At 60.4% G+C, this 112746-nt stretch carries 119 protein-coding genes and 7 pseudogenes (2 of these 126 running past the window's edge); 52 read left to right on the plus strand and 74 right to left on the minus strand.

What is annotated here, in order from left to right:
* From FFI94_RS15550 to FFI94_RS15575, 6 genes are all read right to left on the minus strand, one after another.
* On the minus strand, nucleotides 1-355 hold the 5' portion of the coding sequence (locus FFI94_RS15550; RefSeq protein ID WP_138868655.1) for a ScbR family autoregulator-binding transcription factor. The gene continues 287 nt to the left of window position 1, outside the view; the window shows 355 of its 642 coding nt (coding positions 1-355); the start codon lies at nucleotides 353-355; its stop codon lies off the left edge, out of view.
* A gap of 156 nt (nucleotides 356-511) precedes the next feature.
* Entirely contained in the window at nucleotides 512-1480 is a 969-nt protein-coding gene (locus FFI94_RS15555) for a HAMP domain-containing protein (protein WP_138868656.1), read from the minus strand.
* A 97-nt stretch (nucleotides 1481-1577) separates the two neighbouring features.
* Complete coding sequence (locus tag FFI94_RS15560; RefSeq protein WP_260684143.1) at nucleotides 1578-2306, minus strand: cobalt-precorrin-6A reductase; 729 nt, start codon at nucleotides 2304-2306, stop codon at nucleotides 1578-1580.
* 29 nt (nucleotides 2307-2335) lie between these two features.
* Entirely contained in the window at nucleotides 2336-3085 is a 750-nt protein-coding gene (gene cobM, locus FFI94_RS15565; protein WP_138868658.1) for a precorrin-4 C(11)-methyltransferase, read from the minus strand.
* A complete protein-coding gene (gene cbiE, locus FFI94_RS15570; protein WP_138868659.1) occupies nucleotides 3082-4359 on the minus strand; it encodes a precorrin-6y C5,15-methyltransferase (decarboxylating) subunit CbiE in 1278 nt (425 codons plus the stop codon). The genes cobM and cbiE overlap by 4 nt, the downstream gene beginning before the upstream one ends.
* A complete protein-coding gene (locus FFI94_RS15575) occupies nucleotides 4356-5117 on the minus strand; it encodes an SDR family NAD(P)-dependent oxidoreductase (RefSeq protein ID WP_260684144.1) in 762 nt (253 codons plus the stop codon). Before FFI94_RS15575 ends, cbiE begins: the two co-directional genes overlap by 4 nt.
* A gap of 30 nt (nucleotides 5118-5147) precedes the next feature.
* On the opposite strand from FFI94_RS15575, the gene FFI94_RS15580 reads away from it, so the two are divergent.
* On the plus strand, nucleotides 5148-5579 hold the full coding sequence (locus FFI94_RS15580; RefSeq protein ID WP_138868661.1) for a PPOX class F420-dependent oxidoreductase: 432 nt from the start codon (nucleotides 5148-5150) through the stop codon (nucleotides 5577-5579).
* On the opposite strand, the gene FFI94_RS15585 is transcribed toward FFI94_RS15580, so the two are convergent.
* Complete coding sequence (locus FFI94_RS15585) at nucleotides 5576-6709, minus strand: Xaa-Pro peptidase family protein (RefSeq protein WP_138868662.1); 1134 nt, start codon at nucleotides 6707-6709, stop codon at nucleotides 5576-5578. The two genes, FFI94_RS15580 and FFI94_RS15585, sit on opposite strands and share 4 nt — an antisense overlap.
* Nucleotides 6710-6746: 37 nt before the next feature.
* Between FFI94_RS15585 and FFI94_RS15590 the strand changes: the two genes are divergently transcribed.
* A complete protein-coding gene (locus tag FFI94_RS15590; RefSeq protein WP_138868663.1) occupies nucleotides 6747-7712 on the plus strand; it encodes a 5'-3' exonuclease in 966 nt (321 codons plus the stop codon).
* Nucleotides 7713-7716: 4 nt separating this feature from the next.
* Here FFI94_RS15590 and FFI94_RS15595 read toward each other — a convergent pair whose 3' ends face one another.
* The 7 genes from FFI94_RS15595 to pafA all read right to left on the minus strand — a co-directional run bounded on the left by FFI94_RS15595 (nucleotide 7717) and on the right by pafA (nucleotide 16301).
* Nucleotides 7717-8484 (minus strand): DUF4333 domain-containing protein, encoded by a 768-nt coding sequence (locus tag FFI94_RS15595; protein WP_138868664.1) that lies wholly within the window; start codon nucleotides 8482-8484, stop codon nucleotides 7717-7719.
* A gap of 80 nt (nucleotides 8485-8564) precedes the next feature.
* Entirely contained in the window at nucleotides 8565-11291 is a 2727-nt protein-coding gene (locus tag FFI94_RS15600; protein WP_138868665.1) for an RNA helicase, read from the minus strand.
* Between the two features lie 108 nt (nucleotides 11292-11399).
* Entirely contained in the window at nucleotides 11400-12431 is a 1032-nt protein-coding gene (gene tatC / locus FFI94_RS15605; protein WP_138868666.1) for a twin-arginine translocase subunit TatC, read from the minus strand.
* 90 nt (nucleotides 12432-12521) lie between these two features.
* Entirely contained in the window at nucleotides 12522-12788 is a 267-nt protein-coding gene (gene tatA / locus FFI94_RS15610) for a Sec-independent protein translocase subunit TatA (RefSeq protein WP_138868667.1), read from the minus strand.
* Nucleotides 12789-12911: 123 nt separating this feature from the next.
* Nucleotides 12912-13889: a YafY family protein gene (locus tag FFI94_RS15615; protein ID WP_138868668.1), complete on the minus strand. Its 978-nt coding sequence runs from the start codon at nucleotides 13887-13889 to the stop codon at nucleotides 12912-12914.
* On the minus strand, nucleotides 13889-14899 hold the full coding sequence (locus FFI94_RS15620; protein WP_138868669.1) for a YafY family protein: 1011 nt from the start codon (nucleotides 14897-14899) through the stop codon (nucleotides 13889-13891). The genes FFI94_RS15615 and FFI94_RS15620 overlap by 1 nt, the downstream gene beginning before the upstream one ends.
* Before the next feature lie 43 nt (nucleotides 14900-14942).
* Nucleotides 14943-16301, minus strand: a complete 1359-nt coding sequence (pafA, locus tag FFI94_RS15625) for a Pup--protein ligase (RefSeq protein ID WP_185993216.1) — start codon at nucleotides 16299-16301, stop codon at nucleotides 14943-14945.
* A 159-nt stretch (nucleotides 16302-16460) separates the two neighbouring features.
* On the opposite strand from pafA, the gene FFI94_RS15630 reads away from it, so the two are divergent.
* Nucleotides 16461-17882 (plus strand): bifunctional phosphatase PAP2/diacylglycerol kinase family protein, encoded by a 1422-nt coding sequence (locus FFI94_RS15630; protein WP_185993416.1) that lies wholly within the window; start codon nucleotides 16461-16463, stop codon nucleotides 17880-17882.
* A gap of 13 nt (nucleotides 17883-17895) precedes the next feature.
* Here FFI94_RS15630 and prcA read toward each other — a convergent pair whose 3' ends face one another.
* The 4 genes from prcA to dop all read right to left on the minus strand — a co-directional run bounded on the left by prcA (nucleotide 17896) and on the right by dop (nucleotide 21394).
* Nucleotides 17896-18684 (minus strand): proteasome subunit alpha, encoded by a 789-nt coding sequence (prcA, locus tag FFI94_RS15635; RefSeq protein ID WP_138868672.1) that lies wholly within the window; start codon nucleotides 18682-18684, stop codon nucleotides 17896-17898.
* Nucleotides 18681-19559, minus strand: a complete 879-nt coding sequence (gene prcB, locus FFI94_RS15640) for a proteasome subunit beta (RefSeq protein WP_138868673.1) — start codon at nucleotides 19557-19559, stop codon at nucleotides 18681-18683. Before prcB ends, prcA begins: the two co-directional genes overlap by 4 nt.
* Nucleotides 19556-19750 (minus strand): ubiquitin-like protein Pup, encoded by a 195-nt coding sequence (locus FFI94_RS15645; protein ID WP_033231954.1) that lies wholly within the window; start codon nucleotides 19748-19750, stop codon nucleotides 19556-19558. Before FFI94_RS15645 ends, prcB begins: the two co-directional genes overlap by 4 nt.
* A gap of 144 nt (nucleotides 19751-19894) precedes the next feature.
* On the minus strand, nucleotides 19895-21394 hold the full coding sequence (gene dop / locus FFI94_RS15650; RefSeq protein WP_138868674.1) for a depupylase/deamidase Dop: 1500 nt from the start codon (nucleotides 21392-21394) through the stop codon (nucleotides 19895-19897).
* A gap of 57 nt (nucleotides 21395-21451) precedes the next feature.
* Between dop and FFI94_RS15655 the strand changes: the two genes are divergently transcribed.
* Nucleotides 21452-22024: an NUDIX domain-containing protein gene (locus FFI94_RS15655; protein ID WP_138868675.1), complete on the plus strand. Its 573-nt coding sequence runs from the start codon at nucleotides 21452-21454 to the stop codon at nucleotides 22022-22024.
* A gap of 295 nt (nucleotides 22025-22319) precedes the next feature.
* Here the strand turns inward: FFI94_RS15655 and FFI94_RS15660 are convergent, their stop codons facing one another.
* Nucleotides 22320-23252 (minus strand): DoxX family protein, encoded by a 933-nt coding sequence (locus FFI94_RS15660; RefSeq protein ID WP_138868676.1) that lies wholly within the window; start codon nucleotides 23250-23252, stop codon nucleotides 22320-22322.
* Between the two features lie 694 nt (nucleotides 23253-23946).
* Between FFI94_RS15660 and FFI94_RS15665 the strand changes: the two genes are divergently transcribed.
* The 3 genes from FFI94_RS15665 to FFI94_RS15675 all read left to right on the plus strand — a co-directional run bounded on the left by FFI94_RS15665 (nucleotide 23947) and on the right by FFI94_RS15675 (nucleotide 26630).
* Nucleotides 23947-24414, plus strand: coding sequence for a polyketide cyclase (locus FFI94_RS15665; protein WP_138868677.1), 468 nt, complete (start codon nucleotides 23947-23949; stop codon nucleotides 24412-24414).
* Nucleotides 24415-24777: 363 nt separating this feature from the next.
* Nucleotides 24778-25137: an STAS domain-containing protein gene (locus FFI94_RS15670; RefSeq protein ID WP_185993217.1), complete on the plus strand. Its 360-nt coding sequence runs from the start codon at nucleotides 24778-24780 to the stop codon at nucleotides 25135-25137.
* Entirely contained in the window at nucleotides 25134-26630 is a 1497-nt protein-coding gene (locus tag FFI94_RS15675) for a trehalose-6-phosphate synthase (protein WP_138868679.1), read from the plus strand. The genes FFI94_RS15670 and FFI94_RS15675 overlap by 4 nt, the downstream gene beginning before the upstream one ends.
* 166 nt (nucleotides 26631-26796) lie before the next feature.
* On the opposite strand, the gene FFI94_RS15680 is transcribed toward FFI94_RS15675, so the two are convergent.
* Nucleotides 26797-27135, minus strand: coding sequence for a MerR family transcriptional regulator (locus tag FFI94_RS15680; RefSeq protein WP_397495446.1), 339 nt, complete (start codon nucleotides 27133-27135; stop codon nucleotides 26797-26799).
* A 698-nt stretch (nucleotides 27136-27833) separates the two neighbouring features.
* Between FFI94_RS15680 and FFI94_RS34210 the strand changes: the two are divergent.
* Nucleotides 27834-27950 (plus strand): annotated as a pseudogene (locus FFI94_RS34210) (DNA starvation/stationary phase protection protein); the annotation flags it as partial.
* Between the two features lie 335 nt (nucleotides 27951-28285).
* Here FFI94_RS34210 and FFI94_RS15695 read toward each other — a convergent pair.
* Nucleotides 28286-28504, minus strand: coding sequence for a hypothetical protein (locus FFI94_RS15695; RefSeq protein WP_260684530.1), 219 nt, complete (start codon nucleotides 28502-28504; stop codon nucleotides 28286-28288).
* 483 nt (nucleotides 28505-28987) lie between these two features.
* On the opposite strand from FFI94_RS15695, the gene FFI94_RS15705 reads away from it, so the two are divergent.
* Nucleotides 28988-29179: a hypothetical protein gene (locus FFI94_RS15705; RefSeq protein WP_138868680.1), complete on the plus strand. Its 192-nt coding sequence runs from the start codon at nucleotides 28988-28990 to the stop codon at nucleotides 29177-29179.
* Between the two features lie 214 nt (nucleotides 29180-29393).
* On the opposite strand, the gene FFI94_RS33680 is transcribed toward FFI94_RS15705, so the two are convergent.
* Nucleotides 29394-29549: a DUF6131 family protein gene (locus FFI94_RS33680; protein ID WP_185993218.1), complete on the minus strand. Its 156-nt coding sequence runs from the start codon at nucleotides 29547-29549 to the stop codon at nucleotides 29394-29396.
* A 282-nt stretch (nucleotides 29550-29831) separates the two neighbouring features.
* Between FFI94_RS33680 and FFI94_RS15710 the strand changes: the two are divergent.
* Nucleotides 29832-30101: pseudogene (locus tag FFI94_RS15710) on the plus strand (alcohol dehydrogenase catalytic domain-containing protein); the annotation flags it as partial.
* A 72-nt stretch (nucleotides 30102-30173) separates the two neighbouring features.
* Here the strand turns inward: FFI94_RS15710 and FFI94_RS15715 are convergent.
* Nucleotides 30174-30809 carry a hypothetical protein gene (locus tag FFI94_RS15715; protein ID WP_185993219.1) on the minus strand — a complete coding sequence of 212 codons (636 nt, stop codon included), beginning with the start codon at nucleotides 30807-30809 and terminating at the stop codon, nucleotides 30174-30176.
* Between the two features lie 949 nt (nucleotides 30810-31758).
* On the opposite strand from FFI94_RS15715, the gene FFI94_RS15720 reads away from it, so the two are divergent.
* Nucleotides 31759-32256, plus strand: coding sequence for a hypothetical protein (locus FFI94_RS15720; protein ID WP_138868681.1), 498 nt, complete (start codon nucleotides 31759-31761; stop codon nucleotides 32254-32256).
* A gap of 64 nt (nucleotides 32257-32320) precedes the next feature.
* Nucleotides 32321-33217, plus strand: coding sequence for an SDR family oxidoreductase (locus tag FFI94_RS15725; RefSeq protein ID WP_138868682.1), 897 nt, complete (start codon nucleotides 32321-32323; stop codon nucleotides 33215-33217).
* A gap of 5 nt (nucleotides 33218-33222) precedes the next feature.
* Here the strand turns inward: FFI94_RS15725 and FFI94_RS15730 are convergent, their stop codons facing one another.
* Both FFI94_RS15730 and FFI94_RS15740 read right to left on the minus strand, forming a co-directional pair.
* Nucleotides 33223-33465: a CDGSH iron-sulfur domain-containing protein gene (locus tag FFI94_RS15730; protein ID WP_397495564.1), complete on the minus strand. Its 243-nt coding sequence runs from the start codon at nucleotides 33463-33465 to the stop codon at nucleotides 33223-33225.
* Between the two features lie 552 nt (nucleotides 33466-34017).
* Complete coding sequence (locus FFI94_RS15740) at nucleotides 34018-34665, minus strand: HemK2/MTQ2 family protein methyltransferase (protein ID WP_138868683.1); 648 nt, start codon at nucleotides 34663-34665, stop codon at nucleotides 34018-34020.
* Between the two features lie 255 nt (nucleotides 34666-34920).
* Between FFI94_RS15740 and FFI94_RS15745 the strand changes: the two genes are divergently transcribed.
* The 3 genes from FFI94_RS15745 (at nucleotide 34921) to FFI94_RS15760 (ending at nucleotide 36506) form a co-directional block, all read left to right on the plus strand.
* Complete coding sequence (locus FFI94_RS15745; RefSeq protein ID WP_138868684.1) at nucleotides 34921-35103, plus strand: hypothetical protein; 183 nt, start codon at nucleotides 34921-34923, stop codon at nucleotides 35101-35103.
* A 415-nt stretch (nucleotides 35104-35518) separates the two neighbouring features.
* The gene (locus FFI94_RS15755; RefSeq protein WP_260684145.1) at nucleotides 35519-35812 is read left to right on the plus strand and encodes a hypothetical protein; all 294 of its coding nucleotides are present in this window, start codon (nucleotides 35519-35521) and stop codon (nucleotides 35810-35812) included.
* Between the two features lie 217 nt (nucleotides 35813-36029).
* Nucleotides 36030-36506: an SRPBCC family protein gene (locus FFI94_RS15760; RefSeq protein ID WP_138868686.1), complete on the plus strand. Its 477-nt coding sequence runs from the start codon at nucleotides 36030-36032 to the stop codon at nucleotides 36504-36506.
* A 339-nt stretch (nucleotides 36507-36845) separates the two neighbouring features.
* Here the strand turns inward: FFI94_RS15760 and FFI94_RS33685 are convergent, their stop codons facing one another.
* From FFI94_RS33685 to FFI94_RS15780, 5 genes are all read right to left on the minus strand, one after another.
* A complete protein-coding gene (locus FFI94_RS33685) occupies nucleotides 36846-36995 on the minus strand; it encodes a hypothetical protein (RefSeq protein ID WP_185993220.1) in 150 nt (49 codons plus the stop codon).
* Nucleotides 36996-37102: 107 nt separating this feature from the next.
* Entirely contained in the window at nucleotides 37103-38443 is a 1341-nt protein-coding gene (locus FFI94_RS15765) for an APC family permease (RefSeq protein WP_260684146.1), read from the minus strand.
* A gap of 378 nt (nucleotides 38444-38821) precedes the next feature.
* Nucleotides 38822-40969 carry a catalase gene (locus FFI94_RS15770; protein WP_260684147.1) on the minus strand — a complete coding sequence of 716 codons (2148 nt, stop codon included), beginning with the start codon at nucleotides 40967-40969 and terminating at the stop codon, nucleotides 38822-38824.
* 125 nt (nucleotides 40970-41094) lie between these two features.
* Nucleotides 41095-41448 (minus strand): hypothetical protein, encoded by a 354-nt coding sequence (locus FFI94_RS15775; RefSeq protein ID WP_138868688.1) that lies wholly within the window; start codon nucleotides 41446-41448, stop codon nucleotides 41095-41097.
* Between the two features lie 163 nt (nucleotides 41449-41611).
* Nucleotides 41612-41821 carry a hypothetical protein gene (locus FFI94_RS15780; protein ID WP_138868689.1) on the minus strand — a complete coding sequence of 70 codons (210 nt, stop codon included), beginning with the start codon at nucleotides 41819-41821 and terminating at the stop codon, nucleotides 41612-41614.
* Nucleotides 41822-41989: 168 nt separating this feature from the next.
* On the opposite strand from FFI94_RS15780, the gene FFI94_RS15785 reads away from it, so the two are divergent.
* The 5 genes and pseudogenes from FFI94_RS15785 (at nucleotide 41990) to FFI94_RS15805 (ending at nucleotide 45022) form a co-directional block, all read left to right on the plus strand.
* Entirely contained in the window at nucleotides 41990-42508 is a 519-nt protein-coding gene (locus FFI94_RS15785) for a flavin reductase family protein (RefSeq protein ID WP_138868690.1), read from the plus strand.
* Nucleotides 42505-43257, plus strand: coding sequence for a pyrimidine reductase family protein (locus FFI94_RS15790; RefSeq protein ID WP_138868691.1), 753 nt, complete (start codon nucleotides 42505-42507; stop codon nucleotides 43255-43257). The genes FFI94_RS15785 and FFI94_RS15790 overlap by 4 nt, the downstream gene beginning before the upstream one ends.
* 251 nt (nucleotides 43258-43508) lie before the next feature.
* Nucleotides 43509-43703: pseudogene (locus FFI94_RS15795) on the plus strand (recombinase family protein); the annotation flags it as partial.
* Nucleotides 43704-43711: 8 nt separating this feature from the next.
* On the plus strand, nucleotides 43712-43939 hold the full coding sequence (locus FFI94_RS15800; RefSeq protein ID WP_138868692.1) for a hypothetical protein: 228 nt from the start codon (nucleotides 43712-43714) through the stop codon (nucleotides 43937-43939).
* Between the two features lie 588 nt (nucleotides 43940-44527).
* Nucleotides 44528-45022 carry a hypothetical protein gene (locus FFI94_RS15805; RefSeq protein WP_260684148.1) on the plus strand — a complete coding sequence of 165 codons (495 nt, stop codon included), beginning with the start codon at nucleotides 44528-44530 and terminating at the stop codon, nucleotides 45020-45022.
* Here the strand turns inward: FFI94_RS15805 and FFI94_RS15810 are convergent.
* Nucleotides 44910-45176, minus strand: coding sequence for a MerR family transcriptional regulator (locus FFI94_RS15810; protein ID WP_138873213.1), 267 nt, complete (start codon nucleotides 45174-45176; stop codon nucleotides 44910-44912). The two genes, FFI94_RS15805 and FFI94_RS15810, sit on opposite strands and share 113 nt — an antisense overlap.
* A gap of 99 nt (nucleotides 45177-45275) precedes the next feature.
* Nucleotides 45276-45437 carry a hypothetical protein gene (locus FFI94_RS33690; protein ID WP_185993221.1) on the minus strand — a complete coding sequence of 54 codons (162 nt, stop codon included), beginning with the start codon at nucleotides 45435-45437 and terminating at the stop codon, nucleotides 45276-45278.
* Between the two features lie 178 nt (nucleotides 45438-45615).
* On the opposite strand from FFI94_RS33690, the gene FFI94_RS15820 reads away from it, so the two are divergent.
* The gene (locus tag FFI94_RS15820) at nucleotides 45616-46392 is read left to right on the plus strand and encodes a SigB/SigF/SigG family RNA polymerase sigma factor (RefSeq protein ID WP_138868693.1); all 777 of its coding nucleotides are present in this window, start codon (nucleotides 45616-45618) and stop codon (nucleotides 46390-46392) included.
* Between the two features lie 91 nt (nucleotides 46393-46483).
* Here FFI94_RS15820 and FFI94_RS15825 read toward each other — a convergent pair whose 3' ends face one another.
* From FFI94_RS15825 to FFI94_RS34240, 6 genes are all read right to left on the minus strand, one after another.
* A complete protein-coding gene (locus tag FFI94_RS15825; protein WP_260684149.1) occupies nucleotides 46484-47227 on the minus strand; it encodes a GAF and ANTAR domain-containing protein in 744 nt (247 codons plus the stop codon).
* 327 nt (nucleotides 47228-47554) lie between these two features.
* Complete coding sequence (locus tag FFI94_RS34225; protein WP_260684150.1) at nucleotides 47555-47680, minus strand: hypothetical protein; 126 nt, start codon at nucleotides 47678-47680, stop codon at nucleotides 47555-47557.
* Nucleotides 47681-47845: 165 nt separating this feature from the next.
* The gene (locus tag FFI94_RS33695; protein ID WP_185993222.1) at nucleotides 47846-47986 is read right to left on the minus strand and encodes a hypothetical protein; all 141 of its coding nucleotides are present in this window, start codon (nucleotides 47984-47986) and stop codon (nucleotides 47846-47848) included.
* Nucleotides 47987-48530: 544 nt separating this feature from the next.
* Nucleotides 48531-48749, minus strand: a complete 219-nt coding sequence (locus FFI94_RS34230) for a hypothetical protein (RefSeq protein ID WP_260684151.1) — start codon at nucleotides 48747-48749, stop codon at nucleotides 48531-48533.
* A 102-nt stretch (nucleotides 48750-48851) separates the two neighbouring features.
* Nucleotides 48852-49211, minus strand: coding sequence for a hypothetical protein (locus FFI94_RS34235; RefSeq protein ID WP_260684152.1), 360 nt, complete (start codon nucleotides 49209-49211; stop codon nucleotides 48852-48854).
* Between the two features lie 63 nt (nucleotides 49212-49274).
* Complete coding sequence (locus FFI94_RS34240; protein WP_260684153.1) at nucleotides 49275-49604, minus strand: ATP-binding protein; 330 nt, start codon at nucleotides 49602-49604, stop codon at nucleotides 49275-49277.
* A gap of 471 nt (nucleotides 49605-50075) precedes the next feature.
* Here FFI94_RS34240 and FFI94_RS33700 point away from each other — a divergent pair, with 471 nt between their 5' ends.
* The 3 genes from FFI94_RS33700 (at nucleotide 50076) to FFI94_RS15845 (ending at nucleotide 52064) form a co-directional block, all read left to right on the plus strand.
* Nucleotides 50076-50237, plus strand: a complete 162-nt coding sequence (locus FFI94_RS33700) for a hypothetical protein (protein WP_185993223.1) — start codon at nucleotides 50076-50078, stop codon at nucleotides 50235-50237.
* A gap of 651 nt (nucleotides 50238-50888) precedes the next feature.
* Nucleotides 50889-51290, plus strand: coding sequence for a hypothetical protein (locus FFI94_RS15840; protein ID WP_138868695.1), 402 nt, complete (start codon nucleotides 50889-50891; stop codon nucleotides 51288-51290).
* 324 nt (nucleotides 51291-51614) lie between these two features.
* Complete coding sequence (locus FFI94_RS15845; RefSeq protein ID WP_260684154.1) at nucleotides 51615-52064, plus strand: hypothetical protein; 450 nt, start codon at nucleotides 51615-51617, stop codon at nucleotides 52062-52064.
* An 815-nt stretch (nucleotides 52065-52879) separates the two neighbouring features.
* Here FFI94_RS15845 and FFI94_RS15850 read toward each other — a convergent pair.
* Both FFI94_RS15850 and FFI94_RS15855 read right to left on the minus strand, forming a co-directional pair.
* A complete protein-coding gene (locus tag FFI94_RS15850; protein ID WP_138868696.1) occupies nucleotides 52880-53191 on the minus strand; it encodes a hypothetical protein in 312 nt (103 codons plus the stop codon).
* A gap of 199 nt (nucleotides 53192-53390) precedes the next feature.
* The gene (locus FFI94_RS15855) at nucleotides 53391-54683 is read right to left on the minus strand and encodes an MFS transporter (RefSeq protein WP_397495447.1); all 1293 of its coding nucleotides are present in this window, start codon (nucleotides 54681-54683) and stop codon (nucleotides 53391-53393) included.
* A gap of 74 nt (nucleotides 54684-54757) precedes the next feature.
* Between FFI94_RS15855 and FFI94_RS15860 the strand changes: the two genes are divergently transcribed.
* From FFI94_RS15860 to FFI94_RS34725, 3 genes are all read left to right on the plus strand, one after another.
* Complete coding sequence (locus tag FFI94_RS15860) at nucleotides 54758-55672, plus strand: LysR family transcriptional regulator (RefSeq protein WP_138868697.1); 915 nt, start codon at nucleotides 54758-54760, stop codon at nucleotides 55670-55672.
* Nucleotides 55673-56205: 533 nt separating this feature from the next.
* Nucleotides 56206-56469, plus strand: a complete 264-nt coding sequence (locus FFI94_RS34615) for a cyclic-phosphate processing receiver domain-containing protein (protein WP_138873216.1) — start codon at nucleotides 56206-56208, stop codon at nucleotides 56467-56469.
* A 100-nt stretch (nucleotides 56470-56569) separates the two neighbouring features.
* Nucleotides 56570-56890, plus strand: a complete 321-nt coding sequence (locus FFI94_RS34725) for a hypothetical protein (RefSeq protein WP_397495448.1) — start codon at nucleotides 56570-56572, stop codon at nucleotides 56888-56890.
* Nucleotides 56891-57001: 111 nt separating this feature from the next.
* Here FFI94_RS34725 and FFI94_RS34730 read toward each other — a convergent pair whose 3' ends face one another.
* On the minus strand, nucleotides 57002-57505 hold the full coding sequence (locus FFI94_RS34730) for a transposase (protein WP_138868698.1): 504 nt from the start codon (nucleotides 57503-57505) through the stop codon (nucleotides 57002-57004).
* 821 nt (nucleotides 57506-58326) lie between these two features.
* On the minus strand, nucleotides 58327-59064 hold the full coding sequence (locus FFI94_RS15880) for a TetR/AcrR family transcriptional regulator (RefSeq protein WP_138868699.1): 738 nt from the start codon (nucleotides 59062-59064) through the stop codon (nucleotides 58327-58329).
* 226 nt (nucleotides 59065-59290) lie between these two features.
* Here FFI94_RS15880 and FFI94_RS15885 point away from each other — a divergent pair, with 226 nt between their 5' ends.
* The 5 genes from FFI94_RS15885 to FFI94_RS15905 all read left to right on the plus strand — a co-directional run bounded on the left by FFI94_RS15885 (nucleotide 59291) and on the right by FFI94_RS15905 (nucleotide 62987).
* Nucleotides 59291-60559 carry an ice-binding family protein gene (locus tag FFI94_RS15885; protein ID WP_138868700.1) on the plus strand — a complete coding sequence of 423 codons (1269 nt, stop codon included), beginning with the start codon at nucleotides 59291-59293 and terminating at the stop codon, nucleotides 60557-60559.
* Nucleotides 60560-60580: 21 nt separating this feature from the next.
* The gene (locus FFI94_RS15890) at nucleotides 60581-61219 is read left to right on the plus strand and encodes a class F sortase (protein ID WP_260684490.1); all 639 of its coding nucleotides are present in this window, start codon (nucleotides 60581-60583) and stop codon (nucleotides 61217-61219) included.
* Nucleotides 61220-61453: 234 nt separating this feature from the next.
* Nucleotides 61454-61888, plus strand: coding sequence for an ATP-binding protein (locus tag FFI94_RS15895; protein WP_138868702.1), 435 nt, complete (start codon nucleotides 61454-61456; stop codon nucleotides 61886-61888).
* 181 nt (nucleotides 61889-62069) lie between these two features.
* Nucleotides 62070-62306, plus strand: coding sequence for a hypothetical protein (locus tag FFI94_RS15900; protein WP_138868703.1), 237 nt, complete (start codon nucleotides 62070-62072; stop codon nucleotides 62304-62306).
* 468 nt (nucleotides 62307-62774) lie between these two features.
* A complete protein-coding gene (locus tag FFI94_RS15905; protein WP_138868704.1) occupies nucleotides 62775-62987 on the plus strand; it encodes a hypothetical protein in 213 nt (70 codons plus the stop codon).
* A 388-nt stretch (nucleotides 62988-63375) separates the two neighbouring features.
* Here the strand turns inward: FFI94_RS15905 and FFI94_RS15910 are convergent, their stop codons facing one another.
* Nucleotides 63376-64554, minus strand: a complete 1179-nt coding sequence (locus FFI94_RS15910) for an alkane 1-monooxygenase (protein WP_138868705.1) — start codon at nucleotides 64552-64554, stop codon at nucleotides 63376-63378.
* Nucleotides 64555-66061: 1507 nt separating this feature from the next.
* On the opposite strand from FFI94_RS15910, the gene FFI94_RS15915 reads away from it, so the two are divergent.
* Together FFI94_RS15915 and FFI94_RS15920 are read left to right on the plus strand one after the other, a co-directional pair.
* Nucleotides 66062-66349, plus strand: coding sequence for a MerR family transcriptional regulator (locus tag FFI94_RS15915; protein WP_138873217.1), 288 nt, complete (start codon nucleotides 66062-66064; stop codon nucleotides 66347-66349).
* 168 nt (nucleotides 66350-66517) lie between these two features.
* Nucleotides 66518-66979 (plus strand): Hsp20/alpha crystallin family protein, encoded by a 462-nt coding sequence (locus FFI94_RS15920; RefSeq protein WP_138868707.1) that lies wholly within the window; start codon nucleotides 66518-66520, stop codon nucleotides 66977-66979.
* Between the two features lie 1414 nt (nucleotides 66980-68393).
* Here FFI94_RS15920 and FFI94_RS15925 read toward each other — a convergent pair.
* The 8 genes and pseudogenes from FFI94_RS15925 to FFI94_RS15960 all read right to left on the minus strand — a co-directional run.
* Nucleotides 68394-68597 (minus strand): annotated as a pseudogene (locus FFI94_RS15925) (IS3 family transposase); the annotation flags it as partial.
* Between the two features lie 16 nt (nucleotides 68598-68613).
* Nucleotides 68614-69690 (minus strand): IS110 family transposase, encoded by a 1077-nt coding sequence (locus tag FFI94_RS15930; RefSeq protein WP_138868710.1) that lies wholly within the window; start codon nucleotides 69688-69690, stop codon nucleotides 68614-68616.
* A 237-nt stretch (nucleotides 69691-69927) separates the two neighbouring features.
* On the minus strand, nucleotides 69928-70308 hold the full coding sequence (locus FFI94_RS34735) for a DDE-type integrase/transposase/recombinase (RefSeq protein ID WP_138873218.1): 381 nt from the start codon (nucleotides 70306-70308) through the stop codon (nucleotides 69928-69930).
* A pseudogene (locus FFI94_RS15940) lies at nucleotides 70251-71256 on the minus strand (IS30 family transposase); the annotation flags it as partial. The gene FFI94_RS34735 and the pseudogene FFI94_RS15940, both read right to left, overlap by 58 nt.
* The gene (locus FFI94_RS15945; RefSeq protein ID WP_138868711.1) at nucleotides 71210-71812 is read right to left on the minus strand and encodes a transposase; all 603 of its coding nucleotides are present in this window, start codon (nucleotides 71810-71812) and stop codon (nucleotides 71210-71212) included. The pseudogene FFI94_RS15940 and the gene FFI94_RS15945, both read right to left, overlap by 47 nt.
* A gap of 436 nt (nucleotides 71813-72248) precedes the next feature.
* On the minus strand, nucleotides 72249-72551 hold the full coding sequence (locus FFI94_RS15950) for a transposase (protein WP_138868712.1): 303 nt from the start codon (nucleotides 72549-72551) through the stop codon (nucleotides 72249-72251).
* 153 nt (nucleotides 72552-72704) lie between these two features.
* Complete coding sequence (locus tag FFI94_RS15955; protein ID WP_260684156.1) at nucleotides 72705-73373, minus strand: response regulator transcription factor; 669 nt, start codon at nucleotides 73371-73373, stop codon at nucleotides 72705-72707.
* Between the two features lie 800 nt (nucleotides 73374-74173).
* The gene (locus tag FFI94_RS15960; RefSeq protein WP_138868714.1) at nucleotides 74174-74470 is read right to left on the minus strand and encodes a putative quinol monooxygenase; all 297 of its coding nucleotides are present in this window, start codon (nucleotides 74468-74470) and stop codon (nucleotides 74174-74176) included.
* 350 nt (nucleotides 74471-74820) lie between these two features.
* On the opposite strand from FFI94_RS15960, the gene FFI94_RS15965 reads away from it, so the two are divergent.
* From FFI94_RS15965 to FFI94_RS16020, 12 genes and pseudogenes are all read left to right on the plus strand, one after another.
* A complete protein-coding gene (locus FFI94_RS15965; protein ID WP_138868715.1) occupies nucleotides 74821-75960 on the plus strand; it encodes a glutathione-independent formaldehyde dehydrogenase in 1140 nt (379 codons plus the stop codon).
* 28 nt (nucleotides 75961-75988) lie between these two features.
* Nucleotides 75989-76177, plus strand: a complete 189-nt coding sequence (locus FFI94_RS15970) for a hypothetical protein (RefSeq protein ID WP_397495449.1) — start codon at nucleotides 75989-75991, stop codon at nucleotides 76175-76177.
* A complete protein-coding gene (locus FFI94_RS15975; RefSeq protein ID WP_138868716.1) occupies nucleotides 76174-76587 on the plus strand; it encodes a heme-binding protein in 414 nt (137 codons plus the stop codon). The genes FFI94_RS15970 and FFI94_RS15975 overlap by 4 nt, the downstream gene beginning before the upstream one ends.
* Before the next feature lie 1159 nt (nucleotides 76588-77746).
* Nucleotides 77747-79619, plus strand: a pseudogene (gene dnaK, locus FFI94_RS15980) (molecular chaperone DnaK).
* A gap of 8 nt (nucleotides 79620-79627) precedes the next feature.
* Nucleotides 79628-80152 carry a nucleotide exchange factor GrpE gene (locus tag FFI94_RS15985; RefSeq protein ID WP_138868717.1) on the plus strand — a complete coding sequence of 175 codons (525 nt, stop codon included), beginning with the start codon at nucleotides 79628-79630 and terminating at the stop codon, nucleotides 80150-80152.
* Nucleotides 80153-80158: 6 nt separating this feature from the next.
* Nucleotides 80159-81064, plus strand: coding sequence for a DnaJ C-terminal domain-containing protein (locus tag FFI94_RS15990; RefSeq protein WP_138868718.1), 906 nt, complete (start codon nucleotides 80159-80161; stop codon nucleotides 81062-81064).
* Nucleotides 81061-81390 carry a chaperone modulator CbpM gene (locus FFI94_RS15995; RefSeq protein WP_045065861.1) on the plus strand — a complete coding sequence of 110 codons (330 nt, stop codon included), beginning with the start codon at nucleotides 81061-81063 and terminating at the stop codon, nucleotides 81388-81390. The genes FFI94_RS15990 and FFI94_RS15995 overlap by 4 nt, the downstream gene beginning before the upstream one ends.
* Complete coding sequence (clpB, locus tag FFI94_RS16000; RefSeq protein ID WP_138868719.1) at nucleotides 81372-84005, plus strand: ATP-dependent chaperone ClpB; 2634 nt, start codon at nucleotides 81372-81374, stop codon at nucleotides 84003-84005. Before FFI94_RS15995 ends, clpB begins: the two co-directional genes overlap by 19 nt.
* 16 nt (nucleotides 84006-84021) lie before the next feature.
* Nucleotides 84022-84474 (plus strand): thioredoxin, encoded by a 453-nt coding sequence (gene trxA / locus FFI94_RS16005; RefSeq protein WP_045065867.1) that lies wholly within the window; start codon nucleotides 84022-84024, stop codon nucleotides 84472-84474.
* Entirely contained in the window at nucleotides 84471-84737 is a 267-nt protein-coding gene (locus FFI94_RS16010) for a UBP-type zinc finger domain-containing protein (protein WP_007735548.1), read from the plus strand. The genes trxA and FFI94_RS16010 overlap by 4 nt, the downstream gene beginning before the upstream one ends.
* Nucleotides 84715-86442, plus strand: coding sequence for an FAD-dependent oxidoreductase (locus FFI94_RS16015; RefSeq protein WP_138868720.1), 1728 nt, complete (start codon nucleotides 84715-84717; stop codon nucleotides 86440-86442). The genes FFI94_RS16010 and FFI94_RS16015 overlap by 23 nt, the downstream gene beginning before the upstream one ends.
* Nucleotides 86443-86455: 13 nt before the next feature.
* The gene (locus tag FFI94_RS16020; protein WP_185993418.1) at nucleotides 86456-86896 is read left to right on the plus strand and encodes a DUF1931 family protein; all 441 of its coding nucleotides are present in this window, start codon (nucleotides 86456-86458) and stop codon (nucleotides 86894-86896) included.
* A gap of 498 nt (nucleotides 86897-87394) precedes the next feature.
* Here FFI94_RS16020 and FFI94_RS16025 read toward each other — a convergent pair.
* Nucleotides 87395-88489: pseudogene (locus FFI94_RS16025) on the minus strand (hypothetical protein).
* A gap of 17 nt (nucleotides 88490-88506) precedes the next feature.
* The gene (locus FFI94_RS34620) at nucleotides 88507-89013 is read right to left on the minus strand and encodes a hypothetical protein (RefSeq protein WP_185993224.1); all 507 of its coding nucleotides are present in this window, start codon (nucleotides 89011-89013) and stop codon (nucleotides 88507-88509) included.
* A gap of 1563 nt (nucleotides 89014-90576) precedes the next feature.
* On the opposite strand from FFI94_RS34620, the gene FFI94_RS16040 reads away from it, so the two are divergent.
* From FFI94_RS16040 to FFI94_RS16055, 4 genes are all read left to right on the plus strand, one after another.
* Nucleotides 90577-91278, plus strand: coding sequence for a helix-turn-helix domain-containing protein (locus FFI94_RS16040; protein WP_138868723.1), 702 nt, complete (start codon nucleotides 90577-90579; stop codon nucleotides 91276-91278).
* A gap of 196 nt (nucleotides 91279-91474) precedes the next feature.
* A complete protein-coding gene (locus FFI94_RS16045) occupies nucleotides 91475-91969 on the plus strand; it encodes a hypothetical protein (RefSeq protein ID WP_144298291.1) in 495 nt (164 codons plus the stop codon).
* Between the two features lie 145 nt (nucleotides 91970-92114).
* The gene (locus FFI94_RS16050) at nucleotides 92115-92327 is read left to right on the plus strand and encodes a ribbon-helix-helix domain-containing protein (protein WP_138868725.1); all 213 of its coding nucleotides are present in this window, start codon (nucleotides 92115-92117) and stop codon (nucleotides 92325-92327) included.
* Nucleotides 92324-92680: a type II toxin-antitoxin system PemK/MazF family toxin gene (locus tag FFI94_RS16055; RefSeq protein WP_138873219.1), complete on the plus strand. Its 357-nt coding sequence runs from the start codon at nucleotides 92324-92326 to the stop codon at nucleotides 92678-92680. Before FFI94_RS16050 ends, FFI94_RS16055 begins: the two co-directional genes overlap by 4 nt.
* Nucleotides 92681-93048: 368 nt before the next feature.
* Here FFI94_RS16055 and FFI94_RS16065 read toward each other — a convergent pair whose 3' ends face one another.
* The 12 genes from FFI94_RS16065 to FFI94_RS16130 form a co-directional block, all read right to left on the minus strand.
* Nucleotides 93049-93327: a hypothetical protein gene (locus tag FFI94_RS16065; RefSeq protein WP_138868726.1), complete on the minus strand. Its 279-nt coding sequence runs from the start codon at nucleotides 93325-93327 to the stop codon at nucleotides 93049-93051.
* A gap of 1 nt (nucleotide 93328) precedes the next feature.
* Entirely contained in the window at nucleotides 93329-93715 is a 387-nt protein-coding gene (locus FFI94_RS16070) for a hypothetical protein (RefSeq protein WP_138868727.1), read from the minus strand.
* Nucleotides 93716-94414: 699 nt separating this feature from the next.
* A complete protein-coding gene (locus tag FFI94_RS16085) occupies nucleotides 94415-95869 on the minus strand; it encodes an aldehyde dehydrogenase (protein WP_138868729.1) in 1455 nt (484 codons plus the stop codon).
* Between the two features lie 96 nt (nucleotides 95870-95965).
* Nucleotides 95966-96484: a hypothetical protein gene (locus FFI94_RS16090; protein WP_138868730.1), complete on the minus strand. Its 519-nt coding sequence runs from the start codon at nucleotides 96482-96484 to the stop codon at nucleotides 95966-95968.
* Between the two features lie 69 nt (nucleotides 96485-96553).
* Entirely contained in the window at nucleotides 96554-96907 is a 354-nt protein-coding gene (locus FFI94_RS16095; RefSeq protein ID WP_138868731.1) for a hypothetical protein, read from the minus strand.
* Nucleotides 96904-97611 carry an ABC transporter ATP-binding protein gene (locus FFI94_RS16100; protein WP_138868732.1) on the minus strand — a complete coding sequence of 236 codons (708 nt, stop codon included), beginning with the start codon at nucleotides 97609-97611 and terminating at the stop codon, nucleotides 96904-96906. Before FFI94_RS16100 ends, FFI94_RS16095 begins: the two co-directional genes overlap by 4 nt.
* Nucleotides 97608-98321 (minus strand): ABC transporter ATP-binding protein, encoded by a 714-nt coding sequence (locus tag FFI94_RS16105; protein WP_221937754.1) that lies wholly within the window; start codon nucleotides 98319-98321, stop codon nucleotides 97608-97610. The genes FFI94_RS16100 and FFI94_RS16105 overlap by 4 nt, the downstream gene beginning before the upstream one ends.
* A complete protein-coding gene (locus FFI94_RS16110) occupies nucleotides 98299-100422 on the minus strand; it encodes an ABC transporter permease subunit (RefSeq protein ID WP_138868733.1) in 2124 nt (707 codons plus the stop codon). Before FFI94_RS16110 ends, FFI94_RS16105 begins: the two co-directional genes overlap by 23 nt.
* Nucleotides 100422-101813, minus strand: a complete 1392-nt coding sequence (locus FFI94_RS16115; RefSeq protein WP_260684157.1) for an ABC transporter substrate-binding protein — start codon at nucleotides 101811-101813, stop codon at nucleotides 100422-100424. Before FFI94_RS16115 ends, FFI94_RS16110 begins: the two co-directional genes overlap by 1 nt.
* A gap of 378 nt (nucleotides 101814-102191) precedes the next feature.
* Nucleotides 102192-103031, minus strand: coding sequence for a mycofactocin-coupled SDR family oxidoreductase (locus FFI94_RS16120; protein WP_138868735.1), 840 nt, complete (start codon nucleotides 103029-103031; stop codon nucleotides 102192-102194).
* 58 nt (nucleotides 103032-103089) lie between these two features.
* Nucleotides 103090-104376, minus strand: coding sequence for a cytochrome P450 (locus FFI94_RS16125; protein WP_138868736.1), 1287 nt, complete (start codon nucleotides 104374-104376; stop codon nucleotides 103090-103092).
* Entirely contained in the window at nucleotides 104373-104615 is a 243-nt protein-coding gene (locus FFI94_RS16130) for a ferredoxin (protein ID WP_138868737.1), read from the minus strand. The genes FFI94_RS16125 and FFI94_RS16130 overlap by 4 nt, the downstream gene beginning before the upstream one ends.
* A gap of 164 nt (nucleotides 104616-104779) precedes the next feature.
* On the opposite strand from FFI94_RS16130, the gene FFI94_RS16135 reads away from it, so the two are divergent.
* On the plus strand, nucleotides 104780-105412 hold the full coding sequence (locus FFI94_RS16135; RefSeq protein ID WP_138868738.1) for a TetR family transcriptional regulator: 633 nt from the start codon (nucleotides 104780-104782) through the stop codon (nucleotides 105410-105412).
* A gap of 20 nt (nucleotides 105413-105432) precedes the next feature.
* On the opposite strand, the gene FFI94_RS16140 is transcribed toward FFI94_RS16135, so the two are convergent.
* From FFI94_RS16140 to FFI94_RS16155, 4 genes are all read right to left on the minus strand, one after another.
* Nucleotides 105433-106089: a TetR/AcrR family transcriptional regulator gene (locus tag FFI94_RS16140; protein WP_138868739.1), complete on the minus strand. Its 657-nt coding sequence runs from the start codon at nucleotides 106087-106089 to the stop codon at nucleotides 105433-105435.
* Nucleotides 106090-106247: 158 nt separating this feature from the next.
* Nucleotides 106248-107726: an aldehyde dehydrogenase gene (locus FFI94_RS16145; RefSeq protein WP_138868740.1), complete on the minus strand. Its 1479-nt coding sequence runs from the start codon at nucleotides 107724-107726 to the stop codon at nucleotides 106248-106250.
* A 25-nt stretch (nucleotides 107727-107751) separates the two neighbouring features.
* On the minus strand, nucleotides 107752-108582 hold the full coding sequence (locus FFI94_RS16150) for a mycofactocin-coupled SDR family oxidoreductase (protein ID WP_138868741.1): 831 nt from the start codon (nucleotides 108580-108582) through the stop codon (nucleotides 107752-107754).
* A gap of 54 nt (nucleotides 108583-108636) precedes the next feature.
* Nucleotides 108637-109437, minus strand: coding sequence for a carboxymuconolactone decarboxylase family protein (locus tag FFI94_RS16155; protein WP_138868742.1), 801 nt, complete (start codon nucleotides 109435-109437; stop codon nucleotides 108637-108639).
* Nucleotides 109438-110621: 1184 nt separating this feature from the next.
* Here FFI94_RS16155 and FFI94_RS34740 point away from each other — a divergent pair.
* The gene (locus FFI94_RS34740) at nucleotides 110622-110969 is read left to right on the plus strand and encodes a transposase (protein ID WP_397495565.1); all 348 of its coding nucleotides are present in this window, start codon (nucleotides 110622-110624) and stop codon (nucleotides 110967-110969) included.
* Here the strand turns inward: FFI94_RS34740 and FFI94_RS34745 are convergent.
* The 5 genes from FFI94_RS34745 to FFI94_RS16185 all read right to left on the minus strand — a co-directional run.
* On the minus strand, nucleotides 110938-111171 hold the full coding sequence (locus FFI94_RS34745; protein WP_138873221.1) for an SDR family oxidoreductase: 234 nt from the start codon (nucleotides 111169-111171) through the stop codon (nucleotides 110938-110940). The two genes, FFI94_RS34740 and FFI94_RS34745, sit on opposite strands and share 32 nt — an antisense overlap.
* Before the next feature lie 40 nt (nucleotides 111172-111211).
* The gene (locus FFI94_RS16175) at nucleotides 111212-111553 is read right to left on the minus strand and encodes an integrase core domain-containing protein (RefSeq protein WP_138868743.1); all 342 of its coding nucleotides are present in this window, start codon (nucleotides 111551-111553) and stop codon (nucleotides 111212-111214) included.
* Between the two features lie 209 nt (nucleotides 111554-111762).
* A complete protein-coding gene (locus tag FFI94_RS34265) occupies nucleotides 111763-111996 on the minus strand; it encodes a hypothetical protein (protein WP_260684158.1) in 234 nt (77 codons plus the stop codon).
* Entirely contained in the window at nucleotides 111953-112522 is a 570-nt protein-coding gene (locus FFI94_RS16180) for an RES domain-containing protein (RefSeq protein ID WP_260684159.1), read from the minus strand. The genes FFI94_RS34265 and FFI94_RS16180 overlap by 44 nt, the downstream gene beginning before the upstream one ends.
* Nucleotides 112519-112746: the 3' portion of a hypothetical protein gene (locus FFI94_RS16185; RefSeq protein WP_138868744.1), read on the minus strand. It continues 3 nt past the right edge of the window; 228 of the gene's 231 nt are visible here — the last part of the coding sequence; its start codon lies off the right edge, out of view; its stop codon occupies nucleotides 112519-112521. Before FFI94_RS16185 ends, FFI94_RS16180 begins: the two co-directional genes overlap by 4 nt.

Consider the following 112746-nt stretch of genomic DNA (forward strand, 5'->3'; position numbering starts at 1 on the left):
GACCCTCGAAGGTGCTCAGTTCCAAGGTCAATCGAATTCCAGCTCGGACGATGGGCTCTTCGACGATCTGCCGTGCCATCTCATGAGTAAGCATGATCGTCTTTTCGAGCGGCGACGCCGAGGTTGCGGATATCGACTGGACCGACTCGATGGACATTCGGTGCTGTTCCGCGATGACAAACTGTGCCAGTTCGTCTTTCGATGCAAAGTGGAAGTACAGAGCACCCTTCGTGGTACCTGCACCCTCCACGATGTCGCTCATACTTGTGCTGCCGTACCCGGTCTTTTCGAATTGTGCTGCCGCGCCGGAGACGATCTGTTGCCGCGTCAGCTCGGCGCGTGCTTGCTTGACCACGAGAACTCCTCTCTCATTCGAGGGTCCCCCGGCAAACCCTCTTTCGGTTTGCACCCCAATCGGGCTATACCCAAAATGTTCTCAACTCCCCCAACTAACCAGCGCTGAATTGTCAGAAGATACTTCGCAAATACAAAACTCCTGGTGAGGGTTGGATCACAGGTGAGATTCGATTCGTCCGGAGGCGCCTTCATCGACTCGAGCACGATCCACAAGTTCTCCGACCAACGCAGTCAATTCCATCATCTGATGTGTAATCTCGTCTCGCAGTAATGCGGTCTCCGCTTCGGACACCGTTCCCGAGGCCGTGTCGATCGACATCAGTAGTTCGATGTTCGTTCGCAATGCCGTCAGGGGTGCCAGCAAATCCTGTCCGGCATCAGTGATCAATCTACGCTGACGCGCCCGCGATTCCGACAGTGTCCCCAGCATTCGGTTGAAACTGACAGTCAGTGAGGCCAACTCGTCGTCTCCGGTGACCGGTATCGGCGTGAGATCGTCCGTCGCGGCAACGCGTTGCGTCGCCGCAGTCAATCGAGAAATCGGCCGTAAACCTGTGCGCGCCACCGCATCTCCCGCCGCATACGCCAACGCGATACCTGCAGCACCGAGCGCAGCCAGCACTACTGCAAGTCGTTTCAACACCGAGTTTGTCGGCCCGAGCGACTGCGCGACGATCAATGTCTGGCCCGCAACCGACGGAGTTACCAGCACACGATACGAATCCATGGTTGCGATGGCAGACCCGGATGCATTGCGGGCCAGAGACTTGATCGCCTCACCGCTGGTACTGAACGGCGGCAATCCGGGAGTTGCCGTCACCAGCGCTCCATCGGTTGTCACCAATCCGACAGCCTGGATCACCGCAGTATCGGCTCCGGCCGTAAGGCCCAAAACCGGTGTGACACCACCAAAGTTGACGGTATCGGCAATTGCGTCAGCAGTTCGCTCCAATTGCCGGTCGACATTGCCTTGAAGGTAGGCATTGAAGACGATGTATACCGCCGCGGCAGACGCGATCACAGCAATCGCCACCAAACCTGCGGTGAGCACTTTCACTCGGGCGTGGAGAGTGCGGACCCGGATAGCCGAACGCTTCCGACGCCCGAGGGCGGGAACGGACACCCTCATAGGCGCCCTCGGCGTGTTGGACCCATTCCTGACATAGGTCCAGTATGTTCCGCCAACCTTAGACGAACCTGAAACACCGGCACCCGAGCAGTCACCTGCCGGCCGATTCGAGCCAGGAAGCGGCGGCGGCAGGCGAATCGAAACTGTCCACACCATCCGGGACCGGAGGCCGCTCAACGACAACAACCGGTAAGCCCAGTTGCCGAGCAGCAACAACCTTGGCGTACGTCTGGTCGCCACCACTGCTCTTGGTCACTACGACGTCGATACCGTGCCGGCGCATCAGTTCGAGCTCCGATTCGACGTCGAACGGCCCACGCGCCAGGATCAGTTCGTGGGGCACCGGCATAGTGCCCGTAGGCGGGTCGATGGACCGCACGAGGAAACTCACGCCGTTGACCTCTGCAAACGCTGACACCCCTTGCCTACCGATGGTCAGGAAAGCGTGGGTGCCCAGCGTCGGTACCAATTGCGCGGCATGGCTGAGATCGCGAGCCGGAAACCACCGGTCTAGTGGGTGCTGCGCCCATGACGGCCGCCGGCAGAGAGCAAACGGAATCCCGCACGTACGAGCCGCCCGATGCGCATTCGCCGTGATGCGGGACGCAAAGGGATGTGTTGCGTCGAGCAGTGCACGAATGTCGTTTTCCACTAGCCATTCCGCGAGGCCTTCTGCGCCGCCGAATCCGCCGACGCGAACCTCGCCCTCCGGCCAGCGCGGGTCGCGCACCCGGCCCGCGAGCGACGTGACCACCTCGAGGTCCCCTGAACCCGCGAGGCGAGCGGCGATCTCACGCCCCTCTCCGGTTCCTCCGAGCACCAGAACACGGGTGCGGGCGTTGTGCTCGCTCAGTGGGTGATCCGCTCACGTGCGGCCGAGTACAGGTAACTATCCGGGAATCCCTCGGCTGTGAGCACACGCCCGACGATGACCACTGCCGTCTTGGTGATACCCGCCTCGTGCACCTGACGCACTATCGAACTCAAGGTTCCGCGCACCACGATCTCGTCGGGGCGCGACGCAAACGCCACCACCGCAACGGGGCAGTCGATGCCGTAGTTCTCGGCAAGCTCGTCGGCGATCTGCTCGATGCGGTGCGCTCCGAGATGAATCACCATGGTCGAACCGCTGCGTCCGAGAGACCGCAGATCCTCACCGTCGGGCATCGCTGTCGACAACGTCGACACTCGGGTCAGCACGATGGTCTGCGATACACCGGGAACCGTCAATTCGCGGCCCAGCGCAGCCGCCGCCGCGGTGAATGCCGGAACGCCTGGCACCATGTCGTACCGGACTCCGGCAGCGTCCAGGCGTCGCGCCTGTTCGGCGACGGCACTGAAGATCGACGGGTCACCGGAATGCAACCGAGCCACGTCGTGTCCGGCCGAATCCGCAGCGACAAGCAGCGCCGTGATCTCGTCGAGGCTCAAGCGGGCGGTATCGACCACCTGCGCACCGGCCGGGCAGTATTCGAGCAGTTCCGCGGGGACGAGGCTGCCCGCGTACAAGCACACCGGACTGGCCGCGATGATGCGCTGAGCGCGTACCGTGATCAAGTCGGCAGCGCCGGGACCAGCGCCGATGAAATGGATGGTCATTGAGCGTTTTCCTCTGCGTGATCGGCATCCGTACCGCCAGATGCCTCTGTTTTTGTGACCGACCACTGCACGACGGGCAGTTGGGGTCGCCACACGTTGAATGTTCCCAAGGGCTCGGCCCGCTGGATCTGCAACCTACGCAGCGTGCCGCCGAAACGGGTGAACCACTCCAGCAACAACGCTTCCGACTCCGCGGTGACAGCGTTGGCTACAAGCCTGCCGCCGACCTCGAGGCGGTCCCAGCAGGCGTCGAGCATTCCCGGTTGCGTCACGCCGCCGCCGATGAAGATGGCATCGGGTGTGCGGGCCGCTTCGGCAAACGATTCCGGGGCGCGCCCGAGGACATCGAGGCTCGGCACACCCAAAGCTCGCGCGTTACCTTCGATTTGAGAAATCCGCGACGCAGCCTGCTCGAATGACGTTGCAGTGCAACGTGGGTGGGTGCGCATCCATTCAATCGCGATAGTGCCCGACCCGCCGCCGACATCCCACAAGTGTTCACCAGGTGCCGGAGCCAGCGCGCAGAGCGTCAGCGCACGAATCTCCTGCTTCGTCATCTGGCCGTCGCCGCTGTATGCCGCGTCGGGCAATCCGGGAACACGGGTCAGACGGTGAGGTGCGCCCGACACAACGCATTCCACGGCAAGAACATTCAACGGGTCGACATCTGCGGCGTCGATATCCCACTCGTCAGCCCGGGCAACGGTGCGTGATTCCTGTGCGCCGCCCAACTGCCCGAGGACGGTAATCACCGAACGACCGAAGCCGGCAGTGGTCAGTATCACGGCCACCTCGCCCGGCGTCGCCCTGCCGTTGCTCAGCACCAACAGGCGAGCACCGGCGGCGACGGACGGCAAAATGGTGGCGGCGTCGCGGTTGACCAGGCTCACCAACTCCGTATCGGCGGTCGCCCACCCCATGCGTGCGCTCGCCAGAGCAATCGACGACGGGTGCGAGATCACCCGAAGGTTGTCAGCACCCAACACGCGCACGAGCGTGGCACCGATCCCGTGGAACATCGGATCGCCGCTGGCCAGAACACATATCCGGCGGCCCGACTCGGCGTCGAACAGTGCGGGGAGCGCCGGGAGCATCGGCGTCGGCCAGGCGATCCGGTCGGCCGAAGAGCCTTCTGCTCGCGGGATCAGGTCGAGTTGACGCGAGGAACCCATCAACACCGCAGCGCTCCGCACCGCGCGCTGCGCCGATTCCGACAACCCCTCCCAGCCGTCAGCGCCGAGGCCGACAACGACAACGGGTTCGCGGGCGGTCATCGCGGCATCCGCCGCCAGATCGATTGTGGGAGAAGTCGCATCACGAAGAAGAACGGTTGCAGCATTCGCGGAACCCACACGCGTGTTGCGCCGGACTGCAATCCCCGAACAACCGCGTCGGCAACCTGTGACGGTGTGCTCGACATCGGCGCCGGCTTCATGCCCTCGGTCATCGCGCCGATCACAAAACCGGGGCGCACAAGAAGTAGTTGAACTCCACTGCCGTGCAACGCATCTCCGAGACCGCTGGCAAAACCGTCCAGGCCGGCCTTCGCAGAGCCGTACACGTAGTTCGCGCGGCGCACCCGCACACCGGCGACGGACGAGAAGACGACGATCTTGCCGCGACCTTGTCGTTTCATCAAGTCCGCGAGAAGAGTCAGAATACTGACCTGAGCTACGTAATCGGTATGAACAATTGCAACGGCATGAGCCGCATCGCTTTCGGCGCGCGCCTGATCACCGAGGATTCCGAACGCCAGCACCGCGACGTCGATCCGGCCGTGAGCTTCGACGACCTTCGCGAGAAAGTCTGCGTGATTGCTGGTTGCGTCGGCATCGAATTCGACGGCTGATACGGCCAGGGCACCGGCATCCGTCAGCGTCGCGAGTTGCTGTTCGAGGTCGCCGCTGCGACGCGCCGCCAGCACGATCTTTCGGCCAGGGGCCAACCGGACGGCAATTTCCAGACCGATTTCGCTTCGTCCCCCCAGTAGGAGAACCGTCTCGGCATCTTCAGTGTTCGCACCCGCAGTCACTGCACTAGTGTCCTCGATTACCGTCGTGGCATGACCATCACCCCCTCCGCACCCGCCGCGCTCTCCGACGACGGTCTGGCGTTCGTGCGTGAATACCATCTCGCTACCCTGACGACTCTGCGTCCGAACGGCACACCGCACGTCGTGGCCGTGGGATTCACGTGGGATCAGGAAGCAGGCAAAGCGCGCGTTATTACCAGCGGCGGATCACAGAAAGCCGTCAACGCGGCCCGGGGTGGCTACGCCGCCATCAGTTCGGTCGACGGTGGGCGGTGGCTCACTCTCGAAGGCCCGGCGCGCGTCCTCGACGACCCCGAATCCGTGGCCGACGCCGTTCAGCGCTACGCCGAGCGGTACCGCCAGCCACGGATCAATCCGGCGCGGGTGGTCATCGAAGTCGACGTCACTCGCATCCTCGGATCGGCGGCATTCAAACTCGCCGCCGACGAAGTGACCAGCTAGAGAATCGTCAACCCGTGCGGACGGTTGTTGAACGACTCGCAACCGTCTGCGGTGACAACAACGATGTCCTCGATCCTCGCACCCCAGTTGCCCCGGAAGTAGATTCCGGGTTCGATGCTGAAGGCCATCCCCTCGGCAAGTTCGATTCTGTTGCCCGCCACGATGTACGGCTCCTCGTGGACCGACAATCCAATACCGTGGCCCGTGCGGTGAACGAAAACCTCAGCCAAACCCTGTGCGGCCAGGACGTCGCGGGCAGCAGCATCCACAGATTCCGCGGATACACCGGGACGAACAGAGTCCACAGCCGCCTGCTGCGCCGCTTCGAGCACGGCAAACTGAGCAGCAACCTCGATTGACGGCTTCCCCATGCTGTACGTGCGAGTGGAATCGGAGTTGTAACCAGGCTCCACCGGGCCGCCGATGTCGATCACGACAACATCCCCGCTCTCGATCACCCGATCGGACACCTCGTGATGCGGATCGGCGCCGTGCGGACCCGACCCCACGATGACAAATGCTGCCTCGGTGTGACCTTCTTCGAGAATCGCTGCTGAAATTGCTTCACCGACTTCGGCTTCCGTCCGCCCTACAACAAGGAATTCCGCCATCCGTGCATGCACCCGGTCGATGGCCTGCCCGGCGCGGCGGAGTGCGTCGACCTCCGCGGCGTCCTTGACCATGCGTAGCTCGCGCAGCACTCCGGTCGCCAGAATCGGCAACGAACCAACAGCGTCTGCCAACGGGATCAAGTGCAGAGCCGGCATCGCATCCGTGACAGCGACCTTTGCTCCAGCCGGCAGTTGCCCGGCGACGATGGCGTATGGATCAACACCGTCGACCCAGACCAGCACGTCGATACCAAGATCCCCGACGGCGGATTCCTTCAGCGACGCCAGTTCCAGCCGAGGAAGCACGACCGACGCCGTGGCTCCGTCAGCAGCAATCACCAGGGCCGTCAACCGTTCGAAGGAATCGGCGCGAGAGCCCGTCAGATAGCGCAAATCCGGCCCCGGAGTGACCACCAGACCGTCCAGACCGGCCGCGCGGGCCAACTCCGCAGCGCGGGCGATACGGGATCCGTAGACGGCAGAAGAGAAACGCGAACCAGATTCGGCGGGAGAGGTCATGGCTTCCAGATTAGTGCCGACTGGCAGGATGGGGACCATGAGTGGGCCTTTGCTTCTCCTTGACGGTGCCAGCCTGTGGTTTCGTGCGTTCCACGCACTGCCCGAATCCTTTGTCGACGACGACGGTAGACCCGTCAACGCAGTCCGCGGATTCACCGACATGGTCGCGTCCCTGATCACCAAGCACCAACCGAGTCGCCTCGCGGTCTGCCTGGATCTGGATTGGCGACCCCAGTTCCGCGTCGACGCCATCCCCACCTACAAAGCGCATCGCGTTGCCGAGGGATCCGACGGCTCGTCCGAGGAAGTGCCGGACACCCTCACCCCGCAGGTCGACATGATCATGGATGTTCTTGCGGCAGCAGGAATCGCCACCGCGGGCGCGGACGGTCTCGAAGCCGACGACGTCCTCGGCACGCTGGCCGCCACCGAACGCGAAGACCTCACCGTCGTCGTCAGCGGCGACCGCGACCTGCTGCAGGTTGTCACCGACGATTACGTTCCCGTTCGTGTTCTGTACGTCGGCCGCGGCTTGGCAAAAGCCGAACTGTTCGGGCCCGCCGAGGTGGCCGAGAAGTACGGGGTGCCCGCAGATCGCGCCGGCGACGCCTATGCGGAACTGGCTGCGCTGCGCGGAGATTCGTCCGACGGGTTACCCGGCATCAAAGGTGTCGGCGAGAAGACTGCGTCGACGCTCATGCTTCGCTACGGATCTCTCGCCGGAATCCGCACGGCTGCAGACGATCCCGAATCCGATATGGCCAAAGGTCTGCGAGCGAAACTGACCTCACCCGAAGCGAAGGCGTACCTCGACGCCGCATTGCCCGTTGTGCGTGTCGTTCGTGACGCGGATGTGCAGTTCTCGAAGTCCGACGTTCTTCCCGACGCGCCGATCGATCAAGCCCGCTTCGACGAACTGGCTACCACTCTGAGAATCGAACGATCAGCGGGCCGGCTTGCCGCGGCGCTGAAAGCTGCGGCAAGCCGACCGGCTGATATCTGACGACTCAGCTGGGGCGCGAGACTTCGTAGGTTCCGGTGTCGTCGACAAACGTCAGCGTCACCGACTTCTTCTCTCCCGACACGGAGAGAGTGCACGTGAACTTTGCACCGGACTTGATTTCCTGACCGGACGGGCAGGACACGTCGCTGACGTTCTTGGCGCCGTACGACTCGGTGACGATTTTCTCGACGCCCTTGGCCGCAGCATTTGCGTCCAGTGTGTCCTTCGACGTGAAGACGACAAGGCCGATGACCACTGCTGCCAGAACGACCAGTACACCGATGGCACCGAAGATCAGCGGCTTCTTGGACTTAGCACCCTGCGGCGGTCCCTGATTCCACTGAACCGGTGCGCCGGGCTGGACACCGGGCTGAGCGCCCCACGCCTGCTGCGGCTGCTGGGCCGTCGGCTGACCCCAGGCCTGGGTCTGGTCGCCGCCGGGTTGCTGACCCCACTGCTGCTGACCCGGCTGCGGTTGACCAGGCTGGCCGGGCTGCTGAGGCTGACCCCAAGGCTGTTGACCGTAACCCGGCTGCCCCTGGGGCTGACCAGGCTGGCCGTAACCGGGTTGCCCGTACGCGGGCTGGCCCTGCGGCTGACCGGGATAACCCGGCTGGCCGTACCCAGGCTGACCCTGTGGCTGACCGTAGCCCGGCTGCCCCTGGGGTTGACCCGGCTGCCCGTAACCGGGCTGCCCCCACGGCTGCTGCGGTGGTTGATCACCCTGGCCCCACTGCCCATTCGGATCATTCGGTCCGTAAGGCCCGCTCATCTTCGCCTCCACTCGAAATACCAGTCTTCAGTTACCGCATGCACACGCAACTCCTGGAAATCCAACCACACAGTCCACGCTCAAGCTGCGTCGAGAGCAACCACTCCGCGGCGAATTGCCCCCACGGCCTTCGCGGCGACCTTCGCGACGTCGGGATCCGTTGCCGTCAACCGCACCTGATCGAGAAGATCGATCACTTGACGGCACCAGCGGACAAAATCGCCCGCCGACAACGCGCGTCCCTGCACACCGGCCGCCAGCAACGCCTCGACCAGCGAATTGTCGCTTGCCCAGTGATAGACCGCTGTGACAAAACCCAGATCGGGCTCACGCGTCGGCGGCAGTTTGTGGCGAATTTCGTCCGCCCGCAGTTCACTCCACAGCCGTTGGGTGTCCGTGAGCGCATGGCGGATTGCCTGCGTCGGCACTCGGCTCGTCGTGTCGCCGTCTCTCCGGGATTCGTACACGACCGAGGACACGACCGCGGCAAGCTCGGGTGGCGTAAGCCCCTGCCAAGCCCCGGTACGGAGGCACTCCGCCACCAGCAAGTCACTCTCGCTGTAAATCCGGCTCAGACGTTGCCCGGCTTCGGTCACCTTGGGCACCGCTTCGGCGCTCATGTATCCGCGTTCCTTGAGCAACGACACTATGCGGTCGAAGGTGCGCGCCAAGGAGTTGGTGGTCGCTGCTGCTTTCTGCCGCAAAGCCTGTGTTTCCCGAGCGAGTCGGTTGTACTTCTCCCCGATGCGACCGAGATGGTCACGGTCCGGCCAACTGTGGCACGGGTGCGCCCGAATCGCGCGCCGCAACGACGCCACTTCGGCGTCCTCGGACGCGCCGCCCTTGTGCCGCTTCCGTCGCCGCGGCGCGGTGAATCCGGTGCTACGCAACGCCGACGCGAGGTCGCGCCGTGATCGTCCGGTGTGGTGATCGACGAACTTCGGCAACCGCATAACACCGAGCGTTTCGGCAGCCTCGGGGAAATCTGCGGCAGACAGCTTTCCGGCCCACTGATCTTCGGCGAGAACCAACGGCCGCGGATCCTTCGGATCATTGTCCGGCACAAGCACAACCGCAGTTCCCGAATGACGACCGATCGGAATCGCGATGACGTCACCGCGGCGCAGAGCCTGCAACGACGCGACGGCCTGATCGCGACGATCCTCACGGCCCTCGCGTTCGAGCTTTCGTTCCCGATCACTCAATCGATCGCGCAGTGACGCATACTCGTAGTACTCGCCGTCCGGGCCACCGAGCTTGTCCTGCAACGCTTTCAGTGCGGTCTCATTGCGTTCGATGCTCCGCACCACACCGACCACGGAGCGGTCCGCCTGGAATTGGGCAAACGAACGCTCGAGCAGTGTGCGGGATTCTTCGACACCCATGCGATCCACGAGATTGATCGACATGTTGTACGACGGCCGAAAAGAGCTGCGCAGCGGGAACGTTCGAGTAGATGCCAAACCGGCGACGTCGGTCGGTTCGACGCCTGGCTGCCACAGAACGACGGCATGCCCCTCGATGTCGATGCCGCGCCGGCCCGCTCTGCCGGTGAGCTGCGTGTACTCGCCTGGCGTCAGTTCGGCGTGGGTTTCACCGTTGTACTTGACCAGACGTTCGAGAACCACCGTACGAGCCGGCATGTTGATGCCGAGTGCCAAAGTTTCGGTGGCAAATACCGCGCGGACAAGCCCCTTGACGAACAGCTCTTCGACCGTCTGCCGGAAAGCGGGCAGCATCCCGGCGTGATGGGCTGCCAAACCACGCTGCAACGCCTTGCGCCACTCCCAGTAACCCAGCACCTCCAGGTCCTCCTTGGGGAGGCCTCCGATGTGCTTGTCGATGATCGTGTCGATCTCACGCACCTGTTCGGGAGTCGTCAGATCCAGGCGAGAGCGTACGCACTGCGTCAGCGCGGCATCGCACCCGGCACGCGAGAAAATGAAGGTGATCGCCGGCAGCAACCCTTCCTTGTCGAGTTGTGCGATCACATCCGGCCTGGGAAGTGGCCGGAAATCGTTGGTGCTCTGATAGCGACCACGGCCGCGGCCACGAGGCTGCCAGCTCTCCACCCGGTCCAAGGCCTGACGTTGTTTGACATGCCGAACCAGATCCTGGTTGACGACAAACTTCGCCGGACCGGCCGAAGGATTGCTGCGGCTGTCGAAAAGATCGAAAATCCGACGCCCCACCATGATGTGCTGCCACAACGGAATCGGCCGCGTCTCGTCGACCACAACGGTGGTATCACCGCGGACAGTCTCCATCCACGCGCCGAATTCCTCGGCGTTACTCACAGTGGCGGACAAGCTGACCAACCGCACGTCTTCGGACAGGTGCAGGATCACTTCTTCCCACACGGCGCCGCGGAACCGGTCGGCCAGGTAGTGGACCTCGTCCATGACGACGTGCGAGAGACCGCGCAGAGCCTCCGAATTGGCATACAGCATGTTGCGCAGCACTTCAGTGGTCATGACAACAACAGGAGCGTCGGAGTTGATGCTGGTGTCTCCGGTGAGCAAACCGACTTCAGCCGGCCCGTACCGCTCGCTCAGCTCGGCGTACTTCTGGTTGCTCAGCGCTTTGATGGGCGTCGTGTAGAAGCACTTCCGCCCAGCCGCCAATGCCAGGTGGACAGCAAATTCGCCGACCACTGTCTTTCCGGCGCCCGTCGGCGCGCACACCAGCACGCCGTGACCATCCTCGAGGGCGCGGCAGGCGTTTATCTGGAACGGATCGAGGTCGAACTTCAGCCCCGAAACGAATTTGGTGAGCTCAACATCAGAACTCGACTCACTGTTACTCATAACCACCTCGTCAGCGTGTCACACGCCGGCGACACGACAGCCTCGGCACCTCGGAGACAAGCCTCACAGAGTTGCCTGGGACATGCTCACAGAGTGTCGCGGACATGCTCACAGAGTGTCGGTGAAGTCCTGTCCCGACGTGTTGTCGCCGGTACCGGATTCCGGCGCAACTGTTGCCTTCGCCTTCGCCTTGGACTTCCGGCCGAACATTCCACGTGACTCAGCCTTCGGCTGTTCGGGGTTGTCCAGAGCTTCGTTCAGATCAGTGGGTGCCGAGATCGTCGACGCTTCCTCGTCCGACAGTGCTCCCCAGTCTTCGCCGGCCTTCCTGGCCTTGCGCTTGTCGTTGAGTCTCGCGATCTGCACGGCAAATTCGAACAGCAGGGTAAGCGAGAGCGCGAGAGCGAGCATCGAGAAAGGGTCAGAACCCGGAGTTGCGATGGCTGCGAACACGAAGAGCCCGAAAATCAAACCGCGACGCCACGCCTTGAGGCGCTCGTACGTCAGGATTCCCGCAAAGTTCAGGACGACAACCAGCAGCGGAATCTCGAAACTGACACCGAAAATCAGCAACAGATTGATAATGAATCCGAAGTATTCGGAACCACTCAGTGCGGTGATCTGAACGTTGTCGCCGATGGTCAGAAGGAAGTGCAAGGCCTTCGACACGACCATGTAGGCAAGCACGGCACCGAGAATGAAGAGTCCGGCGCCTGCACTGACAAACGCCACCGCGTAGCGGCGTTCCTTCGAGTACAGCCCCGGAGTGATGAAGGCCCACAACTGGTAGAGCCAGATGGGGCTGGCGAGCACGATGCCGGCCGTGAGTGCCACTTTGAATCGCAGCATGAACTGTTCGAACGGGCCGGTTGCCAGCAAACGGCACGCATCGTCGGCGCTGAGATTGGCGCGACTTTCGGCCGGAAGTTCACAGTAGGGACCAGTAAGCACGCTGCCGAGGCTTTCGAATCCGAGAATCGAATGCGAATACCAGAAGAATCCGAATGCGGTGGTGATGATGACACCGAGGAACGCGAACAGCAGTCGGGTTCGCAATTCGTACAGGTGGTCGATCAACGACATAGTGCCGTCGGGGTTGACCTTCCGCTTGCGGTTACGCGGGTCTAACGGAATTCGCACTGGTACATCCTGCTCTTGGCAAACTGGTTTTGGTCAGCACACAACCGGGGTGAACATAGATTCTCACCCCGGTTGGACAGCGGCACTTAGCTAGAGCGGCTTTACTTCGGTCGGCTGCGCAATCGGTGCAGCAGCGCCGGTAGCGGTCACCTGTGCGGCCGGAAGCTGGACCGGAGCCTGAGCAACGACGGGCGCAGCCGGAGCTGCGTCGTCATTCTGCATTTCCTTGACTTCACTCTTGAAGATGCGCAGTGAACGGCCGAGTCCTCGAGCTGCGTCGGGCAGTTTCTTCGACCCGAACAGAATGACAACGACAACAGCAACAATCAGCCAATGCATCGGCTGCATTGCACCCATAATGACCTCCCATGATCAGATTCCTCGATGCTACCGGACACAACCGGCGTTAGGAGGCTTCCAAGTCCTTACTTCAGCTACCGTTTACCTGTTTGTTTCATGCGCGGTTGCTGTGAAGTCCGCTCACGATCCGATCGTGTCGTACGCATCCAACGCCGTCACCGCCCGATTGTGCACTTCGGCAACCAGTTCCGGCGGGCCGAGTACCCGAACGCCCTCACCGAACCCCAGAACCAACCGAGCCATCCACTCGAGTGTGCCGAAACTCATTGTTGCCTCGACGGAACCGTCATCGTTCACCTTCTGGACGTCCATCGGGTAGTAATCGAGCATCCAGACGCAGTTCTGAGCAACGAACAATCGTGCTTCCGGCAGGGATCCGTCGCCGCTGAACAGTTCAAGACTGGAATCCTCGTCGAGCGCGTGCGGCGGTGGATTGGAAGGCTCGTCGAGTTCGATTGCCGCATCGATCCGATCGAATCGAAATAACCGCACACCCTCGGCCTGGCGGCACCAACCCTGGAGATAGCTGAAATTGTCGACCAACACGATTCGCACGGGATCCACCACCCGTTCGGACACCGCATCCCGCGAAGCCGAGTAGTAAGTGAGCTTCAGGGCACGCCGATTCGCCAGCGCCGCCCGGACCGTCGCCGTCACCGGGTCTTCAGCGATGTCGACTTCCGGTTCAGCCTCCTGTCCGTTACCCGTTGCCCGCGCCGCTGCAGAGCCCGCCGCCGCTTCGATCTTGGCGATAGCTCGTTGCGCTGCGGACGGATCGACCATGCCCGGCATCTCCACCAGTGAGCGCAACGCTATGAGCAATGCGGTGGCCTCCGTCGATGTCAACCGAAGTGGTCGGTCGATACCGGCCGAGAACGTGACATCGATACTCTCCTCGGAAAATGACAGGTCGATCAGATCACCCGGACCGTAACCGGGCAGGCCGCACACCCACAACTGATTGAGATCGTTCATCAACTGCGTAGTGCTGACACCGAGTTCGGCGGCCGCCTCGGCAGCACTCATCCCAGGATTGGCGATGAAAAACGGAACAAGATTCAGCAACCGAGCAAGCCGCGACGACAGACGATTGTTCATCAGTGAGATTCCTTCTGCTCGGCAATGTCCGAGCGCGCCGCGGCACCCTGCAGTTTTGTGATCACGTCGGCCCGGAGGTCCGGAGGATCAAGCACCAAGGCGTCCGCTCCGTGTCCGGCGATCAACCTGGCAGTCCATTCCCACGAGCGAACCGGGATCGACAGGACGCTTCCCTCGCGTTCGGTCAGCGTCCGCTCCGTCATCGACGACGCCAGCCTGCGCAACTCATGAGCACGGTTCGCCGCCACCCAGACCGTCGCAGTGCCGGTGACGACGCCCGATCCCGTTACTCGGTCCACAACTTCGCGAAGATCAAGCCCCTCCGGTTTGTGCACTGCGCCGGCTGGGCCGAACTCGCGAACATCGTCACCGATACGGGACAGACGGAACGTCCGGACCGCGTCCCGATCGACATCGTGACCGACGAGGTACCACTTGCCGTTGTGCGTGACGACGCCCCACGGCTCGACCGTTCGCTCGATGAACGGTTCGTTGAGTGCGCCCCGGTGCTGAAAATGGACAGCCCGCCCCGCGTCGACCGCCGCGAGCAGTTTCCCGAGTGCCGGTTCGGAACCACGTGAGCGAGCCGGAATCGCGGTGATCGGCGCGGCAGTCACATCGGCGTCGACCTGCACCCCGGCAGCACGCAATTTGAGCAACGCACTCTGCGCGGCCGAGATCAGCTCCGGCGATTCCCACAGTTGCACGGCGACGGCAACGGCCGCCGACTCTTCACTGGTCAAGTCAACGTCAGGCAGCTCATACGCGTTTCGGTTGATCCGATATCCCTCAACCGTCGAAAACCGCCCCGCCGGTCCTGTCTCCAACGGAACTCCGAGGTCACGAAGCTCGTTCTTGTCCCGCTCGAACATCCGGGAGAACGCCTCGTAATTGGCGGAATCGCTGTAACCGGCTACTGAATCACGGATTTTCTCCGCAGTGAGGAACTGCCTGGTGGACAGCAAAGCAATCACCAAGTTCATCAACCGCTCGATTTTCGATGTCGCCACGCCGAAATCCTAGTGGCTCTGCGGTAGCCGACACGTCAGCGCGCTACATCGACGCGATGAGTCGCTCAACTCTTTCGTCGACCGAACGGAACGGGTCCTTGCACAGGACTGTTCGCTGAGCTTGATCGTTGAGCTTGAGATGCACCCAGTCGACGGTGAAGTCACGCCCAGCGGCCTGCGCTGCAGTGATGAAATCGCCGCGCAGTTTCGCGCGTGTCGTCTGCGGCGGATTGTCGACGGCGTCATCGATGGTTTCGTCCTCCGTGACGCGCTTGACCAAGCCCTTACGCTGCAACACGTCGAACACACCGCGCCCACGCTTGATGTCGTGATAGGCAAGATCGAGCTGCGCGATCTTCGGGTCCGACAGGTCAAATCCGTGACGATCTTGATAGCGCTGGAACAACTTACGCTTGATCACCCAGTCGATTTCCGTGTCGACCTTCGCAAAATCCTGGGCTTCGACGGCGTCGAGCATGCGGCCCCACAAATCGACGACTTGCTCGACCTGCGGATCCGGTTCGCGATTGCGCAGGTGCTCCACGGCCTTGGAGTGGTATTCACGCTGAATGTCGAGTGCACTGGCCTGACGTCCGCCCGCCAATCGGACGGGCCGCTTTCCGGTGACGTCATGGCTGACTTCACGGATGGCCCGAATCGGATTGTCGAGCGCGAAGTCGCGGAACGAGACTCCCGCCTCGATCATCTCGAGCACCAGAGCGGCGGAGCCGACCTTCAACATCGTGCTGGTCTCGGCCATATTCGAATCACCGACGATGACGTGCAGCCGACGGTACTTCTCGGCGTCGGCATGAGGTTCGTCGCGGGTGTTGATGATCGGACGCGACCGTGTGGTGGCCGACGAGACGCCCTCCCAGATGTGCTCGGCACGCTGGGAGAGGCAGAACGTTGCTGCCTTCGGTGTCTGCAAAACCTTCCCGGCGCCGCAGATCAGCTGGCGCGTCACAAGGAACGGCAACAGCACGTCGGAAATGCGGGAGAACTCTCCGGCACGCGCGACCAGGAAGTTCTCGTGGCAACCGTACGAGTTTCCAGCCGAGTCGGTGTTGTTCTTGAAGAGGTAGATGTCGCCACCGATTCCCTCTTCGGCCAATCGTTCTTCCGCATCGATAAGCAATTCCTCGAGGACACGCTCGCCGGCCCGGTCATGGTTGACCAGTTGGATGAGGCTGTCGCATTCGGCAGTTGCGTACTCCGGATGAGAACCCACATCCAGGTACAGGCGCGCTCCGTTACGAAGAAAGACGTTGGAACTGCGACCCCATGACACGACACGACGGAAGAGGTAACGAGCAACCTCGTCGGGGCTCAGTCGCCTGTGCCCGTGAAAGGTGCAGGTAACGCCGAATTCCGTCTCGATTCCCATGATTCGTCTCTGCACACTTCGACAGTACAACCAGAATGCCCGCTTCACCCGTGTAGCCGAAGTGCTGTGTCATCACGACTCGACAACATCCCTTTTCGGCAATGTGTCGTTTCGGCATAGTCTGACGGGGTGAGCTACCTCCGTCGAAAACTTGTCCGGACCGATGTCAAATGGATGGAAAGCACTGGCGCACTGAAGCCTTCCACGCTCGATTCAGTAATGCGGCGACTCTCGCGGGCAGCTGACCACGGGGTCTTGTGGATGGTCATCGCCGGTGTCCTCGCCTTGATCGGAGGGAAACCGCGCCGCGCGGCGGCCCGCGGAATGCTCGCTTTGGCGGGATCGAGCGCGTTGGCCAACGGTGTGTTGAAACCCCTCTTTCCCCGTCGACGCCCACCCGTGCGCGCGTGGCTCAACCCGAAACGCGGAGTCGAATTCCCCACGTCCTCGTCGTTCCCGTCCGGTCACAGCGCCTCCGCAGCAGCATTCACTACTGCAGTGGCAATGGAATCTCCGGTAGCCGGCGCAGTACTCGCTCCGCTGGCAGCGGCCGTTGCCTATTCACGCGTACACAACGGAGTGCACTGGCCCTCTGACGTGTTTGCCGGAATAGCCGTCGGAGGTGCTGTAGCGGCGGGCACCCGCAAGTGGTGGGCAGTACGTGACGAGGAACCCGCCGATCTTGGTCCTGAGTGCGTAGTACCTGCCCTGCCTGGCGGCGAGGGACTGGTTGTCTTCACCAATCCTGGGTCCGGCAGTGAGGACGACGGAATTGTCGATGCGATCCGCAAATCCCTGCCGGCTGCGGTCATCGTCGAATTCGATCCGGACATTGATTTCGACAAGCAGATCGAAGCAAAGATTGGTGAGTCGAAGCCACAAGCGGTGGGCGTTTGCGGCGGCGACGGTACCGTCGTCACCGTCGCGGACGCGGCAACACGACACGATCTCCCGCTCGCAGTGTTCCCAGGTGGAACCCTCAATCACTTTGCGCGCGACGTCGGTGTCGCGAACGTCGAGGAAACTGTGACGGCGGTCGAGTCCGGACAGGCAGCGTTTGTCGATCATGCCGTGGTGACAACCGATACCGGAGTCACCGCTCGGTTTCTCAACACGGCCAGTCTGGGCGGCTATCCGGATGCAGTGCGGCTACGCGAAAAGTGGGAGCCGCGGTTCGGAAAATGGCCTGCTGCCGGCGCGGCGATGATCCGAGTGCTTGCCGCCGCGGAACCGATGAGAGTCACCATCGATGGAACCGACAACAACATCTGGATGCTCTTCGTCGGGAACGGGCGCTACTCCCCCGGCGATCAGGTTCCGATGTCGCGGCCCGAACTCAACCGCGGACTTCTCGACGTCCGGTATCTGCGAGCAGACCGGAAATTTTCCCGCATCCGGCTCCTATTTGCCGCTGCGACAGGAACATTGGGGAGCTCACCGGTGTACGTGCGGGAGCTTGTCCCGGCGCTGACCGTTCAGGTGAACGAAGAGTCGGTCGCGATTGCCACCGACGGAGAAGTTGTAGCCGACGCGCGCCGGTTCGATTTCGAAACCGAACCGGCCGCGGTTGCCGTCTACCGAATTACGAAAAACTGACAAAGAGCTGCTGCTACTGGGATGCGTCGCCGCTTGTCGGCGGCGCATCCTCGGGCTTGTCAGCCTTGCCCTGTGGCTCCGCCGCCGGCGGCAGCATGGCTTCGAGGGCTGTTCCCGAGATCCGCTTGAACGCACGACGCGGACGGTTGTTGTCGAGAACGGCAACTTCGAGTGCCTCGACAGTCAATACACGAGGCTCGGCCTCAGTGGTCCCGGCAGGTGCCGGCCCACCCTTCTGCAGCGCGCCGACTGCGATACGTACAGCGGACTCCAGATCTAGGTCGCGCTGATACGACTCGCGCATAGCGGTCACGATGGGCTCGGTGGTGCCACCCATGACCACAAACTCCTGCTCGTCGGCAATCGAACCGTCGTACGTGATCCGATACAGCTGAGCCGGCGTGCTACTACCGAAGCGGCCGATTTCTGCGACACAGATCTCGACCTCGTACGGTTTGGGTTGCTCGGTGAAAATTGTGCCCAAAGTCTGGGCGTACGCGTTGGCGAGCGAACGACCGGTGACGTCGCGACGGTCGTACGAGTACCCGCGCATGTCCGCGTGGACAATGCCCGCACGACGCAGATTCTCGAATTCGTTGTACTTGCCGACGGCCGCGAACCCGAGACGGTCGTACAACTCACTGACCTTGTGCAATGCCCTCGACGGATTCTCCGCGACAAACACCACGCCGTCGCGATACGTCAGTACGACGACGCTTCGTCCACGGGCAATTCCTTTGCGCGCCAGTTCCGAACGATCGCGCATGATCTGTTCGGCTGATGCGTAATACGGCATCGTCATAGCGCAGAACCCCCTTCCGGATTACCGAGCGCCGTACGCGCCGCAACAATGTCCCTGGCGATCTCGGCTGCCTGCTCCGTGGACAGTTCCACGGCTCCTGCCGCTGTGATCGTGACTGCGGTCGGATAAATACCGCGAGTGATATCTGGCCCACCCGTCGCGGAATCGTCGTCGGCGGCGTCGTATAGAGCCTCTACCGCCAACCGCAGCGCAGTGGCCTCGTCGATGCCCGGTGAATACAACTTCTTGAGAGCCGACTTCGCGAACAGTGAACCCGACCCGACAGCGTGGTAGCCGGCACGTTCCTCGTACCGCCCACCTACGACGTCGTAGGACACGATTCGGCCTGCCGTCGTGGGGTCTGCCGCGTCCAGGTCGTAACCGACCAGAAGCGGGACCACGGCGAGTCCCTGCATTGCAGCACCGAGGTTGCCGCGAACCATCGACGACAGGCGATTTGCCTTGCCGTCGAACGTCAGTGACACACCTTCGATTTTCTCGTAATGCTCGAGTTCGACCGCGAACAGCCGCACCAGTTCGATCGCAATGCCGGCCGTCCCGGCAATACCCGCAGCCGAGTAGTCATCGGTGACGTACACCTTCTGCACGTCTCGGCTGGCGATGAGGTTGCCCATGGTCGCTCGGCGATCACCGGCAAGCAATACGCCACCGGCGTAACTGATCGCGACGATAGTGGTCCCGTGCGGAGCAACATCACCCCCGCCCATGGTTACACCTCCCGTGTCGGCGAATCGGTTCTGCGGAAGATGCTCCGGTGCATGCACTCGAAGATATTCCGAGAATGACGACAGATTGGAGCCGAAGCTCAACCGTGTGTCCCCGTCGGTTATCCGGGGCGCGCGATCCACCGTCACTGGCCGCCCTTCTGCACGTATGCGCGGACGAAGTCCTCGGCGTTCTCTTCCAACACGTCGTCAATTTCGTCTAGTAGGTCGTCGGTTTCCGCTGCGAGCTTCTCGCGACGTTCCTGGCCGGCACTACCGTCGCCGCCAGTGGTGTCGTCGTCTTCGCCGCCACCGGCACGCTGCGTCTGTTCTTGAGCCATCGCCGTCGACCTCCTTGTGTGAAGGGAGCTCTCACGAGCATCCTGTTCTGCCCAGCAGTCTCGGTTACTGATCCGCTCGGACCTTTACCCTACCGAGCGACACCGTCACGCGCCGGAAGACTCGGCGGCGATTAGGCACCGAAATCAATGTGTGAGCTGATCTACCAACTCTGCAGCGCTGTCCACCGAGTCGAGTAGAGCACCAACATGAGCCTTACTGCCGCGCAGCGGTTCCAGTGTCGGTATCCGGATCAACGATTCACCACCGAGATCGAAGATCACCGAGTCCCAGCTGGCAGCGGCGATATCACCACCGAATCGGCGTAAGCATTCACCGCGGAAATACGCACGCGTATCGGTCGGCGGATTGGACACTGCGTCGAGCACCTGCTGCTCGGTGACCAGTCGTTCCATCGATCCGCGGGCAACCAGCCGGTTGTACAGACCCTTGTCCAAACGGACGTCGGAATACTGCAGATCCACCAAATGCAGACGCGGGGCCGACCACGCAAGTCCTTCACGGTTGCGGAAACCTTCGAGCAGGCGCAGCTTTGCCGGCCAGTCGAGGATATGTGCACAGTCCATCGGATCGCGTTCGAGAAGATCGAGAACCATGGCCCACTTGGACACGATGTCGTCGGCACGCGGATCCCGATCGGTTTCCCGGTCGAGGAACTTCGCGACGCGCTCGAGGTAAATACGTTGCAGCGCAAGCCCGGTCAATTCGCGACCGTCGGACAATGCGACGGTCTTGCGCAGGGTCGGATCGTGGCTGATGTGGTGAACCGCTGTGACGGGGCGAGCCAACTGCAGATCCGTCAGGTCGACGCCCGCTTCGATCAGATCGAGAACCAGCGCCGTGGTCCCCACCTTGAGGTACGTGGACATCTCGGCAAGGTTCGCGTCACCGATGATGACGTGCAGGCGGCGATACTTGTCGGCGTCGGCGTGCGGTTCGTCGCGAGTGTTGATGATTCCGCGTTTGAGAGTCGTCTCCAGACCGACCTCGACCTCGATGTAATCGGCTCGCTGCGACAGCTGGAAACCGGCTTCGTCCCCGGACTGGCCGATGCCGACGCGACCGGAACCGCAAATGACCTGGCGCGATGCAAAGAAGGGCGTCAAGCCCGCAACGATGTCGGTGAACGGGGTTGCACGGGAGCACAGGTAATTCTCGTGAGTGCCGTAGGACGCACCCTTGCCGTCGACGTTGTTCTTGTACAGCTGCAGGCGCGGCGCGCCGGGAACACTCGAGGCGTGGCGAGCGGCTGCTTCCATGACCCGTTCGCCGGCCTTGTCCCAGATCACGGCGTCGAGCGGATCGGCTACTTCAGGTGCCGAATACTCGGGATGTGCGTGATCGACGTACAAACGGGCGCCATTGGTGAGAATCATGTTTGCCGCGCCGATCTCGTCGGCGTCGATCACCGGAGCCGGCCCGCTCAGACGCCCGAGGTCGAAACCTCGCGCATCACGCAGGGGCGATTCCACCTCATAGTCCCAGCGTGTGCGCCTTGCCCGGGGCACACCCGCAGCGGCGGCGTACGCCAGCACCGCCTGGGTAGATGTGAGTATCGGATTTGCCGAAGGCTCACTGGGTGAAGATATTCCGTACTCGACCTCGACACCGATAATCCGCTGCATAGGTTCGAGACTATGCGATCGAGCGTCGGTACCTGCAGTGGTGGCACAGTAGGAGGAATGCAGCATCCACCTGACACCGACACAAAACGATCAGATGAGGTTGTTGCCGTATACGACCAGTTCGGTAATCCGATCGGCCAGGCGCCTCGTAGCCTCGTCTATCGGGACGGTCTCTGGCACGCCAGTTCAGGCGTTCTCGTGCGCTCAACGGACGGGCAGCGCGTCTATGTTCATCGCCGAACTACGAGCAAAGCCGTCTTCGGCGGCCACCACGATTGCATCGCCGGTGGTGTCGTCAACCCCGGTGAATCGCCCCTCGACACGGCAATTCGTGAAGTCGGTGAAGAACTCGGAATCTTCGGTACCGAGGATGCTCCGTTAGTGCTGACGGAAATCGCCAGAACCTCGTGGGACGGAGAATGGGGCGGACACGCGTTGCGATGCCACTTGTTTGCCTTCGAACTCCGCTACGACGGTCCCGTCATGCATCAGCCGAGCGAGATCTCCGACGGATGGTGGTGGACCCAGGCTGAGCTGGACGCGCACCTGAAGGACCCCACGTGGCCGTTCGTCCCCGATACCCGAGTGTTGCTGGCCGACTACCGTTGGAGCCAACTCAGCGGCGAATGATCGGGATCAGTTTCGGGCCTCTCATTACCGTGGACATCAACAAACCAAACAGTCCCGCCCGTCAATGGGAGAAGCAGAACCAGGAATGGGAGCAACCGCTGTTCCACACCTCGTCCCCGTGGCGAGCACCGTGACCTTCGTGTGGGCACACTGTGCTCAGTAAGGCCAACACTGAACGATTCAGTCCACGACAGCTACACAGTGATCTCACCGACAACCGGCGAAAGCGAGCGAAGGCGCACCCTGAGTATGGATCAGGCCACCCGAAGGTGGCCTGACCATCTTTTCGACGTGTTCAGTCTGCCAATTCGTCCTTCTTTACTCGAACCTTTTGGAGTGCAGCCTCGGCGCGTTTACGGGCGCGTTTTCCCTGAACCTCAGTTTGCTCAGATACCGTCTCAGCCCAGTCGTTGCTCTTCTCACGGGCGAGTTCTGCGATTTCAGCACTGTGTTTGCGCGTCAAATTTGCGAGTTCGGCCCGATGCTCGCGCGCCGTTTCCACCAGCTCGGAACCACGTTTCTGTGCGACCTCAACGAAGTCAGGCACTCGCTCCCTTGTCGCTTCGCCAAGTTCCACTGCTCGCTTGCCTGCGATCTCGGCAATTCCCGAACCCCGCTCCTTGGCCAGTTCGATCAAATCCACCCCGTGCGATTTGGCAGTGTCACCGAGTTCAGAACCGCGCTCCGATGCGCCTGCAAGTGCATGTTCGATACGAGAACCAGTGTGATGGGTTTGCGCGGCGGCTAAGGGAAGTGCAGCGGAAACCGATGCCCGCACCTTTTTCGCGGCGCGACGTCCCCGCCACCCGAGAGAGGGCTTTCCTTCGGTGTCGACCGATGCGATTATCAGCCCGCCGAGCAAGCTGACATTCTTGAGGAACTGAGTACGCTGCATTGCCCGCATGGAGGGATCGGTCTCGTTCCAGAAATCGTGACCGATGAGCGTGGTGGGCACCAGGCTGCCGGCAAGGGCTAACGATGCGAGCCGAGGTGTTTTGCCGCTGGCCAGCAACACACCGCCCCCAACCTGGATAACGGCGTTGAACTTGACGAGAGCTTGCGGATCAGTCGGAACCTTCTGCTTGATCCCTTCGGGCAATGTCCCGACGAATTTGTCGATCAATGGCGCCGCTCGAACTGCTCGCTGGGCGGGATCACGCAGCGCGTCGATTCCTCCTGCGATGAAAAACGTGGAAAGTAGAGGACGAGCGATTCTGCGTACCAACATGTTTGAAGCCTCCCAGTGTAGGTTCGTAATTCACCATAGCGATCACCGTAAGAACCGATTCGACTACATGCTCGCCAGGCTCTGGTCGTCGATCACGAATTCAACATCTCGGCGTTTCGGATTCAGACCGATCCGTCGCGGGTTCACTTAACTGAACAGCCACGTGGCGAGAACCAAGCGTTCGGACTCCAGAGCACGAATTACGCGCCACCGGCAGTCCTGTCATCTATCACCCGCTGATCATGAGCCGATCCCGCTCCCGTCTCGACTCGGATAGTCGCAACAGTAAATCTAACAGACTCGATACAGATTTTATGCACCCGAGTGAGGGTATCGAATCGTCGACGAGCGTTCCAGTCGGCATTATTCGCCGAGTTCGGCGCACGGAGGCCGGGTAGGCCATATTCATGCGTTCACGACATTGCCAATTATCTATGCGCACTGGTATAGATTTTAGTGGCTGAAGTGCACATGGACAGAACGGCGCGTGCGAGCACCGGGGAGAAGGAGGCACAACAGCAAAGAACCGGCAGACGCTTCACTCACGGCGTACACCTCGCAACCTTCCACCAGAAGGCCGAGCATTGTGCGCTTGTCCGCCCAAGCGCACATAGAAGATCCTGGATTGCGACTCACGCATCACGGTTCCGACGGATCACGAAAACCCTTATATCGCAGCGAAAGTGAGTCCAATATGTACGACGAACTCGTCGTCCGGCGCGTCATCGGCGCCCCCACGGTGTCGATATTCACCGCACTCGCGAACCCCGAGGTGCACGCAACGATTGATGGGTCCGACATGCTCAGAGGAGCCATCGATCCGAAGCCGTTGAATGGTGTCGGCGAGACGTTCACGATGCAGATGTATCAGCCGGCACTCGGTGAGTACGTCATGGAGAACACGGTATTCGTGTACCGGCTCAACGAAGAGATCGGTTGGATTCCGAATCGTCAGGGCATGGAGCCTCGAGGTACGCGCTGGTCGTGGCGGCTCGACGCCGTATCGGACGGCAGCACCGGGCTCACACAGGTATACGACTGGTCCGGTGTCAACGACCCGGAGTTTCGTCAGGCGGCTGGATTCCCGCGGGTCACGGAGCAACAGATTGCCGCGACGATGAGCCGTCTAGCCGACCATCTCGGCGTTCCTGTCGAAGACTGATAAGAGAAGACTCAAAAGAACCGTTCTCCACGAGAGCGATGCCTGCTGCGAGCCGCTGATCGACTCGGCATGTGGTGAGTCTCGGCAAATTCACGCTCACCGAGAACTAGTCGAGACTCTCCACATCGCGCAGGCATCGATGCTTGGCCGACATACATACACGTGCATGCGTCGACACACCTTCACCTCAGGAGCCCCATGACTACGACAGGCATCCCGTCCGCGGACAACTGCGACCACAACACCGAAATCCTAGCCTCGAACGATCGAGTTCACGCTATGAATCGCCCTGAACTGACGAGCCTTACCGGTGCATCTGAAGGTTGGCACGACACGACATTCCCTTCGCCGTCTCCTTCAGACGTGTTGTTCACTTCTGTGTCCGAGATCAATGGGGTCACAGCCCTCTCGGTCTACGGCGAAATCGATGCAACATCCCTGGGTTCTCTAGCCGCTCACCTGCAAGACATCATCGACGAGGGACGTCCGTTTCTCATCGATTGCACAAACTCCCACTTTTGCAGCACTGCTGAACTGTCCATCCTGAGCACACTGGCCTCGCGCGCAAACAGACTCAGCATCACCTGGGCGCTAGCAGCCTCGGGTGGGACCCTGCGGTTACTCGAGCCGCTCGAATTCGATACCAAGGTCGCTGTCTTCGGCTCACCATCGGAGGCGGCTGCCTACGTATCCGCATTCTCAACGGAAAAACCGTCCGCATGAAAAACACTCGTGAAGATGCCGAAGGCCGCGCGGACTTCGTCGTGGTCGCCAATCGTCTCCCGGTAGATTTGGAACGCCATCCCGACGGCACCACGTCATGGAAACGAAGTCCTGGTGGATTGGTGACCGCTTTGGAACCGATATTGCGAGCTAAAAGCGGCGCGTGGGTCGGTTGGCCGGGAATGCCGGACGAACATGTCGATCAGTTCACCGAAGACGACTTGGTGCTACACCCAGTCACGTTGTCGTCGCAGGACGTCGAGGAATACTACGAAGGTTTCTCCAATGACACCCTCTGGCCTCTCTATCACGACGTGCTGGTACCGCCTACCTACAATCGAACCTGGTGGGGTACCTACTCTGCAGTCAATCGCAGGTTTGCCGAGGAAGCTGCAGGATGCGCCGCCCCCGGAGCGACCGTGTGGATACAGGATTACCAACTGCAACTCGTACCGAAAATGTTGCGCGAATTGCGCCCTGATCTCAAGATCGGATTCTTCCTGCATATCCCTTTTCCTCCGATCGAACTGTTCATGCAGCTGCCGTGGCGACGAGAAATCATCGAAGGCATGCTTGGTGCCGACCTCATCGGATTCCATCTGCCCGGCGGCGCCAACAACTTCCTCTACCTCGCACACCGACTTCTCGAGTTCGATACCACCACAACAGGATCCGGAGTGGGAAGCGCTCTGGGACAAGTGAATGTCGACGATCGAATCGTCAAGATCGGGGCTTTCCCCATCTCCGTCGATTCACATGAACTCGAAGCCGCAGCCAAGAAAGATACGATAGTTGCTCGCGCCCACGAGCTTCGACGAGAACTGGGAAACCCCGACAAAATCCTTCTTGGTGTCGACAGACTGGACTACACCAAAGGCATCGACCTTCGACTCGAAGCCATTAAAGAACTCCTCGACGAGGGACGTCTCGACGCCGAGCGCACGGTCATGGTGCAACTGGCCACCCCCAGTCGAGAACGCGTGCAGCACTACATCGATCTTCGCAGCGTCATCGAGGAACACGTAGGGCACATCAACGGCGACCACGCACAGATCGGCCATCCGATCGTGCACAACCTCTATCAACCCGTCTCCCGAGATGAGCTGATCGCGCTGTTCGTGGCAGCCGATGTCATGCTTGTCACGCCGAAACGAGACGGAATGAACTTAGTGGCAAAAGAGTACGTAGCCTGCCGCGGCGATCTCGGAGGTGCACTAGTTCTTAGTGAATTTACCGGCGCGGCAATGGAATTGCGACAGTCATACTTGGTGAATCCTCATGATCTCGACGGCGTGAAGAATATGATCATGACAGTGCTTCACCAAGATCCTGAATCAGGACGGAATCGCATGTCCGCCTTGCACCGCCAAGTCATGTCTCACGACGTCCACAAGTGGGCACACTCGTTTCTCGACACACTTTCGGGCTCCGCGGGCAGTAGCACAGACTGCGATCCTGCCGATGACGAACCCGACCTCATGCTCACCACTTAGGGCCGAATACACCCCGAACAAGTCGGCGTTCGACCTGCACGCCGTGGCCCGCACTCATGGCTCGTCAACGCGATCCCGCCCTCACGGGCACCCACGCAACAGGAAAATCCATCGCGAGATGGGACGTACCGCCCAATTAGCTTATGGCATTGTGCAACTGACTGACTTATGCCCGGCCGTCAGCGGTGTCGGTCAAGTGAGCGATCCGCGCCGCCAGAATCGAATTCTCCGCTTCCAACGATAGAATCGATCGAATTCCGACGAGGTTGACACCGTCGTCGATCAACGCGGTGATACGACCCAGGGTTGCCAGGTCCGATTCGCTGTACCGGCGGGTCCCACCCTCGGTGCGCGAAGGCGTAAGCAGTCCACGCCGCTCGTAGAGCCGCAACGTTTGCAGGCCAACCCCGGACAATTCCGACATCACCGAAATCCCGTACACGCCACGCTGCGCGCGCTGTTGAGACTCCGACACAATACCCCCAGGGACCGACAATCTGACCATGCTAACACGCACGGCAAGGAATTTGCAGGCCGCTCAAGAAAGGCAATCTGAAGTGAAATCTACAGATTTCAAAGGTCGCAAGTAAATTCACGTGCGGCATCTCCCCAGCATGTGGGCCCATCTTCGGAGATTGCGGCATAGCCTCCAGACGTTAGACCACCTAAGGCATGTGTTTGCCGACAAAATTATGCCGATTATCTGCATCCACTGGTATAGATTTACAGTGTTGTCGAAGCTGTGCATGAGCTGATTCCGCTAGCCGGCGCCAATAGAGGCCAGGCCCTATCTGTGTCGTTCACTGCGGCCCCGATTCTCGCCGCCCCAGACGGAAGCCATCTCGATGCCCTCGCTTCTGACGGCGAACTTCACGGCTAACCCGAAACTTCTGGCTTATGCGCGAGAGGAGCCAATCTGCAATGAGCGAAAACACTGTTCCCGCCGATGCAGACCCGGACGATCCCCGCAAACCGCAATCACCGACCGAGCTGACGAAATCATCAGGGAATACGTCAACAGTCCACGCCGCTCGTAGAAACTGATATGACGTACTCGGAGATCCGACCTGACCGTCGATCTCTCGGGTCAATCGGGCTAACCGCACCGCAAGAATTATGTTCTCGGCCTTGACCGAAATTATCCGTCGAATGCCCACCAAGTCGATACCGTTATCGATCAACGCGGCAATACGACCTAGTGTCCAGCTCGAGAAGTTTCAACGGCTCGTACGAGCTCATCTCGAAAGCACAGGCGGAAGCCTTGTGCACGAGAGAAGTTCGACGGAACTCGGCGCAACTGACAAGGCTCGCCAAGACTGAGCCGACCGTTTATACAAGGCTGGGCCTGATAGCTACCGGCGATGGGTAGGGAGAAACTCCGAAACCATCACGCAACGTGAATATCGGGTCATTCCACTGCGGCAACGATTTTTGCTGCGTTCGAACATGGTCGGAACGTTGCTCGGCGCCACGGCGATCATTTCCCTCTGACCGAACGACATCAACGAAGGAAAATCAATGAGCGCAGTGCCCAAAGCAATGTACAAGCCGCTTTCCCCTGCAACGTGTGTTATTGGTGGAATCGCTGCTGGGGCGTTTTTCAACAACTCTGGAAGCGCATCGGGGATGACGAAAAGTACCCGATCCGTAGGACCTCAATAGGTCAAGCAAAGAAGTCCCGTTGCAGTAGTGAGATATTCACCCCGCTGCCCGCGGCCGTTGCCCTCCACCTTCTCCTCGGCGCCCACTACAGTGCGCGTCTCGGGCTGTCTCTGGTCGTCTTTCGGAGGCAGCGGTTGGCGCGGCGTGACAGGCTCGTGCAGGTCAGGCGCCTGCGAGGACGGCGAACCGGGGACGGTTTGCGGTGACGGCATGGAACAACTCCTCTTGATTACAAGCGAGATCGAGCCACCGAGCGCCCTCGGCTATTGCTCGGACGGTTGTCGCGCTTCGTCCGTGGACGCTTTCGCGCGAGCTTTCTCGGCCGCTGCTTTTTCTCTGCGACTTCCCGTTGGCTCTCGGCCTTGTCCTGCTTCCCGAGACAAGCTGTCGTGCCGGTAACAGCACCAACCGCTTCCTTAGATTTACCCTTGACGCCTTCGCTGGGACCGCTCTTGTCCTCTGGCCTGTGATTTCTCCAGTGTCAGTACGGACACGTATGTTGCAATTCGTACACCCAAGGCACTGCCCGAAGCGCGACCTGACAGACATCCGTGTACGAATGGCACACCAGCGAGATACCGACTGCGCCGATTTCACAATGATCAGCAGGTCCGGCGTCACTCACAGCATTGCCCGCAGGGAGAAACGACCTGTACGGGGTTGTTTCCTTTCCCCAGCACGTGAAAGGTAGTGAGATGGATCGTTACAGAATAACCATGCCGGATGGCTCCACGACCGATGAATTATTCGAATCGGACAACGAAGCCATCAGCGCCGCAATCCAAGCGAACCTCGGTGCCAGCCAAGGGATCACAGTCGAACGCTATACGAACGACGGCGAACTCCTCGCGACTCACCTCCCGGAGGGCGGATATCGAAGACAGTGAGGCAGCGTCGCCTCGACCACAGCAGGATCGCAAACGGCGTAACTGCTCTACGGTGCGACGCACTCATACCCAATCCAGCACCGTGATCGCCCGGTACACAGACGCCTTCTCGATAGTGTTCCGTCCGAAATGCAGCGACTCCACCCCCCTGAGTCGCCCGAGTCATCGCATTACGAGTGCCTCGCGCCGCCGGGTCTTCCGAACCGTCGCGGCGTCAATAGTAGTGTCGCCGACCACCCACCGCGCGTCCCGTCGACCCGAGCAACAACAAAATCAGTCCGATCACCAGTACCACGATCCCGATTGTCCACAGGATCGGAATTCCGAACACGAACCCAACGATCAGCAAGATGATTCCGAGAATGATCATGACTAGCTCCTATTGCAAGGGCGTCACAATACCCAGCGTGTTCGGCATACCCTCAGATAGGCGCCGCAAACGCTGATCACACAGCCAGATCAATTAGGTAGCAGCAGAGGAACCCTTCCCCTGTCGTCGTCCTTCGCAAGGGGATAGTCCGCACCCAATTGGATAGCCATAGAGGCGCGAGAATATGTGACCCGACACCGCAGTCTGCCGATTGTGTTTGCATTTCAGTAGTTTCGGGCAGGCGAACTGGAACAGTATTTCTGCGAGAAGAGGTCGATCAACGTGCGCGCAGTGACATGGCAAGGCAAGCCGAAGGTCAGCGTCGAAACAGTTCCCGACCCCACCATCGTCGAACCCACCGACGCAATCATCAAAGTCACCACCACCAACATCTGTGGATCCGACCTACATCTGTACGAGACCTTGGGAGCGTTCATGAACTCGGGGGACATCCTCGGTCACGAACCCATTGGGATCGTCGAAGAAATCGGTTCCGACATCACTGATCTCGAAGTCGGTGACCGTGTCGTCATCCCCTTCCAGATTTCGTGCGAGCTGTATCTGCGTATTTTTCTCAGTTCTTCACAACGTGCCGACATGCGCCTCGGTATGGCTACGGGATCGTCACGATGATGTTGTCGACCCCGGCACCGGCGGCGTATCGGCCGCGGCAGGTCGCTGTGCTCTCCGTACATCTCGGTGGCTTCGCAACGAGCGCCGTCCGAGCGCTGCTGCGGCGAAGAACAAGATCAGTGCACCGAGTCCTTCGAAGAAAGCCAGTTGCTGTAAGGCGGCGATCACTGGTCGGCTCGCGGTGGGGTTGCCGGGGTCTTCGATGTTCAGCACAGGCGCTAATACCGGTCCCACGATGAACCACGCTCCACCGAAAACGCCGAGCCACGCTCCAAGACTGGCTACAGCGCGATTGGCACTCAGCAAAAGCAGAACCCCGCCGGCGAAGGTCACGGCACCAGGTAGCACTTCCAGCCAGCCCCTGGCGGAGGTCCATACCCAGGCTTCATCCGGCTCGAAGGAGAACGAAAAGTATGGACCAACAAATGGAATCAACGCACCCCAGAGTCCTAGCAGAATAAGTGCAATCCCGGCGACTGCTCCGCGGCTACGCGGAACCCACATACGGCCAGGCACCGCTGCATAGGCTGGTGCGATGCGTTCCGACGGCACATCGCTCGTTGCCGTGGCTGCATCCTCCGATGTCGAATCTCGCTCATCGCGACTAGGCGCATTCCGACGAAACATTATGGCACTCCTTGCAACTCACGTACTGGTGTTCGCGAAGCGAATACCCCCGCGCCGGAATCTGGTTGGAGACACGACTGCGGATATGCAGCATCGACGGTCAGCACACCAAACCGAGCCGAACGCGATCAACTGCAATTGCCATACCCCGAACCGGTGCACGCAAACCGGGGTGTCCACGCTCCACTGCCGTGAGGAGTGATATCTACGCTTGTGTAACCATGCCGAGAGAAGCCTGCATCGACCTAGGGGCAAGTTCCGACCCTCAACGAATTTCGCGGGCACCGCATGCCGCCGAAAATGGGACAAACGCGCATCGTAATTAGGCTCTGGTTCAGTTCTTCATCGAGCAGCGAAGGAAGACTGTCGTTCAACGTACGGCCAGCGCTGAGCGACAACCTCGACATCGCGTTGATCGGCTTGGCCGCAGTCACATATCGCCCCATGAATTGGTCAATGTTGCCGATGCCTATGACTTCCGCGCGAATGTCGAAGACAACTTCTACGTAGTTGCCAGCACTCCTCACGACTTGCAGACGAACACGATTCCAGCAGGACGTGGGTGGTCCGCTTCTTCCACTCTGCCGTCGACGGGGCAGCGGACGACTTCTTACCGCCGCGAGACGTCCATGGCTCAGCGGCACATTCGACGTTGCGCTGGATATCCCGGAATCTCTCGCCCTGCAGATACCGATTTCTTGCAGCAGTATGGATAGACTCGCCACCACGCTCCGCTTGAACCGCACTCGGCACGAAAGTTCAGCTCGGAACAGGGCGGCCAAATGTCAAGAATGGGGTAAACCACCTCATGCCGTTGCTGATGGACGCACCTGCCGTTACCGCCAGGTCCGGGGAGATGTTGCACTGCAATCGCGTGTATGGCAACGCGGCCCAATCACCAGGATAACGTCCACTTCATGATCCATCGCGCCGCATTTAGGAGGGTGACATGATCGGCCATCGATCTCGAACGTCCGAGGAACACACCGCAACGCTGTACCTGGTAGTACACCTCGGTGGCGCGATGTTGGGCCTGCAACTCGCCAGATCTCTCGCAGATTCATACGGATCATGGGCCCAGGGCCGTTTGGACTCGCTACCAAGCGAATTGGAATACGAAATCGGGCAGTTGCTGGACTTGATCGAAGACACCCAGGAAATCTCACTACCGCGCTATCAGCAGATCGACGCGGGACTGAACCGACTGAGAAAACTCGTCCGCATCGACGCGCTGTGGCAACGCCGTCTCGTGCGACTGGCAGCCCTCGAAATCATGCGGATCGCATTGTGCGGCAAGAGCGCAATGTGGGAAGTGCTTCGCGATATACCCGCTGGCGAGACCGAAAAACAATATCTTGAACTTAATGCTCTGGTCTCGAAGCAGATCGAGACGGTGACGGCTCTGCACCACCGCGCCGCGGCAGAAGCTTTCAACCCATCTGAATGAGGGACGACGAAACACTGACATTGCCGGCACTGAACGAGTTGAGATCACAAAGTGGAGGACGAAGATGCCCGACCAATACGCGATGCAGGACCCCACCACGCGGTATCCCGCGCCCTCGCGGGAACATCAGCAGGAGATCCCACACCCTGGCCTCACGAACGAAATGAGCTCCATCCCAGACCACGGGGAACATACCTACCGGGGTAGCGGACGACTCCAAGGAAGGCGTGCGATCATCACCGGAGCGGATTCGGGCATCGGACGCGCAGTAGCGATCGCCTTCGCTCGCGAAGGCGCGGACATAGTTTTGAGCTACCTCGAGGCGGAAGAATCCGACGCACGGGAAACGGTCCGCTGGATCGAGGAGGCCGGCCGTAAGGCGATCACAATGCCCGGCGATCTACGTTCCGAGGAGCATTGTTCCGCTCTGATACGGACAGCGGTGCAGGAACTCGGCGGTCTGGACATTCTCGTGAACAATGCAGCGTTCCAGATGGTCCAGATGGGCGGTATCGCCGATATCACCACCGAGCAGTTCGATCGCGTGATGAAGACCAACCTCTACGCGCTTTTCTGGCTCTGCAAGAGCGCCGTCGCAGTGATGGAGCCCGGATCGACGATCGTGAACACGTCATCTATCCAGGGCGCCGACCCCTCGCCTGAACTGCTCGACTACGCAACCACCAAAGCTGGAATCATCGACTTCACGAAAGGGCTGGCTTCGGAAGTGGCACAGAAGGGAATCAGAGTGAATTCCGTTGCCCCCGGCCCGATCTGGACCCCATTGATTCCGGCAACAATGCCGAAGGAAAAGTTCGCGACCTTCGGAGAGAATGTGCCGCTCGGTAGAGCAGGGCAACCGGCCGAACTTGCGCCCACATACGTGTTCCTCGCATCGGGCGAATCAAGCTACACCACCGGAGAAATAGTGGGCGTGACCGGCGGAAGACCAATCACCTGAAGTGTTCATTTCGCTTTGAGTCGTCGAGCTTTCCGCTTCTTATGGGTACCGTCGCAGAAGGGTGGAATTCCCGTGCCACCGCATCGGCACAGCGCTACCGTTGCACGTTCACGTCGGAGCGCACGTCCGTCAGCGTCGAGCAGAGCTGCCGGACCCCGAACGAGAAGCGGCCCGTCGGGGCATACCGTAATCGTGACAGCACGGTCACCCTCAATATCGGAATCAGAGTTCACATGTCCTCCATACAGATTGATCGATTGCCGACAAAACAACTGCAACATGCACCCGCACTCCGATTCCGACGCCGCGCGGACCAGTGAGCGCGCTGTTGACATCGGTCTTGTCCGGCTCTGACGGTAACCCGAAGACCTTCACCACTGCAGCCCGGGGTTTAGCAAGCGAACATGATGATAGGTCGATTGTGTTCGACGACAACGCCCAACAGTCGCTGTCGATGCGATACGAACTGTATCGACAAGGACCTCAACGGAGTGTCGTACGCCTGGGAATGGCATGTTGATCTGCTCGCCGGATGCGCTGTGTTGGAGGCTCCCTGCTAGGCGGCGGTTTGCAAGATAGCCGCTTCCCAACACGGACGCACTCCACGTCTTGCCCACACCATGCGCGAACACGGATCGTCCGACCGGTACGTGCACTACCTCGATGTCGTTCCTGCAGTTACCCTCGCGGGCCTCAACGTGCTTTCGCTTTTCGGGCTTCGTCACTGTCTTCTCGGGGCGCCGGAAGCTGGTATCGAGGCGAGACGCCCACTGCGCAGTTCGGTAACTCCAAAGAAAAAGTTATCTGACCGCGCGGATCACGACGATCTCTTCGGTGCGTTGTCCACTGTCGATCAGTCCACGGGCCTCGAAAAGTGCTGCGCGCGCCGAAAGTATACGCCCGAATGGTATTTCGGCCCGATCAGCGATCTCAACGCCCAGTCCCCGTTCTTCCAACATGGTCTGGGTCTTCTCAACTCCGCTGAGCACGGACTGCGCGATCAACAGGACCCCAGACTGTGCGAGCATTGAAGGTGCTTGCGCACAGATTCGATCCAGGAGCATTCGACCATCCACACCCGCATCCCATGCCCGTTCGACGCCACGAGTAGGCAAGACGTCATCGAGCGCAGGTACATATGGTGGGTTCGAGACGATCACGTCGAAAAACTGGCCTCCGACGGGTTCGGTCAGATTTCCACGCATCATGCGAACCGAATGCCGTCCCAGACGTGCGTTGATCCAGGTGGTGGCCAATGCCCGACGAGAGATGTCGACAGCAGTGACATTGCCGGCACCCGCAGCGGCCGCGCACATACTCAATGCGCCCGTCCCGGTGCAGATGTCGAGCACATGCGAGTGGGGTCCGAGGTTCTCACGCGCCAATGCGCCGGCCAGCAGCCAGGTGTCCTCTTGCGGCGGGTAAACGCCGGGCAGTCGCACTAGCATCGGTTGCTCCTAGAAGGTTGAGTGTTCTGCGGTCAACGGCTGTTCAATCAGTGACTGGTAGACATCGGCGGCCCTTTCACACGTGCGGTGCATTTGAGACGAGCGGTGCGACCTGCGACGACGAGATCAAGAAGTACAGCAAGTATTGCACCCGTACGTGATATTATCTGTTTCCACGGATATAGATTAGCGTTTTGGTGCGACCCGAAAAGTCACCCTCTCGACAAGCCTGTCGAGACGACCCCAGGAGGCACGATGATCGACGAGCAAGCAGTTCCGCGAGACGGTTCACCCGATGACGTCGAGACCGTGACGCCCGATTCAGGGTCCGAGAATGCAGACGGTGACGTGCAGTCCGACCCATCCGGCGATCAAACGTGGTCCGATGAGGGTGGCGCCACCAAACAGGGCCCGGCAACCGAACTGAACGACGAGTAGAGTTCAACACCCTCCAACCTGCAGCAACGGGCGACCTTTCGTTTTCCTTGCACCGGATCGAAATACACAACCGCCAAGATGTGATCCGTTATCGCACAGAGGAGTTCACAGCCTCTCAGACAAGATCAAGTCTCTTACGAGAAACTTCGGGGAGAAGGGCGACCCCAAAGAGCAAGGCCGTCCAGATATCGAATGCCGCCGCCAATCGTGGGCGTTGCAGCGTCGAAAAGTCGGGTGGCCAAGCGTCACCCGACGAAGACTGGACCGTAAACGGTCCAACCGCGCGAAAGAACTTGACTTACATAATTATTCAAATCTACACAAGGAATAGTTGATCGATCTGTTGCGGCACCATTGACACTTCGGGGTGATATTCGGGGCCGCTTGACCAACATTTCTGAGAACGGAGAGTTCAGTGCCTGAGGAAGACAACAGCTTACCGATCGACGACGCGCACACCACTCGATCTCATGTAGGAGAAGGAATCGCGGACGGACGCAATTATCCCGGTTACATACTCATCGGACTTGCACTCGCCACGCTCGGATTAGCTTTGGTGGCTGCAGGTTACGGATTCAAGGGTTGGGCGCTGATCGCCGGGATAATCTGCGCGGTGTCACTGGCATGCGGGGTATCTGCTGTACTCCTCGAACGTCGACGCGTCAAACGACGCGAAGGCCTCGATCTCACAGACCAAGAGGGTCATTGATATTTCAACACCGCGCCAGCCGAAGTGGTGAGATCCGACCTCCCGTCGAAACCCAACACCCCTCGCGCTGTGGCCGGCATCGACGCCGCGCACCGGCACAGCGTTGCGACATAGAGCAATACGGCATTGGACGAGGTCAGTGTGTGAGCAGACGCCGACCGTCACGACGACCTGTGCGCAGGTGCGGCATCGCCGGATATCTGAAAGCATCCCATGCATGACTGCTGATCGAATCGAAGTTCAACGCGCCATCCGCGCCGACCCAGCATCGATTTTCGCGGTGCTCTGCGACCCCCAGGGACACGTCGCCATCGATGGCTCCGGAATGTTGATGGATGCAGACGGAGACGTCGTAACAGCTGCGGGTGACAGTTTTGTCGTCCACATGGATCGTGAGGCTCTCGGTGACCTGCCGATGGGCGAATACGACGTGACAGTGACAATCAAGACGTTGGTGCCTGAACGCGAAATCGCCTGGACCATTTTGGGAACAGTTCGACCGCCGATTGGGCACGTCTACGGTTATCGGATAGAACCCACTGACGGCGGATCCCTCGTGACCTCGTATTACGACTGGTCTGAGATCGCCCCGGCATGGCGTGAGGCCGGGATCTTTCCGGTCATCGCCGAGGGATCGTTGAAATCGACCCTCGGCATCCTCGCGCGCACCGTACGCCGAGGATATCCGCACTGATCACGTCATCGTGCCGCATACCGGCCGACAATCGCTTTCACAGCATGGAGATAGCTGTTCCCTCGTCAGCGTTTCCGACGGGTAGGCGAACCGGTGTACACATGTCCGGACTCGCACGGTTCGAAACTGATCCGTCAAATGACGAGTGTCCGCGTCATTCCTCGATATGCCCGCTCCGCAGCCCGTCCGTGGGAACTGACGGCGTTTTGTCGTTTTCGACTCCACGTGGGATCGAAGCCCTGTGCTCCCACTTAGTATCCCTTGCAGTGCCCTAGCGGCGGCATGCAGTCGGCGGTTCGTTGGGCACCGGCTCAAGAGCGAAGCGACCGATCAACAGCGCTATTTCTGACGCTTTGTCTTTTCATCAGTTGAATTCGGAGCCGACTCCGCCGCCTGCTCACGAGTGGCCATACCACCGCCCTCGCCCTTGTCTGTGGGGCCGGGATGTCCAGCCTTGGGGGATTTTTCGCTGCGATCCGTCTTCGCCATGTGATCTCCTCGGTCGAAATTGTCGTCGTACCTGTAGTTGACAGGACCCGCTACACCAATCTAGCTGCTTCGTCGCAAGCGCGACGGTAGCGGAAGTCGTCCTGTGGTCACGCGTTGGAGCTCGTTGTGTCATTTTTCGTGGCGCGGTGTGAGAGGGCGTAGAGAAGTATCCCGACCGCCAGTAGTGCTGCCGCGCGTACCCAAGTCGCCGCGCTCTGTTGCGTGAGCAATGCGATGCAGGTGAGAAGAGCAAGGATCGGGAAGATGGTCGGCGTTCGGAAGTGGCTGTGCTTCACCACATCACGACGCAAAACGAGTACGGCGATATTTGTGCTGATGAAGACGACGAGCAATAGCAACACCACCGTCTCAGCCAAGGCAGACAGCGAACCGGTCAGACACAAACCCATGGCGACGGCCGTGGTGGCGACAATTGCCAACCATGGAGTGCGGCGCTGCGGAAGCACTTTCGCGAACGATCGTGGAAGCAGCCCTTCGGATGCCATTCCGTAGGTAAGCCGACTGGCCATAATCATCGTCAGCAGCGCACCGTTGGCAACGGCGACGAGCGCTATCAGGCTGAACAGTCGAGGTGGAAAGCCGACATCAGCCGCTGACACTACCGCCAGCAACGGACCGGAAGATTCGGCGAGTTCATCGGCGGGCAGCACTACCGAAACGGAGAGTCCTATGAGCACGTAGACGACGCCCGCCGTCACCAAAGCTCCGAACAGCGCGCGCGGGTAGACCTTGTTCACGTTCTTCACCTCTTCGGCAACGTTCGCGGAGGTCTCGAAACCGACAAACGAGTAGTACGCAAGCAGCGCAGCAGCCAGCACCCCTAGTGCCGGAGAGCGGCTGTCGTCGAACTCGAGTAGGCGACTCAAGTTTCCGTCGCCGTGCCCCAACACTACGCACGCGAGGACGACGACCAGCACCAGACCGGTGACCTCGACGACTGTCATGACAACATTTGCGCGCATCGACTCCTTGATGCCTCGCGCGTTGAGAAGGCCCACCAGTAACAGGAACACGAGTGCGGCCGGGACAGTGGGCACGTCGACGAAGGCTTTGAGATAGTCCCCGGAGAAGGCAAGTGCAAGCCCGGCTGCGCTCGTAACGCCCGCCGCCAGCATCGAGAAGCCGACGAGAAACGAGACGAGCGGTTTCCGAAATGCTCGTTGCGCGAACACCGCGGCACCGCCTGCGCGTGGATATTTCGTCACCAGTTCGGCATACGACGTCGCCGTCAGCAACGCCATCACCAGGGCTACCAGGAGTGGTACCCACACCGCTCCCCCGACCTCGCCTGCGATGACGCCGACCAATGCGTAGATTCCGGCGCCGAGAACGTCGCCGAGTATGAAGACGAATAGAAGTGGCCCGGTTATGGCCCGGGCGAGAACGTTTCGCTGGCCGCTCTTGTCGGGCTGTTCGGTCTCGTCCACGTCCTTCGACTGTGAGGCGTGTCGTTTCTGCAAGGGTCTTCCTGTCTTCACTGTGGACGTGCCGCCATCCCAGGATCGGTCACTGACCCATCGATCATGGTTTCGACACGAGCTGGATTCTTGACGTTTCGATGTTTGTTCGATGACACGAGACGGCACGTTTGTTTCGGTTTTTCCAGTTTGTCGATGAACCACACGTGTAAGGGAGTCCTCACCGAGAGCAATGCCACGCGCCGCGGCGTTCAACAGTGCGTCGCTTGTGTGGCTAGGCCTCGGCGATCAACGGTGTAAGGCATCAAGTGTCGACAGAACAGGCTTGGGAATGAGTGGGCAGTCCCGTCCTCTGCCGATCGGAACTGCCCACTCACCGGCCGTTGCTCAGAGTCGACTCCATACTCGATGCGACTTGAGCAATGTGATCACCTGCTCGAGCACCGATGCGCTGTCCTCGCCGGTGACCACGCCGTCCGCAGCAGTGAGCTCTGCGGCTTCGAGAAGTGCCGTTGCGTCGCTCCATGCGCCGATGGCTTTGCCGTGCCTGAACATTTCCGTCAGGAGAATCTCCAGTCGCGGGTCCGCCGGCGCCCCCGCGAGAAGGAGAGCATCGAATTCGATCGATCGTGCAGTGTCGAATGTGCGTGAAATGGGGACAACGACTGAGTCCGAGACCAATTCACCGCCGTGGGGACCGATCACCAGTGGCACTATTGCGTCAGCGGCGAGAGCTGAAGTTACTGTTGTGATCGCGGCGAGATCGGAGTTCTCATCGGCCACGATGCCGATCACCCGGCCTACAACTGGCCACTGCGCGCCGATCTGGGACAGTGCAGGGCTAGGTGTAGGTGCGTCAGAAGGTGGCATCGACGGCTGCGGGGCCGACAGACCGAGTCCGGCCGCGACGGTGGCGCATAGGTCTGGATCGATGTTCGCGATCACGTGCAGGGCGCGTTCCTTGATCGTCTGTTCGTAGCACTTTCCCAGTTCGAAGGTATATGCCTGTGCCACATGGGTTTTCTCGGTGTCGCTGAGGCTGGCGTAGAACAGTTGCGCCTGTGAGAAGTGGTCGTCGAAAGTGGCCGGCGCGGCGCGGAGTTTCGTGACGGCCTCGAGCGCGATCGGAATTTCGACGAAGGCCCCGGACTCTGCCCCCGCGACGAACGGACAGCCGCCGTCGAGGGAGTTCGGTTTGTACGGGGCGGCACCGGAATGTACTGCACTCTGGTGCATTCCGTCACGCAACATGTCGTTGACCGGTGCGTGTGGACGGTTGATCGGGATCTGACCAAAATTGGGGCCACCCAATCTGCTGATCTGGGTGTCGAGGTAGGAAAACAGTCGGGCCTGCAGGAGGGGATCGTCGGTGACGTCGATACCGGGCACCAAGTGCCCGGGGTGGAATGCGATCTGTTCGGTTTCGGCGAAGAAGTTGGTTGGGTTCGCATTGAGAGTCATCACCCCGATCGGCTGGACCGGAGCCAGTTCCTCGGGGACGAATTTGGTGGGATCGAGAAGGTCGATGCCTTCGAACATCTGCTCTGGTGTGTCGGGGAAGATCTGAATGCCCAGTTCCCATTCCGGATAGGCGCCCGCTTCGATTGCGTCAGCGAGATCCCGGCGATGGAAATCCGGATCGAACCCGTTGATCAGTTGCGCTTCTTCCCACACCACCGAGTGCACGCCCAGGCGTGGCTTCCAGTGGAACTTCACCAACGACGTTTCACCTTCGTCGTTGAGAAGTCGGAAGGTGTGAACACCAAATCCTTCCATCATTCGATACGACCGGGGGATGCCGCGATCTGACATGTTCCACAGGGTGTGCGCGGTGGCTTCGGTGTGGAGCGAGACAAAATCCCAGAACGTGTCGTGTGCGCTCTGCGCTTGCGGGATCTCGCGGTCGGGATGAGGCTTCGCGGCATGGATGATGTCGGGGAATTTGATGCCGTCTTGGATGAAGAAGACCGGGATGTTGTTGCCGACGAGGTCGAAAGTTCCTTCAGCTGTGTAGAACTTGGTAGCGAAGCCTCGAGTATCTCGGACTGCATCCGCTGAACCGCGTGAGCCGAGCACCGTGGAGAAGCGGACGAATACGGGGGTTTCGACTCCTCTGCGGAGGAAGCCTGCTTTGGTGACCTTCTCGGCGGCACCAAAGGCACGGAACACCCCGTGTGCACCGGCACCGCGTGCGTGAACGACGCGTTCGGGGATCCGTTCGTGATCGAAATGGGTGATCTTTTCCCGCAAGTGATGGTCTTGGAGCAGCGTCGGGCCACGCTCACCGGCTTTGAGGGAGTGATCGGTGTCGTAGAGGCGGGCCCCTTGCGCGGAGGTCAGATATTCACCCTGCTGTCCACGCACGGATTCAGGGCCCTCGACGACTGCCGCTGTTGCAGTGCGCAGTTGTGGGGAGCGTTGGTCGGCCTTCGGGGGCAACGGATTGCGAGGCTTGTCCGGTTCCTCCAGTGGCGGACTCGCCGGACCGGGTACCCCGGGGATCTGGGCCTTCTTTACGGGCTTCTTCTTGGACACTACGACTCCTCGATTTCCTGTCAGAAAGTTGACTTCACGCCAGAAGATGGTGGGAAGTGTGTGCTGAACTTCGATGTAGCGGAAAGGTATTACGGCACCGAACAGGTAAGTTGTGCCGGCCAGGCCTATCGCCAATCCGCCAGGCGATGCCCGTGTAATCGTCCGTCCCCTGAGGATTCGTTTCGTGCATGCGATTTCGAATCGACGCCCACGGGCTGAAGAGCGCAGGTTGTCGGCGAAAGTAGTTCCGTCCTGCCGGGCCCCATCTCGGCCTGTGCTCGGCCGGCCAGGGTGCGGTCACCGAGAATGGTCCCTGCCGTACCGTCAACCGACTCGAGCATCTGTTGGTACGTGAGCCGACATGGTGCGTCGGTGTCGAATGCGCGTACCACCACGCGGCCCAGAAGTGTGAGTGGATACCGGATTGCCGTGTACTGCAAGCGCAATACGTCCCATGGCAGGGAAACCCACTTGCCCATTAGTCATCCTCACTCGCCGGCATGGAACTGGATAGAGATTCAGGTGTGGCTGCCCTGGGAGTTCAACGAGGTCCTCATGCGCTTCGTTGAGCGCATCGAGTTCCGGTGAGCCCCCTGCGTGACGAGCCCGCGCTGCTGTCCGCTCGGTATCGAGCCTGTCGATTCAGGTGACATCTCCCATCGCAATCTTGGCGATGACTCGTCGAACATCAAGGCGATCGAAGAGTGAGTGCGGCGACGCGCAGTCGAGCTGCCAGCGCGTGTCGTGCTGCACTCGGCGGGTGTATTGCCGATCATCGTCATTGTCCAGCTCCCGAGGTGTTGGGGTGCCAGGAGAAATTCTCCCGACGTCGTGCTCTGCGTCTGACGGCATTGATCTGATTTTTGCCCATCGGCATGTTCATCTCTCGCTACCTAAAATCTATACCATCTGATATAGATAATCGGCAACAGCGCTAACGGGTTGCTGTGCATTAAAGACATCGCAGTTACCTGCCCCCGCTAGCAGGAGGAGGTAACTATCGCAGTGAAGGGAGCAACAATGCAGGACTCGAATGAAAACATTCATTCGCCGGACAGCGATGCCTTCGAGCGAATCGTGGGGGCACTGAATTATCCGATGTTCGTCGTGACCACTCATGTGGGAGACCAGCGGGCGGGGTGCCTCGTAGGTTTCGCCTCGCAGATCAGTATTTCGCCTCCGCGTTTCCTCATCGGTCTGTCGAACAAGAACCGCACCTATCGACTCGCCGCCGCCTCCGAGCACTTGGCCGTTCACCTCATCCCCCGCAAAAACGACACGATCGCGGAGCTGTTCGGGGAGTCGACGGGCGACGATATCGACAAGTTCACGCGCTGCGAGTGGAGCCGCGGGCCTTTCGGGCTTCCAATTCTCGACGAAGCCGAGGCCTGGTTTGCCGGCCGCATCCTCGAACAGCTGGACATGGGTGACCATGTTGCTTTCCTGCTCGAACCCGAAACCGGTTACGCACCTGAAAAACTCGACGAGTACATAATGTTCGCCGACGTTCGAGCACTCGAACCCGGACACGACGCATGACGGTGCCTCGGTGGCGATCGTTATATTCCATAGACACCCAAGCCCGCACACTTCACGACTTCTACGCCGACGCCCCCGAAGGTGTTCGAGTGAACATGGTCTCGAGCCTCGACGGCGCCGCTGCATTCGACGGTCGAGTACGCCCAATCTCCAACACTGCTGATCATCAGTTACTGAAGTCCCTGCGCGCCTATTGTGATGTGCTCCTCGTCGGCGCCGGAACGATACGCGCGGAACGGTACGGACCTGTAACGCTCGATGCCGAACTCCGGCGATACCGCCGCGACGCGTGCGGGAAAGTGTCGTTACCGCCCGTTGCGGTTGTGACGCACAGCGGTGATCTTCCATGGAAATCGGCGCTGTTCACCGCGGAAGGGCCGCGCCCAATTGTCGTCACCAGCGCACAGGTGGCCGCCACATACGGTTCCGATGTGCGGTCCCGTGTCGACATCATGGTGGCCGGGGGCGACTACGTTGATCCGGTCGCGATGATCGCGGGCCTACACGATCGCGGGTTGATGCGAGTGCTCTGCGAAGGAGGTCCAGCCCTTCTCTCTACCCTTGTGGCGCACGATCTCGTGGACGACATGTGCTTTACCCTCTCCCCGACATTGGCGGGGCCCCAGCCAGTCTCCGGACCGATCGCTGCCCCGCCACTCGCAGTTCCCCAGGCGTTGCAGCTCCGGCACGTCTTGCTCGAAGCCGAATACTTGTACATGCGCTACCAGCGCCATCAGTCTGCTCGTTGACACTTCGAGATTCCGCGGGCGGCCTTTTGAGGTGCGCCGACACGATAGATCGACTCCCTTTTGTGTGCGGGCGGCTGGCAAGGATGTTCTCGGACATGGCGCGAGGCGCTACCACTTACGATCTAGTTGAAGTACCCAGGACGACTTTGGTGACCGTGTAGAAGATATGTTCCAAACTCGTATCCAAAACTGAGGGTTCATTATTCGGCTTGTCCGTGAGTTTTGGAGCAGTGCTGCCTCATGGGTGAACTTTGCGCTACGCGACATCTTCTCGAGGGGACACATTGGTGGTGTGGCGACTTGACCGGCTAGGTCGCTCACTTCACCACCTTCTGCAGACTGTAGAGGAACTCGTCGCTCGCAGGGTCGGATTCAAGTTGTTAACCCAAGCGATCGACACCACCATTTCAGGCGGCAAATTGATGTTTTCCCTCTGCGGCGCACTTGCGTTCGGATGAAGGTCAATCGATCAGAGAAGGTCGGGAAGCCAGGGTTCACGTCTGCGATGCCGGGTGGGATCGATCGGTTGCTCGATGCCTACGACGTCGAGGGTGCGGGATCTTGCGCTGTCGTGATCGGACGTAGCCCCATCCTGGGCAGACCGGCGGGGATGTTACTTCTCGATGCTGATTCGACGGTGACACTCTGTCACTCACAGCAGCCAAGGCTGCGGATATCGTGATCGCCGGTCGGTCGCCCGGAGTTCGTGTGGGGTGGGGATTGTGGATCGTGATCGCCGGTAGCGCCTCGCAGGAGCGGGGGCTACCGGCGTCATCTGAAAGTGTTTCCACTCCAGTGCGATTCCCAAGGGCTGCGGCTTAACCACACGAGAATCTCAGTTGCAACGTTTCGAGGTGCGCGGACCCATCCCGACAATTGCAACCTGTAAAGCTGCTACCCGGTTGGTAGGGCTGCAAACGTTTTCTCGTTGACGGGACCCTGAACTGGGGGTTCACCGACCCACGCAGTAAGCCGGACGTTCTGACCTAGGTCCCGTGAATAGGGTGCCGTAGTCCGAATCACTGACGGCCGGCCACTGCTTTACCGAGCCTCGATGCTTCCCCGTGGCCGTTTCGACTTTCACGATCACCCGCCCAACCTTCGCCGGTTCGAGGCCGGCAAGTGGTACTGCCCGTTGTGTTTCTCGACATCCGATTGATCCCTATCTGGGATAGGATCAGTGTCGGTTCTTCGTCAAGCCGCGGCATCGGACTGTCTTCACCAGCCATTGCAACACTGCAAAGGCCAGGTACGAACAGGTAGGACAGCTATGCCCCTCACAAAGAAGTACTCGCAGATCTATAACGACGCACTCATCGCCTTGGCCGCCGTCACTCAACGCCCCGCCAACATCGTCAACCTTGCCGGTGTTTACGCCATTCGCGTCGACCTCGAATACAACCGTTACCTCCTCGCCACCAACACCGCCAGAGGCCTCTCGGACGAACCCGACGCGAGCGGTTCGTGGACGGTGCGCATCTTTGACACTGATATCGAGTCGGTGCCAGACGCATTGCTCGCCGAAGCTACCGATTCCTGGCTCGTCGACGCGTTCGATACCGCCCTCACACAGCTCGAAAGCGGCGGAAACAAAATTGTCGCGGACGCAGACTTCGGCTATCTAGGGCGTACCACCACGCCAGCCGATGTCATCACACCAGCTCAGGCGCCGACGAAGCTGAGTCGCTCAATTGAGCAATCCTCGCCGCCAGAATCGAATTCTCCGCTTCCAGTGAGAGAATCGATCGGATTCCGACGAGGTTGACCCCGTCGTCGACCAATGCGGTGATGCGACCCAACGTCGACAGATCCACTTCACTGTATCGGCGGGTTCCACCGTCGGTACGCGAAGGCATCAGCAGTCCACGCCGCTCGTAGAGCCGCAACGTCTGCAGACCGACGCCGGTCAACTCCGACATCACCGAAATGCCGTATACCCCAGGCCGTTCGCGCGACTGAGATTCCGACACAACACACCACAGCCCGTCGAGGACACAACCGAACCCGCCCCCTCGACCTCAGACGATGTCGCCGCCGCTCAGCAGCAACTCCACTATCTGCAGTGGGCCCTGCCGGCACTGACCGGAGCCATCATCATCTTGGGAGCGCAACAAGGCGAGCAGCAACGCCCCACCCAGATCCTCGCCGGACTCGCTTCCACCCTCGCCAGTCGTACCCACCACTTAACCCCGCACCGATAACGAAAAGGAACATCTGTGATGTGCCAGTGCTGACGCAGGACGACAAGACACAGGTCGCTAACGCGAACATCCAGTACAGCACGCGGTCACATGCCGCTGCCTGTCGCCGCTCTGGGTTGAGTATCCGCAGGATAGACACGGCGCTCCAGGCAGGTTTATGACCCGCTCGACGACCGGGCGTGACGACTACGTACACGTCATCGACTTGTTCGCCCAGATCACCGCGCTCCCCGACGACGACCCCGAACGCAAACAGTTGCGCACGCAGATCATCGAGGCATGCCTGCCGGTTGCCGAGCACATCGCACGCCGCTACCGCGGACGCGGCCAGCCCCACGAGGACCTCGTCCAAGTAGCCAGCGTCGGACTGATCAACGCCGTCGACCGTTTCGACCTGGAGAAAGGGAAAGATTTTCTCTCTTTCGCCGTACCCACCATGACTGGCGAAGTGCGCAGACACTTCCGCGACCACGGCTGGGACATCCGTGTCCCCCGCTCACTCCAGGAGAGCTACCTTGCACTGAAGAAAGCGCGAACCTCACTCACACAGACTCTCGGACACGAGCCCACCGTGCCCGAACTCGCCGACTACCTCCATGTCGAACGCCGCGACATCGACCAGACCGTCGCCGCTGGCGACTCCTACTACTCGACACCCCTCGACGCCGCGACCTCAACCGACGGTATTCCACTTGGGGACACCCTCGGCGACGACGACGCAGCACTCGAAACAATCGACAACCACGAAACCCTCCGTCCAGCGCTCCTCGCCTTACCCGAACGTGAACGGGCCATCGTCCATTACCGATTTTTCGATGAACTGACCCAATCGGAAATCGCCGCGAAATTCGGACTCTCCCAAATGCACGTATCTCGTCTGCTCGCCCAGTCCCTGACCACTTTGCGAACCAAACTCGACGGCCGTCCTGCCTAACGGGGCGACTACGTCGACGCATCCGATGAATAGATATTCTCGAAAATGTTCTACAACAACACTTTCCAGCGCCAGTTCCCTGCAGTGGATGCTACTCGTTACCGACCACCGGCATCTCGCGGAAGGTGACCCTCCTCGCCAACTCGAGCACGGATACGTTCATTTCCTGTGAGAGTGTCCGAACCATCTGAAACGCCGCGATGGCGTCAACGTCGAAACGCTCCATGATCATGCCCTTGGCTTGGCCGATCAGATCACGTGAGGCCAGTGCACTGCGAAACTGTTCACCGCGGCGTGCACTCGAAAGCGCAATGGCCGCATGCGTGGCCAGATTGATCGCCTGCTCCTCCGTTTCGGCGTCGAACCCGCCGGCAGTGTCCGAGAACAGGTTCAGCGCGCCGAGTTCCTGGCCATCGGTATAAAGCTGGATCGACAACACGGATCGAATCGGAGTCTGCTCCCGCACCGCTGTCATGAACGCGGGCCACCGCGGGTCCGACACCACATCGACGATTCGGACCGTCTGATGAAACCAGATCGCATCGAAACACGGTCCCTCACCCTGCTCGTGCTGCAGTACATCGAACCGTGTCGGAACTGTACCGGTGGCTGCTACGGACTCGAAATGCTCCGGACGGTGCCCGGGACGAAGGCGGCGCACCAACGTTATCCCCGCATGATCGACACCATGAAGCAGCTTGGCCGCGGCCTCGGTGACCTCCTCGAGCACCTCCGACGGAGTCTTCACCCCACCGGTATGCGTTCCGTGCACCGTTCGTGCCAGCTGAGAAATCCGCTCGTAAACATCCAGGACCGACTCCTTCGATGTCTCCACTGTCATTCTTCCTTCCACCCGCAGTGTCACCAAAAACAGGGTCGGAGCGCCGACTACCGACCGGGATCGAAGACTACTCGAATTCCCTTTCCACGCCGCCATCTGGGCCACGGGGCACCCGGCACAAGGCGAGTCCGTCACATGAGACGGTGGGCGAAACCAAAAAGGCCCCTTTTCAGATCCCAGCGGCTTCAGGAAAAGGTGCGGTTGGTGTCTCGATTGACAGTCGCTCGATCTGGCATGCGAACTCGCCGTTACTTTGTCGAAGACGGGACGTCAGCCATGCCACCTTCAAAATTTGTTTTCGTAATATACTGTCGGACAACATCATTTGCGCTCGAGCGATGCCAAGATCTTCCTGGCGCAGTCCGGCGCGGAAATACCATTGCGCTCCGCCTCAGCTTGTTCGGCTTGCCTGGTGAAATGGCGGTCGTCCACGAGGTCGCTCGACATCAGCCAGGCGATGTCCTACCGAATCACTCAAACCCTCACCCGTACAATCAAATGAAAATCCGGAACCTCTGTCCCTGAGTGACAGGTTTGGCGACGTCGGCACCGACTTCGCCCCGAGCCAGAACTCCGGCCTTCAGACTTGGGCCGCGCTCCTGAGGAGTGCCCCTAGGCGCCGGGCAGGTCGCGTTCGAGATGCCAGTATCGCAGGATCAGCACGTTCATCGCGGCGAGAGTGATTCCGAGAAGGAGTCGGTGGGCGATGAGCCGAAGATCCGGAAGTCGGCGCGGCGAAGATCCGTTCAGCATGCGTTGATCATGAAAATTCAAACGACATTGCCGATCGGTTCCGCCTGCTGGCCGTGCCACCGGCACTGCGGCGCGCTCCCTCGCCCAAACTCTTTCTCTGTTCCCGACGCTACTGCTCACCAGTTCGATCGCATTGCTGACCGGAGCGATCTACCAACGATGGCGCACCGCCCATCGCTGGAACTGGCCGGCAAACCGTTGACCGAGCCGCTGTTCAGTCCTGGACCGCACCGCATTCTCCGTGCTCAGAATGAGCCAACCTGCAAACGACACAATTGCGCTTGCGGTGCGGAATGCTCTGAGATGTCCGGGAGCGCACGTACCGCATCGCGCGACCAATTCTATGCGGATCGTCCATTTGATGAGTTAATGCACTGCGACAGAGTCTAATTGGAGAAATACCCACACCGTCGTACGCAGCGGCAGGCGTCCACGCTTAGTAGCCCAGATCAGACCACGCTTGATCGCTGAATTCCGCACCTCACTTGTTCCCGCAGCAGTCGATCCCATCGCCTCGGCGACCTTCGCAGACCGCGGGTGGTCCTCACCGAGAGTGGACATCGCCGCCAAATATTTCCGCTCCCTCGGGGTTTGCCCGATCCCACCGCAACGGGAAGAACCCGTCGTCGAGGTGCCGTCGGCCGACCTCGACAGCGCCGAGTGCATCCGCGAGCTCGAACGGCGTGCCTGGTGCAATGTTCCAGATCGCTTTGCCGTACTCCTGCAGGAAATACGGATAGCCGCCACTCGTTTCGACGAGCACGTCCAACGCTTCTGGAGTGAAATCACCGCCGTGCGCCTGGACAGGAAATACGGATAGCCGCCACTCGTTTCGACGAGCACGTCCAACGCTTCTGGAGTGAAATCACCGCCGTGCGCCTGGACAGGAATCCGCAATGCGTCCGCTGCATCTATGGGCGCCAACGGCCCGATCTTCTGTACAGAAACTGCCCTTCAGCGTATGAGCAGCAGTACGCGAGAACAGCGGGCAGATAAGGCAGACCTGCACCGATAACGAAGAACGGCCACTGCCGCTGGTTCGCTTCGTGCGCAACGCCACGAGCGCGGCGAGAAAGTCCTGTTCAAGGTCTTGCATCTCGTCGATGAACAGTCCGAACGCACCTTTTCGCGGACGCAGAACTTCGCAGTTCGCTTCGCGGTCTATCGCGATATAGCCCGGATCTATCTGTGGGCGAGGCACAGAAACGTTGTCAGTGGAACCCATAACCGATGCACCTACCGAAAAGTTTCGAGCCTGGGCAACCAGATCGTCGACGCTGTCCTTGAGTCACTGTTTGCGGCTGTAGCGACGCAAACCCAACGACAGTTCCTGCGCGAGGGTTCTGCGCACAGCCGCGATACCGGAGGTGCTGGGGCGGCCTTCGATACTGATGGTCAGCCAGCCCTGGTTGTCGGCATGATGGGCCAGATAATTGAGCAACGACGTCTTCCCGACGCCCCGCAGTCCGGAGAGGATCATTCCGCGGTCGTAATTGCGGCGTTTGCTGCGCGCGACAAGAAGATCGAACGCGTCGATCTGGTCGTTGCGGCCTTCGAGTGCGGGCGGACGCAGCCCTGATCCGGGGGTGAACGGGTTCAACTCGAGGTCAATATCCAACTGTATAAATACATATCCATTTTTTGGATATACGACTATAGGGGGAGATGGTCACGCACACACCAAACGTGAACGCAAAAATTGGATTCCAGCCCTCGTCGCAACACTTGTGATGACGAGACTTCCAGTAAAGGACTCAGGCGCTCCGCAGGGGTGTCCCAGTCGAGCGATTTCCGGGGTCGGCCGTCAAGCTCCTCCGCGACTGCCAAGAGTTTGTCGACGCTGTGTGCTGCCAGGTCGGTACACGCGGGAAGCATTGGTGGAGAACCCCATTGGACGTTCTTATGCCCTGATGGTCACGCTCCGGTTTACAGGTCTGCACGCAGGAAAATCGTCCGGCATCTCGACGGTCAAAATGCACACCCAACCCGCAAAACTGCTCTCAACTCATTTCAGTTGCTGGTGTAGGAAGAGCATGTCGATTTGATTGCATCTCCCAATGAACGGCGCTGGGTCGGTGAGACTGACACGATGACGCTCGAAGAAAAACGAGACAACCGATCGCCCACGACGTGGCTCAGTGTGGCTTTCTTGGCCCTGACGCTCTCGTTCGTGCACCTGATGATTGGGCTTCTCATCCGGTGGACTGCGCTGGTGTTCACGGTTGCTGGAGTCCTGCTCACCTATTTCTGATATAAGAAGCGTCGTCGCAGTCAGTCGTCGGCTCTGTTCGGTTTCACCTACGCACGCTTTGCCACGCCGGCTCTGACTACGAGCGGAGCAACGATTTTCGTACCCATATCGGCGGCAATAAACAGCGTCGGGTAGCGCAGGATCGTCTGCGGTTCCTCGATAAATCCGGTGCCGGCAGACGAACTGACAGTGACAACTGCCGGATCGAGCGAACCGATTCTTCAGTCCTGGCCGGAGGTACCGCAAACTTCAATACAAAAGGTGTGCTCGAACCGAATCAGCTACCGAGGTCGTCGAGCAGCGGGACTGACCTGTCACCACGTTACTGCGACCGACTCCGGAACGGTTGGTGCTCAGACTCACCAAGTTTGATGCTCAGAACACCGGAGCAAATACGGCCATGCCGTGGAGTAGACCTGCCGCGCTCACCGGCACCGTCGTTGCGCAAGCTCACACGATGAAAGTTTCGGGGCCTCGATGAGCAAGATTGCCGCAGCGCTCGATGTCAGCCGATTCGACCTTTTACAGGAGCCCGACCTAAGTAATCAAATTCGGCGACGTCTCATACGATTCTTCCCCTCCCATGAATCCTGGTAGACCCGTCGGACTTCGATTCCTTCGCGCACCGTTCGAGGCGGTACGGTTCGAACGGTGCGGAAACTCGTGCTCACAGCGGTAGCGATTGTCTTACTTGGTGGGCTTTGGGGATGCGCCAACGACCGCGACCAGCCTGCGTCGTCAGGGCCAGCAGACGCCGCTGATATCGCCGACACCGTCCGTCGGTATTTCGACGCCTACAACGCCGGCGACGTCGCCGGACTCAACGCGACCTCATGTTCCGCCGCGCAGCATGACAGCGCAACGGTTCCTCCATCGAAGACGATTCTGACCGCCGTCGAAGAGCCGATCATAGAGGGCGATTCGGCGCGAGTGCCAGTCGAAATCACAGTCCAATTCGACGGCGCTGCCCCCACTCCTAGTCGAACACAGATTTCACTAGTCGCCGAAGACGGGCACTGGGGCGTGTGCATGTTCGAACGACGCAGCGAGTGACTGTCTGGGTCCAGCGTGTCCTACCTGGTTGCCGCGCGACGAGGTAGGACTGGAAGTCGCACAGAGCTACCGTGTTGCATTTACTCGCTGACGCCACGGAATATCAGCAGTCAACTATAAATAGACGAATCTAGCTGACCACCAAGGTGATTCATCCTCTGAACCTGCGCCAGCTCTGGGCAGCCGAGCAACAAACTACCGCTGAGATGCGTGCCCTGCACCACCCGAACAAGCTGAGCGGCAATCAAATCCAGTGGATCAAACGACCGGCACCAGTAATAGGCCTAAGCGACGCATAAGCGGCATCACACTATCGTGACAGTCATGAAACCTGCGCCGCTCCCCCCGCGCCCTCTCCGAATCGGCCTATCCGTCGTCGCATGGTTCAACCTGCTCTCCGCCCTCCTCGGAATGGCTGGACTAACCGCCGGTGGCGGGTTCGGTCTCCCCCCGGAATGGATCGAAGGAACCGTCTTCGCTTCCTACTTTTGGCCAGGCATCATCCTTGGCATCATCGTCGGCGGAAGCCAGGCACTCACACTCGTTGCCCACTTCCGCAGGTACACACTGGCATGGGGTCTACACGCCGCAGCCGGCCTGATCATGATGATTTGGGTCTTCGTCGAAATCGCCATCATCCTCGTCTGGTCACCGCTGCACGGCATCTATTTCGCCACCGGCATCATTCAGACAACCCTCGCCGTGCTCGCTCTAGGCGCCTGGCCGCACCCCTTCCTCCAACGAACCCCAAAGCAACCACCATCCTCTTCATGACCGCACGGCAAGACATAATCTTCACAAATTCCTCAACACAACGTTCAGGTGCGTCCTCCCGCTGCGATGCCTCGGACTAACTGTTGATCATTCCCACACCGTGTTCGATCGCTTGCCGAAGTGGACCACCAAAACCGAACACGCGGCGTAGTGGAGCAAAGGCCCTACAGACAACACCAACGCCGTCCAGCATCCGGGACGGCGTTGGTTCATTTTCAGGAAGCGGCCGAACCTCGCCTGCCGAGCACTGAGAGATCAGCTGACGATGAGGCGCCGCTCACCACTAGTTCTAAGCCGAGCCAACCTCATGATCTGCGGCTTCGACGCCCTCTTCAACTTCTTGTCGATAATCAACTTGGCCCGCGTTGCATTGATCTGCGCGTCAGTCACATGCGCAGCGCGTTGTGGTGTCGAACCGTCATGACTAATCCTCTAAGTCTTCACTGCCAGTATCACCCAACGCGAGCACCTCATCAAAAAAGTGACTTCGCCGGACCATTTGCTAGCCGTCGAGAACGAACTCAGCAACCGTCCCAGGGTCGTCCTACAAGACAGTTGTCCGACAGAGCTATTCACGGCCCTACTAGGCAACAAACCCCCTTCGATGTTGCGACGTAGACCGGAATCCAAAGCGCCGTACCTTGATCAGCTTCCACCTGCTGTCGACAGGACTCAACGGCGGCCGTCGATGCGTGCTCACTGATTTGCCAGCGTCCGATCGCCCACACAACTTCGACCGACACCACGACGCGGCCGCCGGCCCCTGCTCGAATACGGCAAGGCCCCTCGACGGCTGACGCTGCAGCTCAAGGATCTCACCGTGCCGATAGCGTTGGCGTCAGGCCCGTTACGACGAACCCGTTCCGGGAAGTGACGAGCTGTCTCCGGGGAGCGTGGGGTGTAAGTTCGGACAAGCGTGGGTACAGATCGCAGCCACCCGCACCGACATTCGCGTTGTGCAGTGCACCGAAGTATTGGGGTGCGTAAAATTCGAACTTATTGATGTGCAGTTGACCGGGTCCGGTCCCGAAGAACATTTCGACGACGACGTCCGTTGGGGTGTTCGCCCTCGCGTAGCGCTCGTTGTCGCCGTCGTAGCCGACCGGGTTGTCGATCTCAACAATCACGCCGACTCAGTCGCACACATCACTCCCACGAAAATGTCTATCTTCCTACCTTGCAGCTACTTTCAGATTCAATCTGACCTATTCACGTCAAGCAAACTGCGCTGCTTACCTCAGCAACTCGACACGGGAGAAAGGCCAACTAGTAGCTCGACGTCGCTCACACATGTCAGCGACCTCGGTGGACCAACTCCGACGACCTCTATCCAGCTGGCTCGCCTGCCGTCGAATCTGCATTCATCTGACGCGAATGAAAAAGGTTGTCGGGCACCACCTTTTTACGATCACGTAAGTACTCGATGCACCACACTAGGCTCGCTGCAGCAGGAAACGACGCCCCGAGCAGACACACACCGCTCCAGCCGAAGGACGGGTAGACGGCGGCGGAGAGGACACTACCGATCGAACCGGCCGTGAAATACGCCGTCATGTACGCGGTATTGAGGCGACTACGCGCATCAGGACGTAAGGGGTAGAAGATACTTTGATTGCTAATGTGGGTGCCCTGAACTCCCAGGTCCAGTAAAGCGACCCCGACCGCCAACGCAATCACGTGACGCTCACCGATCGCCAGCAGGATGAAACTCAGCGCTGTCAACGCGACGAACACTCCGGTCTGCATCCGTGCGCAACCTCGATCTGCGAGGACGCCGGCAAACCGAGCGGCCAAGGCGCCCGCGACGCCGACCACCGTGAACAAACCAATGCGGGTTTCGGACCAGCCATAATCCGGTCCGGCGAGCAGAAAGCCGATACTTGTCCACAACACGCCGAAAGACGCATAAGTGAGCATTCCGAACCACATCCGGGATCTCAGAACTGATTCCTCCCGAACCAGTGCCACTACCGACGTGAGCAGTTCACGATAAGATATTTGCGTCTCCGGCACCGACCTCGGCAACAGTCGCACCAGTCCACACGTGAACAACGTCAATATCGCCGCAACAACGAAAACCGCTCGCCATCCAGCGATTCCGGCAACGAGACCAGCGATCACACGGGAGAGCAGAATACCGAGCAGGAGCCCGGTCATCACGTTACCGATCACTCTGCCACGCTCGTCCTCGCGAGCCAGCGCAGCGGCGAAAGGAACCAGTATCTGTCCTACCACCGAACCCAGTCCCACCAGTACCGCGGCCGACGCGAGAATCTGCCAAGTCGACGAAAAAACCATCACCACCAGACAGGCAGCAGTGCCGACAAGCATGAAGGTCAGAAGTCGGCGCCGCTCGAGCAGATCGCCTAACGGAACCAACAACGCTAGACCTATGGCATACCCGACTTGGCTCGCTGTAACGACGAGACCCACTGAGGTGCTCGACACGTCGAAAGTAGTAGCAATGGACCCGACCAACGGTTGCGCGTAGTAGCTGTTGGCGACCACAAGTCCGGATGCCAGCGCCATCACCACCACCAGTTTCGGATTCATCCGAGATTCTGCCGAGAGTGCTGCGCGCTCATGAGTGCGAGGATGCGATCGACGACCTTCAATCATGGCCCCATCGTTCAGGGAACCCACTGTGCTGTCCAACAACTTATTATGATCCTATTGAGAAGTAATATCACTGAATGGATTCTCGAAAACTCACACACTTCGCTGCAGTGGCCGAACTCGGGAACTTCACGCGAGCAGCCGAAATACTCCACCTGTCGCAATCAGGTCTCAGTGCCTCGATTCGAGCTTTGGAAAACGATCTCGGGTGCACACTGTTCGAACGCACCACACGCAGCGTTCTTCTCACCGCTTCCGGACATCTCCTGCATCGACACGCTCCTCGCATCCTGCGGGAGATCGCTGATGCTCAAAATTCACTTGATGCCTTGAAAGACTGTGACACAGGTAGTTTCGCCCTCGGCGTTGTCCAAACCCTTTCAGCTGTAGACCTGCCCGCCGTGCTCGCACAGTTCCATCTGCACCATCCCGGAATCAACGTCACCCTCATCGAAGCACCTTCGGCGGATCTACTCGCTGCGGTAGAAAGTGCCGATCTCGATCTTGCTTATGTGGCGCTGGATTCGACTGCACTGCCGCCAGGTCTCGTCGCGCTGAGAAATTACACCGAGCGCCTCCTACTCGTGGTGGGCGAGGCCCACGCACTGGCAGAGCGAAGCACGATCGAACTTGCAGAACTACAAGATCACTCGTTCATCGATTTTCAGGCCGGCCTCGGACTGGAAACAGTGGTCGCAGCCCTGTTCGCCGAATCCGGAGTGCACCGTCACATCGCATTTCGAACCAGCGAAATGGATCTCGTCCTCGCACTGGTCCGCCACAGCCTTGGCGTCGCAGTCGTGCCCGAGCCCATCGCAGAACGCAGTGGCCTACGACAAATTCTCCTAACCCCAGGCAACCCCGCCAGAGAAGTCGCACTGATCGGCAGAACACCATCACCCACCAATCCCGCTGCACGGGCATTCCTGCGACTCACCGCCGACCCCGATCTCAACATGAGAACACCCCGACAATCTCGGCGAAAACTCTAAAACAGTTGCGGCACAAACTTCCGGTGGAACAAACTCACTCGAGGATCGTGCGGTGGGGCGTACAGGGAGGCGAGTCGGCCCGCATCCGGTGCGCCTTCCCGCCCGTCGGGTGGTCTGTCCGAGGTTTGCTCAACCTAGGCGATTTCGGTCATAGAGCAGTCCGAAGAAGATCGCTACTGCGGCGAGGATGTACAAGCAGATGATCAGCTGTGTTGTCCATCGATCCGCTTTGTCGACATGTCTCGAGCGTCTACGTTTGCGCCTGGAAGGTATTTTCACCGGCGAATTTTCCCACGTGGCGGGGTTTGTTTGCACGTTCAACTAAACGCCTGAGTGAGGATTCACCCCCGGTTTCACCCTCCCAAACTTGCTTCTGAACAGGCAGTTCACCTAGGTCCCTATCGCCTCCTGCCAAAGGGGGTACAGGATTCGGGACCGACAGCACTGGCGACTCACCCAAGTTAGGTTCTGGACTTTCACCCCAGTTTCGGGGGATGGTTAGCAATGCAATCGAACATGGCCACGGATACACAATGAACCTCTGGGTCGACAACTTACGAAAACCACCAGACGGGTGGACGTGGGCAAAGACCAGTTCAGGCGCTATCGATGCACTCTGCTTCGGCATGGTGGAACGGATCTCCCTTGCCTATGACCTAGGCGGTAGGGACACCACATCCTCGGTCGTTTTCTGGATGCGCGAAAACAGGATGTGGCCACGGGAGATTTGCGTTCACAGCGCCAATCCGGCAGGTGTCGAATGGCTGACCAGAATGATCGACCGGCACCGCAGGTAGCGGTTGAGTTCATCCGAATGCTGTACGACGATCAGTCCCCCTGAAGCAGTGTGTTGCTACCCGAATGGGGACGGCCTAGAGGTGGAAGCGTCGGCGCTCGATGCTGTCGCCGGCGCGCGCCCGCGTTGGCAGTGCTGAGAAGGTCGCGATTGCGTTGTCGCTGTGTGGCGCCGCGAGCAGCATCAATGTTGGCGTCTGCGCTGGAGTTTCCGTCGAACGGTCGCTGTGCTGCTGGTCCGAGCCGGGATTGTCGATCCGCACGCTTGCGGAAACTCTCGGCCACAAACTCGACATTCAGCCACAGCGACGTCGCCGATGCGGGTTTCGTCAAGAAACTCCACGATCCAACGTCCGTGAGGTCGAGGAGATGCTGCTCGAACGCGGTTTCGTGGTCAGCTACGAGACGATCCGGCCGTGGTGAGCCAAGTTCGGGCAGGCTTTGGGAGGTCGACAAGGCCTGTACCCCGACTGCCGGTCATTCCTTTGCCCGGCGTGTTGGCCATGGAGTGTTACGACGAAGCGCTATGCGGCGTCAATCAAGTGAGCGACCACGCCGAGATAGGGGTGAGACTTTGACGACGACCACGCCCCACCGCGTTCCTTGGCCAACGCACTGATCTCGCCGTCCCGCAAGCCCGCAGTAGACGACGGCGAGCAGTTTTCGGGCCGCATCGATCTCCGCGATGCTCTCGCCGCGGCGAGCTTCGACCCGCAATCGATCGGCAGCGATCTGGGCGGTGGTCTTACGTTGGATCGCCTCCACCGTGGCCCAGCGGACGAGCTTACTGCCTTGTTTGGTGCTCTGTCCGCAGTTGCCACGGTGTCGGATTCGCGGTGCAGTGGTGTCCATCCGGGCCATATGCACAAACCGTTCCGGGCCGGCGAATCGGGTGGCGACGTCGATTTCGGCAACAAAGATCGCTGCCAGGATCTGCCCGACCCCGGGCAAACCCTGGATCGCCCGATAACCGTCGTGCTCGCGCAACTGCTCGCCGATCCCGGCCGGTAAACACGGCTTCCTCGGCGGCGAATGCAAGCAAAGCCACTGTCATGGTTGAGCATTGGCGGAGGTGGCCGCTGTACGCGGTGACCGGGTTACAGTCGGAGCGGGCACTGCTGTCGTGTTCTGCTTCGTGCTCCAGATGATCATCACCAGGAAATGAGCGGCCGAGTTGGTCAGTGGTGTGGAATAAGTCTGCGGGTGTGTTCGTTTGACGGGTTGTCGGTGTTCCGTTTCTTTGCCCCGGGTACCACCCCAGAAATGCCGCTTCGAGCGGCCACTTGCCGAGAGGCGCAAGGCGGACACCGACCTTGTGAAGCCGCTTGACACCTTTCAGTGCGGGCGGCATGCGTGGACTGCACCGTGCGGCCGCCGTTCTCAGGTACGCCAAATGCGCTGCACGATTATCCAGAGCCACTCGCGAACAGGCTGCGGAAACGTGCTCCAGGACAACCACCAATTGTCCATTGCGAGCCCTTCTCGAACGCGTTGTTACTCCGGATCGGTGACGGCCGGGGAGGTCGACTGGCGGATGGGCAGTATTCGAACATGCGGTATTCATCCGCTGAGATCACGACGACGACGCAGAAACGAGACGACGCAGAAACGAACAGAGCGCCGATGCCATGACTGCAGGGTTGTTCGGTGTTCCCGCGTTCCGCTAAAGCTATCCTTCTCAACATCCGTCTGCAGTAAACGGCGTCAGCGTGAACTCCCACATTGCCGGCTGTTGACAGCGGTTGAAGAATGTTCTTGCCTAATCTTCAGGATCGATTATGAAAGTGTCAGCCGCTGAGGAGTATTCGCGCCTCTTCCGGAGGTCGATCGGACTGCCAAGGCCTGGACAGGACCATGGGTCAGGCGATCGGGATCGCCAGTGGAGGAGTATCGGCGGGCGGGACGGCCGTCGCCAGCCCATCGAGGAGGATGCTCAAACCTTTTTCGAGTTCGTCGAGCCCGTCGTAGTTAGCCATGATCGTGGCCATCGACCGCAACCTCGGAAACTCGACCAGCGGCAGCCTGTGTAGGCCCAACCGCAGCAGGTCGTCGGTTTCCGCAGGGTTTTCGACAATTTCCTGTAGCTCGTTGAGGATGTGCCCATTGAGGAATCCGAAAACTGCGCGGAAAATGTGCAAAGCATCTGCTGCGGCGAAACCGGCGCCGATCAGCAGCTCCAGAATTGCCTCAAGATAGCGCAATGTTCCCGGTGGACGTAGTCCCAACGGCGTCGACAAAGGTCTGGTGACCAGCAATGGGACCATGTTCGGATGCTCGAGGGCAAGACGGCGGTACTCGTACGCGACGGTGTGCAGTTGCTCCCTCCAATCATGGTCGGAAGGCTCGATGACGATTTGGCCGAGCATTGTCTCGACGACACCGTCAAGTAGTGCTGCCTTGTTGGCCGCATACCTGTAGAGGGTCATCGGATTGCGGTCGAGCGCTTTCCCGAGTCGTCGCATCGACAACCCCTCCGCACCCTCCTCGTCGATGATCGACAGCGCCGTGGAAAGAACAAGGGCACGGGTGAGCGGTTCCTCCCGGCCTTGCCCTGGCCTCAGGCTTGTTCGAGCTGGTGGTGGCGAGTTTCCGGTCATCACGGAACCATACAGCGTATGCCTACATATTGACAGGACGGTCCGATTGGTTTACGGTTCGAACACGTCCTCTCTATACAACGTATGCAAGCGTTGTATACCCGAATTGTTCGGATGCGCCAGGACGCCCAGCGTTGCGTGCTTCGCGCCAAATTCGGCGCAGGCCGTACAGACTCGATCTCGCCGCCCGGGTCCCCCACTTCGAAGAATCGACGATGAACTCAATATGACAACACCCACCGCTAGTCGAATTATACGAACCAGCCGATTTTCTTGTATCGCAACAGTTTCCGCCTTCGCCGCAGGGATCGCCATCTTCCCGGCCGGCATCGCCGGCGCTGCAGCGACTGCCGTCGACTTGGGCACAGCCAAGTCCTTTTCGGTCCTCGCCGGCGCCGGTGTCACCAACACAGGACCGACAACACTCGGCGGCGATATCGGCACATACCCGACCGACACCATCACCGGCGTGTCCGAAATAACCATCAACGGCACCAACCACGGCGGCGACGAAGTATCACAAGGCGCCAAACCCGACGTACTGACTGCGTACAACACTCTCGCCGGCCAAGGACCAACAACGCCGACCGGAGCCGACTTGACCGGGCAGACACTGGTTTCCGGTGTCTACAACTCCGGAGAATCGATCGCACTCTCGGGCACAGTCACACTCGATGCACAAGGAGATCCCAACGCTGTCTTCGTCTTCCAAGCCGGATCAACGTTGATCACCTCCTCCTCGAGCACTGTCGCGTTGATCAACGGAACGCAAGCGTGCAACGTGTTCTGGCAGGTCGGTAGCTCCGCCACCCTCGGTACCAACTCCGTGTTCCGTGGAAACCTGTTGGCACGCACCGACATCACCGCCACCACCGCAGCCACCATTGAAGGACGCTTGTTGGCCATGAACGGTGCAGTCACCCTCGACACGAATACCATCACTGCCCCCACCTGCGCACCACCGGTGACGACCACACCACCGACCCCGACGACAACCACCGCAGCACCACCGGAAACAACTACCACCGTGGCCTCACCCGTCATCACCACCACCGTGGCCACACCCGTCATCACCACCACCGTGGCCACACCCGTCATCACCACCACCGTGGCCACACCGGACACAACCACCACCGTGGCCTCTCCGATCATCACGACCACAAAAAACATCCCTCCGCTACCGGTGATCCCAGGACTTCCGCCACTGCAAGGAAATCCTGCCTCTACGCCCGGAAGCCCAACCGGTCCGTCTCCACTATCGGGAACGTCCACTTCACGAACGAGTTCGCCTACTGCCCAGCCCACAACACCAGGATCCTCCAATAACCGGACGCCTCAGGTGACGCAGATCCCGCGAGGATCGGTCGACACCGGTGACGGAAGTGCACAGTCACATGCTTCCGCGAACATGGACAGAACGTGGATTCCTCTTCTCATCGCTTCCGTCAGCATCGTGGCAGCCTCGGTACTCGTCATTCGCCGAACTAGTCGATAGATGAACGACACTCATTCCGTGATGACTCGGCGAAGCCGCCGAGTCATCACGTCTCTCGCCCTTGCTATCTCGGTAATCCTGGTAGCGCCCGGGTGCTCCGGCGAGCAGATCGACACTCGCACAACGCTCTCACAACCGCACACACCATCGCAGCCCGAGTACACCGCTGCCCCAACAGTTGACGGTTCCGATACGGCAAAACCAGCCGCTGCAATGGACACATCGAAACCCGTCCGAATCGAGATTCCGTCCCTCGGCGTCGACACCCTCATTATCGACCTCGCGCTCAACACCGACGGGACTTTGGAAGTGCCGCCGGACGGCACAACGGCAGGCTGGTACACCGGGGCGCCCACCCCCGGAGAAACCGGCCCCGCCATCATTGCCGGCCACGTCGACTGGCACGGCACCGAAGGAGTCTTCTTCAACTTGAGGAACCTGCAACCGGGCGCGGACATCATTGTCAGCCGCGAAAACGGAAGCCGCGCAATATTTTCCGCCACCACCATCGAACATTTCCCCAAAGATGCCTTCCCGACCGCCACTGTGTACGGAGACATCGACCACCCAGGGCTCCGGATCATCACGTGCGGTGGATCTTTCGACGAAAATGCCCGCAGCTACACCGACAACATCATCGCCTTCGCCGACCTCGTTTAGCCAGGACGTCGAATCCTAGTGCCCGAACAACGCGAAACAGGCCTTCCGAGCAGACTGCGATCATTGCGCAGCCACGACGACAGAGACACGAAAATAGCACTGATAGAGAAAGATTCAGAAGTCGGAGTGGACGCGCTGACATCGGGCTGCGCTATTCACACTACGGACGACCGACCGCGATGCTACTGCCAATCGCCGGGCGCCACGGGGCTCCCAGACACGGAGCACACCCACGTGACACACTTCGAGCGAGCAAACCACTCGCCCTCCACCACAGCGCCTTCACTGACCGTCGCAGCATCGCCTGATCAGCTCGAGATCGTGCGCGCATTTGTACGGACCACGGCCGCCCACTACCCATTCTCAGTGGACGCTCGGACCGACCTGGTTCTCGCGGTCGACGAAGCCGCCGGCATGCTCCTGGAGCATACTCAACTCTCCGGCACTCTCACCTGCACGTTCGACATGGACACCGAGCACCTTCGAGTGATTTCCACCGCGACACCGACGGCACCGATCGACACCAACGCCACCTCATTCCGTTGGTTCGTCCTCCAGAGGCTGATCGACCGCATCGTTCTCGAACAGTTTCCCTCCACAGCGGCCGGGGCGCCCGGGAACTCGTCGGCAACGATAATCCTGAGCAAAGCAGTGCAGGCAGGTTCGTGATGCCCTGCACCACGAACAGTCCACAATTACACCCGAACCTCACACACGTGGGCCACGACAAGATCCATCCACCAATACGTGTACCCCGGGCCGGTCAACTACCCCCATTGACGGAAAACCATTACGAAACCAGCGATCACAGCCCGGCGCACTCCTGCGCCGCCGCCCTTCCGAGCACGCAGTGACAGCTAGCAAAAGGCGCGCCACTACCAACGCGACATACGCAGCGCCGAGTCCCAGTGTCGTCGCTGCCACAGAATTCCTGCTCGCCCAACCCGACGCCCGCGAGCTTCGACGCCGCTACCTCGCACTGATCACCCGCACCAACAGCGCATCCGGCAAGACAACCACCGATTACACCGCCGCCGAACGGTACCTCCTCACCACCGCGGCCAAGCTCCGACGGACACGCCCCTAACCCGGCCCCGCATGACAGCACAACCGCAGCGCCCCAGCGAATTACGCTCGACCCACCGATGAACCTGCATCGGGGACTGAGCAGCTCACGCAGGAGCGAGACGCCATCGAAGAAAGGGAACCACCATCATCTACCGCGTGTACACCCCCGAACACAACACGGAAACCTTCCGCGATCGGCGCGAAGCTGAAACTCTGGTCCACGCCCTCGAAACCAATGGGCACCGCATACACTCGAAAGCCGTCTACGGCAGAAATGACAACCAAGTCGTCGCCGTCGAATACCATCCCGAACCATAATCAGCCACCTCGAGAACCGATTCTCCCTCTCTCGTTAGCAGTGACTCGCAATTGCCGTGTTGGCCCGACACAAACTTTGTCGTTCGCCCGAAGCGGGTGAAGCAGCAACTTGACAACACAGCGAAACTCCCCATGCACGCGGCGCGTCGACAAGTCAGGGGTCAGTGATTTGAATGCCCCGATTCGCTACCAGTTCCTCATCGACGGCGATGTGTCGGATCGCATGAAAGTCACCTTCCCCGATATGAGCACGGCGTCAACCGCGGGCGGATACACAAGCCTGCACGGCCCGGTAGCCGACTACATCGCACTGAGGAGCATCATGGCTCGGCTCGACTCACTGGGACTGACCGTCGCCGAATTACGCAAGCTCCCAGAATAATCGGAGCCTGCAATGGTTCTCCCGCCTGAACCGACCCGAGCCACTCAACGCATGACGGGAACACGTGGTCCACGACCCCCGCCCCTGCCCGCCAGTGCATTCCCACGAGGGTGAGTAGGTACAGGCCGACGTCACTCGAACAACCAGCACGGCACTAGCCGCCAATGTCAACGCACCACAGCGGCAGTGCGGACATTCAGCGGACACCCCGCGCCGCGACCTGAAAACACTGAAGCGACAGGACAACACAGGAGTCGACTATCCGAACAGACCCGGAGCCGACTTTTCGGTCCTCTTGATGTCGTGGGGCATTGTGCAGCGATCCGTGTTGGCGTCTGGTCGCTGTGTAGGTCCAGGGGCTCGGCGGGAACCAAGTTTTCGTGCCCGCCTACCGTGGTTCTCGCCTGAGCGCTGTTCTCTGCCTTGCGCTGCGCGATTCTTTGGTATTGATTCGGGTGAGGTCGTGGTCGTAGTAGGCCAGGACACGGCGATCCATGATCCCCCTCCACAACGGCGGTATCCACGCGCAGACAATCATCACCGCGTACCCCGCCGGAAGTTGCGGCGCCGACGCGTTGCCACGCAAGGACTGATACCTCAGTCGCGGATTCGCATGATGATCGCTGTGACGTTGCAACTGGAAGAGGAACAGATTGCTCACGAGGTGATCGCTATTCCAACTGTCTTCCGGTCGAACCTTCACGAAGCTGCCGTCGGGCCTGCGGTTACGCAACAGTCCGTAGTGCTCAAGGTAGTTCGCGGCCTCCAGGAACGAGATTCCAGCGAAGGCCTGCAAAAGCAGCCACGGCGCGATCTCCCACCCGAATACTGCGATCAACCCGCCGAACACCGCGAGGCTCATCGCCCACGTCTGCACAATCGCGTTCCCAGGACCCCACGCACGTTTCCCACGCCGGTGCAGACGCGCCGCTTCGATCCGCCATCCCGACTTCAACCCGCCGACGACACTGCGCGGCAAGAACGCCCAGAATGATTCACCGAACCGGGCACTGGCGGGATCGTCCGGTGTCGCCACCCGCACATGATGGCCATGGTTGTGTTCGACGAAGAAATGCCCGTAGAACGATTGCGCGAGGACGATTTTCGCCAACCATCGCTCGACGCTTTCGTTCTTGTGGCCCAGCTCGTGCGCGGCATTGATGCCGACACCGGCCACGACACCGACAGTCATCGCGAGAGCGATCTTCTCACCCGTGGCCATGGGCGCGTTCACCCAGCACCAGCATGCGAAGATCAATCCGGCATACTGCAACGGCAAGAAAAGGTATGTGCACCACCGATAATATCGATCCTTCTGCAGCAACGGGATCATGTCGTCGGGTGGGCTCTGGCCGTCTTCGCCGGCAAGAAGATCGAAAATCGGGATGACCAAGACCAAGATCCATGCCCCCGTCGCCCAGAACAAACCCAAGCTCAGATGTTCAACGAGAACCCAGGACAGGAACGGGCTCAGTGGAATCAGGAGACCCAACGGCCACCAGTACCGTTTGCGGTCCCGCCAGCGCGGAGGGTTGGCGGTCTCGGATGGAGCGGGTGTGGGGGTCATCAAGATGATCCGAACATGTACAACACTATGGTGGGGCTCCGGTCGTTAGACGAACATACAACCTGTGTATCCCATTCCGCCGCAATAAGTTACATGCGCGTCGAGTTGCCGGTAATATTCGAAGGCCAAAATGGCCATGTGTGCGTATTCGCGGGTAGTTCTCGGTTACCCCGCAACCAGAGCACCGTCGTTTGCCGATACCATCGCCGAGGTTCGCAAGCCGTGAATGACGTTGCGGCAGAGCCTTGATCGGTGATTCCGGTTTTCCGGTCCGGTGGCGGTAAGGCCGACCGCAGTGGAAGTAGGACTACTTGTCGTAGATGGACATACATTCGCACTGGTGACCGACGTCATAATGGATGGCGTCAGGAAGCCTCTGGATCCGCCGCTACGGAAAGGTGTCTACGCTGGTAGATCCTGGCCGAAATCCACGACGCCATCAGCCGACGGCGCGGAGGACTGACTGCGATCATGACGTGCACCCCCAACGCTGGCGGCCGCCTACCGAAGCGGGCGCATAGACAATGAGACCCGCAACGCCGAACCGGTTCAGCGTTATCCACTACACAAGGCACAGTTCACGAGGCGCCCACCAGGGAGCCCCAACGACACGCCGGCTACCGGCCACCGATGCGCACTCGCTCATCCGGGGCGAACTCGACGAGGGCATAAGATAACTGCCCCAAGAAGCCGACCGGGCGCCGACATCGCTGCAATACGAAGTATCAAGAGTCTCACCCGTCAACGGGTTCTTCACGCGTCGCCAGCGAGCGCCGCTGGCACTCAATCACCCCGTGGGTGCAACGCCTCGTTCATGCTCTCCACCCCACGCGCATGCACCGACAGATCCGCCCGAGCCGACCGCATCGCAGCTCTGCGACTGCGCGACCCCGACACCTCAGAGTCCCCTTCCGAGCCCGACACTGCGTCGTCACGGCCCCCTCGGGCGTTGTCGGAGTCCTCCCGATCGGACTGCGCACGGAGCAACGACTGGGACTTCGAGGTATTTCGCATCCGAACATTATTCCAGAAGGACACCCGGCACCGGCAGCCTGTTCACAACCATTGCTGGCCTCCGGCAACCATCCAGCGGTTTTCCCCCGAGATCGTATCTATCGAGACCACTGGAAAATATCTACAGCGACCGGGGTAGACATTCACATCAAGCCGTTGTATCTTTTCTCTTGTACCGAGAGAATGAATCACGAGGTGCGGGAGAGATGAACTACCCGCAAGCAGTACCGCAGGGCAGGGCAGGTTCGAGGCCGAAGTTGTGTACGTGTGTGTGGCCTCGGCAGCCCCTTGAGAGCGGCTACCGGACAGTGCAAGTGAAGTCCGGAAGCTCGAAAGAGTGCAGTTGTGTAAGGAAGTTCAACCCAGACCCCCGGCGGCCTCCACGGCGCCGGGGGTCCCGTCCGTTGACAGAGAGAAGCGACCCATTCAGGTAGAACCCCCCGGCAGTGCACTGTCCGACAAATTCGACGACGAAAACTATCCCGCCTACAGCATGGGCCAGGCCGCCGACATCCTCGGGGTCCGGCAAGCTTTCCTGCGTAGTCTCGACGCTGCGAAACTCCTCACCCCGCAACGCTCCGATGGCGGGCACCGTCGCTACTCCCGCTACCAACTCCGTATCGCCGCCCGCGCCCACGAACTCGTCGCCGGCGGTACCCCTCTGGAGTCGGCGTGCCGGATCATCATCCTCGAAGATCAACTCGCCGAAGCCCGCCGTATCAATGCCGAACTCCAGCACACCCAGCAGCAGGAGAACCTGTCCGGCGACACACCCGAATAGATTCGATTCACACCGCCGTCTTTCCTTCGGAATTCCTCCACAAAAAATTCTGGCACTCGGACTTGCCGAGTGCCAGAATCTCTGTTTAACATGTTCTCGCACAGTAAGTTCGGTCGCCCGCCGCGGTGGCGGGGACCTTTCAATTTTCGACATGGGAGGTGCGTTGCTGTGCTCCGTTTCGATCCTTTCACCGACATCGACTCGATCACCAAATCTCTGCTCGCCGCAGGTTCCGGCAGTAGCCGCAGTCCACGATTCATGCCGATGGACCTCTACAAAGTCGACGACCACTACGTCCTGCACGCCGATCTTCCCGGCGTTGATCCCGGTTCGGTCGACGTGCATCTCGACGGCTCCACCTTGACGTTGACCGCGCACCGCAGCGCCCCCTCCGAGGACGGGGTGAGCTGGCTGGCCGGTGAACGATTCGCCGGCACCTACCGACGCCAACTCTCCATCAGCGACGACATCGACAGCGAACGCATCACCGCCTCCTACGACAACGGAGTGCTGACAGTGAGCCTGCCGATCGCCGAAAAAGCGAAACCACGACGCATCGACATCTCCTCCGGGCCACCCTCACACGCCGGAACCGATCAGACGGCGCAGCCGGTACCGATCGAAGCCTGACAAACCCCTGCTCGTACACATCACGGTGATACCCGAGAACCCTTCGCCCGGTCCTCGGGTATCACCGCATCTCCCGTCGACCCTTGATCGCCAGAGGTAGTTACCATCAAGGCGCACAACAGATATCGCGAGAGTTCGCGATATCTGTAGCGATACACGGACCGTACCGGCGGATCTCGAGGACTAAAGTCTTCTCCAACCTCATGGAACTCTTCGGTGCCGCCCAGAATTCCTATCCGAAAAACCGACAATCAATCGTCGAAAACGTCGCGGCGGCCCAGCCCTTCGACATAGATTCTCGTCACGAGTTCTCGACACTTCGACCTCGGAACGACCTGGCGATATGCGTCGTCCGTCCGGCGTCCGAAAACCGATCTAATTTCGACGCTGCGAGGGCACCGGTCGTGGTCATCGTTAGCCTCGGAGACCGTCGACTCCGCCTTCCGTTCGCCACCTCCCCCGGATGTGACAGGCCAACGGGAGCATCCGAACACTGTCGTACGGATCGATGCCAGGACATGAATCGAAACGAAATCCAACCCGCGCAACACAGGGTCAGCAGCGACACGCTTGACCTGGGTGCCACCACCGACTGCCGGGTTGCGCTTAGCTACCGACCGGAATAAACTGTGCAGTAACTGCTTCTTGTGAGCGGTCGAGTCGGCCACCGAGCAGTTTCACGTTGATCTGCACATCGGAGGCCGCGCTATGAAGCCGGTGACTATCATGCCAAACGACGAGTTGGCTGACTTGTACTGCTCGTTTCGTTCCGAAATTGTTAATCAGAAGTTGCTGGTCCCGTTCCCGGACCCGAAATACTTTGCAGACCTGGACGACGACGCACACAAGATTTACTCAGAGATGGCCAAACGGGGTATGCTGGTCTCCGAAACGGACCCCCTGGCAAAGTAAGCATTGGAAGGGGAGGCGGTCACCTTCCTGACGATCACTCCAACGGCAATCGAGCGGGGTTCGCGGAATGAGGCATCCACTGTCGTCTTGTTCGACGCACATCACGGAACTGTCAACGTCTACCAAACGTAGAATTGCATTGTTCCCCCGCTGACTTGCAACAAGTCCAATTTCCAGGATAGGCGTGAGGTCGAATAACAATGCTGCGTCTAACAATGCTGCGTCGCTGCGGTAGTCATCGTTATCCCTTTAGCCGTCATCGAGGTGTGAGCAGGTCGTCCCTGTAGGAAGTGCATTCGAACCCACCTCTAGGACAGCTCAGGAGATACCGGACTGGCACCGCTGCTGGGGTGGATCGCAATGCTTCCACCTCTGGCGGATGCGACGGCAGAGGTGATGCAGTTCCAGAACACCGGTATGGACGTAGTGGAGCCTGTTGCTGCCGGAACTGGAAGCAAGCCTCTGATGTTCCCCGAGTTTCGTGGAGACGTCATATTTGATTTCAGGCTACGGGTTGGCGTGTGAAGTGTACGTTCTCGAACTCGATCGGGGTCAGGATTCCGAGGGCACTGTGCCGGCGTCGGCGATTGTGGAAGATCTCGAGGTACTCGAACATGGCGTTGGCCAATTCGATCCTCGTTTTCCATCGTTTCCGGTTCAAGAGTTCGGTTTGCATTCTGCCCCAGAAAGATTCGATCACGGCGTTGATGCTCCTATAGTTGTCAAATCGCGTTGGCACTGGTCACGGGATTGTTGACGAGGTGATAGACCTCGCGGATGACGTAGCGTTTCAGGCAGCGAATGATGTCTCTTTTGGCCTTTCCTTCGGCGGTGCGGCGTGCGACGTAAATTTTGGTGGGCTCGTGAAACCGCATGCGTACGATGACTGTTCGATAGATGGCGGCATTGAGCTGCCGATGACCGCCGTGGTTGATCCGGTATTTCCCGGTCGTCGTCCCTGAGGACGCAGGGATCGGACTGATCCCGGCAAGCTTGGCCAATGCAGCTTCGGACTTGATTCGCTCCGGGTTGTCACCGAACACGATCAAAATCTCCGCTGCCGTGTCAGTTCCGATTCCATATGATTGAACGAGTTGTGGTGCAGTAGTTTTCACTAATCGTTCGATATGTTCGTTCAACTCAGCTGCTTCATGATCGAGCATGAGCCACCGGTGGGCGAGGGTTGCCAGCGTGATCTGCATCGAGTCGTCAGGACTGTCCAGATGCTCGACGGTCAACGCTGCGCAGTGACGAGCCAAGGTGATTTGTGTTTTCCCAGCCATTTCGGCGCGTAATACTTCCGGTGCATGCACCAGCATCGCTTTCAGCGTCACCATTGTCGTGGCACGCGCCTTGACGGCAGTGTCATGTGCGACTTTGAGTTGGCGAATCATCTCGACCGTTCCGTCGGCGGTTTTCGGTTCGGCGGTAGCGAACCCGGCCATCACTGCTTTCGCCGCATTCTGGGCGTCGATCGTGTCCGATTTTCCGACCAGTCGGCGTATCCGTCGATCCGGTCGGGCAACTTCGATGACGCGGTAGCCGCGACGTCGGATGAACGAGGTCAATGCACCACCGTAGGAGCCGGTCCCTTCGATTCCGAAGGCTATCGGCTGTCCGAATGACTCGGCCCACGAGAGTAACTGGATAAATCCGTGCGAGTCGGCGGGAACGCTGATGGTCGAGAGCAAACCGGCGGTGGTGTCGAATACCGCACCGACATGCACGTATTTGTGGGTGTCGATCCCGACAACAACATCGCCTGATTTCGTAGTATCTACAGCTGTGGTGGTGGCCATGACGGTTCCTCCGGAACGTCGATCCGATCTACCATGGGTTGCACACTGGCATCAGGCCTGATCGACAGGACTGTCACGGGGACGCTCGCAAACCGACCTCCAGGCTCCTTATCAAGTCAGATCGGGCGTGATGCCAGTGCCGTGCGCCCAATTAGAGGGCTGACAGATCAACGCAAAGACACTGAAAGGGTCACTCGTAACAAGAGTCAAGCCGCTCTAACTGGGACTTTGCCGAATCTACGCGCATAGACCGGCAGGAACAGACTGACAGTCATAGCAATCGCCGATCGATCCCGTCGACGGGACCAGTCCTGAGTCGTGTGCCCGGCGGGTGAATGCCCAGGACGTAAATTGCACTCCGCGGTCCGAGTGAATGAGTGTGCCGGGTGTGGGGCCTCGATTCGAAATGGCCATTCCCAGAGCGTTTGTCACCAATGTCGCTGTCTGCGAGCTGTCGATCGACCAACCGACGACTCGCCTCGAAAACGTATCCAGGACAACAGCGCAGTATATTTTGCCTTCACGGGCTTGGATTCCAGCAATCGTCGCAACACTCGTGATTACGAGACTTCCAGTAAAGCACTCAGGCGCTCGGCAGGGGTGTCCCAGTCGAGCGATTTCCGGGGTCGGTCGTTAAGCTCCTCCGCGACGGCCAAGAGTTTGTCGACGCTATGCGCTGCCAGGTCGGTACCGCGCGGGAAATATTGGCGGAGAAGCCCGTTGGTGTTCTCGTTGCTGCCGCGCTGCCAGGGAGCGCCCGCGTCTGCGAAATAGACATCGAAGTTGGTCGCGGCGGCGAATGCCCGGTGCTCGGCCATCTCGGCGCCTTGGTCCCAGGTCAGAGTTCCTCGCAACGATACGGGCAGATGACGGACGGTGGTAATGAGAGAGTCGCGGACGGCTTCGGCAGTCCGTTCACATCCGAGGTGCCCGAGCATCACGAAGCGGGAGGAGCGTTCGACTAGTGTCGCGATCGCCGATCCACCCAGCGCACCGATGATGAGATCGCCTTCCCAATGTCCTGGAACTTTTCGCGATTCAACCTCCGCCGGCCGATTGCTGATGGAGTTCATCGGGTCGACGAACCGCGGCCGGCGGGCATCGGGCTGCTTGTGTGGTTTGCGCGCAATTCGACCGCGGCGCAGTTGCTTTCCGAGTTCCCGTGTGAGTTCGCCTCGGGCGTGGACGTAGATTTCCTTGATAAATCGTCTCGGTGCTCGCACGCATCTGCGGAGTGGTCGGAAAGTCCTTGATCAGTCGGTGACTGATCTGTTGCGGCGACCACCTTTTCGCCAGTTTCCCCTGGACGTAGGAACGAAGCTCGGCATTGGCAACCAGCTTCGCCTGCCGCGGCCTGGCCCGATGCTTCACCGACAGCCGATGCGCCGTATGAGGCATATATCCCCTCACCGAGACGGTGTTGCGCTTGAGTTCTCGGCTGATCGTCGACGGTGCGCGTCCCATCTCCGACGCGATCGCCCGGATCGACAACCCCGCACGCCGTAGATCCTGCAACTGCTCACGTTCGAGCAGGCTGAGGTAACGGGGATGGATGATCTTCTCGACCACATTGAGGAAAGACACTTCCGCCGATCGCGCGAGTTCTTCGTTCTGGCACAACATCATTGTTCTTGACGGGGTACCGCACCACCCGGCCGTCGGGATAGACCCGACCCCGGTTGATGATCGTGATGCCTTTGTCCCAGTCGGTCGCCGATCGGGCATCGGCCCCGACGCGAGCCCTCGCCTCTACGCGCGTGAGTCCAGCAGCTCGCAGACGTAGGAACTCTTCACGCCGCGGGTTTACCTTGCGCGCCTCGCTGGTCGATATCCCAGCTTTCCGCGCCCACGCATAGGCTGTTGGCCGATGAATCCCCAGCTCATGAGCAACAGTCGAGATGATTTCCCGCTCGCGAACGAGCCGCAAGAACTCAGCTTTCAGTTCTGCGGGGTAAGTGCGCGGCGCGGCCCGCGCCATGGTCAGCCCTGTCTTCCGCAACCAGTTGTAGCCTGCGTCTTCATGAACGCCGACTGCACGCGCTGCGGCGCGGACCGTGCCACCTCTGTCGAGTAATCGGAAGAATTCTTCCTTCTGCTGATCCGTGTACTTTTTGCCAGCCATTGCAACACCTTTCAGTAGGTGTTGCGACGATTGCTGGAATCCAAGGGGTGGGATGTTCGGTGATGTCCGTGACCCACAGCTTGTTCGGCTCGTCGCGAGTGAACGTGCGGTCCACGAGATCGCTTGCGGTTGGAGTCTGATGCTTGGAACGCGCACGTTTGTTTCCCGGAAGTCCTTTCACACCAGCTGTTCTCATCAACATTTCGATGCAGCCGTGTCCAACGGCAATACCGTGGCCAAGGGTGAGTTCTTCCGTGAACTCGGCGGGCACCGTAGGTGCCATGCGAGGCGGTGTGAACCTCGGTGATCAGCTGCGTCAACCAGGCATGTCGCAGTGCGCGTTCTGAGGGTGGCCGGTTTCGCCACTCGTAGAAGCCGGACTCCGACACCTCCAAAACGCGACATGCCGTCTGGACGGGTAGTCCTTCCTTGGCCATCACCTCGATCGCTTCGAACCGCCTTTTGCGGCCGCCACCGACTTCAGCAATTCCGTGGAGCGTGTGGCGATGGCAAGCTCGGTCTCCAACTCGGCGATACGACGACGAGCAGCGGCGAGTTCGGCGCTCTCGATCGAGCTCAGCCCCGGCCTCTGACCGGTATCGATGAGCTCCTGGTTTCGCCAGTTGTAGATGGTCTGTGCGGTGACACCAAGACCTGCGGCGACCTCGGCGACCGTGCATCCTGACTTCAACAGATCAAGGACTTTCCGGCGGAACTCGGGCGGATAGCGTCGGGGCATCGTGAACCTCTCTCGGGTGCATCAATGCCTGAAGTAAAACAAACGAACTCCGAAAAACTCGGGGTACATCAGCGTTGGGGCGCGCTATTGACGACGGTTCAAAATGGTTCTGGCAAGCAGTGACTCAGCGATCGAGCGGTTTCGTGCGAGTGGTCAGCGCGCTTCGAGGTAGGCGACGACAGCCAGTACCCGACGGTGGTTTTCACCGCTCTCGGCGAGGTCGAGTTTCGTGAGAATGCTGCGCACGTGTTTCTCGACCGTGCCCGCAGTGACACAGAGCCGGCGGCCGATCCCCATATTCGAGCGCCCCTGGGCCATCAATGCCAACACTTCTCGTTCACGCGCGCTGAGAGCATCGAGTGGGTCGTTGCGTCGGCGAGCCGTAACCAACTCCCGAACCAAATCGGGGTCGATAACTGCTGCGCCCTTGGCAATTCGATGCAGGGTCTCGACAAAATCGTCGACGTCGGTGATGCGGCTCTTGAGCAGGTAGCCAATCCCCTGACCGCTTGCGAGCAACTCCATTGCCTGCTCGACGTCGGCGTGCGCCGAGAGGACCAAAACCCCGGTTTCCGGGAGTTCGTCGCGGATCACCTTCACCGCGTCGAGTCCTTCGGTCGTAGAGGTCGGCGGCATTCGAATGTCGACCACCACGAGATCCGGCGACGTTTCCCGGACCGAATCCAGCAATTGCTCCGCGTCGCCGGCCTGACCCACAACATCGACGCCCGAGCGGGTGAGCAGGCTTGCGAGACCCTCGCGAAGGAGAACCTCGCCGTCGGCCAGCACCACCCGGACGGTACCGGTGCTTGTCTTGTTCATATCTCGAGGTGATGCAACGAAATTGAAATCTGTCATCGTCTGCTCCGAGACTCCCACGCACGACTCCGGCTTTCACCCCAACGTCGCAGCACCAATCACGTGCGGGTCTGCCGAGCTTCGTCGTACATGCAGGGCCGGTGACCTCAGCGGTGACGTCAGCGGTGACACTGTGGTAACCGGTACGACTAGGGTCGAAACCTACTTCTCGACCCTCGCCGCCTCGAGATTAAGGCATGCCGCCCGCGCGCGTGCAGAGCATCGCGATGATGACAACCGTTGTGCGCCTGTGTTAAAGGCTTTTTGGTCGGTTCAGCTGCAGAAGGCATCGGCGCGATGCTAGTGCGCAGTGATCGTGACCGCAATCCGTCGACCGCTAGTCCATCAGTTACAGAACCCGACACGAGCCGCGGCGGGGCTGAATAGACCGGTGGCGGTATTTCGGCGAGGGGAAGTACGGCAATGCTGTCTCATCAAAAGCTGATTCGTACTTCATGCGATGGGTCGCCCAACAGGTATGGGCACACTGGGCATCGAACGCCGCCCGCACTTCGATCCTCACCATGAGGATTGCACGAGCATGTCACACGGATATGACTGTGGGGCAACTACATTCTACATTCCCACCCAGGGCGTCACGGTGATACCCGGGTGCGGAATTGAACTCGGGCGCTCCGGCCACCTTGGCCGTCCCGCCCCCTGCGCGGGGCAGGATGCGTCGGACTCGTGTGCCGAGGTTCGCCGCGACGACGAGGACGACGGCTCCGTCGCACTCGTCGACAGAGCCGTTTCCAGTCGGTGGTTCAGGGCTTTTCAGCGAGAACGTCGAGGTGGCTGATTTCGGGCGGCTCAGCGAAGAGTTCGTCGGCGCGTTCGCCGAGGGCCTTGCCGACCGGACCATTGAGATGTGTCTCGCGGGCAGCTTGGTCCGGGAATGCGTCGATGATGCCGAACGACGAGGGCCCGAACCGTACCGCAAACCAGGGTTTCGTGCCGGGCTCCTGCTCGACGAGCGGCAGTGCCGATCGGAGGAATTCCTCGACCGCTTTTTCCTTGCCGGGTTTGGCTTCAAGTCGGACCAGCAGCGCCTTGGTGGCCATATCGGGTCTCCTCCTCGAGGTGGTGGACACTGTCAAGCATCACACCATCCATCGGTTAAAGGAAGGAAGCCGAGCCCACCGATCGAGGAAACCGATCCCGCCCCCTAGCGATCATGGAGCCGAAAGAGGAGACTCCATGGTGAGGGAATGCGACACCTGGAACGCAGCCGCAGTTGCGGCGAGACAGGAAAAATGTTGGTGCGCCGACATTTTGGCGCGGTCTTCACTTCCGCGCGCCGTGGACCTCCCCCGAACAGCACGATTCATTCGGTCGGTCGCTCACGCGTGGACACCTGCGGCCGGCGAGATCAACCGGAAAAGCCGCAGATACCAGATAAGGGAGTGCCGCGATGAAAGCGCTTGTATACGACGGGCCTCGTGAGGTTCACGTCAAGGACGTGCCCGATGCGAGGATTGAGCAGCCGACAGATGTGCTGGTGAAGATCACGAGCACCAACATTTGCGGGTCGGATCTACACATGTACGAGGGCCGCACCGATCTGGAGCCCGGAATGGTCCTCGGCCACGAAAACTTGGGAATTGTCGCCGAAGTGGGTAATGCGGTAGTCAAGGTATCACCCGGGGATCGAGTGTGCTTGCCGTTCAACATCGGCTGTGGTTTCTGCCGAAACTGCGAGGAAGGGTTGACCGCGTTCTGTCTGACGGTGCACCCCGATCCGAAGATGGCCGGCGCTGCATTCGGTTTCGCGGGGATGGGTCCGTTCTGGGGCGGACAGGCGGAATATCTGCGAGTGCCGTTCGGCGACTTCAACTGTCTGCGACTGCCCGAGGATGCCCAGGACAAGGAAACCGACTACGTGATGCTGTCGGACATCTTCCCGACCGGATGGCATTGCACCCGCCTGGCCGACATGCAACCCGGCGATTCGATGGTGGTCTACGGCGCTGGCCCAGTCGGTTTGATGGCCGCGTATTCGGCGATGATCCAGGGAGCGAGCAAGGTGATGATCGTCGACCGTCACCCCGACCGGCTGCGCCTGGCCGAAGACATCGGCGTCATACCCATCGACGACTCGAAGGGCGACCCCGTCGAGCAGGTCCTCGAGCAGACCAACGGTCACGGCGCCGACAAGGGGTGCGAGTGTGTCGGGTATCAGGCACACGACCCGCAAGGCCACGAGGACGCCGCCATGACGATGAACCGCCTCGTGGATTCGGTGCGCTTCACCGGCCACATCGGGGTGGTCGGCATCTTCCTGCCCCAGGACCAGAACGGCCCCGACGAACTCGAGCGCAACGGCAAGATCGCCTTCGACATGGGCAAATTCTGGTTCAAGGGCCAGAAGATCGGCACCGGACAAGCGAACGTCAAGCACTACAACCGGCAACTGCGGGACCTCATCCACGAAGACCGGGCAAAGCCCTCCTGGATCATCTCCCACGAACTCCCGCTGACCGAGGCCGAATCCGGCTACCAGCACTTCGACGCCCGCGACGACGGCTGGACCAAAGTCGTCCTGCATCCCTGAGCCGGCCAGAACCGAAAGGAGCGCAACGATGCCAATGCCACTGCAGGGCAAGCAGATAGCGATACTGACTGCCGACGGGGTCGGAAAGGTAGAAGTCGTAGACGAACAGGCCGCGATCGACGGGAATTTGATCGCGAGCCGCTCGCCCGATGGCGTACCTGCGTTCTGTCAGGCCATCGTCGAGCAGTTCGCGAAGCTCGGGGCAAGTGCGTCATGACCGTGAACCAGACCTCGGTGTCCCTCGACGATGCGCAGCGGGTCATCGCCGCAGGACAGGCCAAAGCCACCGAGATCGAGTCGCCGTCGAACATTGCAGTGGTCGATGCCGGTGGCAACCTCGTGGCTCACGTGCGGATGGACGGTGCCTGGATCGCCAGCATCGACATCTCGATCAACAAGGCGTTCACCGCGCGGGCATTGGACATCTCGACCGAGGACCTCGCGGCCAACGCGGGTCCGGGCGAGCAGTTCTACGGGATACACGCCTCCAACGGCGGGCGCATCATGATCTTCACCGGCGGTGTGCCGCTGCGGCACAACGGCCAGGTCGTGGGCGCGGTCGGCGTCAGCGGCGGCACCGGGGAGCAGGACAAGGCCGTCGCCGAGGCGGCTGTGGCGGCGCTGTGAGCGGTGGACTGCGTCGTCAGGTCAGAGAACGCATCGACAGGGCAACGTCGAGCATTCCGTCGTTGCTTTACAGCAAGCCGATGAGGTCCTCTGTTTCACCCGCGCGTCAGGTGAATTGACGCCGGCCAAGCCCGCTCGGCGAAACCGAATCCGGCTACCAGCACTTCGACGCTCACGACGACGGCTGGACCAAAGTCGTACTGCATCCCTGAGGCGGCTCCGAGCCGAGACGAACACAACCACGGCCAGACCTGGCACACCTGCGCCACCGCGGGGGCGAGAGCAAACCGACCCCTCGATCGAAATCCTGCCAAAGGATGTAGCACAGGAATAGACGAGAACCCACGTAAGTCCCGTAGCGACGGTGGCCGAAACATGTTGAATTGCAATAGCTCCCGCCTGATCGGTCTGTTGACCAGCCACAGAACGGGACGTTGAACCGTGCAGCACGCGGGTGTGCGCCGCCTACTCGCAACCAATTGGAACCGACCAGTAGTGGCTCATTGCCTCTCTGTCACAAGGAGATTCGATAGAACTACAATGAATCTCGTCCGGGTTCAACGGAGCTGCTGTTCACTGACTGTGAAGATCTTTCGCAAAGGGAGTTCTCCTTATGCATGCGTTGCGGTAGTGTGGACGTACCGCAGTAGCGGCCGACACTCGAGTTTTCATGTCGAAGCCGATACTCGGAGTTTCATGCGATGGCCGCTTCGATCGGGTTCCGGCGGGCATCTTCGATCAAGGGCAGGTGTGGTCGCCACTGCCCCGTTGTGCCCCGCCCATCAGGCGAATGTTGTTGACGCCCTTTAGGTGGACGAAAAGACTCATCATGGCTGGGTGGTTCGTGAGCTCAACCGGTTGACCGGCGGTCGGGCCCTGTCAGTACACACAGGCCCGGCGAACCCCACAACATCAACGCTGAGGGGCGTGATGTCAAAGCTCAGTGGCGGAAACCCTTACCCTCGGCCGCTCTCGAGCCTCACGCCCGCCATCCACGGATTGGTGCAGGGCGCCGTTATCGGTGCCCTGCTCGGTCTCCGTGACTTCACCCAATCCACTCGCCAAAACCAGGGAACTACGAAGTCCTTGCCGACATCGAGCCAAGTTGCGGGCGGAATCGCACTTGCTCAACGGCCGGGCCGATCGAAAGGAATGAGTCATGACAACTGCTGTAGGCATCGACTTGGGCACAACCAACTCGGTCATCGCAAGCTGGCAAGGCGGCGAGCCGGTGGTGATCTCCAATGTGGAGGGAGCACGGACGACGCCTTCGGTGGTGGCGTTCACCGAGAACGGTGAGCGTCTGGTGGGCCAGCTTGCCCGACGGCAGGCGATCTTGAATCCGAAGGGCACGATCTACTCGGCGAAACGCTTCATCGGACGTCACTACGACGAGATCTCCGAGGAAGCCAAAGCGGTCAGCTTCGACGTCGTACCGGGTGACAACGGTGAGGCCCGCTTCGACGTGCGCGGCAAGAAATACGCACCAGAGGAGATCAGCGCTCTCGTGCTGCGCAAGCTCGTCGACGACGCGAGCAAGTTCCTCGGTGAGAAGGTGAAGGAAGCAGTCATCACCGTTCCTGCCTACTTCAACGACGCGCAACGAAACGCCACCAAGGACGCCGGCCGTATCGCAGGCCTCGAGGTTTTGCGGATTATCAACGAACCGACCGCTGCGGCACTCGCGTACGGCATGGACAAACAGACCCACGAAACCGTATTGGTCTTCGACCTCGGCGGCGGAACCTTCGATGTGAGCCTGCTGGACGTCGGCGAGGGGGTAGTCGAGGTTCGTTCCACGGCCGGCGACTCCCACTTGGGCGGCGACGACTTCGACCGACGCATAGTGGACTACCTTGCCGACGAATTCCAGAGCACGGAGAACATCGATCTGCGTAAGGATGCACAGGCGTTGCAGCGACTGTTCGAAGCCGCGGAGAAAGCCAAGGTCGAGTTGTCCTCAGTGACCCAGGCCCAGGTCAACCTGCCCTTCGTCACCGCCGACGCGAATGGTCCCAAGCATCTCACCACTACGATCATGCGATCGAAGTTCGATGATTTGACTGCGGACCTGGTGGAACGCTGCCTCGGCCCGGTGAAGCAGGCGATGAGTGATGCCAAGGTCGCCGCCAACGACATCGACGAAGTGATCCTGGTGCGGTTCGACACGTATTCCGGCTGTTCAGGCACTGGTTCGCCGGCTGACCGGCGGTAAGGACCCCCATATGGGCGTCAACCCGGACGAGGTCGTTGCACTCGGCGCCGCAGTCCAGGCGGGCGTGCTCAAGGGCGAGGTTTCCGATGTGTTGTTACTCGATGTCACCCCACTGTCCCTCGGCGTCGAGACGCAGGGCGGGGTGATGACCAAGATCATCGAGCGCAACACGACGATCCCGGCCCGGCGCAGCGAAGTGTTCTCCACGGCGGAAGACAATCAGTCCGCCGTGGACGTCGTGGTGCTGCAAGGCGAACGCGAACGTGCCGCCGACAACCGGGTGCTGGGTCGGTTCCGGCTGGAAGACATCCGCCCCGCGCCACGTGGCGAGGCCCAGGTGGAAGTTATTTTCGATATCGACGCCAACGGCATCCTGAACGTCACCGCTCGAGACAAGGACACCGGCAAGGAACAGAGCATCACGATCAGTGAACAAGGCAACCTGGATCAGGATGAGGTCGAGCGCATGCTGGCGGAGGCCGAACGGAACCGGGGTGAGGACGAGGCGCTGCGCAAGGCGGTCGACGCGCGCAACGGGCTCGATTCGGTTGCGTATCAAGTGGAGCGGCGACTCGCCGAACTCGGTGACAGTGCCCCGCCGCACGAGAAGGCGCGGGCCGAGATGCTGATTGCCGACGCCAGAAAGGCCGTGCAAGACGGCGCTTCACCCGCGGAAGTCCAGCCACTCACCTCGGAGCTGCAACAGCTGCTCTACGGACTTGTGCCGGACCAGTCAGACGACGGCCGAGCAGGCGGCGCTGAGGCTGCGTCGTCGGATGACGGCGACGTGATCGATGCCGAATTCGATCGAAGTTGAGGCGCACGATGGAAATGTCTGCAGATCATTCGACGACTGAGCCGGCTACCGACAGTGCCGACACGGATAAGAGCAAGACGGCGCCTGATCGCACCGAGACGGCAGACGAGCTGTCTCAACTCGAGGACCGTTGGCGCAGGACCCTCGCAGATCTGGACAACCTGCGCAAGCGGTATGCCAAGGATCTGGACCGTGAACGCGCCGCGGAAGTGGCGAAGGTTTCGGCGGCGTGGCTGCCGATACTGGACAACTTGGAGCTTGCGCTTGCCCACGCGGGCAGCGATCCGCAGGCGGTCGTCGAAGGTGTGAAGGCGATCCGGGACCAAGCGGTACAGGTGCTCTCACGACTCGGCTTCGAGCGCCACGACGAGGTCGGTGTGCCGTTCTCCCCGGAACTGCACGAAGTGGTCAGTGTGGTAACCCAACCCGACCTTCCGTCCGGGACCGTGGTCGAAGTCTTGCGCCCAGGTTATGGAGAGGACGGGCGACAGTTGCGGCCCGCCGCGGTGGTCGTCAGCCGCCCTGAGGGGTGAGCACCGATGGCCCGTGACTACTACGAAGTGCTCGGGGTACCGAAGGGCGCCGGCACCGACGAAATTCAGCAGGCGTACCGCAAGCTGGCCCGCAAGTACCACCCCGATGTGAACAAGGATCCTACCGCGGAGGACAAGTTCAAGGAGGTCAACGAGGCCTACCAGGTGTTGTCCGACCCGGACACCCGGAAACGCTATGACCGATTCGGTGACGACTTCCGGCATGTACCCGAGGACTACGACGAACGGGTGCGGGCAAACGCCGCCGGGTACGGCGGGGGCGGGAGAAGGGTGCACTTCGGCCACGGTGTCGGTGGTGAGGGTGCCGTCGACTTCGAAGACCTCTTCGGGCAGATGTTCGGCGGAGGCGGTGGGTTCGGACCGATTCCCGGCGCCGATCAGGAAGCCGAACTGGAACTGGCTGTGGAAGAGGCCTATCAGGGCGGAAAACGCACTCTCAGACTGGACGGACGGCAGTATGACGTCGACATTCCAGCCGGCGTCCTGGACGGCCAGCGAATCCGGTTAGCCGGGCAAGGCGGCCGAGGCAACGGTGACGCGCCGCCTGGGGATCTGTACCTCGTGGTGCGGATCAAACCGCATTCACGGTTCCGCGTACAGGGCCGGGACATCTACGTCGATCTGCCCGTATCGCCATGGGAGGCGGTTCTCGGGTCGACAGTCGTCGTTCCCACACCGGGTGGTGAAGCGAAAGTCAAAGTGGTGCCTGGCTCTTCCACTGGTAGGAAGCTGCGCCTGCGCGGAGAGGGTATGCCCAATCCGCGCGGCACCAACGGCAACCTCTACGCCGAAATCAAGGTGATGGTTCCGTCGAAACCGACAGCACGCGAACGTGAACTATTCGAGCAGTTGGGCGCCGAATCGAACTTCAATCCGAGGAAAGAGACATGAGCACCTCAACGCCGATCACTCAGTACGTATTGGTTCGCCGTACCGGATTGTCGCCAGACGCCTTCGCCGAACGTACTGGGCTGCACCCGGATCTGGCACGAAAACTCGTGGCTCTCGGACTGCTCGACGCCCACCGCTACGCCGGCGGTGAGATGTCGTTCGACCCATCCGAAGTAACCCACGCCGCACGCATCCAACGGCTGCGGACGGGTCTGGGCCTCAACTACTCGGCAATCGGGCTCGTGCTCGATCTGCTGGATCGAATCGAAAGACTCGAAGCAGCGGCCCGCAGAAGGAGGACGTCCTCATGGACACCGGCAGCTTGACTGAAAAGTCACGAGAAGCCTTGCAGGAAGCCCAGAATGTTGCAACCAGAATGGGCCACACCGAGGTCGACGGTGAGCACCTGCTGCTCGCATTGGTCGATCAGCAGGATGGGTTGGTGCCCCGACTGCTCGAACAGGCCGGCGCGAACGTCGACGCACTGCGATCCGATCTGGATCGTGAACTGTCGCGTAGGCCGAAGGTCAGCGGCCCTGGCGCAACTCCCGGTCAGGTGATGATCACCCAGCGTCTGGCCAAGCTGCTCGATGCCGCAGAGCGGGAGGCGAAGAGACTCAAGGATTCCTACGTGTCGGTGGAGCATCTTGTGATGGCCCTCTCCGAGGAAGGGTCTGCTAGTGCGGCCGGGCGGGTCCTCGCCAGTCATGGGGTCACACGAGACGCCTTCCTCACAGCGCTGACGAAGGTGCGCGGCAATCAGCGTGTCACGTCGGCGACCCCGGAGGGGGCGTACGAGGCCTTGGAGAAGTACGGGCGCGACCTCGTGTCCGAGGGGCGGGCAGGCAAACTCGATCCGGTCATCGGCCGGGATGCCGAGATACGCAGGGTAACTCAGATCTTGAGCCGGAAAACGAAGAACAACCCGGTGCTGATCGGCGACCCCGGTGTAGGTAAGACTGCGATTGTCGAGGGTCTCGCCCAACGGATCGTCCGCGGCGACGTGCCCGAGGGCCTGCGCGACAAAACGATCTTCTCGCTCGACATGGGTTCACTGGTGGCCGGTGCGAAGTACCGCGGCGAGTTCGAGGAGCGGCTGCAGGCCGTGCTGTCCGAGGTGAAGGCGGCCGAGGGGCGCATCCTGTTGTTCGTCGACGAGTTGCATACCGTGGTCGGCGCAGGATCAGTAGGCGGCGAGGGGTCTCTCGACGCCGGCAACATGCTCAAACCGATGCTCGCCCGCGGCGAACTGCACATGATCGGTGCCACCACCCTCGACGAGTATCGCAAGCACATCGAATCCGATGCGGCACTGGAGCGTCGATTCCAGACCGTTCTCGTCGACGAGCCCAGCGCCGAGGATGCGATCTCGATTCTGCGCGGACTTCGCGAACGCCTCGAAGTGTTCCACGGCGTGAAGATTCAAGACGGTGCATTGGTGGCCGCCGTGACCCTCTCGCACCGATACATCACCGACCGATTCCTTCCGGACAAGGCGATCGATCTCGTAGACGAGGCGTGCGCTCGGCTCCGCACCGAAATCGATTCGATGCCCGCCGAACTCGACGAGCTCACCCGCAAGGTGACCCGTCTGGAGATCGAAGAGGCCGCACTGTCCAAGGAAACGGACGCGGCCAGCAAGACGCGCCTCGAAGAATTGCGCAAGGAGCTGGCCGACCTGCGGGCCGAGGCAGACGCCCGGCACGCTCAATGGGAGGCGGAACGGCAGGCAATCCGGCGAGTGCAGGAGCTGCGAGGAGATCTGGAACGGTTGCGCCTCGCAGCCGAGGAAGCCGAACGCAACTACGACCTCAACCGGGCAGCCGAGTTGCGATACGGCGAGATTACCGAGCTGGAACGCCGGCTAGAGGCGGCGGAGGAGCAACTGACCACCAGACAGGGCCAAAATCCGTTGCTACGTGAAGTGGTCACCGAAGACGAGATCGCCGAGATCGTGGCCGCATGGACGGGCATCCCGGTCGCCCGGCTGCAGGAAGGCGAGCGGGAGAAGTTGTTGAAGCTCGACGAGATCCTCCACGAGAGGGTCGTCGGTCAGGACGAGGCGGTGCAACTGGTCGCGGACGCGGTGATCCGGGCAAGGTCCGGTATCCGTGATCCGCGTCGGCCGATCGGTTCGTTCATCTTCCTGGGCCCGACGGGCGTCGGAAAGACCGAGCTCGCAAAGACGTTGGCCAGCGCCCTATTCGACAGCGAAGACAACATGGTGCGCCTCGATATGAGCGAGTACCAGGAGCGGCACACGGTGAGTCGGCTCATCGGTGCACCTCCCGGGTACGTCGGGTACGACGAAGGTGGCCAGCTCACCGAGGCGGTGCGGCGCAAGCCGTACTCCGTGGTGCTCTTCGACGAGATCGAGAAGGCCCACGCCGACGTCTTCAATACCCTGCTGCAGGTGCTCGATGACGGCCGGATCACCGATTCTCAAGGGAGGCAAGTCGATTTCCGGAACACGGTGATCATCATGACCTCCAACATCGGATCCCAGCATCTCCTCGAGGGGGTCACAGTCGACGGCGAAATCATGCCGGACGCCAGGGAACGGGTGATGGCAGAACTGCGCGGGCACTTCCGCCCCGAATTCCTCAACCGGGTCGACGACATCGTGCTGTTCTCCCCACTCACCCTGCCCCAGATCGAGCACATAGTGGAACTGCAACTCACCGACCTGCGAAACAGGCTGTCGGAGAGGCAGATACACCTGGAAATCACGCCGGAGGCGCGCCGACTGATCGCCGAACACGGGTTCGACCCTGTCTACGGTGCTCGGCCGCTGCGCCGATACATCGCACACGAGGTCGAAACCAAGATCGGCCGTGCACTGTTGCGCGGCGAGATCAAACCGGACGGCACCATCAGCGTCACGGTGGACGGCGGCGAGCTTGCCGTCGCGTATGCCGAACCCGCCTTCGCGGCGGCCTGAGAAGAGGTAACTGGTCATGGGATCCGAAAAGGTGAAGTGCCCGAACTGCGGCAAGACCAACAACATCCCGGCAGCAGGGGAAGGAAGACCTCGCTGCGGGAACTGCCACGAGCCGCTGCCCTGGATCGCCGCAGCGGGAGACGGCGACTTCGCGGAGATCGTCGAAAAATCCTCGGTGCCTGTGCTCGTGGATCTGTGGGCGACGTGGTGCGGCCCGTGCCGCATGGTCAGCCCCGCGCTCGAGCAGCTCGCCAGAGAACACGCCGGCCAGATCAAGCTGGTCAAGGTCGACGTCGATGCTGCACCCCGGACGGCTGAACGATTCACCGTCCGCGCCGTGCCGACTCTGCTGGTGATGGACCGGGGTGAGGTTCTCGCTCGCCAGTCGGGCGCAGCTCCGGTCCCCCAGCTGCGCACGTGGCTCGATCAGGCGCTCTCGGAAAATGCCGGCGAGGAGGCGAAGTCATGAGTCCTGTCCATGCGGACCCACATGTAACCGCGATCCGGGCCGTGGTGCCCCGTACCCCGCAGGGCTGCGAGGAATGTCTTCGCCTCGGCACCCCGTGGGTGCATCTGAGGCTGTGCCTGACGTGCGGACACGTCGGTTGCTGCGACTCTTCGCCGGGCAGGCACGCGAGTGCTCACGCTCACGCCATCGGGCATCCGATCGTCCAGTCGATGGAGCCCGGTGAAGATTGGCGGTGGTGTTATGTCGACCAGAACTTCGTCTGAGGGCGCCTCACCCATCGGGTACAGCCCGCCGGTCGACGACGAGACCGCGGACGAGGAGGGTGCTTTCCCGCGTCTGACGGACGACCAGGTCGCGACGCTCGAGCTCGGCGGCTCGCGTCGGTCGGTTCGCGCCGGCGAGGTGCTGATCCGACAAGGCGTGCCCTGCAACGATTTCGTCGTGGTCCTTTCCGGAAAGGTCGCAGTCGTCGACGAAGGCGACGCGGACGGCGAGCGCCGGATACTGCGCGTGCACGGTCCTGGGCGCTTCCTGGGCGAGCTCGGACTGTTGGAAGGCCAGGTGGCGTTCTTCACCGCCGAAGCGATCGAGGACGGCGAGATACTCGTCGTCCCGGCCGAGCAGGTGCGCGAGCTAATTGCCCATGATCCCGTGCTCAGCGATTTGATCCTGCGCGCCTACCTGGTGCGTCGACACCTGCTGATCGGGCTCGGCTCGGGGTTCCGGATCATCGGCTCCTGTTTCTCCCCCGATACGTTGCGGCTTCGCGAGTTTGCGATGCGAAATCGTTTGCCCCACAGGTGGTTCGACTTGGAGCAGGACGAACGGGCGGAGCAGCTGCTACGCAGCCTGAACGTCGCCCCCGAGGACACACCCGTCGTGATCTGGCACGGCGAGAAGGTGCTGCGCAATCCGACGAATGCGGAACTCGCACGCGTCGTCGGGCTTGCCGTCCCGGCATCCGTCGCGGACGCAGCCAAGGACGTATACAACCTCGTCGTCGTGGGTGCCGGACCGGCCGGCCTGGCCGCATCGGTGTACGGCGCCTCGGACGGGTTGAACACGGTGACGTTGGAGCGGATCGCCGCGGGCGGCCAAGCCAGTACCTCCTCCCGGATCGAGAACTATCTGGGCTTCCCCGCCGGGGTCTCCGGCTCCGAATTGGCCGAGCGAGCCGTGCTCCAGGCCGGGAAGTTCGGCGCCCGCATCCTGGTGTCGGCAGAAGTGACCGGTTTGGGATCCGAGGCCGGGAACCATGTGCTCCGACTGGCGGACGGCGGCACGGTTCACGCCCGGGCCGTTGTGCTCGCCGCCGGGGCGCGATACCGCAAGTTGGCCGTTCAGGGGATCGAGGCGCTGGAAGGAACGAGCGTGTACTACGCCGCAACCCACCAGGAAGCGCGGATATGCGGCACCGACCCGATAGCCATCGTCGGTGGCGGCAACTCCGCCGGCCAGGCTGCCGTCTTCCTCGTCGAGCATGTCTCACACGTGCACCTGCTCATCCGCGGCGATGACCTCGGAAAGAGCATGTCCCGTTACCTGGTCGACCAGATCGAACACCACCCGCGGGTCACCGTGCACCGGAACACCGAGATTCGTGCGGTCCACGGCGAGAAATACCTCGACGAAATTGCGGTCGAGGACAATCGCAGCGGCGACCAGGACACGATCCGGGTGCGCGCCCTGTTCGTCTTCATCGGGGCAGTACCGCACACCGGGTGGCTTGCCGAAGCGATCGCACTCGACGACCATGGCTTCGTCCTCACCGGCATGGACGCGATCCACGCCCGAGCAGACGGCAACCTGCCGATCAACGGCGGCCTGTCCAGGACGCTCGAAACCAGCCTGCCCGGCCTGTTCGCGGCGGGCGACATCCGCCGCGGTTCGGTGAAACGAGTCGCATCCGCCGTCGGTGAAGGAGCGATGGCCGTACGCCAAATCCATGAATACTTCGAAAGGAGCTGACGACATGCCAGTAATGGGCACCGTGAAATTCCAGCGGTTCTTCAGGGCAGCGGCTGGACTGCAGGTCGACCGGAACGATCTCAAGCGCTATACCGATTTCATCGACGACAAGATCTACGACGTGATCCTGATCGGGAAAGCCTCCGCAAAAGCAAACATGCGCGACGTGATCGAACCGTGGGACCTGCCGATCACCAAGGGATTACAGGAGAGCATCCACCGGTTCGAAAAACTCGACGAGGAGATCGAACTTCAGCCGCTGCTCGATCAGCTCACGGCCCGCCCACCCTTGGACGTGGCCCTCTCCGAGGAGACCGAGCAACGACTGCCGCTGATCGCAGGAGGCTTGAGTGTGGCGCTGGCGCACACCTTCGCCACGGTCGAACCGGACCGCAAGAACCCCGGCACAGCCCAATGGACCGTCGCCTTCGACATCTTCCACCTACTACTCTGACCCCGGCCAGCGGCCGGGAGCCGATGGCGAGCGAGACGATTTCGCACCCCACTGCGACGTCGGCGATTGCACCGTCACCCAAATCGCGAACGCGCAGGACCTTTCGAGGGTGATGCGATGTAGCCGATAAGCGAATGCGGAGTACACCCGTAATCACGGACAACGTGCCTGACGCACCACCCTTGGGCTCGGAGTCGTCTTCGCAAATTTCCGAGCTGGTGCTCGCCCATCTCGGCCTTGGCCGTAGCGCGAAGTCCAGCTAGGGCGCGCACCTGATCAGCGACCGGGAGACCCCCGGTTCGACTACCTTCTGCTCACCGCCCACCAGAGAACCCGGCAACAGGACTCAGTGAGGGACAGTCCCGCAGGGTGTGGGGAGTCAATCCAAACCTGCACGGGGCTGCCGACCGGTCGAGCACCCGATCTGACACCCGAATCATCTGGGGACGTCCCCGATTGGGCACCACGGCTAAATCGCGCGCGCTTCGCCGGTCGCGACTACCTTGCCTCGTTCGACGACTGCCGCGTCTCCTCGATACGTTGCCGCTGCCGCACCCCGTACGCCGCCTCCTTGACGGCAGCGTCATCCTCGAGACCTGACCCGAGCGCCCCACCGATGGTCGCGATGGACGCCAACAACCAGGCCAGCGTGAGGTAGTCCGCGAGGTTCACCCCGTGCCCGAGAACACGAGACAGAAGTTCCGGAGGAAGAGTCAGAGACGCAGTGAACAGCAACAGACCGAACAGGGCCACGTACAGCACGACGACGCCGATGACCAAGGTGACCACGGTCGCGGTGTTGTACAGCACCGAACGATCACGTTCGGTCGGCGACTCCGGCCGCTCCCACAGTTCGTGCTCGAGGATCAGCCAGAGGATCATTGCCACGCTCGACAGGACTGTCGCCGCACCCATACGCCAAGGGCCCATGGTGTCGGCGAACAACCAGATCGTGTTGGTGACCAACGCGATCGCGCCCGAGGCGAAGGCGCCCACGAACACCTTGGACAATCCGGTGACCAGCCGCTACGGCCGGTTAGCGCGCACCATCCCAGACAGCAGTCGCAGTCGCCGCAGCCCTGACGGCGCGAAGTACCGGACGCCGCCCTCGGTGCGCGCAGACGGGAACCGCCGCGCCGCGCCGGGCCTGAGGACCGGCTCACCGAGGACGCGGGCGATCGCGAGTTCAGTGACGGTGCGGACGCGACGCTCGACGTGGACGCCGCCGACTCCGGCGACAGAGATGAGCGCGAATTTGTGTTGGTCGCTGACATCGGCCACCACCGGCAAGGTGTCCTCGCGGCGCGGCAGATCGGTGAGGTACACGACGACGTCTTCCTCTTCGGAGGACGGATCGACCGTGTCGATGACGTCGGCGAAATCAGCTTGCTCGTCGGGCAGGTACGGTTTGCGGCGCACGCACGTCGTCCACCGGCGCGCGAGCCGGTGAGTGCTGCGCAGGCGTTTCGGCAGGTACTCCGCGATGCGTTCGGCAATTTCCGCTGGTTCGCCCGGATCCGCGATCAGCAGTACCGAGACCTGCTCACCCCCGGCACCGGAGCGCCCTCCCCGCACATGCTCGTTCGCCATCACCGCCTTCACGTACCCGCTCACTCTGCCCCCAAACTCCAGGCAGCAGGGTGCGAGTCGATCACAGCGCCGCCACGGATATCCGCGGCCAACCCGTGTCCGGTAGACATCCCCAACAGCGACCGCGAACGCTCGACGGACCTGATCGAGCTCGTCGAGCTGCTGGTGAACAGCATCGTCAACACCCCGAAGTCGTTCGAGACCGACTTCGACGAGATTGACGTCCACAAGACCGAGTTTCTGGAGGCGGAGGAGTTCGCCCGGAAGGACCTCGAGGCCGCGCGAAAGTCGGCGGCCGGCGCAGGCGCCGGGTTCACCGCGGGCGCCGCGGTCGCGAGCATTGCCCCGACAGCTGCGTTGTGGGTGGCCACCACCTTCGGCACCGCATCGACCGGCACCGCGATCTCCACTCTCTCCGGGGCCGTCGCGACCAAGGCTGCTCTGGCCTGGCTCGGAGGAGGAGCCATCGCGGCCGGAGGCGGAGGCACTGCGGCAGGCACTGCGCTACTCGCTCTCGCCGGCCCCATAGGCTGGACAGTCGCGGGGGCCACCCTCCTCGCATCCATCGCGCTGTTCACCAAGAACAAGTTCGAGAACCGCGAGGCGAAGCAGGAGGCGCTGACCGCGGTGAAGCACAACACCGCGCTCATCACTACGCCGAAAGTAGAACCGGCCGCTCAATCACCGCCTCCCGCATCACCATCGCCACCCGCGCCGGGGTCAGCGTCGCGGCGGTTAAACGCGCCAGACGATTCCTCACAGCCCTCGGCGTCGCCACAGAAACTCGTCCGCGGCCGCTACCTTCAAAAAATCGAATCCATGGCCGCAGAGCACACCACGGACACAAGCAGTTCCGGGCAGCGTCCGTCTGGGCACTCATCTCACCCCGCGCCGCGGTCACAACCATCACCGCGCCCTTCAAGAAGTTTAAAAAGTCCTCTCGCGCGATACTTCGCAGCGCCGCATACCGCGCCGGCACAGCCTCTCGAACTTCTCCACACACCGGCGGCCGTGGCCCCGTATCCCCCTCTGGGGGATTTGTTCTTCAATCTCTTGTTTTCAAGTTCTCACCAACGCACGCGCACACGCGGGCGGGCAAGCCGAAGAACACACCAAGATCCACCCCACGTCCAATCTCGTTGCAATGCAATGCCACCCAGCTGATTGATCACATCCCTGCCCTGAAAACTGTCAGGCACGTCGGCCGGATCTGCGACGTCCTCGAGCGAGCTGGCATCGACCCCACCCGATGGACCGGCCGCGACATCGCCCGCGAACTCACCACGGACACCCAATCCCGGGGCTGGGTCTGGCCCACACAACTCACACGACCCACCGCATTCCTGCCTGGCGACTCACCCAGATCGACTGGTCAGCACCTTCCCCGGCAGAACGTGCCCATGAAAACGACCAGATCCGCCTAGCCGAACAAGCTTCGCGCCGGCGCGAGGCACAAGAGCGAGATTCACACTCGCTTACGCCGCGACACCCACAGCAATCGTGCAACGATCACGCCCGCAATTCTCATGAACACATTCGTAAGCACGGCACAACGCGGCCACGACCACGACCAGGCCACACCACCAGGCCGACAGGGCAGGAAACCAAGCCTTTGGGAAGCTTCAAGGCCAGCGCCGACGACACGATTGCCACCGCCGTTCGATGAACTGCCGCAATGATATTCGCGAAGACACACTCCCTTGAAGCGTTGTTCCCAACGGCGCGAGCCAAGCTTTCATCGGGTCCGGGTCTTCAACTCAGCACCCGAACCATCACACACCTTCCCACAAACCCACGCCGGCAGCGTCCGACAACGAATCAACGAATCGAAGTGCCGACATTCCCCGCGAGGAACCCGATCCGGTGTCCAACCTTTCAACTCCTAACCGCCCACATCCTCACCGCCACCAGTTTCGTACTGGGGATGAAAAAAAGCGTGATCAGCCCGACACACGACTGGCTTCACCGAGGACACCCGTCATAGGCGCTGGAGGGCACGCCGACAGCAGACGTACACACAACGTCTTGACCGATATTCGGTCTGTAGTGCAAATATTGCCTGATATAGTCGTATATGCGACCATATATGTATGGCGGAGATGACGGTGAGTGCTGCGGCAGCCGAACTGGGGGTCACCGAACGACAGGTCACCAGGCTAGCCCGCGCCGGCGCCCTCCCCATCACCCGCGAAATCGGCAAATCGATACTCCTCGACGCCGCCTCCGTGCTCCGCATGGCACACACCACCCGACACCGAAGCCGTCCCTGGAACGGCAACGTCGCCTGGGCCGCCCTGGCCTTACTGTCCGCACGCCCCGTGAACTGGATCTCACCCCCACACATCACCCGCCTCAAGCATCGACTGCGGCGATCTAGCCCCAGCGAAGTGGCATTCCTCGCACGCCGCCGCGCCCATACCCGCCGCATGCAGGGATGGGGCGATGACGCGAACACCCTTGTCACCGGCGGATCCATCACCGCAACCGGCCCCAGCGCCCTCGCCCACGTTCCGGGCACCGCAGCACGCTTCGGCCTGTCACCGGTTGTGCGTGACACGGTCGACGGGTACATCACCGACGACCGTGTCAACGATGTCATCGATACGTTCGGACTGATACCCGAGCACGAAGGTCACATCACACTACGAGTGGTCACAGACCTGAACCCGTTCTTCACCTCGACGACACTGCCGATCGCAGCCGTCGCCGTCGACCTCATGGAATCGCTCGATACTCGTGAGCGCAGCGCAGGCACCCGAGTACTGCAGGAGCTTCTCGATGACATCGGCTGATCGACCCGAATGGACGGTGCCCGCACCCGCAGGAGGATGAGCACCTCCATGGCCACAAACCGCGGAACTCGCCCGCGCAATACCGTCCGAAACAGTGGACACTAGTCGGCGGGTTGATGGTGCAGCTGCACGCCGCGCGCGCAGATCTACCCTTGAACCGACCCACAGTCGATACCGACCCACAGTCGATGTCGACATGGTGCTCCATATCGAAACCGGCGCCACCACCTTCCCCGACGTGCGAGACAAGCTCGAAGATCTCGGATACGAAATCCAGATGCCGGCCGGTGACGGCCCAGTTCACCGATTCACCCGCCACAACAGCGAACAACAAGTTGGCGTGATGGTCGCCGACAACCTCTCACCCAGATTTCGACCAACAGTGAAGGGACGGCCGGTATTCGGGATTCCCGCAGGCACCTCGGCTCTACAAAAGACCGTCAACTGCGAAATCGACGTCAACGGAACAACAACACGATTGAGTGTCCCCACAGTGTTGGGAGCCCTCGTGCTCAAAGGAGAGGCCTACCGCCAAGACGACCGAGACCGAGACCGGCACCTCGACGACGCCGCCATTTTGGCGTGCGCCATCGTCAACCCCGTCACCGAACGTAACTCCTGCACACGCGCATCAGCCGCTTCAGCGGACCCTCTGAGGTACTTATCTCTGATGCGCTACCAACGTCACTGACAGAGGAATTGACCGCCTTCGCGCACAGTCATTTTCTCGACCAACTCAACGGTCTCACCACACTTTCGCCCGCACTCGCCGCGAAGGTGAACGTTCGGTCTGCGTCACCGTGTACAGGTAAGTCATACTTCGGTACGCTAGGAGTATGACCGCAAAGTTTACAATCAGCCTCCCCGACGAGGACACACACGTCCTCGACGAGTACGTCCGTGATCACGGGCTCCGTGGCCGGTCAGCGGGAATCCAGGCAGCACTCCGACTTCTCGCGGCGTCCGGCCTCGAACGCGACTACGCCGCAGCGTTCACCGAAAGCGACACCGACGAGGCGTGGGACGTCACCGCGGCCGACGCCGGATGATCCGCCGGGCACACATTCACTGGGTCGATCTGGACCCTACGCAAGGTAGCGAAGCGTCCAAACGTCGCCCGGCGGTGATCGTGAGCAACGACCGAGCCAACGCCACGGCAGAAAACCTCGGCAGAGGTGTGGTCACCGTTGTTCCGCTGACCACCAACACGTCACATGTCTTCCCGTTCCAGGTACTCGTCGAGCCAGACGAATCAGGGTTAGGTCAGGCATCGAAAGCTCAAGCGGAACAAGTACGTTCGGTGTCGGTGCGCCGACTCGACGCCGAACCTGTCGGAAAGCTTGGGCTCAGAACACTGGCCGCACTCGAGGAAGCACTACGACTGCATCTCGATCTGAACTAAAAGGAAAAGGTCCGAAAAATTTTCGAGATCCTCGCCGCGGTCAGGGCGGATCCCGCCGATTCCCGCACGCTGTCCGACCAGTGCCCGCGTCCTCGGGCAGGACGGGGACGCCGTGCGCGAGGCTCTCGGCGACGTGAACCGGCGTCGCGTGCCCCTTTCCGCGAGCGTAGTCGCTGGGAGTCCGGCCGCGGTGCTCGCTGAAAGAGCGAGTGAAGCCGGCGTCGCGAATCCGACTTGCCGGCCAGTCCAGCCGATCTCACGCCCGCGCCCAAGTATGCGGCCCCGGCCTCGATCCGGACGGCGGCGCGCCACAGGACGAAGGAAAGCCCGGTTTCCTCGGTAAACCACGCGCTGCAGTGTACGAACGCCTATCCGTTCCCATCGTTGGCAAGCCACTCCCGCACACCCTGCTGATCCACATCGTCGGAAGTTCGATCCCGCGCGGTGGCGCCGCGCCAAGGAACACAGAGGATGGGAGTCTCGGTGCGATCGTCGATAGCGCCGATGGTTGCTTCGACAACGGCGGTGCCGACTCCGTCGGGCAGTCTGGCCAGCCTGTGAATGTTGATCTCTGTTCGTTCGATGCACTTCAGCAGAAATGCCGGTGATCGGCGCTGTCCATGTCCTCGGCGCGGCTGACCACTCATTTCAGATGATCGTATAGCCGAGTTCGTGCGCCGCGGTGTAGATGCGAGCGCCGGCGGGTGGACCGACTTGTCGCACGGCGATGCGTTTCCATCCCATGCTGTCTTCGACGAACCACAATTCTGCCGGAGTCCCGTCGAACAGTGTCCGTGTCGAACACCGAACAGACGGTGATTTGGCGGTTGTCAACAAGTGTTCAACGAGTGGAGCACGAATCGCTGGCACCTGGTTCGGCATCTTGAGCGCGTCCAGATTGCGGTAGGAACTGGTGGTGCGAGCGTCATCAAAAGTTGATCGCCCATGTTCGGGCCACTTACCCGTGGCGCCGCTACCGTCCCCGAGAGTTCGGATGGGGCCGCATGGATGGACGACCCGGCGACGAATGTACATATTTAATGTCTAGGGTTGAAGCTCTGGCGATGCTCGGTGAAGGAGTGTCGGCCTCGACCATCGAGCAAGCCACCCTGCAGGCCAGATATCCCGCTCCTGCGTTAGCGCTCGCCGACGAGCAGAATCTGGAATTGTTCAGACGCGTACGAAATGCGTCGAGGCAGAGCTCTTTTTCCAGAATAGATCAAGCGTTCGTTGCAGACTCGCCCCGATTGACTTGGCGCGGGATTTTCCTGGTGCCGACGCCCATCGTAACGCCGACTGCCAGGCCATGGCGGTGACCCGATGGCCGGCTTCTGCCAAGACCCGGATTTGCCGATCCCAAACGTCGAGGCTCAGGGTCCATCCATGCAGGCAATCGCCCGCGTGCCATCCCACTTGCTAGCTATTGAGTCACCAAGCCTTATCGGGCAATGCCGTCCTGCCCAGCGCAGAACGGAGCGAGTTGATCACCTACCTGTCGCAAGGCCGGAAGGGCGAGAGTATCGCCGTCTCGGGTTCGGTCTCCATCCCTCACTTCACAGCCTCAAGCGTATCTGCGACGTCCTCTGAAAACTCTTAGTGGCTTCACACTTCCTGATCGGCTGTGCGCATGGACATGTCATGGCGGATCGCTCCGGCACCTGTGAACAACCCCTCACCGGACGCAGCAGGAAGTGAGCGTCCGGCAGGCTAAGGCCCCGGTCAACACAGACTGATCTAGATTTGTGTGTAAACCGACTTGGTTTTCATATATCCCTCGATGCCCTCCCTGCCGTGCTCGTAGCCCCACCCGGACTGCTTGTATCCACCGAATGGCATAGCGTGGTCGAAAACCATCTGGCAGTTCAGGGTGACAGTTCCGGCGTCCAGTCGCTTCGCGAGCCGGTGAGCACGGCCGACGTCCGAGGTCCACGCCGTAGCGGCAAGCCCGTATGTGGTGTCGTTCGCCATGGTAACTACTTGGTCATCGTCGTCGAACGGCATGATAGGAACGACGGGTCCGAAAATTTCCTCCTGATAGAGCCGCATGTCGGGTCTGACATCGGTGAGGACGGTGGGATGCACGAAATAACCGGGCCGGTCGATCCGGGCTCCGCCTGCCACTACCTCGACACCGTCGCGCTTTCCCTCTTCTACGAAGCCCATGACTCGAGTGAGCTGCTTCTGACTGATGAGCGGACCGATATGGACGCCCTCATCCTTAGGCCCGCCGAGCTTCAGCGAATTGGCAATCGCCGCAATACCCTCGACGACCTGATCGTAGACACCGCGCTGAACGAAGATGCGTGAGCCGCTGATGCAACCCTGACCGGAGTGCACGAAGATACCCATCGCGGCACTCAGGATGGCTGTGTTCAGATCGGCGTCGTCATAGATCAGGACGGGTGACTTGCCGCCGAGTTCGAGCATGACTTTCTTGAGGTTGCCACTGGCTACTTGCACGATCTTCTTACCGACTTCGGTAGATCCTGTGAATGCGATTTTGTCTACATCGGGATGCTCGCTCAGCGCCGCGCCTGCAGTGTGGCCGTAGCCGTTGACGAGGTTGACGACACCATCGGGGACGCCGGCCTGAGCCAATAGTTTGACCAGGAGCAGCGCCGACAGCGGTGTTTCTTCGGCGGGCTTGACGATCACGCTGCACCCTGCAGCAAGGGCTGGAGCAAGTTTGGCGCACGCGTTGAAGATCGGGCCGTTCCACGGGAAGATCAGCCCGACGACACCCACGGGTTCCTTGAGGGTGTAGCCGTGCATATTCGAATGAGCTCCAGTGATCCCGCCGGTCATGTGCACGTCATGGGCGATGCCGTTGACCTTCGTGCACCAGCCTCCGTAGTACCGGAAGAATTCGGCGCTGGTACCGACGATGGAATGCGCTTGAACGAATGGCATCCCGGTGTTGATCGAATCGAGCTGAGCGATCTCAGTTGCGTGTTCGTCGATCAGATCGGCAGCGCGCCATAGGATTTTAGCCCTTTCGCTGCCGGGGAGACCGTGCCACACACCGGCCTCGAAGGATTCGCGCGCACGAGAAACGGCTTCCTCGACCGCCTTTGCCCCGCCATCGGTGAACTCGGTGATCTGTTCTTCGGTCGCCGGGTCGATGACCGCAATGACTTCACCGGTGCCCGGGAGATTGCGTACTTCGTCCATGATCGATTGGAGTGTCATTCTGACTGCTTTCGGTTAGTTCGAAACTTGAGTCGATATCGCTGGCCGATTGGGTGATCGAATAGATTGCCCTGGTGAAGGTTCGGTTTGTTGGCACTAGCAGCCGGGAACGGTGGCACCGCTCCCCTGGATAGCCATCAAGGTGCAGTACGTCGTTGCGGAGACCTTCCAGGTACCGGCTTCCTGTACTGCCTCACCGGACTGGTCGGGAAGTACTGGGGTGCCGCCCATCACGAGTGTCCATTTGACAGAGGCGTTGTCGGCGCCGGCTGCGGTGACGCCTTCTACGGTGGCAGTAGTTGCCATCGACTGCGGATCAGCGGCCATCGCTTCGAGCGTTGGGAGAAATACTTCACCGTTCTCGAGCAGGGCGGCACGCGTGGCAGGTGCGGTAGTTCCATTGAAGAAGGTGATGTACGCGTCCGTGATTGCTTGGGTTTCCGCGGCGGACGCCGCAGCGCTGGTTGTCGCTGCTGCCGACGCCGAAGTACTTGTCGCCTTGGCTGATGAGGTGGTCTCGCTCGAACTGTCATCGGAGCTGCTACAGCCCGTCGCGAATGTAGTGATGATGAAGGCGCCGACGATCAGGGCTCGACCGATTACAGATTTGCGCATGGTGAATCCTTTCCGGTGGACGGAACGGTTCCGCCACCATGTGTTTCGAGCTCCCGACGTGTCAGAAGGTCACGACTGTTCTCCGTTGTGGGAGGGAACTCTCGTTGCGAGTGCCAGGTCGTAGGATTGGCGAGCCATCCAGAATCTCAGGAAATTGGTCAGTGAATAGCGCAGGAAGATAGCAGCTCCGTTGATTCCTACGGCTATTCCGATCACGGCGACAATGATGGCGTCTCGTTGCACGAGCGGATCAGATGTGTTGTGTGACAGAAGATAAGCCCCCACTCCCAACGCTGGACCCAGCACCATCAGTGCAATTCCGAGTCGCAGCCAGAGACTGGACCGGCCCGCGGACGGGTCGGGAATCTTCAAATCGGCAAGCTCGCGGGAAAAACGCTCTGCGCGTGTTTCAGTCGTGGTCATGTGGAACTTCCTAGGTAGAGGGTGGCAAGTTCGGTGCGCAGTCCGTCGTCCGGGTGGCCCTGCTTTTCGATCCGACCTCGAACGAGAACTGCAGCATGGTCGGCGAATTCGAGTACGGCGTTCGCGAACTGTTCGACGAGTATCACGGCGACACCTTGCCTCGCGATCTCGGCGACCTCCTCGTAGAGTTGGCCGACGATCAAAGGCGCTAGTCCCATGGACAATTCGTCGAGCAGAAGCACAGCTGGTTCGGTGGCCAAGCCGCGGGAGAGAGCGAGCATCTGCTGCTCGCCACCGGACAATGTTCCGGCAATTTGTGAGGCTCGTTCCGCGAGGATGGGAAAACGAGTGAATGCGACCTCTTCGATTTCGTCACGAGAGCGACCGGTGAAGGTCATCATCGACAGATTGTCCCGGACGGACAGATTGGGGAATACGCCGCGCCCCTCGGGGATGAGACATACACCCGCGCGCGCCAATTCCCGCGGTGATACTCCGGTCATGTCTCTGTCACAGAGCAGGAGCTGTCCTGAGGTGATCGGATGGACACCGGAGATGATGCGCAGCGTGGTGGTCTTGCCTGCACCGTTCGGACCGAGCAATGCCACTACTTGCCCTGGCTCGACTGCAAGATCGATGCCGTGCAGGACAGCGATATCGTCGTAACCCGCGCGGACGTCGCGTAGTTCGAGAACGGGACTCATGATTCCCCCAGATACGCTGCCAGAACGGCGTCATCGCGCCGGATCATCTCGGGTGGGCCGACCGAGATGATCTTCCCGAGATCGAGCACGTACACCTGATCGCACACGCTCATCACCAATTCCATGTCATGTTCGACCAACAAAACCGCTGTTCCCTGATCCGCCAGTGATCGCAGTAGCACAGAGAACCGTTGTGTCTCTTCGGGATCCTGCCCGGCAGCCGGTTCGTCGAGAAGAATGACGGACGGGTGCACTGCCATCGCCCTCGCCACCTCGACGAGTCGTCCCATGCCGGTCGACAGCGAATCGGCAGTGATCGCGGCCACGGCAGCCAATCCCAGTCGATCGATGATGTCGTCGACAACGGCTGTCGCGTTGCGTCGTTGCGGCCCAATTTCGGCGGCAACGAGGAGGTTGTCTCTGACGCTGAGACGACCGAAGAGTTCCAGTCGTTGAAACGTCCGCGCCAGACCGTATTTGGCGCGCCGAGACGGTCCGGCTCGGGTCACATCGCGGCCATCGAGGAACACACTTCCCGTGGCGGGCTTGCGGAGTCCGGATATGACGTCGAACAGGGTGCTTTTTCCGGCACCGTTGGGTCCGATGAGGCCGGTGATGTTGCCTTGTTCGGCGGTCAGTGAAACGTCGGTGAGTGCGTGGTGGCCGCCGAATGTGACCGTGATGTCCTTAACTTCGAGCTGCGATGGCACGATCAAGCACCTCCTCGTCTTCCGTAGTCCAGGGGCGCTCCAGGCCCCACCACTCCACCGGAATCTCCCGCTCTGCCGGTGCCTCCCGTTGCCTCGACACACCCCAACTTCGGGCTGCGAGAATTCCGGCCACCGCCCCGATGATCAGCACGTACCCGTTCACGACATCGACGAGTCGCAGAATCCACAGCGCCCCAATCCAACCGAGTAAGACAGCCATCACGACGCGGTCCCGAAGTGCGGGCTCCCAGCGCCGACGCAGGCTGGGTACGAGTCCGTCGTCGACGGCGCCGGAACTGTATGCCAAGCCGGCAGCGGCGGGCAGCGTCTGCACGAGGTTGGCGGCCGCCGGCCACAACGCCACAATTGCATTGAGAGGGCCGGCAATCATCGTTCCGGTGAAGAGTCCGTTTCCGACCACACCGAGTCCACCGACGACGGCGATCAGGAAAATACCCAGTCCGGCAACAAAACTGAACTGCTCCGCCGAGATCGACATCAGTTGCATTCCGTACAGCGCCCCACCGAGACCGGCAATGCCGGCTGACAGCGCAAAGACCAGCATTTTCGTCAGCAGCAAGCTGCCTCCCAATGTCGCAAACGCTGCCTCGCTGTCGCGCAGTGCAATCAATCGTCGACCGAGGCGCCCTCGTCGGAGCATTGCCACGCCCAGTGTGACGAGCGCCAGACACACTGCTGAGAACACTGTCAGTTCTGCCGGGGTGTCGATCGCGAATCCGAACAGTCGCGGGCCTACCAATTCCACTGAACCCTGATCAAACAGTGTGATCTCCGTGCCGAACACCTCGAAAGACGGCAACGTGAAGATCCATCGGTCGAAGATGGCCGCGATTGCCGCCGTCCCGAGCGCCAGGTACACCCCTGAGAGTCGCAGCGCCGGCACTGCGATCACCGCACCGACAATGCCCGAGATGACCATCACCGCCAAAAGTGCCCACCATTGCCCATTTCCGCCCAAGCGTGCACAGACGATCGCCCCGACCCCCGCCATCGTGAGCTGTGCGAGCGAGATCTGACCGGCGTAACCGACTAGCGGAACGAAGGACAACGCGATGACGCCGAATGCGAATATCTGTCCGTAGGTGATCAGATCACCCTCCCCCAGTACGGTGGCCAGAATGAGTCCGAACGCGACGATAACTCCTGCGAAGGCGATTGTGCCGCGAACTGTCGGTAGCGGAACTTGACTGAGGTGACGGTCGCGTCTCCGAAGTCGCCCGTGCGGAAACAGCAACAGCGCGAGCAGCAACAGAATTGCCGGCGCAGCGAGTCGCAGCCCGGGAAGGTACGGACTCTGCGGTAGGTAACCGGTGAGGTAGCTTTCCATGCACCCGACGACGATCGCGCCGACAAAAGTCATCGGCAAGCTCTTCAACCGTCCGAATATCGCTGCGGCATAAGCACTGACGATCACGAGTGACAGTTGGGTCGCATCGAGGGCGACCATCGGAGCGATGAGAATGCCGCCGATTGCCGCCAATACCGTCCCCAGAATCCAGGCAACCCGGTTGGCGCGAACCGGGTCTGCCCCGGTCAGACCCACCAAGGCACGGTCGTCGACCGTCGCTCGCATTTCGGTTCCGGTTCGAGTGCGCAGCATCAAGATTCGCAGCCCCACCGCGACGACGACCGCTACCAGCATGGTGATTGCCTGGTGCCAACTGACCGTCGCGGCACCGATCTGAAAAGAGTCTTGCTCGGCAAAGAACTTGGGAAGCGTGCGTGCCTTGTTCGGACTCCAGATCCACCTCGCGAGCGCAATCAGACCGCTCAGCAAGGCGATAGTCATCACCAGCTTCTCAGCCTCACCAAGGGCTTGGACCGGCCGCACCAACAGTTCGACGAGAAGCCCGAAAGCCGGTGCCAGGACAAGAAGTACGGTCGCTACCGACAACCACACCGGCCAACCCCAACCGACGCTGAGCTGCCAATAGGAGAAAGCCGCCATCATGCCCGTCGCGCCGTGTGCGAAGTTGAACACGCCGGTGGTCGTGTAGGTAACCACCAATCCGCTGCCGATGATCGCGTAGATCGCCGCAGTGCTCAGCCCGACGATCCCAAAGGAGATGAACTGTTCCATTATTCGAAATCGCCGATGCTTTTACCGACTTCGGCCAGGGTCATCGGCGTCCCGAAGTCAGCCGTCAATTTGCGAGCGGGGATATCGCAACGGTAGAGACCGTTGTCAGGATTGAAATCAGCTGCCTCCCATCCGTCAGATGTCGCTCGCTCGACGTTGAAGCACGGCTGCGGCGGGATAGGATTCGCCAAATCGTTAGCGACATGCAAACCTCCCCCGGTCCAAGCAGTTTCGGCGACAGCTGCGTTGTAAAGGCACGAGCGGGTGAGATCGTCACCGCAACTGGCGGCCGACTTCGCGAACAGCAACCACGACGACATGGCGAGCATCGACGGAAGTGTGATCTGCGCGTCCGGGGCGTACTTCTGGTACATAGCCTTGAGCTCCGCCACCGCTGGCTCGTCACTCTCCAATGGCGCTACCCCGCTGAGAGATACGAGATTGTTCTGGAAGTCCGCGGACTTCCCCAGCAGTTCGATGAACGAGGTGTTATACGCATTGTTGTTGGCATCGATCCAGTCGAGCTTGTAGTTCATGCTGGTAAGGACCTCTTCGAGCTTGGCCAACTGATTGAAGTCGCCCATGAAGATCAGACCCTTGACGCCCTTGCTCTTGATCGCCTGAGCGTATGGAGTCCAGTCCGAGACACCCATAGCTGGATAGAGCTCGTCGTAGATGAGCGTTGCACCGGTGGCTGCGAGTGTTTCTGCGGTCAAAGCACCAATTGCCTTGGTAACCGCCGAATCACCGTTGATGATCCCGACGGCGGCTTTCGAGTCCGGGTACGCCTCATCGGCGATCCAAGTCCGAAAACCGTTGTAATTGTCGTATCCGGGAATCATGGTTGGTGACGCACTTACCTCCAGGTCTGCGCCGGCAGATCGTGCCTGGACGGCCTGCGCGGGGAAACTCGGCAACATACATGTCAGCCGGTCCTTGACACCGAGGGCATCCAACGCTGCGCCGCCGCCGACGAGAGCAAAGTCGTCACGGCAGGCTTCGATCATTCTCTGACGAACTTCCATCAACTTCGAATCGCGGACGTTGGCAACAATCCGGCGACCGTTGATGCCGCCGGCATCGTTACACCACGATGTGAAAACCTCTGCGGCGTCGGCAAATTCCGTGTTCTTGTTGAAACCCATGTCGGAGAAGACTCCGACAGAAATTTCCTCCGCGGTCACGCCTTGGGCCGGTGCGCCTTTGACATCGCCAGGCTGACACACGCCTTGAAGGTCGCCGAAGTCGCTGGAGGCGGCCGCAGCGCTGGTTCCGCCATCGTCGGCGCCCTCAGCCGAACTCTCGCTCGAACTTCGGCCACTGCATCCGGTGACGGCTGCCGCTACCGCCACCACGGCGAGGACGGCAGCGAGTGTTCGTTGTGGTTTCACAGGTCTCCTACATTTGGTCAAGGCGGTCAACTGGCGCAGTCGACAGATCATCGTGTATTCCTTGACATGGCACTTGTTTAAGTGAGAGTTCAGCTGCTGAGAGGGAGGATTGATCCGGTGATGAAGCTGGCCTCCTCCGAAAGACATGGAAGCGCGGGACGCAGCGATATCTTCCGGCCGACCGAGCAGCATTGATACTGCGACGAATTCAGACGAAACGGGTCGACAGTGGTGCCCGTGGGTGTTGAAGTTCTTTGGCGGCACATACCGCAGTAAATCGCGACGTGCCAGGTGGCTTTGTGTCATCGCTGTCGGTACCGGGCCCGCACGGAGTGGAGTGCACAACCCGGTACCGAAATGTACAGCGGACTGTCACTGCTACTTGAGGTTGCTACCTGCATCGATGGTGAGAGGAAGTCCTGTGACGTAACGGGATTCGTCAGAGGACAAGAACAGCACGGCATTGCTGACGTCCTCGGGCTCCACCCAGCCGATCGGCAGTACGTGCATGAACTGCGCGGCGGCCTTCAGATCCTCCGGTCCGGGGCTCTCGAGGTCGGGGCGGAACATCTTCATCGTTCCCTCATTCATGAACATCGGTGTATTCACGTTTGTGGGATGAATGGAGTTGACCCGGATGAAGTGCTCTCCCAGTTCGACTGCGAACGTACGCATCAGCCCGACCACGCCGTGTTTCGCGGCGATGTACGGACCCATGTGGGCGTATCCCTTCAGGCCCCCCATCGAACTCGTCAAGATGATCGACCCGCCGCGACCGCCCTCGATCAAGTGCGGAATACCGGCCTTCACCGACTTCCACACGCCGGAGAGGTTGATGTCCATCATCTCTTGCCAGTCCAGTTCACTGGTCTGATCGAGCGTAGGGCCACCGGTTCCGATCCCGGCGTTGGCAACGATGACGTCGAGACGGCCCAATTGCTCGACGCCGCTGTCCACCGCAGCCTTGAGTGCGTCGAAATCGCGGACGTCGACCTCCGCCGTCACGATGCGACGGTTGAGCCCCTTTATCAGGTCTGCGGTTTCGGCCAGATCGGCCGGCTCAGACGGGGCTATCTGGGCGTTCGGTCTGATCGGTCCGCAGATATCGATGGCGATGATGTCTGCACCTTCTTGTGCCAGTCGCACCGCATGACTGCGTCCCTGACCACGTGCCGCGCCGGTGACGAACGCAACCTTGCCTTCTACTCTGCCTGCCATGAAATTGCCTCTCTCGGTGGGTACATCGAGTAATCGCCCGATGCTGGTATGCGACGAATTACGGCTGTCGGATAGCGGTGAACTCGATATTGAGTTCCATAAGTCCGCGCAGCAGGAAGGTGGGTTCGTATACGTACCGGCGGTTGCCGGCTGGGCCATGTGCGCGTTCACTGATGGTGATGTCACTCATCCGGTCGAGCAGACGGTTCAAGGTGACGTAGGCCTCCACACGGGCGAGCGGTGCACCGGCACAGGTGTGCAGCCCCCGACCGAACGCGATATGGTCGTGCGCGTTCTTCCGGTCGAGCCGAAACTCATTCGGATTCTCGAACTTTCGCGGATCACGGTTGGCGGCAGCGAGACCCAGCATCACGACCGTTCCGGCGGGGATGTCAAGATCGCCGATTCTGGTGGACTTGCGGGCGAGGCGGAAGTCCACCTTCGTCGGACTGTCGAAACGCAGTGATTCCTCCATGAATGGACGGATCAGGCTGCGATCCTCGCGCAGAGTCTGCTGGAGTTCCGGACGTTCGGCGAGTACTCGCAACGCCGAACTGAGCAGCTTCGTCACAGTCTCCTGACCGGCAGCGAACAGGAACGTTGCAGGCCGCACGATTTCCAGAATTTCAGGTGTTGAGCCGTCCGGATACTTGGCCGACGCCAGACCGCTGAGAATGTCGTTGCGCGGTTCGCGACGCCTTTCGGTGACGTAACCACTGAAGCGCTCCTCCAGGTATTCCAGCGGGTTGATCCCGACAGGATCATGGTTGAGCGCCCCGACCTTGTTACCGGCCGGCTTGCCTGCGCCCAGCATCCGGCGAAACTCTGCCCGATCTTCCGTCGGAACGCCAAGCAAATCCGTAATCGCGAGCGTGGCAAAAGGTTTAGCGTACTCACCGAGAAACTCACAGTCCCCGTTATCGATGAATTCGTCGAGCTGAGTATCTGCCAGGTCCCACAGGTATTGTTCGTTCTCCTGCAGACGCTTTGGGGTGAGGAGCCGTCCCAGCAGCGATCGAGCTCTCGTGTGCTCAGGTGGATCCATCACAACTATGTGCTCGAAGATCGGGAAATGGTGCCGGTGCGCTTCAATCTGGGCGGTGATGTCGTCACCCTCGGGCTCGAACGGCAGCGGAGGAAACGGCCCGCCGATCGCGTTGATGGCCGACAACGCGTCGGTGTTCTTGAATCCCTCGATCACCTCTTGATGGCCGGTGACTGCCACCACGCCATAGTGCGGTTCACGGAAAACCGGATTCTGTCCTCGAAGGTAGTCGAAGTATTCGAAGGGATTCTGTGCGATCTCTCCGTCGGAGAAATAGTCGACTGATGCGAGATCGGTCATCGGATCACTGACCTTTCGGGTGAAGTAGCAGGCAAATCGTGCACTATGCTGATGGCCTGGCGCGGGCAAGCACTGACCGCGGCCAGCGCTTTGGGCCACAACGCTTCCGGAGGATTCTCGTTGCAGCTTGCGACGTCATCGTCGACGAGGTCGAAGATCTCGGGTGCGATCTCGACACACAGCGCGTGCGCCTCGCACATGCCGCGATCGATATGTACGCGCTTTGGGGAACCAGTCATTGGGTGCTCCGCATGGTGAATTCGAACTCGAACAGCAGTGGTCTCGCCGATTGCCGACGGCGCGGACATTTTTCGTGCGGCCACCGTAGGATGTGAAGTAAGTAACCGAGTTACTAAGCGCTACGATAACCTGGTTATCCCGACAAGGCAAGGGAATTCACAAAATGGAGAACGTAGATCTCGCGGGCGTTCCGGAGCTCACACGAGACCCACTTCTCGAGACCGTCATCGACTTCCTCGAGGAGGAAGGGTACGACGCAGTGCAACTGCGCGAAGTAGCGCGTCGCGCCCGCACATCGCTGACGACTATCTACAAACGGTATGCCACTCGAGAAGAACTGATCGCCGCTGCCATCGAACGGTGGATGGTAGAGAACCACTCCGGGCTCGTCAATCACACGCGCGGCCCAAATGAGCCCCTCCACCCGGCCATAATGCGGGTGATGCGGTCGATATTCGAACCTTGGGAAAAGCACCCGACGATGCTCTTTGCGTACTTTCAAGTACGGACCGTCGTCGGCGACCGTGACCTCGGCATGGACAGCTTCGACCCGGTCATACGCATCGGCAGATCAGTCATGTCCGACGTAGACCCTGAATTCGTCACAGAACTGCAGTCGATACTGTCCGCCGTTGTCTACGGACTCGTAGGTCGATGCCGTGAAAACCAGATCGCGATCAGCGACATCATGCCGACAGTTGATCGCGCCGTCTTCTTGCTGACCACTGGCTATCAGGCCTCACACCACAACGAGACAGCTGGGGCCGATCGGCCGTCCGCTTCCGCGACTCGCTGATCGCCTAACGGATTGTGAGGTTATCCAAGTGCTGCAAGCGTTTCCGGCGAGGGCGGAGTCGTGAGCATTGCTACGAGCGTGTCGAGGAGTTGACTAACATACACGGCATATGACGCGACGGGCGCGCCGAGCAAACGTTGACGGTGGCGGTCGGCGCTCGCATGTAAGCACATGCCGGAGGCTTGGTGAATTCTGATCTCGCGCAACGCTTGTGGAATATGCCCGAGGAGAGCGCCAACCCGCTCGTAGTAGACACGTTCGCAGTCTCGAGACCCCTCGGGCAGGTCGTCAAGAGGATGCACCACCCGAATGAGTTGCTCGAGAAACGGCAAATAGTAGCAGTCTTCGTCCTCCGCGAGTTCCATCAACGGCAACTGGTGGGCTTCGAGGACACTTCTCAGGTCCGTTGCAGAAGAGCGCGCGCCAAGAATCGCTCGCCTCCGTGTCAGTTCTTCGACCCGGTACGCCAGGATGGCTTGTATCAAGCCTTCTTTGCCTCCGAAGTGGTATTGCACAGCGGACTTGTTGGCCATACCTGCCGCAGTTCCGATGTGCCTCAGCGGCACACCATCGAAGCCATGCAGAGCATAGAGTCGCTCTGCAGTGAGAATCAACTGCTGTTTGGCCGACAGGTTTACGGCTGCAGGGGCATATTTTGGCACACCTAATGTAACCATCATCGAAGTCTAAGTCCAAAGACTTAGGCTTCGACGCCCCGTCTGAAGGCGGGATGATGCGACACGTGGCGTCCCCACACCCGACAAGCGCGGCACAGAAGGACGAAACCACCGAGCACGTGGCGAGGTACTCGAAGGGAAACTACGGCACTTCTCGATCACGACATTCCGATACGAATGTTCTTCACCTGCTGAAACTCGTGGAGGCCCTCGAGTCCCCCTGCTCTACCCGTACCACTCTGTTTATAACCGCCGTAAGGACTTTGGGGTGAGATATCGCTGTTGCGATTGACCCAGACAGAACCTGCTTCGAGCTGACGCGCAACTCGATGTGCGCGTGTGAGGTCGTTGGTTTGAATGTAGGCGTTGAGTCCGAAAACGGTGTCGTTCGCGACACCCACGGCCTCTGCCTCGTCGGTGAATCGCATTATCGAGACGACTGGGCCGAATGTTTCGATCCGGGCCAACGGCGAGTGATTGTCGACGTCGGTAAAAACGGTGGGTTCTATGAAGAAGCCATCTGCCAGGTCTCCACCGAGTCGTTTGCCACCGGCGATGAGTTCACCCATCTCCTCAGTTGATGCCCGATCAATGGTCTCGAGGATGCGATCCGCCGCCACCTGACTTACCACTGGCCCGACCACGACGCTCGGATCGAAAGGTTCCCCGATTTTCACCGACTGCACCACATCCAGAAATTTCTCGATGAACGCGTCGTAGACGGAGTCCTGCACAAGGATTCGACTACCACACGCACAGCTCTGACCGGCCTGTCCAAGTGGACCTTGAAACGCCGACAGTTTTGCCGCCGCATCCAGATCGGCGTCAGCGAAGACGATGTTGGCGGATTTGCCACCCAGTTCGGTGGCCACCGGGGTGAGATTGACAGCAGCTTCGGCGATGATCTTTCTTGCGGTGTCGCCGCCGCCTGTGAAGTGGATCTTGCTGATCCCGCGATGGCGGACGAGCGCGGCACCGCCTTCGGGTCCGGATGGCAGCACATTGACCAGACCGGGTGGCAGACCTACCTCGAGACAGAGTTCGCCGAATCGCAGTGATGTGAATGGGGAGAGTTCGGAAGGTTTGAGTACGACTGCGTTTCCGGCGGCGAGGGCAGGAGCAACGTTGAGTCCGACGACCACCATCGGCCCATTCCAGGGTGCGATGATGCCGACTACTCCGTAGGGCTCGCGTTCGATCAGGTTGACGTCGAACTTGTTGGACACGGGGGTACTCGATCCGTGGGCCTTGTCGACGTATCCGGCGTAGTACCGGATGAACTTTTCAGCCAATGCGATGTGCCCGGCACTCATCATTATCGGAACACCGAAGTCATGCACGTTGAGCCGCGCGAGACGATCGACGTCAGCTTTCACCGCGTCGGCGAGGTCGAACAAAAGATCGCGACGACGCTCAGGCGTGTACGCGATCCACTCACGATGAGCCTCCCATGCAGACTTCACTGCACGGTCGATTTCGACTTCGCCGGCGATCTCGATCGTTGCGTTCCGTCGGCCGCTTGCCGGATACACGTGCTCGTACGAACCACCCGAGGAGCCCGAAACCCAGTCACTGCCGATGAGAAGTCCGCTGGGAAGTTCATCGAAAACGGTTGCAGCACCATATGTTGCAGTCATAGAACTTCCTTGTCTCGAATGACTGTCAGCGAATCATGAATCCGGCGTCGAGTGGCCATTGGATGCCGGTGATGAATTTGGCTTCATCGGAAACGAGATATGCGACAGCATTGGCGACGTCTTCACACTCGAGCATTTGCAGCGGTAAAGCGTTTTGCATCCCGGAGATCGAGTTCGAGCCGCCGGCAGCGGCATGCGCCATGAGGGCGTCCATCGCGGCATTCTGGGTCATCCCGCTGGCTACTCCGGTGGGATGGATGGTGTTGACCCGAATCCATTCCGGGGCGAGATGGGCTGCCAAACCCTGCATCAGAGCCACAACGCCACGTTTGGCAGACGCGTACGCATTACCGCTGGCTGACAACGACGAGGAAGCTTTGAGACCGGCAGTCGAACTGGTGATGACGATCGACCCGCCACGCGCAGCCTCGCGCATGGCAGGCAGCGCCGCTCGCACCGTGTGATAAACCCCGGTCAGATTGGTGTCGATGACATCGTTCCAGTCCGCCAGAAAATCCTCCGATTCTGCCCCCATCCGGATGATGCCTGCATTGGCGATAACGATGTCGACGCGACCGAACTGCTCGTACCCCTCCTCGAAGGCGGCAGTGAGTTGTCGATAGTTCCGCACGTCAGCTTTCAGGCCGACCATGCGCCGAGATTCCTTCTCCACCAACCGCACTGTCTCTTCGAGGTCAGCTTCGCTGGCATTCGGATAGGTCATCGAGTCCACGTTCTCGCAGATATCAACGCCAATGATGTCGACGCCTTCACGGGCGAGCCGTATCGCATGCGCTCGGCCCTGTCCCCGCCCGGCTCCGGTGATAAAAGCGACGCGGCCTTCTAATCCTGACATGTTCGAAGTTCTCCTTTAGACATCAACTTTTCGAATGTAATTTCTGGCGACGTACTAGGCGCTCTCATGTCGGACGCCGCCAACGGCAGTCCGGGCCAGGCTCAGTCGATCCCATGCTTCGTCGGCAGTCGCCTGTAGGGCTTCACCTTTGGCAAATCCCGAGTATGCGGATAGCTGGAGAACTACTTCATCCATCTCCGACTTGGTGATATCGCCCGATTCCAAAGCCGAGCCGACATGTGATTGCAGCGGCGTCACTGCATCGTTCACCGCCACGGATGCAACAGTGATGAACCGTCGATCCCGCCTCGTCAAACCCGGGCGCTGCCAGACGTGCCCAAAGACGAAGTTCAAGATCCCGGCGTGAATATAGGGAGTATCGGGCGATGGAGCGTCGATCAGATTGACGTCCATGAATTCTTTCACACCACGTTCGATCCGATCGTCCCAATCATTAAGCCCGAGAGTGTCATTGCTCGCAGGTTCGATTGGGGAACGCTCGAGACCTCGGTCCTTCTCTATACGGGCCCACTGGCGGCGAACGACGCCTTCGAGATGTGAAGCTTTAGGCCAACCGTTGTACACAGCGAAATGCAAGACAAACTCGAGCATCTCGTCGACGGTCATGTCACCGCTGTTCAGCGCGGCATAGACCTGATCGTCTATCGCGCGAGGCGCAACAGCAGCCCCAACGCAGGTCAGTGTGACCCAACGCCTGTTGCGCCGGCTCAATCCGGGACGGGACCAGATCTCGCCGAACACGAAGTCTTGGTTTGCCTCATCGAACGCCGAACCGATCTCGGCGGGCCGAGTCGTCATCACCGCGTATACAGCTTCCTCACCTAGATTTTCCATCCCCGTACTCACCTTTCAGTCGTTGGACTGAACTCTAAGTCGTAGGACTTGTTTATGTCCAGCATGGATTTTCTCGCGCCCTGCCCGAACTGCGGTCATATCGCCAAATTCGGGAGGTGGGGGCCCATCGTTCCGGGGTGCATTTTCGGTCGGACCCGAGCGGGAGATCGTCAGCCACGCCACCCAAAGGGGCCAGAGGGCGGAGCCGGAGTGCCTCGCGGGACGTGGCGAACGGTCGAACATGTGGAAATCGCCACGTTGGAGTGGGCGGGCTGGTTCAACCACCAACGACTCTGCGAGGACTGCGGCGATGTCCCTCCGGCCGAACTCGAGGCGTGCTAATGCGGTGAACACAGAACTACGCGAATCACTGAGTTTTCAAATCAGTAAGTGATGTACCCCGAGTTTCCGGAGCTCGTTTGTTTTACTTCAGGCATTGATGCGCCGAGACAGGTCCACGATGCCCCGACGCTATCCACCCGAATTCCGCCCCGAAAAGTACTCCACCTGTTGAAGTCAGGTCGCACGTCGCCGACATCGCCGCAGCTCGCGATGTCACCGAACAGACCATCTACAACTGACATGGGCCAGGAGCTCATCGATACCGGACAGAAGCCGGGCCTGAGCTCGATCGAGAGCGCTGAACTCACCGCCGCCCGTCGTCGTATCGCGGAATTGGCAACCGAACTTGCCATTGCCGAACGCTCCACGGAACTGCTGAAGTCGGTGGCGGCCGCAAAGGCGGTTCGAAGCAGTCGAAGTGATGGCCAACTACCGGTACAGACCTCATGCCAAGTTCTGGAGGTATCGGAGTCCGGTTTCTACGAGTGGCGAAACCGGCCGCCGTCGGAACGCTCACCGCGACATGCCTGGTTGACGCAGCTGATCACCGAGGTACACGTGGCATCGAACGGAACCTACGGTGCCCGCCGGGTTCACGGAAGAACTCACCCTTGGTCACGGCATTGTCGTGGGGCACGGCTGTATCGAATTGTTGATGAGAGCTGCTGGCGTGAAAAGACTTCCGGGAAACAAACGGGCACGTTCCAAGCACCAGACTCAACCACGCGCGATCTCGTAGACCGTAAATTCACACGCGACGAGCCGAACAAGCTGTGGGTCACGAATATTACGGAACATCCGACGCCTTGGATTCCAGCAATCGTTGCAACACCTACTGGAAGGTGTTGCAATGGCTGGCAAAAAAGTACACGGATCAACAGAAGGAAGAATTCTTCCGATTACTCGAGAGACGTGGCACGGTCCGCGCCGCAGCGCGAGCGGTCGGCGTTCATGAAAACGCCGGCTACAACTGGTTCCACACAGCGAAATTTGTTAAATACGTTGCAGAGCAACATGTCTCGAATCCAATGACGACCCGATCTGTCTTTTGCGTTGTTGAACAGTTCGCCTGGGTGCCGGTACCACACGACAGTGCCATCAGCGTGCAGGTGGGTCCATTCGACTCACTTCGGAAGAGCACCCTTGGAGCTCATCGACCTACGCCGGAATTCCTCCGTCCACTGGACTAACTCCTCCGGTGGTGCACGAGGACATGTTCGAGGCCAAATACAGGACCGCATCTGAAAGTTCGGTCACTGCACCGTCACGCGGAACAGGCTGCTTCTGGATGTACTCGCCGTTGTCGAAGTTCGGGTTTCCCTCGGATGAGGCTTTTTCCTTCACGAGCATTGGAGTGCCAGCGCTTGAAAGCACTATCACGTTGAATCGAATGTTTCTGTGCTCCTATGCAATTGCTGCAGTTACGGCAAGTTCAAATGTCGCACTGTGCTGGCAACATTGGCCGCATACCCCACTCGTGCTTGACCCCGAAACCGCAGCGATATGCCTCGGCTGGCGTCCTCTGGTTCAGTGCACGATGGGGACGTTCGTGGTTGTAGAGCCAGCGGAACTCGTCGCACAGTCGCTGTAGCTCATCGACGTCGACTGCCGGCCCGTGATCGGCATAGAACTCTTTGAACGTGCGGTGATACCGCTCGAGCTTCCCGCAGGTCTGCGGATGCCGCGGCCGGGACGAGAGATGGGTGATTCCCAGCGCTGTGAGCCGTTCTTGGAAGAACACCGGCTTCTCGCCCTTACCCGGCTTGAACTGCATGCCGTTGTCACTTCAACTGCCGCGGCGCACCATGCTCGTCCAGCACCGCCAAGGATTGACCGCGACGGCGACAGGAACGCCGAAGAGAAGTCCACCAGTGACATCACCACTATCGACCGCGCGACTCAAGCTTCTACGCATGGGCAGGAATTACGCACGACTGAGAACTCTCGACACTGCCCTACACCACCGCGCAACCCAAGTTTGCTTCACCGATCAACCCATACAAGATCGAGCAGACGCATCGCCTCGACAAGTGCAGGATCACGGGCGTCGACGGGTGCGTTGTCGAGCGGTGTGATGGACGGGGAAATCGCCGGGTCACCTGGATGTTCGTAGAGCGCCCACAACGTCAACCCGTCACCGTGGCGGGAGTCGAACTCGATACCCGCAATGGGTTTACAGTCCGGCCCGTTGAGAGTGTTGATCCATTGCGAAATCACCTGTGTCAGTTCCCGCGGCTTGCCGTCGCGGATAGCCGTCGCGGATAGCCGCATCGTCGAGATCGGCGAGGCCGAGCCGAAACGCGTTGCCGCGAAACCCCTTCCGCAAGGCCGCCACACTCTCGACATCACCCGGCACGACAAACCACCCGATCAGCGCCGCAGCCGCCGTCATCCGCGGCGCACACCAGGAGAGTGGAAGTTCACCGGGAGCAATCGTCGGAAACTCGAACTGGTCCTCATCGTCGACTTCGATGTCGTCGAGGTCCGCGACCATGTCCGGGCACGGACGTGCATAGGCCAACACTTCGAGATAACACGCAAGTCGCGCCGAACCTACATACAACGTCCGCCACACCCCGCCTGGGTCGTCCCAACGGCCGGTGAAGCGGCCGCCGGTGGCGTACTCCCAAGGGGTCCACTCCCACGGCGCGGGACGGAAACCGATGCGATGAGCTCTCACACCGTCGACGTACGAGCACGACAGCACACCGAGCGACGTGAAAGTTTGACCAGCCGAGGTCATCCGACCGCAGCGAACTGACGTGCAGCAGCAAGTACCTGAGGCCCGACCTCAGCCAGATCGCCATCACGCAGAAGAAGCCCGGGCGCACGATCATCCAAAATCGGGTTCAAACGCTGGTACGTACCGTCGGCAGACGGCGGTTCCTGGTAGTCGCAGTACTGCAGGACCCTTGTGGCGCTTGCGTGGCCACAGGGGACACGTAGGTAATTGAGAAGGTTGACGGG

It is taken from the genome of Rhodococcus sp. KBS0724 (genome assembly GCF_005938745.2).
Taxonomy (GTDB): Bacteria; Actinomycetota; Actinomycetes; order Mycobacteriales; family Mycobacteriaceae; genus Rhodococcus_F.

What these genes read in the sequence shown, in the direction of transcription:
- FFI94_RS15665 (WP_138868677.1), top strand. Translation starts at nt 23,947, where the DNA reads ATGTACGACGAACTCGTCGTCCGGCGCGTCATCGGCGCCCCCACGGTG.
- FFI94_RS16040 (WP_138868723.1), top strand. Translation starts at nt 90,577, where the DNA reads ATGGCGGAGATGACGGTGAGTGCTGCGGCAGCCGAACTGGGGGTCACC.
- FFI94_RS15645 (WP_033231954.1), bottom strand. Translation starts at nt 19,750, where the DNA reads ATGGCTCAAGAACAGACGCAGCGTGCCGGTGGCGGCGAAGACGACGAC.
- FFI94_RS15680 (WP_397495446.1), bottom strand. Translation starts at nt 27,135, where the DNA reads ATGGTCAGATTGTCGGTCCCTGGGGGTATTGTGTCGGAGTCTCAACAG.
- FFI94_RS15780 (WP_138868689.1), bottom strand. Translation starts at nt 41,821, where the DNA reads ATGCCGTCAGACGCAGAGCACGACGTCGGGAGAATTTCTCCTGGCACC.
- FFI94_RS15675 (WP_138868679.1), top strand. Translation starts at nt 25,134, where the DNA reads ATGAAAAACACTCGTGAAGATGCCGAAGGCCGCGCGGACTTCGTCGTG.
- FFI94_RS15600 (WP_138868665.1), bottom strand. Translation starts at nt 11,291, where the DNA reads ATGAGTAACAGTGAGTCGAGTTCTGATGTTGAGCTCACCAAATTCGTT.
- FFI94_RS15585 (WP_138868662.1), bottom strand. Translation starts at nt 6,709, where the DNA reads ATGACCTCTCCCGCCGAATCTGGTTCGCGTTTCTCTTCTGCCGTCTAC.
- FFI94_RS15720 (WP_138868681.1), top strand. Translation starts at nt 31,759, where the DNA reads ATGATCGGCCATCGATCTCGAACGTCCGAGGAACACACCGCAACGCTG.
- FFI94_RS15845 (WP_260684154.1), top strand. Translation starts at nt 51,615, where the DNA reads ATGAAACCTGCGCCGCTCCCCCCGCGCCCTCTCCGAATCGGCCTATCC.
- FFI94_RS16090 (WP_138868730.1), bottom strand. Translation starts at nt 96,484, where the DNA reads ATGCGCAAATCTGTAATCGGTCGAGCCCTGATCGTCGGCGCCTTCATC.
- FFI94_RS16050 (WP_138868725.1), top strand. Translation starts at nt 92,115, where the DNA reads ATGACCGCAAAGTTTACAATCAGCCTCCCCGACGAGGACACACACGTC.
- cobM (WP_138868658.1), bottom strand. Translation starts at nt 3,085, where the DNA reads ATGACCATCCATTTCATCGGCGCTGGTCCCGGCGCTGCCGACTTGATC.
- clpB (WP_138868719.1), top strand. Translation starts at nt 81,372, where the DNA reads ATGGACACCGGCAGCTTGACTGAAAAGTCACGAGAAGCCTTGCAGGAA.
- FFI94_RS15740 (WP_138868683.1), bottom strand. Translation starts at nt 34,665, where the DNA reads ATGCTAGTGCGACTGCCCGGCGTTTACCCGCCGCAAGAGGACACCTGG.
- FFI94_RS16065 (WP_138868726.1), bottom strand. Translation starts at nt 93,327, where the DNA reads ATGAGTGGTCAGCCGCGCCGAGGACATGGACAGCGCCGATCACCGGCA.
- FFI94_RS15910 (WP_138868705.1), bottom strand. Translation starts at nt 64,554, where the DNA reads ATGACCCCCACACCCGCTCCATCCGAGACCGCCAACCCTCCGCGCTGG.
- FFI94_RS16110 (WP_138868733.1), bottom strand. Translation starts at nt 100,422, where the DNA reads ATGGAACAGTTCATCTCCTTTGGGATCGTCGGGCTGAGCACTGCGGCG.
- FFI94_RS15615 (WP_138868668.1), bottom strand. Translation starts at nt 13,889, where the DNA reads ATGAACAATCGTCTGTCGTCGCGGCTTGCTCGGTTGCTGAATCTTGTT.
- FFI94_RS15745 (WP_138868684.1), top strand. Translation starts at nt 34,921, where the DNA reads ATGATCGACGAGCAAGCAGTTCCGCGAGACGGTTCACCCGATGACGTC.
- FFI94_RS16120 (WP_138868735.1), bottom strand. Translation starts at nt 103,031, where the DNA reads ATGGCAGGCAGAGTAGAAGGCAAGGTTGCGTTCGTCACCGGCGCGGCA.
- FFI94_RS16020 (WP_185993418.1), top strand. Translation starts at nt 86,456, where the DNA reads ATGGGCACCGTGAAATTCCAGCGGTTCTTCAGGGCAGCGGCTGGACTG.
- FFI94_RS34235 (WP_260684152.1), bottom strand. Translation starts at nt 49,211, where the DNA reads ATGGGTTCCACTGACAACGTTTCTGTGCCTCGCCCACAGATAGATCCG.
- FFI94_RS16140 (WP_138868739.1), bottom strand. Translation starts at nt 106,089, where the DNA reads ATGGTTACATTAGGTGTGCCAAAATATGCCCCTGCAGCCGTAAACCTG.
- FFI94_RS15930 (WP_138868710.1), bottom strand. Translation starts at nt 69,690, where the DNA reads ATGGCCACCACCACAGCTGTAGATACTACGAAATCAGGCGATGTTGTT.
- FFI94_RS16095 (WP_138868731.1), bottom strand. Translation starts at nt 96,907, where the DNA reads ATGACCACGACTGAAACACGCGCAGAGCGTTTTTCCCGCGAGCTTGCC.
- FFI94_RS16150 (WP_138868741.1), bottom strand. Translation starts at nt 108,582, where the DNA reads ATGTCAGGATTAGAAGGCCGCGTCGCTTTTATCACCGGAGCCGGGCGG.
- FFI94_RS33685 (WP_185993220.1), bottom strand. Translation starts at nt 36,995, where the DNA reads ATGGCGAAGACGGATCGCAGCGAAAAATCCCCCAAGGCTGGACATCCC.
- FFI94_RS15590 (WP_138868663.1), top strand. Translation starts at nt 6,747, where the DNA reads ATGAGTGGGCCTTTGCTTCTCCTTGACGGTGCCAGCCTGTGGTTTCGT.
- FFI94_RS16130 (WP_138868737.1), bottom strand. Translation starts at nt 104,615, where the DNA reads ATGACTGGTTCCCCAAAGCGCGTACATATCGATCGCGGCATGTGCGAG.
- FFI94_RS15970 (WP_397495449.1), top strand. Translation starts at nt 75,989, where the DNA reads ATGCCAATGCCACTGCAGGGCAAGCAGATAGCGATACTGACTGCCGAC.
- FFI94_RS15945 (WP_138868711.1), bottom strand. Translation starts at nt 71,812, where the DNA reads ATGGCTGGCAAAAAGTACACGGATCAGCAGAAGGAAGAATTCTTCCGA.
- FFI94_RS15800 (WP_138868692.1), top strand. Translation starts at nt 43,712, where the DNA reads ATGAAGGTCAATCGATCAGAGAAGGTCGGGAAGCCAGGGTTCACGTCT.
- FFI94_RS16085 (WP_138868729.1), bottom strand. Translation starts at nt 95,869, where the DNA reads ATGACACTCCAATCGATCATGGACGAAGTACGCAATCTCCCGGGCACC.
- FFI94_RS34615 (WP_138873216.1), top strand. Translation starts at nt 56,206, where the DNA reads ATGAACCTCTGGGTCGACAACTTACGAAAACCACCAGACGGGTGGACG.
- FFI94_RS15810 (WP_138873213.1), bottom strand. Translation starts at nt 45,176, where the DNA reads ATGTCGGAGTTGACCGGCGTCGGTCTGCAGACGTTGCGGCTCTACGAG.
- FFI94_RS15805 (WP_260684148.1), top strand. Translation starts at nt 44,528, where the DNA reads ATGCCCCTCACAAAGAAGTACTCGCAGATCTATAACGACGCACTCATC.
- FFI94_RS15660 (WP_138868676.1), bottom strand. Translation starts at nt 23,252, where the DNA reads ATGTTGGTACGCAGAATCGCTCGTCCTCTACTTTCCACGTTTTTCATC.
- FFI94_RS34620 (WP_185993224.1), bottom strand. Translation starts at nt 89,013, where the DNA reads ATGGGGCCGGCGAGAGCGAGTAGCGCAGTGCCTGCCGCAGTGCCTCCG.
- dop (WP_138868674.1), bottom strand. Translation starts at nt 21,394, where the DNA reads ATGCAGCGGATTATCGGTGTCGAGGTCGAGTACGGAATATCTTCACCC.
- FFI94_RS15705 (WP_138868680.1), top strand. Translation starts at nt 28,988, where the DNA reads ATGGATCGTTACAGAATAACCATGCCGGATGGCTCCACGACCGATGAA.
- FFI94_RS15715 (WP_185993219.1), bottom strand. Translation starts at nt 30,809, where the DNA reads ATGTTTCGTCGGAATGCGCCTAGTCGCGATGAGCGAGATTCGACATCG.
- FFI94_RS15960 (WP_138868714.1), bottom strand. Translation starts at nt 74,470, where the DNA reads ATGGCCACCAAGGCGCTGCTGGTCCGACTTGAAGCCAAACCCGGCAAG.
- FFI94_RS16145 (WP_138868740.1), bottom strand. Translation starts at nt 107,726, where the DNA reads ATGACTGCAACATATGGTGCTGCAACCGTTTTCGATGAACTTCCCAGC.
- FFI94_RS33680 (WP_185993218.1), bottom strand. Translation starts at nt 29,549, where the DNA reads ATGATCATTCTCGGAATCATCTTGCTGATCGTTGGGTTCGTGTTCGGA.
- FFI94_RS15655 (WP_138868675.1), top strand. Translation starts at nt 21,452, where the DNA reads ATGCAGCATCCACCTGACACCGACACAAAACGATCAGATGAGGTTGTT.
- trxA (WP_045065867.1), top strand. Translation starts at nt 84,022, where the DNA reads ATGGGATCCGAAAAGGTGAAGTGCCCGAACTGCGGCAAGACCAACAAC.
- tatA (WP_138868667.1), bottom strand. Translation starts at nt 12,788, where the DNA reads ATGGGTGCAATGCAGCCGATGCATTGGCTGATTGTTGCTGTTGTCGTT.
- FFI94_RS15965 (WP_138868715.1), top strand. Translation starts at nt 74,821, where the DNA reads ATGAAAGCGCTTGTATACGACGGGCCTCGTGAGGTTCACGTCAAGGAC.
- FFI94_RS16045 (WP_144298291.1), top strand. Translation starts at nt 91,475, where the DNA reads ATGGTGCTCCATATCGAAACCGGCGCCACCACCTTCCCCGACGTGCGA.
- FFI94_RS16180 (WP_260684159.1), bottom strand. Translation starts at nt 112,522, where the DNA reads ATGACCTCGGCTGGTCAAACTTTCACGTCGCTCGGTGTGCTGTCGTGC.
- FFI94_RS16155 (WP_138868742.1), bottom strand. Translation starts at nt 109,437, where the DNA reads ATGGAAAATCTAGGTGAGGAAGCTGTATACGCGGTGATGACGACTCGG.
- FFI94_RS16070 (WP_138868727.1), bottom strand. Translation starts at nt 93,715, where the DNA reads ATGTACATTCGTCGCCGGGTCGTCCATCCATGCGGCCCCATCCGAACT.
- FFI94_RS16100 (WP_138868732.1), bottom strand. Translation starts at nt 97,611, where the DNA reads ATGAGTCCCGTTCTCGAACTACGCGACGTCCGCGCGGGTTACGACGAT.
- FFI94_RS15820 (WP_138868693.1), top strand. Translation starts at nt 45,616, where the DNA reads ATGACCCGCTCGACGACCGGGCGTGACGACTACGTACACGTCATCGAC.
- FFI94_RS16125 (WP_138868736.1), bottom strand. Translation starts at nt 104,376, where the DNA reads ATGACCGATCTCGCATCAGTCGACTATTTCTCCGACGGAGAGATCGCA.
- FFI94_RS15790 (WP_138868691.1), top strand. Translation starts at nt 42,505, where the DNA reads ATGACGGTGCCTCGGTGGCGATCGTTATATTCCATAGACACCCAAGCC.
- FFI94_RS15950 (WP_138868712.1), bottom strand. Translation starts at nt 72,551, where the DNA reads ATGCCCCGACGCTATCCGCCCGAGTTCCGCCGGAAAGTCCTTGATCTG.
- FFI94_RS15860 (WP_138868697.1), top strand. Translation starts at nt 54,758, where the DNA reads ATGGATTCTCGAAAACTCACACACTTCGCTGCAGTGGCCGAACTCGGG.
- FFI94_RS34225 (WP_260684150.1), bottom strand. Translation starts at nt 47,680, where the DNA reads ATGTCGAGCGACCTCGTGGACGACCGCCATTTCACCAGGCAAGCCGAA.
- FFI94_RS15580 (WP_138868661.1), top strand. Translation starts at nt 5,148, where the DNA reads ATGACCATCACCCCCTCCGCACCCGCCGCGCTCTCCGACGACGGTCTG.
- FFI94_RS16015 (WP_138868720.1), top strand. Translation starts at nt 84,715, where the DNA reads ATGTCGACCAGAACTTCGTCTGAGGGCGCCTCACCCATCGGGTACAGC.
- FFI94_RS15725 (WP_138868682.1), top strand. Translation starts at nt 32,321, where the DNA reads ATGCCCGACCAATACGCGATGCAGGACCCCACCACGCGGTATCCCGCG.
- FFI94_RS15990 (WP_138868718.1), top strand. Translation starts at nt 80,159, where the DNA reads ATGGCCCGTGACTACTACGAAGTGCTCGGGGTACCGAAGGGCGCCGGC.
- FFI94_RS15785 (WP_138868690.1), top strand. Translation starts at nt 41,990, where the DNA reads ATGCAGGACTCGAATGAAAACATTCATTCGCCGGACAGCGATGCCTTC.
- cbiE (WP_138868659.1), bottom strand. Translation starts at nt 4,359, where the DNA reads ATGACCGCCCGCGAACCCGTTGTCGTTGTCGGCCTCGGCGCTGACGGC.
- FFI94_RS16175 (WP_138868743.1), bottom strand. Translation starts at nt 111,553, where the DNA reads ATGCAGTTCAAGCCGGGTAAGGGCGAGAAGCCGGTGTTCTTCCAAGAA.
- FFI94_RS15855 (WP_397495447.1), bottom strand. Translation starts at nt 54,683, where the DNA reads ATGATTGAAGGTCGTCGATCGCATCCTCGCACTCATGAGCGCGCAGCA.
- FFI94_RS15995 (WP_045065861.1), top strand. Translation starts at nt 81,061, where the DNA reads ATGAGCACCTCAACGCCGATCACTCAGTACGTATTGGTTCGCCGTACC.
- FFI94_RS15985 (WP_138868717.1), top strand. Translation starts at nt 79,628, where the DNA reads ATGGAAATGTCTGCAGATCATTCGACGACTGAGCCGGCTACCGACAGT.
- FFI94_RS34725 (WP_397495448.1), top strand. Translation starts at nt 56,570, where the DNA reads ATGCTGTCGCCGGCGCGCGCCCGCGTTGGCAGTGCTGAGAAGGTCGCG.
- FFI94_RS15915 (WP_138873217.1), top strand. Translation starts at nt 66,062, where the DNA reads ATGGGCCAGGCCGCCGACATCCTCGGGGTCCGGCAAGCTTTCCTGCGT.
- FFI94_RS15595 (WP_138868664.1), bottom strand. Translation starts at nt 8,484, where the DNA reads ATGAGCGGGCCTTACGGACCGAATGATCCGAATGGGCAGTGGGGCCAG.
- FFI94_RS16010 (WP_007735548.1), top strand. Translation starts at nt 84,471, where the DNA reads ATGAGTCCTGTCCATGCGGACCCACATGTAACCGCGATCCGGGCCGTG.
- FFI94_RS15760 (WP_138868686.1), top strand. Translation starts at nt 36,030, where the DNA reads ATGACTGCTGATCGAATCGAAGTTCAACGCGCCATCCGCGCCGACCCA.
- FFI94_RS15695 (WP_260684530.1), bottom strand. Translation starts at nt 28,504, where the DNA reads ATGCCGTCACCGCAAACCGTCCCCGGTTCGCCGTCCTCGCAGGCGCCT.
- FFI94_RS15630 (WP_185993416.1), top strand. Translation starts at nt 16,461, where the DNA reads ATGGAAAGCACTGGCGCACTGAAGCCTTCCACGCTCGATTCAGTAATG.
- FFI94_RS15885 (WP_138868700.1), top strand. Translation starts at nt 59,291, where the DNA reads ATGACAACACCCACCGCTAGTCGAATTATACGAACCAGCCGATTTTCT.
- FFI94_RS15955 (WP_260684156.1), bottom strand. Translation starts at nt 73,373, where the DNA reads ATGAACAAGACAAGCACCGGTACCGTCCGGGTGGTGCTGGCCGACGGC.
- FFI94_RS15775 (WP_138868688.1), bottom strand. Translation starts at nt 41,448, where the DNA reads ATGGGCAAGTGGGTTTCCCTGCCATGGGACGTATTGCGCTTGCAGTAC.
- FFI94_RS16135 (WP_138868738.1), top strand. Translation starts at nt 104,780, where the DNA reads ATGGAGAACGTAGATCTCGCGGGCGTTCCGGAGCTCACACGAGACCCA.
- FFI94_RS15880 (WP_138868699.1), bottom strand. Translation starts at nt 59,064, where the DNA reads ATGACCGGAAACTCGCCACCACCAGCTCGAACAAGCCTGAGGCCAGGG.
- FFI94_RS33695 (WP_185993222.1), bottom strand. Translation starts at nt 47,986, where the DNA reads ATGCTGAACGGATCTTCGCCGCGCCGACTTCCGGATCTTCGGCTCATC.
- FFI94_RS16055 (WP_138873219.1), top strand. Translation starts at nt 92,324, where the DNA reads ATGATCCGCCGGGCACACATTCACTGGGTCGATCTGGACCCTACGCAA.
- FFI94_RS33700 (WP_185993223.1), top strand. Translation starts at nt 50,076, where the DNA reads ATGACGCTCGAAGAAAAACGAGACAACCGATCGCCCACGACGTGGCTC.
- FFI94_RS15890 (WP_260684490.1), top strand. Translation starts at nt 60,581, where the DNA reads ATGACTCGGCGAAGCCGCCGAGTCATCACGTCTCTCGCCCTTGCTATC.
- FFI94_RS15975 (WP_138868716.1), top strand. Translation starts at nt 76,174, where the DNA reads ATGACCGTGAACCAGACCTCGGTGTCCCTCGACGATGCGCAGCGGGTC.
- prcA (WP_138868672.1), bottom strand. Translation starts at nt 18,684, where the DNA reads ATGACGATGCCGTATTACGCATCAGCCGAACAGATCATGCGCGATCGT.